We start from the raw sequence: 115,343 nt of genomic DNA, 5'->3' as shown, positions 1-115,343 counted from the left end.
CGGCCCGGCCGCAGGGCGAGCGCGTCGACCCCGGTCAGCGAGACGTCCGCGCCGAGCGCGGCCGCCACCGCGCGGGTGGTGGTGCCGGGGCCGAGCACCAGCAGGCCGTCCCCGACCCGCTCGGCGACCTCGGCCGCGATCCCGCCCACCGCCTCGGGCGAGACGGCGGTGCTGCCGGTCTTGCGCTGCTGGACGCGGACGGGTACGTCGGGGACGGGCAGCCACCCGTAGAGCCGGGAGGTGACGCGGCCCTCGTCCAGAGCGTCTTCGTCGCGGTCCATCACCTCGGCGTCCCGCAGCCGGACGCCGCCCGTGCGGGTGAGCCACGCCGCCGCTACCTCGCCCGCGGCACGCGGGCCGACGGCGAAGACGGCCGAGTGCATCTTGACACCGGTCGGTACGCCGAGGACCGGGCAGCGCACGTCGCCGAGCGCGCCCAGCACATCGCGCGCGGTGCCGTCGCCGCCGGCGAAGAGCAGCAGGTCGACGCCCTCGGCGACGACCGCCCGCACTGCGGCGGAGGTGTCCGCGGCCGAGGTGTCCCGCCCGCCGGCCGCGGTGTGCACCACCCGCCCCGCGAGCCCGGCCGCGGCGACGGAGTCGGCGCCCAGGCAGCCGGCGGCGGTGACGACGAGGAGCCCGGGGGGTGCTGTGCGATCCCGCGGTCCGGTGCCCGTCGACGCGCCCCGGCGTACCGCCAGTTCACGCAGGGCCGCGGCCGCGCGCTCCCCCGCCTGCGGGCGTGCGCCCAGGGAGAGCGCCACGCGCGGCCGGTCCGGGCCGTCGGTGCCGCCCAGACCCACCCGGCCGCCGAGTCCGGCGACCGGGTTGACCACCAGACCGATCCGCGTCACCGGCCGGCCTCACCGAGCACCTTGCGGCGGTAGGCGCGCCAGGAGACCGCCCAGGTCGCCGGGTCGTCCAGCGCCTCGGGGCGTACCCGGTGGATCGTCGAACGGTGCGGTGCGGTGCGTACGGTCTCCGGGTCCTCGTACGCCTCGCGGGCGACCTCCGCGAGGATCGCCGCGTACTCGTCGAGGTCGGCACGCGTGTAGGACTCGGTCGGCTCCAGCGTCATGGGCTCCGGCACCACGTACGGGTGGTGGCTGGTCCAGTAGTGGGTGCCGAAGTCGGCGGCGCGCAGGCCGAGGTCCTCGGAGTGCAGGCCGGTGTCCTCGTGGAGCTTCTCCCAGCTGTAGCGGACCTGCTCCACGCGTGGGCGCCCGGCCGCGTACGGCACCGAGACGCCCGGGATCTGCCGGACCTTGTGGAGCAGATAGTTGTTGTTGAGCACGGCCGTCTCGGCGGCGGCCCGCAGCCCCTCCGCGCCGAGCGACATGATCCACGCGTAGGCGCGGACCAGGTTCGGCACGACGCCGTAGAACGGCCGCATCTTGCCGACCGACTCGGGCCGGTCGTCGTCCAGCCGGTACTTGCCGCTCGCCGGGTCGAACTCGACGGTCGGGCGAGGGAGATACGGGGCCAGCTCCTCGGTGACCGCACAGGCGCCCGCCGCCGGGCCGCCGCACGCGTGCGGGGTCGAGAACGTCTTGTGCAGGTTGAAGTGGCACAGGTCGAAGCCCGCGTCCCGTGCCCGGGTGATGCCGAGGATGCCGTTCGCGTTCGCCTGGTCGTACGAGCACAGACCGCCGGCCTCGTGCACGATCCGTACGAACTCCTCGATGCGCGGGTTGTAGATCCCGGTGTCCTCCGGGTTGGTGATCAGGAGCGCCGCCGTGCGCGGGCCGGCCGCGGCCCTCAGCGCCTCGATGTCGGGATAGCCGTCCGCGTCCGGGTGGAGGGTGAGGACCTTGAAGCCGGCGGTCTTCGCGCAGGCCGCGTTGGACGGGTGGGAGAAGATCGTCGTGATGATCTCGTCGCGCTGTTCCAGCTCGCCGCGCGCGGCGAAGTGGGCCCGGATCATGGCCACGTTGGTGTAGATCGCGGCGGAGCCCGCGCCCGGCTGGAGCGAGACCCGGTCCATGCCGGAGATCTCCTTCAGCAACTGCTCCAGGCTGTGGATGATCCCGAGGACGCCCTGGACCGTGTCCTCGTCCTGGAGCGGGTGCAGCGCCGCGATCCGGGGGTCGCGGACGAACTGGTCGTTGACCTTGGGGCTGTACTTCATGGTGCAGGTGCCCTGGCCGACGTCGATGTTGAGATCGGCGCCGAGGTTCTCCTGCGACAGGCGCAAGTAGTGGCGCAGCACCTGCTGCTGGGACATCTCCGGCAGCGCGGGCGGCTCGGCGCGGCGCAGGGCGGCGGGAATCGCGGGCATCCGGACGGACGGGTCCGCGGCCGGCACGAGGACGCCGCGCTCGCCCGGCGAACCCAGCTCGAAGATCAGCCTCTCGTCCCAGGACGCCTGCTGGAAGCGGCGCAGACGAGGCTTCGGGGCGATGCGCGCGTCCTCGGGGGAGACGGGCACGGGCGCGTGCGGGGCGGTCACTTGACGATCTCCTTCAGGGTCGCGGCGAGCCGGTCGATGTCGGCCCTGGTGTGGACCTCGGTGACGCAGTACGCGGCTTCGTGGGTGCCGGTCGGTGTGGAGCCGAAGATGCCCCGCTCCTTGAGTTCGGCGCGGATCTCGGCCGCGGTCCTGCCACCCGTGTAGCGGACGGTGAAGTCGGCGAAGTGCAGGGCATCGCCGTACGGGACCTCGATGCCGGGAACCTCGGCGAGGCTCCTGCGGGCGTACGCGGTCAGCGCGAGGATCGTCGCGCCGATCTCCCGCATGCCCTGCGGTCCCATCAGCGCGAGATAGACCCCGGCGCCGATGCCGTGCAGCGCGGCGGCCGTGCCGACCCACTCCTTGCCCTCCTCGCGCAGCGCGAACGAGGTCCGCTCATAGGCGACGTCCCCGAATCCGTACTCGCCCTCGACGCTCGTCGGCACCAGGCCGAACAGCCGTGACGGGTACTCGGCGACCAGCCTCTCCTCGTCGCGGGTGGCGATGAAGCCGGCGTTGCCGCCGCCGAAGCTCTGGTGCAGGCCCAGCGGCTGGATGTCGCCGCACGCGATGTCGGCGCTGTACGCGGAGGGCGGCGCGAGCACGCCGAGCGTGAGCGGATTGCAGCCCACCACGTACAACGCACCGGCCTCGTGGGCGAGTCCGGCGAGGCGGGGGAGCGCCTCGTCGACGATTCCGAGCGCGGACGGGGTGTCCGCGTACACCGCCGCGGTGTCGCCCGCGGCGAGCGCCTCGCGCACCGCGCCGAGGTCGGCGCAGCCGGTGTCCGGGTCGACCGGGACCACCGTCACGTCGTGGTCGGGGCGTACGTAGTCACGGATGCGGGAGAGCTTGTCGGCGTCGACCGCGGTGGCGACGATCACCCGGCGGCGGCCGGTGATCCGGCCGGCCATGCGCAGCGCGGTCCCGGAGGCCTGGAAGCCGTCGTACACCGGGACGTTGACGATCTCCACGTCGAGCAGTTCGGCCATCATCGACTGGTACTCCCACAGCGCCTGGAAACGTCCGTGGTCCTCGTAGGGCTCGCCCGCGTACGCCGTGAGGAACTCGCTGCGATTGACCACCTCGTCCACGACCGCCGGTACGTGGTGCTGGTAGCAGCCGGAGCCGAGAAAGCTGAGCGCCTGCCGCGTCGATGTGTTGCGGCCGAGCAACTCCTCCATATGGCGGGTGAGTTCGGCTTCCGAACGCAACGGGGCCGGCAGGTCGAGGGGGCGGTGCAGCCGGACGCCGTCCGGGATGTCGGCGTAGAAGTCCTCGACGCCCGCGGCGCCGATCTCCTCCAGCATCGCCTGCCGCACGGCCGGCACGGCGTTGGGAATGTAGGGATGGGCGTAGGGGGGAACGAAGTCCTGGGATGACGTCATGCCGCGCCTTTCGCGTGGGCCGACTCGGTCGGTCCGGTCATGAATCACAGCAACAGAAGTCTTTGGCTGTACACCTCTTGACGGCAGGCTCCGTCATTCAGTGTTCTGAATACAGCATTAGGCATTCAGGCTCCAGGAGGCAAGAGTGTCAACGAGACCCACCCGACGGGTTGTTCTGGCCACAGGTTTCGCGACCGCGGCATCGTCCCTGATCAGTGGATGTGCCATGGGCGGCGCGGGCGGCGGAGAGGCCCGGGACATCGACGGCAGGAAGGACGACGGAGGGGGCGAGGTCAGCGGCAGCATCACCGTCTGGTCGTGGGACGTGGCGGCCAAGGCCATGAAGCGCCTCGCCGGCGACTTCGAGAAGCGCCACCCCGGCACCACCGTCGACATCGTCGACATCGGCTACGACAACGCCTACGACAAGATCACCGTGGGCCTGCGCGGCGGCTCCGGCCTCGCCGACGTCCTCACGGTCGAGGGCAGCTACATGCCGCGCTACACCGGAAACTTCCCCAGCGGCTTCTACGACCTGACGAGCCTCGGCGGCCGCTACGGAGGCGACTTCGACCGCGCCGCGTGGCGCACCGTCACCGGCAAGGACAGCGCGGTCCTCGCCCTGCCCTGGGACATCGGACCCTGCGCGCTCTACTACCGCAAGGACCACTTCCGCGCCGCGGGGGTCGATCCCGCCTCGCTGCTGACCTGGGACGACTACGTGGCAGCGGGTGTCCGCATCAAGAAGGCCACCGGCCGCAAGCTGCTCGTCATGGACTCCACGGACGTCGGGATCCTGCCGATGCTGCTCCAGCAGCAGGGCCAGTCCTACTTCAGGGGCGGCCGGGTCGCCGTCGACACTCCCGAGGCCGTCAAGGCCCTCACCCTGATGAAGACCCTGCACGACCGGGGGCTCGTCGACTACGAGAAGGGCTGGGACGGACTCGTCACCGGCACCAAGGAGGGCAAGGCCGTCACCACGCCCACCGCCGCCTGGTGGACGGGCACACTCACCGACGAGATGCCGGAGCTGAAGGGCAGGTTCGGTGTGGTGCCGCTGCCCGGCTTCACCACCGACGGCATCCGCACCTCCAACATCGGCGGCTCCACGCTCTGCGTACCCGCGCAGAGCAAGAACCCCCGCCTCGCCTGGGAGTTCATCCGGTTCCTGCTCACCGGCAGGGAGAACCAGGTCTCCATGCTCAAGCGCGAGGGCCTCTTCCCCGCCTACCTGCCCGCGCTCGACGACCCGTACCTGAGCGAGAAGCAGGAGTACTTCGGCGGGCAGGCGGCCCTCGACGTGTTCGCCCGGCTCGCCCGCACCATCCCGCCGGTCGAGAACAACAAGGACGACGCGAAGGCCTCCGACATCATGGTCTCGGCCGTCAGCGGCGTGATGCTGCGCGGCAAGGACCCGCGCACCGCCCTCGACTCGGCCGCGCGGCAGCTCGCCACCGCCACCGGCCGCGAAAGGGTGAAGTAGCCCGATGGCCGTCCACACCACCTACGACCGGCCGGTCGCCCCCGCCCGCGCCCCGGCCCCGGCACGCCGCGGACGACGGCGACCCACCGCCTGGATCTTCGCCGGGCCCGCGGCCGTCCTCTTCGTCCTCTTCTTCGCCTACCCGCTGGGCGCCAGCCTCCTGCAGAGCTTCACCACCGAGGACGCCGGAGCCACCCGCTGGGTCGGACTCGACCAGTACCGGCGCATGATCCACGACCCCGCCTTCCTGGAGTCCCTGTTCAACACCGGGGTCATCCTCGTCGTGCAGGTCCCCGTCATGATCGGCCTGGCCCTCGTCCTCGCCGTCCTGCTCAACCAGTCCTGGCTGCGCTTCCGCGGCACCTGGCGGGCGGTCTACTTCCTGCCCGCCGTCACCACACTCGTCGCCTACGCCGTCGTCTTCCAGGTGCTCCTCAAGACCGACGGCGGCCTCGTCAACCAGATCCTCGGCACCGTCGGCATCGGCCAGGTCGACTGGCTCAACAGCCCCACCTGGGCACGTGTCTCCCTGATCGCGTCCCTGACCTGGCGCTGGACCGGCTACAACGCCGTCATCCTGCTCGCCGGACTCCAGTCCATCGGCAAGGAGCAGTACGAGGCCGCCGCCATCGACGGCGCCACCACCTTCTCCACGTACACCAGGGTGATCCTGCCGCAGCTGCGCCCCGTCGTCCTGTTCTGCGTGATCACCTCGACCATCGGAACACTCCAGCTCTTCGACGAGAACTACGTCCTCACCCGCGGCGGACCCGACGACGCCACCCTCACCCCGGTCGTCTACCTCTACAAGACCGGCTTCCAGCAGCTCGACTTCGGCTACGCCGCCGCCATCGCCTGGGTGGTCGTCGCCCTCATCGCCGCGATCTCCGCCCTCCAGTACTTCGCCTTCGGAAGGGAGCGCCGCCGGTGACCGCCCTCCAGCAGGCCCCCGTACGCGTCCACCCGGCCCGGCGCCTGGGCCGCTACGTCGTGAGGCTGCTGCTCGCCGCCGGTGCCGTCGTCAGCCTGGTCCCGTTCCTCTGGATGGCGATCGCCGCGACACACTCCACGTCCGACCTGTTCCATTCACCGCCGCCGTTCCTGCCCGGCGGCCGGCTGCTCGACAACCTGGTGCGGCTCCAGGACACCATCGGCTTCGGCCGGGTCCTCCTCAACAGCGTGGGCATCGCCGTCGTCCACACCGCGCTCAGCTCACTGATCTCCGCCATGTGCGGCTACGGACTCGCCAAGTACCGCTTCCGCGGCCGGGGACTGCTGCTCGGCGTCGTGCTCGCCACCATGATGATCCCGTTCCAGGTACTGCTCGTGCCGCTGTTCCAGATGATGGCGAGCGTCGGCTGGATCGACTCCTACCAGGCGGTGATCCTGCCGTTCCTGGCGAACTCCTTCGGCATCCTCCTGATGCGGCAGAGCTTCGTCGACTTCCCCGACGAGCTCCTCGAATCGGCCCGGATCGACGGCTCCGGCGAGCTGCGCACCTTCTACCGGGTGGTGCTGCCGTGCGTGCGCCCGCAACTCGGCGCCCTGGTCATCTTCACGTTCATGGCGCAGTGGAACAGCTTCATCTGGCCCCTGCTCATGCTCAACTCGGAGGACAAATACACCGTGCCCGTCGCGCTCAACACCCTCACGGGGCTCTCCCACGTCGACTACTCCGGGCTGATGCTCGGCTCGCTCCTCGCCACGCTCCCGCTGATGCTCCTCTTCCTGCTGTTCCAGCGGCAGTTCGTGGCCGGACTGCTCGGCGGGGCGGTGAAGGGATGAGCCGCGCGACCCGCGTACCGGGCATCCTCTACGGCGGCGACTACAACCCCGAGCAGTGGCCCGAGGACGTCTGGGCCGAGGACGCCGCCCTGATGCGCGAGGCCGGGGTCACGATGGTGACCGTCGGCGTCTTCTCCTGGGCACGTCTCCAACCCGGCCCGGACAGCTGGGACTTCGCCTGGTTCGACCGGCTCCTGGACCTGCTGCACGCCCATGGCATCGCCGTCGACCTGGCCACGGCGACCGCCTCCCCGCCCGCCTGGCTGGTGCGCGCCCACCCGCAGATCCTGCCGGTCACGGCCGACGGCGTACGCCTCGAATTCGGCTCCCGCCAGCACTACTGCCCCTCCTCGCCCGAGTACCGCGCCGCCGCACTCCGCCTCACCCGCGCCCTCGCCGAACGCTACGCACACCACCCGGCACTCGCCCTGTGGCACATCCACAACGAGTACGGCGACCACATCACCGAATGCTTCTGCGCCCACTCGGCCGACCATTTCCGTACCTGGCTCACCGACCGCCACGGCACCGTCGAGGCCCTCAACCACGCCTGGGGCACCGCCTTCTGGTCGCAGCGCTACGGCAGCCTCGACGAGATCGAACCACCCCGCACCGCACCCGGCCCCGTCAACCCGACACAGCTCCTGGACTGGCGGCGCTTCTGCTCCGACGCCCTCCTCGAATGCCACCGCGCCGAACGCGAGGCGCTGCGCGAGATCAGCCCGGACATCCCGGCCACCACCAACTTCATGTCGATGTTCAAGGCACTCGACTACTGGAAGTGGGCGGAGCACGAGGACCTCGTCTCCGACGACACCTATCCCGACCCCGCCGACCCGCACGCCCATGTCAACGCCGCCCTCAACTACGACCTGATGCGCTCCCTCAAGGGCGGCCGGCCCTGGCTGCTCCTCGAACAGGCACCGTCCGCCGTCAGCTGGCGGCCGGTCAACGTCCCCAAGAGACCCGGACTGCAACGCCTCTGGTCGCTCCAGGCACTGGCCCGCGGAGCCGACGGCATCATGTACTTCCAGTGGCGCGCCTCCCGGGCCGGCGCCGAGAAGTACCACAGCGCCCTGCTGCCGCACCGCGGCACCGCCTCCCGGGGCTGGCGCGAGACCGTCCGCTTCGGCGCCGAACTCGCCCGGCTCGGCGAGATCACCGGCACCACCACCCCGGCGGACGTGGCGATCGTCCTGGACTGGGACTCCTGGTGGGCCCTGGAGGCCGAGGACCACCCCTCCGCCCGGATGCGCTGGCGCGACCTGCTGCGCCCCTGGTACGCGGCGCTGCACACCCGCGCCGTCTCCGTCGACTTCGTACCCCCGCACGCCGGCCTGGACGACTACCGGGCCGTCCTCGCACCCAACCTCCATCTGCTGCGGCCCGAGCACGGGGCACGCATCGCCGCCTATGTGCGCGGCGGCGGCCACTTCGTCTGCGGACCCTTCAGCGGTGTCGTCGACGGTCACGACCACATCCACGACGGCGGCGCACCGGGACCGCTGCGGGAGGTGCTCGGCGTGTCCGTCGACGAGTTCTGGCCGATCCCCGACGGCGCCGAGGTGCCCCTGGCCTCCGGCGCGCGGGCCACCCTGTGGAGCGAGTGGATCGAGCCAGAAGGCCCCGGTACGGAGACTGTCGACACCTACGCGGCCGGCGAGCTGACCGGCCGCCCCGCCGTCACCCGCCACCGCTACGGCACCGGCACCGCGTGGTACGCCAGCGCCCATCTCGGCGACGGCATCGCCGCCGTGCTCGACGAAGCGCTGCGGGCGGCGGGCGTACGCCCCGTGCTCGACGTACCCGAGGGCGTCGAGGCGACCGTGCGCTCCGGCGCCCGGGGCACGTACCTCTTCGTCCTCAACCACGCCGACCACGACACCCGCACACCACTGACCGGCCGTTACGGGGCCGGCGGCACCGATCTGCTCACCGGAGCCGCCGTCCGCGACCACCTCGACCTCGGCCCGCTCGGCGCCGCCGTCCTGCGCATCGCCACCGACTCCCCCGAAGGGACCGCGAAATGACCCGCCGCAGACACCGACACCGCACCGCCCACCGTCCCCTGAGCGCCCTGACCGCACTCCTGCTGGCCGGCGGCGCCCTCGCCGCACCGCAGACGGCCGCCGCCCACGGACACCCGAAACCACCGCCCGCCTACGCCGACGTCCTCGACCTGCACGGCACCCCCACCACCGCCCAGCCGGGCGACGGCGAGGACAACAACCCCGTCACCGTCTTCGCCGACCGGGGCGCCTGGCACGCGTACGCACTGCCGGAGGCCGGTGACAAGGACGCCTACGGAGGTTTCTCCGGGCCCCTCTACATCGCCCAGGAATACCCCTGGTGGCTCAGCAAGTCCTTCAGCCGCATCCGCCTCACCGAACACGGCCGCACCCTGGACCTGGCCGCCGGCGGCACGCCCCGCACCACCTCGCTGCCGGGCCGGCTCGTCCAGTCCTACGACCTCGGCCGCGGCCTGCGCCTCACTCTCGGACTCCGCTTCGCCACCGACCGCACCGCCCTGATCAGGGCCGAGGTCCGCAACACCGGCCCGGCCACCCGCACACTCGGCGCCGACTGGACGGGCAGCCTGCTGCGGCCCGCCGACAGACCGATGCGCGACGCGCCGGCGCTGACCGCCACCGGCTCCGGCGTCGGGGTCGACTTCGGAAAGGTCCGCGAGACCTGGGACTACCTCACCGACGGCACGGAACGCTTCGAGGTCACCCACAAGGACCGCGTCCGCACGACCGTGGACGGCGACACGTACCGCACCGAGGCCGCGAAGCCGGTGACCCTGGCCCCCGGCCGCTCGCACAGCTTCGACTGGACCGAGTCCTACACCTTCACCACCGCCGAACGCACCGGGGAGCGGGCGAGGGTCCGTGCCGTACTGGCCCGCCCCGACTCCGTGGTGTCCGCGTCCGACGCGCGCTGGCGCGGCTATGTCGCCGGGGTGACCCGGGGCGTCCCGGCGGACCGGCGGCGCACGGCCGTGAAGTCCCTCCAGACCCTCGTCACCAACTGGCGCAGCGCGGCGGGTCGGATCAAGCACGACGGCATCACACCGTCGATCTCCTACAAGTGGTTCACCGGCGGCATCTGGGCCTGGGACACCTGGAAGCAGGCGGTGGGCACGGCACGCTTCGCGCCCGACCTGGCCCAGTCGCAGATCCGCTCCATGTTCGACCACCAGATACGCCCGGACTCCGCGTCCCGCCCCCAGGACGCCGGGATGATCCCCGACGTCATCTTCTACAACGACCCCGAACGCGGCGGCGGCAACTGGAACGAACGCAACTCCAAGCCACCGCTGGCCGCCTGGGCCGTGTGGGAGGTGTACGCGAAGAGCGGCGACCGGGCGTTCCTGCGCGAGATGTACCCGAAGCTCGTCGCGTACCAGGACTGGTGGTACCGCAACCGGGACCACGACCACAACGGCCTCGCCGAGTACGGCGCCACCGTCGACCCGGCCAACGACTCCCCCGAGGAACGACGCCTCGCCGCCGCCTGGGAGAGCGGCATGGACAACGCACCCCGCTTCGACGCCGGCCTCGGCACCGGAGTCGTCGCCAACAAGGCCGCCGACGGAACGCTCCTCGGCTACTCCCTCGACCAGGAGTCCGTCGACCTGAACTCCTATCTCGCCGCCGACCAGGGCTACTTGGCGCGGATAGCGGGTGCGATCGGCCGCGGCACCGATGCCGGACGGTGGAAGCGGCGCTCCGCCGCGACCTCCGCCGCGGTGCGCGACACGATGTACGACCCGGCGGACGGCTGGTTCCACGACATCGCGCTCGGCACCGGCGCACCGCTCACGGCCCGCGGCCGCGGCATCGAGGGCGCCGTCCCGCTGTGGACCGGCACCGCGTCCGCCGCGCAGGCCCGTGCCGTGCGCGACAGACTGACGGACCCGGCGGAGTTCGCCACGACCGTGCCCTTCCCGACCGTGGCGAAGAGCTCGCCCCACTTCTCGCCGACCGCGTACTGGCGCGGCCCCGTCTGGCTCGACCAGGCCTACTTCGCCCTCGGCGGCCTGCGCCGCTACGGCTACGGCAGGGACGCGGAAGCCCTGGCGGACCGGCTCCTCACCCATGCCTCCGGCCTCGCGGGCGACGGTCCGATCATGGAGAACTACGACCCGACGACCGGGGCACCGCTCAACTCACCCAACTTCAGCTGGTCCGCGGCGCTGTTGCTGCCGATGCTGACGGGCGACGAGTAGGGGGCGGAGGCCCTCGGGGTACGCGGAGGACCGGGACCTCCCGGCGATGCGGCGGACCCCGGACCTCTCCGGCCGGGCCGGGCGGGGCTGAACCACGGGGCGACGCCGGGGACCGGACACAACGGCCCCGGACGTCGCCCCGTCACCCCCGCTCGATCCGCAGCAGTACCGGACCGAACAGGCCGCTGACACGCTGCCCGGCAAAGACGAAATGGGTCGGGCTCGTCGCGTCCAGGCGGGGCGCCAGCGTCCCGAACACGGTGATCTCCACGGCGTTGCCCCCCGGCACCACCAGTCCCGTCAGGTCGAACACGTAAGGCGAACACACCCGCACCCCCGCGGTGACGCCGCCGACCCGGACCTCCGCCGTCCCCCGGACCCGCCCGAGATCCAGCGACACCCGCCCCGCCACACCATCGGCCGGCACGTCCACCACTCGGCTGTACCGCACCCCGCCGCTGTACTCGGCGAGGCCCTGCCCCTCCCAGTCGCCGAGCCGGATCCGCCCGGTGCCGACCGTGCAGCACACCGGACCGGCCAGCGCGGCGCCACCCTCGTACCCGGGGACGGTCCGGACCCGCAGCGCCGCGGTCACCGGACCGCAGCGTTCACCGTGCGGCAGCTCGACCGTCACGGTGCGCACCCCACGGGCACCGGGGACGCCCACGGCGGCGCGACACTCGGAGCCGTCCACGTACACCGTGGTCCCGCCGTGCGTCCGTGCCGTCAACCGGGTGGTACCGGGCGGGAGTTCGCACCAGAACCACTCCACACCGCCCCGGCTCCCCGGAACCGCGAACCGGACCGGCACGACCGTGCCGTCGTCGGCCTCCGGGTCCAGCCACGCGGCCCCCGGCAGCGGATGCGGGCGGCGGCGCAGACACAGCGCGGCAGGGTCGCCCACCGGTACGCGCCGCACCCCGACCGGCCCGCGACCGTGCGGGCCGTCCGCCCACCAGCCGGCGTCACTGTGCAGCGTCGCGACGGGTTCGCCGTCCCTGCCGTCGAGCACCGCGTCCACCAGGACCGCGCGCTCGCCGCCCCCGGACGTCTCGACCGTGATGTCGTTGTCACCGATGTGCAGGGCGGCCGTCACATCGTGCCGCCGTACGCGCGGCACCGCGTGCTCGGCGTACGGGTCGAATCCACCCTGCCCGCCGATGAGCCGGCCGTTGACGCGCAGCGCACAGGGCACCAGGGAGGCCACCTGCACGACGGCGCGGGCGGGGAGAGCGGTCAGCTTCAGCGTGGTGCCCATCGTCCCGGGCGCGTGAATCCATTCCGGGCGCCCGTAGCGTCCGGGATCGCGAACGAGTGCCATGTGCGCCCGCAGTTCACAGTCCTGATCGGGTGTCAGGTCCAGTTCGAGCAGATGGAATCCGGCGGTCGTACGCACCGGGCCCAGCGCGAGATGGCCCCCGTCGTCGAGCGCCACGGGCACACCGTCGAGCCGGACCCGCTTCACCGCCCCGGCCCCGATCGCGAGGTGCCCGTCGAAGTCCTCGCCCAGGTGGATCCCGGTGCGCAGCCGCACCACCTCTCCGGCGACCGCCGGGCCGATGTGCGCGAACTCCTCCGGCACATGCCCCTTCGGCCCCAGCACCGCGCGATGCACCGGGTCCTTGCGCACACCCAGACTCTCGGACCATTCGAGCACCGACGGACCGTCCCGGCCCGGCCCCTCGCCCAGGACCAGCGCACGGGGCCCGAACGTCGCGTGGACCGTGGCCGGTGCCGGACGTCCGGGGCCGGAGGGCACCGCGGCCCAGCCGTCCCGTACGCCGTCCTCGCCCGGCGCCTCCACCCGGTGCCGGAAGGTCCGGCACTCGGTGACGGCCGGGCCGGTGGGCGGACCGGTCGCGGGGCGGGCGAAGTCGCCCCAGGTGTTGTCGAGCGTCGGGACGAGGGCCATGTCCCACTCCGCGTCCGGGGGGATCCCGACGGTCTCGACGGCGATGACGTGCGACGGTCCGGCGCCGGAGAACACGGGTGGGGGCGGCTCCAGGTCCTCGGCCGGGAAGACCAGTACGGCCGCCGGGCCCGTGTCGAAGGGGACATCGACCTCGACGGCCCGGTCGTCGTCGGCGACGGGCAGCACCGCCAGTCTGCGGGGAGCGCCGCCGAACGGGTCCACCAGAACGGCCGGCCCCGAAACGTCCCGCACCCGCACCCGGGCGCGCCGTACGTAGCGGCCGGGGTCGAAGTCGTAGCGGGCGTCCAGCCAGCCCAGCGCCGCGCCCCGCTCGTCGGGGGCCGCGACCTCAGCGCGGGTCGCCCGAGGGGTTGCCGCGGTCAGGAACACCACAGTGGCGCCGTCCACCCGCCGCGCGAGCGCGGGGACCGGTGCACGGACGGCCGGCCGCACACCGCCGAGAGCGGCGGCGAGCGCACCGGCCGGGTCGTCGTCCAGGGGAACGTGCACGGCCCGGCCGTCCGCGAAGCACGCCCGCAGCGCCTCCGCAGCCGTGGCCGCACCGGATCCCACGAACCGCTCGGGCAGCTCGCCCCAGGCGATCAACTTCCCGCCGGCCGAGGCGAATTCCACCAGCCGATCGGCCGTCCTCCGTTCGAGGACGGTGCACGCGGGCAGCACGATCGCCGCATATGCCTCGTCCGCCACCCGCAGCCGCACCCCGTCGTCCGGCCGGGAGACACGGGCACGGGCCAGCGAGGCGTCGTCGATGACATCGGCGTCGAGACCCAGCCGGTCCAGCAGCCCCGGCCGGGTACGGAACCAGGTCATGTCCCCGACGAGTTCCAGATAGGCCCACTGGGCACGGGCCGCCGCCCCGTCGACACCGTCCAGGGCGGTGCCCGCCTGGGCGGTGGTGGTGGGCAGCAGGACCGCGACGTCGCACAGATGGTGACCGAGGCTCAGCACCGCGCAGAGCCGGGTCACGGCGTCGGCGAAGACACGGTGGTGACGCCAGTACGGCTGGCGCCAGTCGGTACCGGGCGGCGCCCACTCCCACCAGCCGCCCTTGGTCGTGTAGTAGACGGCGTGCGGGTTGTAGAGCGTGGCCCCGGCACGCAGCCAGGGCAGCAGCCAGTCGAAGGTCTCCTCCAGGGTGCCGCCCCAGCCGGTCGAGTGGAAGGCCTCGACCCAGGTGCGGGGACGGCCGTAGAGATGGGCGAGCGAGGAGTGGATGCGGGCGTCCCCGTGGTGGTCGGAACCGGGCGCCGAGAACCAGCGGTGGGTGCGCGGGTAGTCGGCGTACAGCTCCACGCCCGCGACCGGGTGTCCGGCGCGGGCGGGATCCTGCTGGTCGCAGCCGATGAGCAGCCCGTACCGCTCGTGCCAGGCGGCCAGCGGCCGGAAGAACGCGTCCTCGGCCAGTTCTGCTCGGGTCAGGTGGTAGTCGCGGCGGATCCGGTGGACGTCCGGATCCGCGCTGCCGTCGTACAGGGCGTCCAGCCGCTCGGTGAGGTCGTAGCCGCGAAGTCGCAGGAAGGCGCCGGTGAAACCGGTGGACCAGGTCGGCAGGGACGGGAGTTCGTCCTGGAACGAGCCGACGACGACGGTCCCGAGCCGGTCGCCGAGCCGGCGCTCGAACTCCCCGTGCACCCGGTCCAGCAGCGCCGCGCACGCCTCGGTCCCGAGATAGTCGAAACCGAGCGCCTCGTGATGATGGAGCGTCAGACGCCAGCGGCCGGCGCCGGGCGCCCGTACGACCCCGTCGGCCACCGGCACCGCGACCGCGGGCCCGGTGGCCCGGCCGTCGTCGTCGACCGGTTCGGCACGGCCGGCGAGCGCCCGGCCGCCCGGCGGGCACCGCAGCTCACCGGCCTGCGCCGCCGAGGACTCGACCACGGCCCGCACCCGGCCGAGCCGGCGGCCGGCGTGATCGGGCCGTTCGTCGACCAGGCGCGCCTGGAGATCCGCGCCGGAGAAGCCGAGCTGGTCGTAGAACCAGAGGCCGGTCCCCAGCTCCCGGGCGTCCTCGCACACCCCGTCGAGCAGCTCCCACCACGCGTCGGACAGAAACGGCGGGTCGTCGGCGTCCGAGCCGAACAGCGGGCCCGACGGCGCCAGGTTGAGGAGCACCAGATTGTGCACCCCGCCCTGGGCGAAGCGCTCCAGCTGCGCCCGCAGCCGCGACCGGTCGAGCCGCTCCCCGCTCCACCACCAGATCGCGACGGGCGAGAAGGCGCGCGGGGGCGCCGCGAGGACCGCCGCGACACTCGGTGGGAGGAGCGGATCACCCGGGTGTTTCATACGAGGTCCTCAGCCCTTGAGGCCGCCCGCGAAGCCCTTGATCACATACCGCTGGAGGACCACGAAGACGATCAGGATCGGCAGTGCGGCGAGCACCAGTCCGGCGAAGACGAGCCCGTAGTCCGAAACGTACTGCCCGACGAACGCGAAGATGCCCACCGGCACGGTCTCCTTCTCGGAACCGCCCAGATACAGCAGCGGAGTGAAGAAGTCGTTCCAGACGAACACCGCGTTCAGGATGATCACCGTGCCGGTGATGGGGCGCAGCAGCGGGAAGACGATCCGGGTGAACGCCTGCCGGTGGTTGCAGCCGTCGATCAGCGCGGCCTGGGCGTAGTCCTGCGGCAGCGCACGGATGAATCCGGTGTACAGGAAGACGGTGAACGGGAGTTGGATGCCGGTGTAGAAGAGCACCATGCCCTGGTAGGTGCCGAGCCAGCCGAGATCGTCGACGAGTTTGTACAGCGGGATCATGCCGAGCTGGAACGGCAGCACGATGCCCAGCAGGAACAGGATGTACAGCCCGTAGCCGAGACCCCGGGCGCACCGCGCGAGGTAGTAGGCCCCGGTGGAGCCGAGGACGACGAGGAGCAGCAGGCTGACGACGGTGATGACCGTGCTGTTGAGCAGCGCGGGCCCCAGCGACGCGGAGGACCAGGCGTCGCCGAAGTTGCCGAAGGTGGGCGGCGAGGGCAGCGAGAGGGGCGACTCGGCGATCTGCCGGGGGTCCTTCATCGCCAGGGTGATCAGGGCGTACACCGGGAACAGGAAGACGACGGCGACGGCGATCATGACGAGTTCGAGGGCGTACTGCCCGTACCGGGGCCTGCGGCCCCTGCGGCCGGCCTTCCGTTCCGCCGGTCCGCGGGCCGTTGCGACGCTCACGCGGTGACCTCCCTCGCACGCAGATAACGGAGCTGGACCAGGGAGACCGCGGCGACGAACAGTGCGAGGACCAGGGCCACGGCGGTGCTGTAGCCGAACTTCCCGTAGACGAACGCCTCCTTGTACAGGACGGTCGACAGGGTCTCGCTGGAGGTGCCGGGGCCGCCGTTCGTGGCGGCGTAGACCTGGTCGAAGAGTTTGAGTCCGCCGATGGTCGACAGCATCAGGTTGATCGTCAGCGCGGGGGCCAGGAGCGGCCAGGTGACGTAGCGGAAGCGCTGCCAGGAACCCGCCCCGTCGATCCTCGCGGCCTCGTGGAGTTCGGCGGGCACGCCCTGGAGCCCGGCCAGGAAGACGACCATCGAGTAGCCCGCGTACTGCCACACGACCATCGCGGCGACGGACCACAGGGCGAGCGAGGGATTCCCGAGCCAGTCCTGACGCAGCCCGCCGAGTCCGACGGCGCCGAGCAGCCCGTTGAGCCCGGCGCCGTTCTCCGGGTTGTAGACGTACTTCCACAGGATCGCGACCATGACGGGGCTGACCACGGCCGGTGCGAAGAAGATCAGCCGCAGTACCGCACGGGACTTGATGTTGGTGTGTACACCGAGCGCCAGCAGCAGGCCGATGCCGTTCTGGACGACGACCACGGCGACGGTCAGGAGCAGGGTGTTGGTGACGGACTCCAGGGCCCGGCCGTCGTCGAGCAGGGCGCGGAAGTTGTCCGCGCCGGTGAAGGAGAACCCGCCGATCCCGGACCAGTCGGTGAAGGCGTACATCACCCCGGCGAGGCTCGGGTAGAGCACGACGACGGCGTAGACGACGAGGGCCGGGACGACGAAGAGCCAGGGCGGGACGGTGTGGTCGCGGTGCCGGGCAGGCCTGCCCCGGCCCGTTCGTGGCACGTCCCCGGCCTCTTCGACCATGCCGGGGACGGTTTTCTGGGGGGTGCTCGTCACGATTTCTTCCCGTAGGCGTCGTCCATCTGTCCCAGGGCGCCGTCGACATCCGTCTTCCCGGCGAGCAGATTCTGCACGGCGGCGAAGTGGGCGGGCTGCACTTCTGCATTGGGCCAGCTCTGGTCCATGAAGGGCACGGCCCGGTTGTCGTCGATGATGGGCAGGAAGCCGGAGAGGACCGGGTCGATCTTCGTCGAGGCATCGCGCTTGAACGGGATCGCGGCCACGGACTGTGCCCAGCGGTCGACGTTCTCCTGCTTCCCCAGGAACTCGATGAACGCCTTGGCCCCGGCCGACTTCCTGGACCGCGCCGAGACACCGAGCCCGACGACGATGCCCGCCGGGATCCACAGCTTCGCGGGGTCGTCACCACCGGGGAAGGGGAACATGCCGAGGTCGTCCGGGGTCCGGGTGGCCTGGCGGAAGTTGGCGAGCACGGCGGAGACCTGGACGGCCATGGCGGCCTTGCCGCCGGCGACCATCGAGGTCTGCTGCTCGTACGTCGTTCCGTTGGGGTTCTCGTTGAAGAAGCCCCGGCGCTGGAGCTCCTGGTACTTGCCCATGGCGTCGGCCCACCCGGAGCCGCGGAAGTGCGCCTTGCCGGAGGCCATCTCCGCGTCGAACCCGGGGTTCTTCGCATAGACGGCGTTGGGGACCAGCGCGTACGTGATCAGCTGGGTGACCCAGGGGGTCTGTGCGCCGAGTGCGATCGGGATGATGCCCTTGGCCTTCAACCTGGCGCAGACGTCCAGGAGCTCGCTCCACGTCCGGGGCGGTTCCACCCCGGCCTCGGCGAAGGCCTTCTTGTTGTAGATGGCGCCGATGGCGCTGCTGCCCGCCGAGTACAGATACGTTTTTCCTTCGCGCCGGTAAGCGGGATGGAAGTTGGCCGGGACCTCCTTGGTCCACGCCTGGCCGCTGAGGTCGGCGAGCAGCCCGGCCTTGGCCAGCTCGACCATGGACATGGCGCTGCCACTGCCCGGATAGAGCACATGCACATCCGGGGCGTTGCCCCCGGCGAGCTGGGTGCGCACCACCGTCTGCACCTGGTCCGTGGGTGCGAAGGAGGTGGCGAACGTGTCGTCGGGATGGGACTTGCGGTAGAGGCCGACGAGCTCCTCTATCGGTTTCTGCTGGTCGGCGACGCCGACGACGCGCAGCTTGCCGGAACCGCCGCCGGAGTCCGAGCAGGCGGTCAGAGCGGGCGGCAGGGCGGCGAGCGCCGCGACCCCGCCGCCGATGCGGAGAAATCCCCGGCGGTCGACCGTGCTTCGGCCCGGCCGGAAGTGAGAACCCGTCGTCATGGTGTGTCCTCCTCGTACGAACGGGCGAACGAAGGTTTCGTCGCCGGTCCTGATGTGCGTCGGCTCGGGGTGAGCGACAGCGGCGGTTTCGTCCCGGGCGGCGCCGCTCGGCAGTCCACCGGGGGATGGGCCGCGGTGAAGCGGTAGGAGCCCGAGGAAACGCGGTGGACCACGTGGTCGGAGGCGGTCGCGATCACCTTGATGTGGCGGTCGTCGGCGCTCGGCACCAGGCCCGATTCGCGGACCGAGCCGGGGTCCGCGGTGGGCACGTACACATCGGCGGTGGCGCCGGGCGGCACCTGGACGCGCAGGGCGATCCGGTCGCCCCGCCGCTCCCAGGTCACCCGCACCGTGCCGCGCACGGACTCGTGGTGGGCGCTCGCGTGGCGCAGCCCGCCGGGCCGGGGCCGGATCCGCAGCTTCCGGTACCCCGTGGAGTCCGGCGCCTGGTCCAGGCCGGCGACACCCCGGTAGAGCCATTCGCCGACCGACCCGAGCGCGTAGTGGTTGAAGGAGTTCATCGACGGCGCCCGGAATCCCGTGCCCGGGGTCCACCCGTCCCAGCGTTCCCAGATCGTGGTGGCGCCGTGCCGCAGCGGGAACCGCCACGACGGAACCTCGTCGCGGAGCAGCAGGGCGTGGGCGAGATCGGCCCGTCCGTGGTCGTCGAGCACGGGCGCGGCGAGCGCCACCCCGAGGAAGCCCGTCAGCAGGGCGGGCCCGGCCGACTCGACGAGTTCGGCGAGCCGGCGGGCGGCGGCACCGGCGAGCCCGGCGGGCAGCAGATCGAAGGCGAGCGCGACGAGATACCCGGTCTGGGTGTCACCCGCGACGCGCACGGACAGGCCGTCCGCGGCATTCCGGGAGGTGACGAACCGCTCGGTGAACGTACGGCGGATGTCGTCCGCCAGCCGGTGGTAGCGCTCCCCGGCCTCCTTGCGCCCCAGTACATCGGCGGCCCGCGCCGTGAGCCGGGCGCTCTGCGCGAAGTACGCCGTGGCGATCACGTCGCGCGGGGTGGGGGTGCCCGGGGCGAGCCAGTCGGAGAAGTGCGGGCCCACCCGGTCCTGCCAGATCAGACCGGGGTTGTGACGGTGGATCAGATCGACCCAGGCGCACATGCCTTCCAGGGCCCGGGAGAGGAACCGCGGGTCGTCGTAGACGCGGTAGAGGTGCCACGGGATGATCACCCCGGCGTCGGCCCAGCCGGGTGCCCCCTCGTCGGCGACGCCCACGAGACGCGGGGCGACATTGGTGAAGCCGCCGTCGGGGGTGCGGGCGTCGTCCACGTCGCGCAGCCACTTGGTGAAGAACGCGGCGACATCGGCGTTGAGTGCCGCCGTGGGCAGGAAGACCTGCGCGTCGGCCAGCCAGCCGAGCCGCTCGTCACGCTGCGGGCAGTCCGTGGGCACGCTCACGAAGTTCGAACGCTGCCCCCACGCCACACAGTCGTGGAGCCGCCTCAGCTCGGCGTCCGAGCAGTCGAACTCCCCGGCCCACGGGGTGTCGCTGTGCAGCGCCACGGCGACGACATCGGCCTCGGCCGGCTCGGGCACGCCGCTGATCTCCGCGTACCGGAACCCGTGATACGTGAAGCGCGGTTCGAACACGATGTGCTCGCGCCCGTCCCCGACGAGTACATCCGTCGCCGCGGCGGTACGCAGGTTGGCGGTGTACAGCCGCCCCGCCCCGTCCAGCACCTCGGCGTGACGGATCACCACCCGGGCCCCGGCCGCGAGCCCGCGCACGCAAAGCCGTACCCGTCCGGCCAGGTTCTGGCCGAAGTCGACGATGTGCGTGCCGGGGGAGACGCGTGTCATCGAACAGGGGCGCAGTTCGGTCATCGCCCGCACCGGCTCGTCGGCGGAGGCCACCAGCAGCCGGTGATCGGCGTCCGTGACCCGGGCCCGGGACCAGCGGGAGTCGTCGAAGCCGGGCAGCTCCCAGCCGTCGGCACCGTGCCGGAGGTCATGGCACTCGCCCATCAGCAGATCCGCGTGGCGGACCGTCCCGGTGCCGGTGCGCCAGGTCTCGTCGGTGACCACCACCGAACCCCGGCCGTCCGCCCCGGTCAGGTGGAGTTCGGCCAGGAACTGGGGGGACGAGCCGTAGTGGGCCCCGGCCCGGCGCGGCTCGAAGCCGACGAACCCGCTCCACCAGCCGTCCGCGACGGTGGCCGCCAGGACGTTCTCGCCGTCCCGCAGCGACGCGGTCACGTCGTAGGTCTGGTACTGCACGCGGCGGTGGTAGTCGGTCCAGCCGGGTGCGAGTTCGGCGTCGCCGACCCGTTCGCCGTTGAGCCGGACCTCGTACAGGCCGCGCGCGCTGACGTACAGCCTGGCGCGGGTGCCGGCCGACGCGGTGAAGGACCGGCGCAGCACCGGGCACGGGGCGAGCCCGTGGTCGTCGAGCGCGAACTCGCCCTCGGTGGGCGCGTCCATGACATCGATCGGGTGCGGGTCGTGGGTGATCCACGAGGCCCGCCACTCGTCGGTCCGGGTGAAGCCGGTCTCGAACCACGAGGATTCCTCGGCGGGTGTGTCCGTCCCGGCCGGCCACACGGAGACCCGCCAGTGCAAGCGCGTGCGGCTCCTGAGCGCGGGCCCGGCGTAGTCGACGGCCGTGGCGGCGGGATCGGCCACCCGGCCGGTGTCCCAGAGGAGCCGGCCGCCCCCGTCCAGGTCCCCGGCGTGCTCGGCGACGCGGACCCGGTAGGCCACCGGGTCGTCGCCACGGACGTCGGAGGCCAGCCGCCAGGAGAGCCGGGGCGCGGGTTCGCCGATCCCCAGCGGGGTGGTGCGGTGCTCGCACCGCAGGGCGTACGGGCGCAGCCTCCGGGCCTCCGGACGGCCGGTCACCGGCCCTTCGGCGGGGCGGCCGGCGGGGGTACCCGCCGCCGGGGGACCGGACACGAACACGTCCTTCCGTCGCACCGAATTTCCCGATGTGAAATCTAACGTTAATTCTGTGGCGTGGAGACTATGAGTCACCCTCAGGGGTGTCAAGGGTGTTGCCGACACGTCCTCGGTCGCGTCGGAGAAGGGCTGATGTCTCCTCAACTAACCCCCTGTGAACGGCAATATGACCACTCGTAGGTGGTCTTGTGGCGTGTGTTTCCTCTGTGATATCCAGCCTGTGATTACCACATGGACGGGCGTGAAATCACGCGCCGATCCCATCTCGTACCGGACGGAATTCCGCCCGACGAAGGGACGAGTTTCATGCAAATGAACAGTGCGTCAGGTGGTACCGGAGGCTTCGGAAGACGGGTGTTGCTCGGCGGCACGGCCGGCATGGCCCTGGCCGCGTCCGGCCTGTCCGCGGGCCGGGCCTGGGGTGACACGCCCCTCCACGAGGACCCGTTCACCCTCGGCGTGGCGTCCGGCGACCCGTGGCCGGACGGGGTCGTACTGTGGACCCGTCTCGCCCCTCAGCCCCTCGCGCCCGACGGCAACGGCGGCATGCCGCCGTACGCCGTCGACGTGCAGTGGGAGGTCGCCCGTGACGACCGCTTCCGGTCCGTCGTACGCCGGGGACGGACCCGCGCGGTGCCCGAACTCGCCCACTCCGTCCACGTGGAGGTCTCCGGACTCCAGCCGGACCGGCACTACTACTACCGCTTCCGTGCGGGCCGTGTGCACAGCCCGGTCGGCCGCACCCGCACCGCGCCCCCGCCGCACAGCCGCCCCAGGGAGCTGGACTTCGCCTTCGTCTCCTGCCAGGCGTGGTTCGAGGGCTTCTACACCGCCTACCGGCACCTCGCCGAGGAGGACATCGATCTGGTCCTGCACCTGGGCGACTACATCTACGAGAACGCCATCGACGCCATGGGAGGCGTGCGCAACGTCCCCGTCGCCGCCGAGCTGCGGCCCGAGCCGATGAACCTCGTGCAGTACCGCAACCGGCACGCCCTGCACCGCTTCGACCCCGACCTCATCGCCGCCCACCAGGCCCACCCGTTCGCCCTCGTCTGGGACGACCACGAGGTCGAGGACAACTGGGCGCGCGACAGGTCCAAGGCCGACAGCGAACCCGACCAGGACCCGGCGGTCTTCCGCGAGCGCGCGGCGGCCGCCTTCCAGGCGTACTACGAGCACCTGCCGCTGCGGCTGCCGAACAAGCCGAACGGCTTCGAGGCACGGATGTACCGCCGGCTGCGCTACGGGCGGATGGCCACCTTCCACATCCTCGACACCCGGCTCTTCCGCGACGACCAGCCCTGCGGCGACGGCACCAAGAGTGGCTGCGACGAACGGCTGACGCCCGGCCGCACCATCCTCGGCCCCGAGCAGGAAGAGTGGCTGCACCGCGGCCTCGGGCGCTCCGACACGACGTGGAACATGATCTCCCAGCAGATCCCCGTGACCCAGGTCGACACCGACCCCGGTCCCGGTCAGGCATTCGTGATGGACTTCTGGGACGGCTACGTGGACGCCCGCCGACGGCTGTTCAAGGAGCTCACCGACCGCAGCGTGAACAACCCGGTCGTCCTCACCGGCGATATGCACCGCCACCTCGCCGCCAACCTCAAGCAGAACTTCGACGATCCGGACTCGCCGACACTCGGCGTCGAATTCGTCGGCTCGTCCATCTCCACCACCAAGGACGGGATGGACCTGGACCCCTCCGGAGTCAAGCTGCTCGCGGCCAACGACCACATCAAATTCACCAATTTCCAGCGCGGGTACGTGCACTGCTCGCTGACCCGGGACAGCTGCCGCGCCGACTTCAAGGTGCTCCCGTACGTCACCACCCCCGGCGCACCCATCTCGACCCGGACCTCCTACGTGACCGAGGCCGGCCGCCCCGGGCTCCAGGAGGCCTGAGGCGACACCGGACGTCCCTCTGCCGGGAGAGCGGCAGAGGGACGGATCGCGCGGTGACGGTCTCCCGCTGCCCACCCGGGCGGGCAGCGGGAAACCGGGTCAGGCGGACCGGCCGCCCGACGAGGGTGTGCGGGCGGTCACGCGCTTCCACCGTCCAGCGGCGGGTAGGCGTTGCGCACCAGCTCCTGGAACTGCGCGGAGAACCAGTGACCCGCGAGCGGGGCGTCCGGCAGGGCGCCGGACAGGTTGTAGCCGTTGCGACCGTTACCGGTGTACGTCGGGTCGCACATCCGGTCGAAGCCCTTGCCCTCGTCGTTGTCGATGGGCAGGCTGTTGCCGTCCGACTCGCCCGGCGGCTTCGCCCAGACGTAGGCGTCGACACCTGGTTCCGGGGCGACGGTCGGCCGCTCGCCGATGCCCGCACCACTCTGGTTGCACCAGTTGCCGGCGTGGATGCGCCGGTCGACCCGGCCGCCGTCGACATAGGCGTCGACACCGGTCAGCGGGCCCGCGCCGGTGGGCCGGGCCGGGCCGCCCCAGCCGTTGCGGGCCGTGTCGACCAGCATGCCGATGTCCTGGGCGAAGCCCTGGCGAACCAACTCCGAGCGCAGCGCCTGGGCGAACGACAGCTCATCGACGTAGTAGTTCCAGTCCACCCATGTGGACTGGCGCACCGTCGTCCCGTTCACCGCGTCGGTGACCTTGAAGTGGGGCTCCTTCAGCGCCGAGTAGTTGGCCGTATTGACGATGAAGCCGTGGACGTCGGCGACCGTCGCCCCCTCCGTGGTCGCGGCCTTCCTGAATTCCTGCGCGGCCGGTACGAAGTTGGAGTCCCAGCCCAGCCACCCGTGGTGGGCGGCGTCGACGTAGTTGTAGACGTTGGGGATCGCGCCCAGGGCGTGCAGGGCGTAGCCGACGCCCTTCTCGTAGTTGCCGTTCGCCTTCATCGTCGCGCAGGCCTCGGTGGAACCGGCGCCGCCGCCGGCGTTGGTCACCAGATTCGGCAGCGAGTCCGGCTCGATGAGGGTGACGACACGCAGGTCCGCGTAGGCCGGGTCGGAGAGGATGCCGGCGATGGCGTCGATGTACTCGGCCTTGTACCGGTCGATCTCCGTGGGCCCGAGTTCACCGTTGGAGGCCAGCGCGGCACAGTCCCGGCCGGGCAGGTCGTAGACAACCATCTGGAACAGGTCGGCGCCCTGGTCCAGCGCCGTGTCGAGGTGCTCGCGCAGCCCCATCGCGTCCCCCGTGCCCTCGATGGCCGCGATGCGGTCCATCCAGACGAACGAGGGCTCGTCGGCGATGGCACCGCCGCCGGGCTCGGCGGCGGCCCTGGCGGACCAGTCGGGGTTCACGTACGGCGTGGCGCCCGCGTAGGGGTTGTCGACCCGGGCCGCGGCCGACGCCGGTGCGGGAAGGGCGACCGTCAGCGCCGCGCCCATCGCGAGGGCGGAGAGCGCGGCGAGCCTTCGGTGTAACCCGTGCGAGGTGGTGCCTGTTCGTTTCATTGCGGCTCCAGGTTTCTCTCGGGTGTCCGCGGGAGGTCGGCCCGCGGGTTTCAGAGGTGCGCCGTGCCGGGGCAACGGCTCCGTCGGTGCGCGCTGCCCCGCGACCGGGCCCCGCCGACGAGGGCGGCGACCATCGGTTCGTCCTGGGGAAAGGGGGGAGCAGGGTGCGTATTGCGGTGGGGCTGCGGCACGGTCCTGGGTGATCGGGGTCCGGTGTCACGGATGCTCCCGCCGCCGGGGCAGCGGCCGTCTGCGTGTGCAAGTCTTGACGGTGGGAGCGCTCCCACCGTGACGTGGTGACGCGCACCTGTCAAGAGTTGAAGCGCGATCGCCGCACGCGTCCGCCGGGACGAGGGAGCGGGAGGGGTCGGCTCGGCGGCGGGCGGCCGCAGGTGAACGACAAGGCGCCCGGAGTCGGGGCCACATGTTTCTCCAACGATCCGCCGCACGGCTCACCGGGCGGTGGACGGCCCCTTCACGCGCGGCCGGACGGCGCGATCGAAAGGGTACGTCCCGGCGTCGGCCGGGACGTGAGGGCGACCGCCCGCCCCGACGTGACGCCGCCGGTGCCGGACGTCCGGCCGACGGCGGTCAGGGGGTGCGTGTCACGGGTCAGGACTCGCGTGTCGCCGCCATCCCCAGGGTGATCAGGCCGAGCACCACCCAACCGAACCAGAGCCAGCCGCTGCTCCCCAGCGCCACCGTGTAGGCGGTGACCACGACCAGGGCGGTCAGCGTGAGCACTCCCATGGCCTTCGTGGATCCGGACATGCCCGCACCCTCCTCACCGGCCGCACGGCCGTGGATGCCATCGTCACCCCTGAGGCATGCCCACCGCTACTGTCCGCGCGCCTGCAATGAGGCGAGATAGGCGTTGTACGCCTGCAACTCCTGGTCGCCGTCCCGATCGGCCGCCCGGTCGGAACGCTTCGCCGTCCGCTGCTCGGAGCGGTACCACTGGAAGACCAGCGCGATCAGCACCAGCACCGACGGGATCTCACTGAACGCCCAGGCGATACCGCCCGCCCAGCCCTGGTCACTCAGTGCGTCGATGCCCAGCGAGGCCGGCGGGTTCTCGTACGTCTCCACCATCGGCGTCGTCGCCATCATCAGCGCGATGCCGAAGAACGCGTGGAACGGCATCCCGGCGAACAGCTCCAGCATCCGCATCACATAGCCGGGCCGGTGCGGGCCCGGATCGACGCCCATGATCGGCCAGAAGAACACCAGGCCGACCGCGAGGAAGTGCACCATCATCGCGATGTGACCGGTCTTCGAGCCCATCAGGAAATCGAAGAGCGGGGTGAAGTACAGCCCGTACAGGCTGGCGATGAAGAGCGGAATCGTGAAGACCGGATGCGTGATGATCTTCATGTACCGGCTGTGCAGCAGCTTGAGCAGCAGTTCGCGGGGACCGGTACGGCCACGGCCCGCGACCGGCAGCGCACGCAGTGCCAGGGTCACCGGAGCGCCCAGCAGCAGCAGGATCGGCGACAGCATGCTGATCACCATGTGCTGCACCATGTGCACGCTGAACATGACCATGCCGTAGTCGTTGAGCTTGGTGCACATCACCAGGGCGATGCTCAGCACGCCGACGACGAAGAACACGATCCGGCCGGCCGGCCAGTTGTCCCCGCGTCTGCGCAGCCGCAGCACGGCGTACGCGTACAGGCCGATGCCGAGAAGGCAGCCGACGAGGAAGAACGGGTCCGCGGAGAATTGGAGCCCACGTCCCAGCGTGAACGGCGGCAGATCCATGTTCATGCCGTGCCCGCTGTGATCCATCTGTTCACTCCTGCTGGGGGCGTCCCCGTTTCGTGCCGGTTGTCCCGACCAGAGTAGAACTGCCCCCGGCCGCAGCTGCGGCCGGGGGCAGTCCGTGGGACGAGGTGTCGCTCAGAGCACGCACTCCGCCTCGGCGTACCGCTCGGCCGGGACGGTCTTCAGCGTCTCCACGGCCTCGCCCAGCGGCACCATCACGATGTCCGTGCCGCGCAGCGCGGTCATCATGCCGAACTCACCGCGGTGCGCGGCCTCCACCGCGTGCCAGCCGAAGCGGGTGGCGAGCACCCGGTCGTACGCGGTCGGCGTGCCGCCCCGCTGCACATGACCGAGTATCACCGGACGGGCCTCCTTGCCCAGGCGCCGCTCCAGCTCGGAGGAGAGCTGCGTGGCCATGCCGGCGAACCGCTCGTGCCCGTAGATGTCCTTGGTGCCCTGCTCGATCTCCATGGACGTGCCCTCGCGGGGCTTGGCACCCTCGGCGACGACGACGATCGCGAACTTCTTGCCCGCCGAGAACCGCCGGCCGACCACCTCGGTCAGCTCGTCGATGTCGAACGGGCGCTCCGGCACCACGATGGCGTGCGCGCCGGCCGCCATGCCCGAGTGCAGGGCGATCCAGCCGGTGTGGCGGCCCATGACCTCGACGATCAGCACCCGCTGGTGCGACTCGGCGGTCGTCTTGAGCCGGTCGAGCGCCTCGGTCGCGACGCCGACCGCGGTGTCGAAGCCGAAGGTCACATCGGTCGAGGCGATGTCGTTGTCGATGGTCTTCGGCACGCCGACGATCGGCAGCCCCGCCTCGGAGAGCAGGTTGGCCGCCTTCAGCGTGCCCTCGCCGCCGATCGGGATGATCGCGTCGAGACCCAGATCGGAGACATGGCCCCTGGCCTGCTCCACACCGCCGCGCAGGTGGGCGGGCTGGACCCGGGAGGAGCCGAGGATCGTGCCGCCGCGGGCGAGGATGCCGCCGACCGCGTCGAGGTCGAGCTTGCGGTAGTCGCACTCAAGGAGGCCCTTCCACCCGTCGTGGAAGCCGATGACCTCGTCGCCGTGGTCGACCACCGCCCGATGAACGACGGAACGGATGACGGCGTTGAGGCCGGGGCAGTCGCCGCCGGAGGTGAGCACACCAATTCGCATTGCCCGGGAAACCTTTGCAACGTGGGCCGACGACCGGACCACGTCGTCCGGTTGGATCCCCGCCACCCTACCGGCGCAGGGTGGCGGGACCGAACCGGGCGTCCGCCTGCTGGACTCCGCTCAGACGAGCGAAAACCGCCTCATCAGGCGGGCTGCGTGGCAGACGCGATGCGCTCGGCGCGCAGCGCCTCGTACCAGCGGTCGTCCGTCGGCGGCAGGGCGTTGACATCGAGCGCCAGCTTCAGCAGCAGGTCCGCGATCAGCGGATTGCGAGCCATGACCGGGCCGTGCATGTACGTACCGAAGACGGTGTCGTTGTACGCGCCCTCGGTGCCGTCGCCGGTGCCGTTGCCCCGGCCGAACTGCACCCGGGCGAACGGACGTGCCGTCGGGCCGAGATGGGTGACGCCCTGGTGGTTCTCGAACCCGGTCAGCGGAGGCAGGCCGAGGTTCGGGTCGATGTCGGCCAGCACGTCACCGACGCAGCGGGCCCCCTCGCCGCGGGTGGAGACCACGTCGAGCAGCCCGAGACCGGGCTCCCGCTCACCGAGGTCGTTGATGAACTCGTGGCCGAGGATCTGGTAACCCGCGCAGACCGAGAAGATGATCGCGCCGTTCGACGCGGCCCGGCTGAGCCCGCCGTCGCGGCGCAGCCGCTCCGCGGCGAGCCGCTGCGGCCGGTCCTCACCGCCGCCGATCAGATAGATGTCGCCGGACGTCGGGATCGGCTGGTCGCTGCGCACGTCGACGCGCTGCACATCGAGACCGCGCTGCCGGGCCCGGCGCTCCACCACCAGCGCGTTGCCCTGGTCGCCGTAGGTGCTGAGGAGGTCGGGGTAGACCCAGACCAGACGCAGACCGTTGTTGCTCATGCTTCGTCCTCTCCGGAGGTGGCCGGGGCCGGGGTCAGTTGCCGACACGACGGCGCAGATCCTGGAAGGCGGTGTAGTTGGCGATGACCTCGATGCGGCCGGGCGGGGCCTGCTGCACGGCCTCGTCGAGGTTCTCGCAGACCCGGAAGTCGAGACCGGCCACTTCGAGACGGACCGCCAGGTCCAGCTTGCGGTCGCCGAGCACGAAGATCGGGTGACCGGCGAGCTGGGTGTAGTCCACGTCCCACAGCCAGGAGGTGTCCGTGCCGTCCGCGCCACGGGCGTTGACGGAGAGGATCACCGGCGTGGGCGGCGGGTCGATCAGGGAAAACGTTTCGAGCCAGCCGGCCGGGTTCTTCGCCAGCAGCAGCCGCAGCTCACGGCCGAGGAAGGACACCACGTCGTAGCGGCCCGCGACGGCCTGCACCTGGTACATGCGCTCCAGCGCGACCTGCGGCGGCACACCGAAGACGGCGGCCACGGCGGCGGAGCTGGTGGCGTTGGCCTTGTTGGCGCGGCCGGGCAGCTGGAGGTGGATCGGCCACGCCGAACCGTGCGGGTCCAGCACGTAGTCGCCGTGCAGGACCCAGCTGGGGGCCGGCCGGCGGAATCCGCACTCGCCGCAGAACCAGTCGTCGCCGGGGCGCTGCATCACACCGCCGCAGGAGGGGCAGGACCAGGCGTCGTCCTTCCACGCCTGTCCCGCCGCGACCCACACCACATTGGGGGAGGAGGAAGCGGCCCAGACGATCAGCGGGTCGTCCGCGTTCGCGACGATCACGGCCTTCGAGCCGGACAGCCCCTCACGCCACTTCTCCGCCAGCATGCGGGTCTCCGCCGCGCGGTCCAGCTGGTCGCGGGAGAGGTTGAGCAGTGCGATCACCTTGGGCGTCGTGTCGCGCGCGACCCCGGCGAGGTACTTCTCGTCCACCTCGATCACGCCGTACTGCGCGTCCGAGCCGCCGGCCAGCGCCGAGGTGATGCCCGCCGGCATGTTGGCGCCGAGCGCGTTGGACACCACCGGGCCCGCGGCCCGCAGTGCTTCGGCGATCAGCCGGGTGGTCGTCGTCTTGCCGTTCGTCGCCGACACGAGGATCACGTCCAGGTGCTGCGCCAGCCGCCCCAGCAGGTCGGGGTCGAGCTTGAGCGCCACCCGGCCGCCGATCACCGATCCGCTGCCGCGCCCTGCGGCGCGTGACACCGCCGCCGCGGCCTTGCCCGCCGTCACGGCCAGCTTGGCCCGCGGCGACAGCGGGTCCGTGTTGCCTGCCATCGTCCTAGATCCTCCTTGCATCGGTCCACGCCCAGCCTATCGATGTCCGGCGCGGCGACCGCACCCTGGCACCGCCGGGAAGGTGGAGGTCGCGTGGAACGTACGATTGCGGCCATGCGAAACCGCCCGATCCCCGGCAGTTCCGGACTGATTCGTGCCATGAGCCTGCTCGGTGATCCGGTGCTGCACGGGGCCTGTGAACCCGTCACCGACTTCGGCCCCTCCCTCGCCCGGCTCGTCGAGGACATGTACGCCACCATGTACGCGGCCGAGGGCGTCGGCCTCGCGGCCAACCAGATCGGCGTTCCACTGCGGGTGTTCGTCTACGACTGCCCGGACGACGACGACGTCCGTCACCTCGGGCACCTCGTCAACCCCAGACTCGTCGAGGCCGACGGCATCACCGTACGCGGCCCGGAGGGCTGTCTCTCGCTGCCCGGACTCGAAGCGGCCACCCCGCGGTTCGACCGTGCGGTCGTCGAGGGCCGCACGATCGACGGCGAACCGGTCCGGATCACCGGCACCGGGTTCTTCGCGCGCTGCCTCCAGCACGAGTGCGACCATCTCGAAGGCACGGTCTACACGGACCGGTTGACCGGGCTGCGCCGCAGAAGGGCGATGCGAGCGGCCCGCCGCGCGCCCTGGGCGCGCACCGGTGAGGCCGCGTCCTAGAAACCGGGCCTGGAACCCGGGCCTGGAACCCGGTCCCGGAAGCCGGGCCTGGAACCCGGTCCGGAACCCGGGTCCTGGACGTCCGGTCCTAGAAACCGGGTCCGCCGGGACGGTCGCCCGCCGCGGCCAGCCTGCCCCACAGCAGATCGGCCAGGCTGCTCACCAACTGTTGGCGGGAGCAAGGGCGTTCGCCCAGCCACCAGTCGCCCGCTGCGTGCATCATGCCGACGATGCCGTGGCCCCAGATCCGGGCCATGGCCTCGCTGTCCGGGCCCAGGTCCACCCGCTCGGCGATCACCAGGGCGAGTTCCTCGCCGAGTCTGCGCAGCAGCGGTGCCGAGTGCCGTCCGACGTCGAAGCCCTGTTCCGTCGAGGGCGCCGCGTCGTCGGACGGGTGCATCAGGAAGCGGTAGACCTGCGGGCGGGCCTCGATCGCCGCGAGGTAGGTGTCGAGCGTCGACTCGACGCGCCGGCGGCGCTCGGCGGGGGCGTCGAGCGCCGCCCGCAGCGCGATCAGCAGGGCGTCGGTGTGGCGCTTGGCGAGGGCGCGGTAGAGACCGCCCTTGTCGCCGAAGTGCCGGTAGAGGATCGGCTTGGTGATTCCGGCCTCCGCCGCGATGGCGTTCATCGAGGCCCCGGGCCCGTCCCTGAGCACCACGCGATCGGCGGCTTCGAGGAGCTCGCGGCGGCGGCTTTCGGCCGCTGTCCGCTGTCGCTCTGCCTGTCGTGTGCTCTCCATGTCGCCTCTCCCCGCCCCTGGCCGTGCAAATGCGTCCTGCCTGCGCAACGTAACACCCTGCCCAGCGCCGCGCGGATCCGAACCAGGACGGTTGACAGAGGCTACTTGTCGGTAACAGACTGCGGTTACCGCAAGTAACGAGTGGTTTTTCACAGCAGTACGTGGAGGGGAACATGGCGGAGTTCACGCTCGAACTCAACGAGGACCAGAAGCAGGTCCGTGACTGGCTTCACGGCTTCGCCGCGGATGTGATCCGTCCGGCGGCTTCGGAGTGGGACGAGCGTGAGGAGACGCCCTGGCCCGTCATCCAGGAGGCGGCCAAGGTCGGCATCTACTCCCTCGACTTCTACGCCCAGCAGTTCTTCGACCCGACGGGCCTCGGCATCCCGATGGCGATGGAGGAGCTCTTCTGGGGGGACGCGGGCATCGCCCTGTCCATTGTCGGCACGGGCCTGGCGGCCGTGGGCGTCCTCGCCAACGGCACCGAGGAGCAGATCGGCACCTGGATCCCGCAGATGTACGGCGACGCCGACGACGTCAAGGTCGCGGCCTTCTGCTCCTCCGAGCCGGACGCCGGTTCCGACGTGGCCTCGATGCGTACCCGCGCGGTGTACGACCAGGCCAAGGACGAGTGGGTGCTGAACGGCACCAAGACCTGGGCGACCAACGGCGGCATCGCCAACGTCCATGTCGTCGTCGCCGTGGTCGACCCGGAGCTGGGGTCCAAGGGGCACGCCTCGTTCATCGTGCCGCCGGACACCCCCGGGCTCTCCCAGGGCCAGAAGTTCAAGAAGCACGGCATCCGTGCCTCGCACACCGCCGAGGTCGTCCTGGAGGACGTCCGGATCCCCGGCCACTGCCTCCTCGGCGGCAAGGAGAAGCTCGACCAGCGCCTGGCGCGGGCCCGTGAGCGCGCCGCCTCCGGCGGTGAGCGGGTGAAGAACGCCGCGATGGCCACCTTCGAGGCGTCCCGCCCCGCGGTCGGCGCCATGGCGGTCGGCACCGCCCGTGCGGCGTACGAGGTGGCGCTGGACTACGCGAAGACCCGCACCCAGTTCGGCCGGCCCATCATCGACAACCAGGGCATCGCCTTCCAGCTCGCCGACATGCGCACGCAGATCGACGCGGCCCGGCTGCTGGTGTGGCGCGCCTCGTGGATGGCGACCACCGGCAAGCCGTTCACCTCGGCCGAGGGCTCGATGTCCAAGCTGTACGCGAGCGAGACGGCGAAGAAGGTCACCGCCCAGGCCGTCCAGATCCTCGGCGGCAACGGCTTCACCCGTGAGTACCCGGTGGAACGGATGCACCGGGACGCGGCGATCTACACGATCTTCGAGGGCACCAGCGAGATCCAGCGCCTGGTGATCGCCCGCACCCTCTCGGGCATGCCGATCCGCTGACCGCGGGCGTCCCCGGTCGCCCGCCCGGCGACCGGGGACACGGTCCGTCAGGCGGGCAGCAGGGCCTCGATGGCCGCGACGAGCTCGGGTGCCTGGGGCTCGACGCGCGGGCGCAGACGGGCCACCGGCTCGCCCGCGGGCGAGATGAGGAACTTCTCGAAGTTCCACTGGACGTCACCGGCCTCGCCGTCCGCGTCCGCGAGCTGCGCCAGCTCGGCGTAGAGCGGGTGGCGCCCCTCGCCGTTCACGTCGGTCTTCTCCAGCAGCGGGAAGCTGACCCCGTACGTGGTCGAGCAGAAGGTCCGGATCTCCTCCGGGCTCCCCGGCTCCTGGCCGGCGAACTGGTTGCAGGGGACGCCGAGCACGGTGAAGCCGCGGTCCGCGTAGTCGTTCTGGAGCTTCTCCAGGCCCGCGTACTGCGGGGTGAGCCCGCACTTGGACGCGACATTCACCAACAGGACGGCCCGGCCACGGTAGTCGGCCAGGGACGTGGGCTCGCCGGTGAGCGTGCGCAGGGGGATGTCGTGCAGCGTCATGAGGTCTCCTCGTGAGGTGTGGCTTCCGCAGCCATTGTCACGCCCGCGTCCGCTCCGTACGAAGCCCGTTCCCCGCTCGTCCAGGTCCCCGCACGCCACCGACCTGCGGGAGTCCGGCTGCGGAGGCGTCCTGGGCATGACCCCGACGAGCGACCCCTGTACGGATACCGGGCGAGTGCCGAACTCCTGTGCCCCGACCCGGAGATCCGCGCGCCGCTCACCGGCCGGGCAGCGCCTGCGCGGGGCCGATCGCCTTGTAGTAGAGCGTCGTCGGCCTCAGTACCCCGGCCGGGTCCTCGGCGTAGTCCGGGATCGAGCCGCACTGCGTCCAGCCCGCCGAACGGTAGAGCCCCTCGGCCGGACTTCCGCTCTCGGTGTCCAGCACCAGCAGCGTGACACCGGCCCCGGCGGCCGACCGCTCGGCGGCGTCGAGCAGCGACCGGCCCACGCCCCGGCCGCGGGCCGACGGACGCACCATCAGTTTGGTCACCTCCGCGCGGTGCCGGGCGTTGGGCAGCCCGGCCCGGTCCAGCGCGACGGTCCCGGCGACCCGTTCCGCGTCGCGGGCGATCCAGACCTGGAGGCGGCCCGCGTCGACGGCCCCGGCCCGCTGCCGCCACCAGTCGGCGGCCACCTCGCGGTCCAGCGGCGCGAGGAAACCCACCGACGATCCGCCGTCCACGGTGTCCACCAGGAGCGCGGCCAACTCGTCGGCGTAGGTGACCAGTTCGTGGCCGTGTACGGGGGTGATCTCGATCATGTGCGGGGTCCTCTCACGGCAGAACGATCATCAGGGCGTAGCGGACCCGCTCCGGCCCGGGGCAGTGGAAGTGCGAGGAACCGCGCAGCCGGAACCGGAGGCAGTCGCCGCGGTGCACGGTGTGCACGGTGCCGTCGACGGTGATCTCGACCGTTCCCTCCAGCACCCAGACGTGCTGCTCCACGCCGGACACCGGCGCGTCCTCGTACGTGATGGCGGCACCCGCGTCGAGGGTGCCCTCGACGACCTCCGCGCGCAGGCCGCTGTGCGGCGGCGACACCGATCGGCGCACGAAGCCCGATGCCTCGTCCCGCCAGACCGGTTGCCGTGCCGCCGGGACGAGCTGCGGGGGCTCCGCCTCCACCTCCAGCAGCAGCCGGGACATCGTCCGCCCGTATACCGTGCACAACCTGCCGAGCAGGGCGGCGGTCGGGCTCAGCTCGCCGCGTTCCAGCCGGGACAGCGTGGACCGGCTCACCCCGCTGCGTCGCGAGAGCTCGTCCAGCGACCAGCCGCGTCCGGCGCGCAGTTCACCCAGCCTCGTGGCGAGCCGGGCATCGACGGAGCCGGGCTCCGCCTCTTCGATTTCTCTCATCATGGAGATGATATCCCTGTATGGAGACGGATCGCCGGACGGCTGCGACCCCGGGGAACGGCCGTTCTGCCGGGTGGGTGCCGACGTGACACGCTTGGTCGGGGAGGTCCCGGTGGCCCACTCGGTCCGCCGGGTCGATCGGTTGCCCGAGGAGGCCGCAATGGCCAGTACCACCAGCGGACCGTCGGCGGCGCCCGCCGCCCCTTCGAGTTCGCACCAGCCCTTCCGGATCGGCGGGACCGCCTTCGCGGCGGTACTGATGATCTTCGGCGGAGCGATGGCGATCCTCGAAGGAATCGCCGCCATAGCCAAGGACGCCGTGTTCGTCGCCACCCGCGACTATCTCTTCCGGTTCAACCTCACCGGCTGGGGCTGGATCCACCTCGCACTCGGCATCCTCGTCGTGATCGCCGGCTGCGCGCTGTTCACCGGAGCCGCATGGGCGCGGGTGGTGGGCATCGTGCTCGCGGGCCTGAGCGCGATCGCCAACTTCCTGTGGCTGCCCCACTACCCGCTCTGGTCGCTCGTGCTCATCGCCATCGACGTCTTCGTCATCTGGGCGCTGTGCTCGAATCCGTTCCAGGAGAAGGAGAGCGTCTGAGGTCACGGCGGAGGCCCGTCATCCCCGATCCGGCCGGGCACCGGCCGGGGACGGTGCGAGCCTGATCGTGACGACGTAGGAGACCACGACCGAGACGATCACGAGCGGCATCACGGTGAGGCCCTCGGACCCCAGCAGCAGTGTCGCCAGCAGCACCGATGTCATCGGGAGCTTGAGCATCGCCACACACATGGCGCCGATGCCCATCGCGAAGCCCGACGTGAGGTTCAGCCCCGGCAGATGGGACACGGCGATGCCGCCCGCCGCCCCCACGAACATCGCCGGGAAGACCGGGCCTCCCCGGAAGCCGCTCAAGGACGCGCAGTACGCCACCGCCTTGCAGACGACCAGCAGCACCAGTGTGCCCACCGAGTACCCCGCACTCTGCGCCAGCAACGGATCGAGGGCGTTCTCCCCGGAGTAGAGCACCTCGGACGCGTCCCGTCCGGTGCCCTGCGCGTACACGAGCGCGGCCACGCCGACGACCGCGCCCATGACGGCGGTGGCCGTCACGGTCCGCCGCTCCACCCGCTCCTGGAGGAAACCGGCGAGCCGCTGGATGCCCGTGCCGACGAAGGCCGCGGCCAGCCCCAGGACGACGGCCCAGCCGAACTGCGCGATGTCCGGCCCCGCTGCCCGGGGCACCTGATGCAGCGCCAGGGAGTACGTCCCGAGCCCGGTCCAGGAGCCGAGTCCGGTGAAGATGAGCGCGCCGATGCCGGCCGCGAGGAGCCCCGGCACCAGGACCATTCCGAGCATCATCCCGGCCAGCCCCGAGGCCTCCATCAGCAGAAAGGCCCCCAGGAGCGGCGAGCCCAGCAGCGCGCTGATCGCGGCGAAGCTCCCCGCGGCCCCCATCACCGCGCTGGGGCCGGGCCCGATGCCGGGCCTGACCAGGCGCGCCGCGTACACGGCCAGTCCGCCGCCGAGTGCGATGAGCGGCGCCTCGGGGCCGAGCACCGCCCCGAGGCCGAGCGAGGCGATCGCCGCGAGCACGACGCCGGGCAGCTCCACCGCCGAGGGTGCCCCCGTGGCCACCATTCCGTCGGCGGGCCGGTGGCCGCCCCGCCCCGGCAGACGGCGGACGGTCAGCCCGACCAGCAGGCCGGCCACGGCGAGCAGCGGCACCGGCCACCAGGACGGTGTGCCGGCGAACCCCAGCGCCCGGGGCAGGTCGTGGTAGGTCAGCGACTGGAGTTCGTGGGTGAGCGCCAGGAAACCGAACGCCACCGCCGAGACCGGGATGCCGAGAGCCGCCGCAAGTACGAGGAGCGCGGCGTAGCCGCGGGTGCGGATCCGTGCGACGGGGTCCGCCGCCGCGGCGGGTTCGGCCGACATGGTCGTTGCCTCCTCGGCGTCGCAACCCGTCCGGAACGGGCTGTTCCGCAAACGTCGACAAGCGTCCACAAGGAGATAGCACAATGCGCTGATTCATCCGCGATGCACCCGCTGGACGGATACGCCGGTTCCGGTACTGCCATCCGCCTGGACCAGCGCACGGCCGGACCGGCCAAGCGGCTCAGCGGTCCAGGGCGGCGGGGAGCCGGCCCGCCCGCACCGCGTCGACCAGCGCCCCGTGGTCCCGCTCGTTGAGGTCGGCGTACTTCTCGGCGAAGCGGACCAGCGCCCGGTCGAACGAGGGACCGCGTCCCAGGTACGCCGCGATGGCGATCCGGTCGCCGGAACGCGCGTGGGCGCGGGCCAGGGTGGCGCCGCACGCCTCGCCGAACACCCGCATGCCGGACGGCACCATGTCCTCCGGCTCGGCGATGCCCTTCCAGTCGCGCAACTGGCGTACGTAGAAGTCGCGGCGCCTGCCGTCGATCCCGTCCACCCGCTCCCAGCCGAGGAAGATGTCGCTCGCCGCCTGCATCAGCCGCTGCCCCGCGACCACCCGCTCGCCCTGGTTCCGGTACGGGCCGGCGCCGGCGTGGGGCGCGAGCACCGAGGTTCCGGCCTCCTTGGCCTGGAGGAGGAGCGGATCCCCACCGTCCCTGCCGAGCATCAGGATGATCCAGCAACGCGTGCCCACGCTGCCGACGCCGACCACCTTGCGTGCCATGTCCACGAACCGGAAGTCGGAGAGCAGGGTCCGCCGGTCCGACGGCAGGCTGCGGCCGTAGTGCGAGACCAGGGCGCGGAACTGCTCCTGCATCGCCTCCCGCTCGCCCTCCGGCAGCAGATCGGCGACCGGTACGAGCAGTGGCGGGTCCGCCGCGATGCGCGACTGCCCGTCCACCGTCCCGGTGAGCCTGTCGAAGGCCTGGAGACTGTCCCGGGTGCGGGCCTTCGCCGCGAAACGGGCCAGCTTCCTGCGGCCGCGCTTCGCCAACTGCTGGGCGGCCAGCGCTTCGAGGCGGCGGATGTCGATCCGGGCGTACCAGACATCGAGGTTGCGCATGCCGGCGAACCGGATCATCGACTCCCGGTACGACCGCACCGTGGTCAGCACGATGTCCGCGCGCTCCCGCTCGGTGAAACCGTTCGCGCGTCCGGCGATGACGAAGCTGGCCGCCAGGCGTTTGACGTCCCACTCCCAGGGACCGGGCGACGTCTCGTCGAAGTCGTTGATGTCGAACAGCAGATTCCGCTCGGGCGAGGCGAGCAGCCGGAAGTTCAGCAGATGGGCGTCCCCGCACAGTTGCGCCCTGATCCCGGAGTCGCCTGTGGTGGCCAGGTCGGCGGCCATGATCGCGGCGCCACCCCGGTAGAAGCGGAACGGCGACTCGATCATCCGGCCGTAGCGGATCGGTACGAGTTCGGGCAGCCGCGTCGCGGACTGGGCTTCGAGGACGGCCAACGGGTCGGGCCGGTCGGCCGGCGGTTCGAACTCGGCGTGGCTCGACCTGGGCGTCGACCGCCGTGCCGCCCTGCCGAGGGCCGCTCGCTGTTCGGGCGTCGCATCCGGTGCCGTCCTGAGCATCGGGTTCGCGTCCTGCGGCATCGGGCCCTCCTGACTGTTTCACGGGCGTGCGCCGCACGGCGGGCACCGAGGACCGGACGGGCCCGGCCGGGCACCGCACCGATCGGCGCGCCCGTGCCCTGCGTCCGATCATCGCGGCTCGGCCCGGTTCCGGCATCATCTGGACGCCGCCCGTAACAAGCCGGATCCGGGCCGTTACCGCCGTACCGCCCGGAGGGGCGGGCACGGGGCGCCGGGCGGATAGTGGAAGGCGGAGGGGGCCCGTCCGGGAAACGGATGCCATGGGCCCCGGGAACGGACACTCATGGACCGGTACCCTCCCATCGCCGAACACGGGCTGGTGGGCGACCTGCAGACCGCGGCCCTGGTCTCCTCGCAGGGAGTCGTCGACTGGTTCGCCGCGCCGAGGTTCGATTCCCCCAGCATCTTCGCCGCACTGCTCGACCACGACGGCGGCGGCTACTTCCGGCTGGCGCCCGACGACCCCGGGGTCTCCTGCCGGCAGCTCTACTACCCGGACACCGCGGTCCTGGTCACCCGCTTCATGTCGCCGGACGGCGTCGGCGAGGTGTTCGACTGGATGCCGCCCGAACGCACCGGGGTCCCCACCGACCGGCACACCCTGGTGAGGGGCGTCCGCGCGGTGCGCGGGACCGTCCGGTTCGCGATGGAGTGCCGGCCCCGGTTCGACTACGGCCGGGCCTCCCATGAACTCGATCCAAGTCCTACGGGAGCCGTCTTCCGTTCCCCGGGGATCACCGCACACCTGCGCACCACCGGATTCCCGGTGGTCCGAGACGGCCGGGACATCGTGGGCGAAGTGGTGCTGGGCGTCGGCGAGTCGGCGGCCGCGGTCCTCACCGTCTGCGCCCCCGACGGTCCCGCGCCGCCGGAGCCGGATGCCGACGCCGTCACGGAACAGCTCTGGGAAGCCGTCGACTTCTGGCAGCGATGGGTGCGCAACTCCCGCTACCGGGGCCGCTGGTCCGAGATGGTCAACCGGTCCGCCATCACGCTCAAGCTGCTCACCTACGCCCCCTCCGGCGCACCGGTCGCCGCCGCGACGATGGGCCTGCCCGAGCAGGTGGGCGGCGAACGCAACTGGGACTACCGCTACGCCTGGGTCAGGGACGGCTCGCTGTCGGTCCGGGCCCTGCTCGACCTCGGGTTCGTGGACGAGGCCATCGCCTTCACCCACTGGCTGGGCGACCGGCTCCGGCAGGACAACGGGGAAGAGGCACTGCGGATCATGTACCGGGTCGACGGGGAACCACTGCTGACGGAGGAGCTCCTGCCCCACTTCGAGGGCTACCGGGGCTCGTACCCGGTACGGCTCGGCAATGCCGCCGCCGACCAGTTGCAGCTCGACATCTACGGCGAGGCCCTCTACGCCCTGTCCGAGGGCCGGGAGGTGGGCGTTCAGGCGGGCTACCGGGGCTGGCAGGTCGTCGCCCGGACCCTCGACTGGCTCGTGGACCGCTGGGACCGGCCCGACGAGGGCATCTGGGAGACCCGCGGCGGTCGGCAGGACTTCACCTACAGCAGGGTGATGTGCTGGGCGGCGTTCGACCGCGGCCTGCGGCTGGCCGCCGAGCTCAGCAGACCCGCCGACACCGCCCGCTGGACCGGTGCCAGGGACGCCATCCTCGAACAGGTCATGGAACGCGGCTGGGACGAGTCCGAGCAGGCCTTCGTCCAGTACTACGGCGGCGGGGTGCTGGACGCCTCGCTGCTGCTGATCCCCAGGGTGGGGTTCCTCGCCCCGAAGGACCCGGACTGGCTCGCCACGCTCGACGCGATGGACCACACGCTCGTCTCCGACAGCCTCGTCTACCGCTACGACCCCGCCGCGTCCCCGGACGGGCTGCGGGGCTCCGAGGGCACGTTCAGCCTCTGTACGTTCCTCTACGTGGACGCCCTGGTCCGCGCCGGCCGGCTGCGGATGGCCCGGTACACCTTCGAGAAGATGCTCACATACGCCAACCACGTCGGCCTGTTCGCCGAGGAGATCGGCCCCAGTGGCGAGCAACTCGGCAATTTCCCGCAGGCGTTCACCCACCTGTCGCTCATCACGGCGGCCCGCACCCTCGACGAGGCCCTGGACCGGGCCCGCGCCGAGGAGCGCCGCTGACGGTGCTCAGCGCGACGGCTGCCGGGACGGCGGGCCGAGCAGGACGGAGACGTCGCCCGGTTGCGCCGGAGGGGTGTGTGCGGGGGTGACCGGGACGAGCCGCCCGTCGGCGCGGACGACGAACAGCACTTCGTGCCCGGCCGGGACTGCGCCGTCGGCCCGCCGGGTCGTCACCCGGGCCCCGGCCTCGTACCGGCGGGCCAGCTCCGGCCCGGTCAGGCCGGTACAAAAGAGCGGCTCGCCCCCGGTGTACGGCGCCACCACCCCCTGGCTGCCGGCGGCCGGGCCGAGCCGGTGCACCGGGCCCTCGACGCTCTCCCGCAGGGTCATGGCGGCGAGGGCGTTGAAGTCGTCCTCCTCGGTGAGCAGCAGCACACCGGTGATGCCCTCCAGTTCCGCGCCGGCGCCCGAGGCCGCCGCGAGCAGCTCGCCCGGCGCCAGGGGCAGCCCGGCCTCCTCGATCCGGGCCCGCTGCCGCTCGGCGCCCGCCCACATCAGCACATCCAGTCCCGCCGAGCGCAGGGCACGCCCCAGATCGACCGCCCAGGGCGAGCCGCCGACCAGCAGCGGCCGGGACCGGGCGGGGCGCAGTACCCCGAGCCGCCGGGCGACCGGAAACGCCGTCAGGCCGTACAGCGTGACGGTGGCGACGATCACCACGAAGGTCGCGGGAAGGATCCGCTCGGCGCCGTCGACGCCCCGCGCCACCAGGGTCGCCGAGAACGTGGAGGCGGTCGCCGCGGCGACGATGCCACGCGGGGCCATCCACCCGATGAACCACCGTTCCCCGCCGCGCACATCGGTCCCGGCCGTCGACACCAGGGCCACGAGCGGGCGCACCACCAGCACCAGGAGGGCGACCAGCGCGAGCGAGGGCAGCACCACATGGCGCAGCGAGGCAGGGGTGACCGTGGCCGAGATGGAGATGAACAGCAGACCGATGATCAGCGAGACCAGCGTGTCCAGGAACGGCCGGCGGGCCGGGATGTCCAGTCCCGGCAGATTCACCATGGCCATCCCCATGACGACCGCCGAGATGAGCCCGGTGTCCTCGCGGAGCGCGTCGCAGGCGGCGGCGATCCCGATCACCGCGGCGATCTGCGCCGATGTGGCCAGCTCCTCGTTCGGCCGGACGTGGCGCAGCAGCAGCCACAGCACGCCGACCCCGATCGCGCCGCCCATCGCACCCACCGCGGCGCTGGCCGCGAACTGCTCCAACTGGCTCCCGAAGCCCTTGAGTTCACCGGCGACCACGGCATGGAAGACCAGCGCCCCCAGGATGCCGCCGACCGGGTCGATCAGGGAGCCCTCCCAGACGAGGATGCGCTGCAACCGCTCGGAGGGGCGTACGAAATTGAGCAGCGGCCCCACGACCGTGGGACCGGACACCACGAGGATCGCGCCCAGCATCACCGCCGCGCCCTTGGACATGTCCAGCACCGGCACCGCGAACAGCGCGGCGGCCAGCCAGGTGATGAGCGCCCCCAGCCAGAGCAGCCTGACCACGATGCGCCGGGTGTGGCCCCGCAGTCGCCTGAGCTCCAGACCGAGCCCGGCCTCGTAGAGGATCACCGCCACCGCGAGCGAGACCAGCGGGGCGAAGGCCTCGCCCAGCAGCTTCTCCGGGTTGACGGTGTCCGTCAGCGCCCCGGCGGCGAATCCGACCGGCAGCAGGATCAGCAGTGCGGGCACCCGCAGCCGGCTCGCCAGCAACTGGGATCCGACCGCCAGCACCACGATGAGCCCCACGCCCACCATTACTTGATCAGCGGTCATGCCCCTGCCTCCCACGGGGTCAGCCTCCGGTGGCGAAGCCGGGGTAGAGCGTCATCCCGCCGTCGACGTAGATCGTGGTGCCCACGACGTAGTCCATCAGGTCGGACGCCAGCAGCGTCACCGCGGCGGCGACGTCCGCCGGATCGCCCACCCGGCGGTAGGGGATCAGCTTGAGGAGTTCGGCCTCGGCCTCGGGGGTGTCCCAGGCGCTGGTGTTGATGGGGGTACGGATGGCGCCGGGGGCCACAGCGTTGACCCGGATGCCGCGGGGGGCGCATTCCTGGGCCAGGGTCCGCATCATCATGAGGATGCCGCCCTTGGACGCGGCGTAGTTCGCGTGCCCGGCCCACGGAATGATCTGGTGGACCGAGCTCATACAGATGATCTTCCCGGCGGCGCGGGACACCCCGGGCACGACGCCGCGGCGGTCGAACTCCTTGACCGCCTCCCGGGCGCACAGGAACTGCCCGGTGAGATTGACGTCCAGCACCTTGTTCCACTCGTCCAGGGTCATCTCCCCGGCGGCGGCGTCCCGCTGCAGTCCGGCGTTGGCGACCAGGACGTCGATCGTGCCGAACTCCTCGGCCATGCGGGCGAACATCTCGACGACCTGATCCTCCCGGGAGACATCCGCCCGGTGGGCGTACGCCCGCACACCGAAGGACTCGATCTCCCGCACCACGTCCTCGGCCGCCTCGCGGCCCGCGACATGGTTGACGACGACATCGGCACCGGCCCGTCCCAGCTCCACCGCGGTCGCCCGGCCGATGCCCGAGCTCGCCCCGGTCACCAGCGCCTTCTGGCCCCGCAGCAGGGGCAACGGCATCCGCCGCCGGCCCGCGTCCGCCCGTTGGGTCATCGCCGTCTCCTGTCACCCCGCGCGTGGCGGTCCCCGGAAACCCGTGGGACCCCGGGCCGGCCCCCGCAGGCCGTCCGCGCGGGTCCACCATCGGTGGCGGCGGGGGAGGTACGGGGCAGGGCTCGCACCACTGGGCCGTCGGAGTCACCCGCTGTCCACCGGACGGAGCAACCGGGAGCGTGCCCGCCCACGTCCACGACCGAGATGCGCACCGGCCCGCCCACTGCTCCAATGACGGAGACACAGGCCCCGGCCGTACCGGGGCAGCCGAGATTCTGAGGAGCCGGTGTGAGCAGCGAGACCGACGAGACGGGGCCGATCGACTATCTGGTGGTCGAATTCCCGGGCAGCCGGATGACGGGCGAGGGGCTGCCCCTGCTGGTCGACCTGGTCGACCGGGGAATCATCCGGATCCTGGACCTGGTCTTCGTCAGGAAGAACCAGGACGGAACGGTCACGGGGATGGAACTCTCCGAGCTGACCGGCGACGGCCACGACGAACTCGCCGTGTTCGAAGGGGTGTCCTCCGGCCTGCTGGGCCGGGACGACATCGACGAGGTGAGCACGGTCCTGGAACCCGGCAGCGCGGCCGGGATCATCATCTACGAGAACGTGTGGGCCGGACCGTTCGCGGCCGCCCTGCGCCGCTCCGGGGGACGGCTCGTCGCCAACGGACGGATCCCGGTACAGGAGGTCCTGGCCTCGCTCGACGCGGCCGAGGCCGGCGCCGGGGCCTGATCCGATCCCGATCAGCCGCGGCGGCGCCGACCGGTCCTCCCGGCCCCGCACCGGCCGGTCACCGGCCCCGCACCAGCCGGTCGGCCGCCCCCGCACCAGCCAGTCAGAGGAGATGCACCATGCCAGGCCTTCTTCGCGGCGTCGCCCGTACAGCGGTGATCGCCGGAACCGCCACCTCGGTCTCCAACCGGGTCTCCCGGCGCCAGGCGGGCCGCTGGGCACAGCAGGACGCCGAACAGGCGCAGGCCCGGCCCGCCGCCGCGGCGCCCCCGCCCACGTCCGTGGCGCCGGAGGACGAGATGAGCAACAAGATCGCCCAGCTCAAGGACCTCGGTGATCTCAAGAGCCAGGGTGTGCTGAGCGAGAGCGAGTTCGAGGCCCAGAAGGCGAGGATCCTCAACTCCTGACCGCTCCGGCCGGTGCGGTCCGGGCCGCGCGGGCCGGGCTCACCGCCGCTCGTCGTCCCAGGGCGTGCCCATCCAGCTGTCGAAGGTACGGATCAGCGCGCTCAGGGCCGCCGCCAGCCGCCGGTCGACCCACGGCGCGTGGACATGGACCTCGTCGTCGTCCGAGAAGAACTCCAGCGGCACCTCCCGGCCGGCCCGCCAGATGATCCGCCTCGGCCCGCGCGCCGCATCGCCGCCGCCGGACAGCAGGCTGCCCACGCCGATGGCCACCTGGACGGGCAGCAGCAGCCACCACACGTACCACCAGAAGATCCGGCCCTTGAACCCGACCGCCTCCGGGCAGCCCGTCTGGGCGACCGTCCAGCGGGTCCGCAACCCCTTGCCGTAGAGGGCTTTCTCGCGGACCAGGGTGCCGATCGGCTCGCCCTGCGCGCCCAGCACCCGGTACGTGGCGACGCCGTCGGCCGCGGACACGGTGACCAGGGTGGCCAGCCGCGCCCGGCGCCCGGCGTCGGCCCACAGCACGAAGGAACGCACCCCCGACTTGCGGGCCGCCAGATACGCGGGTATCCCGCCCTCCGGCAGTTCCCGCTCCACATGGGCGACCACCCGCGACTCGCCGCCCGGCGCGTCGGTGAACTCGACGACATGGCCGACGGGCGGCAGCACCCCCGGGGGCGTGGCCCGACCCTCCGTCCTGCCGTTCCTCGTCGGCCGGGACACCGGTTTCGTCGTCAGCACGCTGGTCACCAGGGAACTCCTCCGTCATGTGCTCGGATGTCGCACAGTAGACGGGCACCCTGAGAAGATCGATCCGTGGAGTCCGCCGAACCCTTCCCCGAACCGCTTCCCGGCGCCGTCGCCGGAGCCGAGCCCTCGCCCGAGGACGAGCAGAGCGGCCGGACCGCCCGGCGACGGGTGGTGCGCTGCCGCATGTGCGGCCGCCCGCTCACCGGCACGGCCTCACGCCGCACCGGCCTCGGCCCCGCCTGTGACGCCAAGCTCCACCCGGCGCCCCCGGACATCCGCACCCGCCGCCACGAGGTCGAGCAGGACCCGCTGCCCGGCATCTGAGCCGGACACGGCTACCCACCGAGACGGCGGAACAGCCCCTCCTGCACCACGGACACCAGCAGATTGCCGCCCCGGTCGTAGATCCGGCCACGGGCCAGTCCCCGGCCGCCCGTCGCGACCGGCGACTCCTGGTCGTAGAGGAACCACTCGTCCGCACGGAACGGACGGTGGAACCACATGGCATGGTCCAGCGAGGCCATGTCGAAGCCGCGCGGCCCCCACAGCGGCTCCACCGGGATACGGACCGCGTCCAGGAGCGTCATGTCACTGGCGTACGTCAGCGCGCAGGTGTGCACCAGCGGGTCGTCGCCCAGCGGGCCGACCGCGCGCATCCACACCGCGCTGCGCGGATCGGCGTCCCTGACCTCCTCCTTCGTCCAGCGCAGTCGGTCGACGTACCGGATGTCGAACGGCTGCCGCCGGGCCATTCGCTCAAGCGCGTCCGGCAGCGAGCCCAGGTGCTCACGGACCTCCTCGGCGACGGTCGGAAGCTCCTCGGGGTCCGGGACCTCGCGGGCCGGCGGCAGCTGGTGCTCGAAGCCCGCCTCCTCCGGCCGGTGGAAGGACGCCGTCAGATTGAAGATCGTCCGGCCCTGCTGGACGGCGGTGACCCGGCGGGTGGTGAACGACCGGCCGTCCCGGACGCGCTCCACCTCGTAGACGATCGGCACCCCCGGCCGCCCCGGGCGGAGGAAGTACGCGTGCAGCGAATGGACCGGCCGGTCCCCGTCGGTGGTCCGGCCGGCCGCCACCAGGGCCTGTCCGGCGACCTGCCCGCCGAAGACCCGTTGCAGGGACTCCTGGGGGCTGCGGCCACGGAATATGTTGACCTCGATCCGCTCCAGGTCGAGCAGATCGACCAGGCGCTCGGCGGGATTCGTCATGCCGTTCGTCCCCACTCCCGCAGCGGCGCAGCCCCCGCGGCGTACGCCCTCACAGCTGACCGACGGAGGTCACTCGGACGACGGCCCGGCCCTCCTCGTCGGAGGCGGTCAGATCGATCTCCGCGCTGATGCCCCAGTCGTGGTCGCCGTTCGGATCGGCGAAGGTCTGCCGGACCCGCCACAGCCCGTGCGCCGCGTCCTCGTCGATCTTCAGCAGCTTCGGACCGCGGGCGTCCGGGCCGGTGCCCAGGTCGTCGTACTCGTCCCAGTAGGCGTCCATCGCATCGCCCCACGCGTCCTCGTCCCAGCCCGCCTCGCCGTCCAGGGCGCCGAGCTCGCCCACCTTGTCCAGCGCGGCCAGCTCGACCCGGCGGAACATCGCGTTGCGCACCAGCACCCGGAAGGCGCGGGCGTTGGCCGTCACCGGCTTCACCTCGTCGGCCCGCTCCTGCGCCTCCTCGGCGGTCTCCACCTCCGGGTTGGCGAGCTGCTCCCACTCGTCGAGCAGGCTGGAGTCCACCTGACGGACCATCTCGCCCAGCCAGGCGATCAGATCCTCCAGGTCCTCGGACTTGATGTCGTCCGGGATGGTGTGCTCCAGCGCCTTGTACGCACCGGCCAGATACCGCAGCACGATGCCCTCGGTACGGGCCAGCTCGTAGTTGGAGGTGAACTCCGTGAACGTCATGGCACGTTCGTACATGTCACGGATCACGGACTTCGGCGAGACCGGGTGGTCGCCCACCCACGGGTGGCTCCTGCGGTACACGTCGTAGGCGTGCCACAGCAGCTCGCTCAGCGGCTTCGGGTACGTGACCTCCTGGAGCAGCTCCATCCGCTCCTCGTACTCGACACCGTCCGCCTTCATCTGCCCGACGGCTTCGCCGCGCGCCTTGTTCTGCTGCGCGGCCAGGATCTGACGGGGGTCGTCGAGCGTCGACTCGACGACGGAGACCATGTCCAGGGCGTACGAGGGGGAGTCCGGGTCCAGCAGGTCGAACGCGGCCAGCGCGAAGGTCGACAGCGGCTGGTTGAGCGCGAAGTCCTGCTGGAGATCGACGGTGAGCCGGACGATCCGGCCCTCCGCGTCCGGCTCGTCGAGCTGTTCCACCACACCGCCGTCCAGCAGCGAGCGGTAGATCGCGATGGCCCGGCGGATGTGGCGCAGCTGCGCCCGGCGCGGCTCGTGGTTGTCCTCCAGCAGGTGCCGCATCGCCTCGAAGGCATTGCCGGGACGTGCGATCACGGACAGCAGCATGGTGTGCGTGACCCGGAAGCGGGAGGTCAGCGGCTCCGGGTCGGACTGGATCAGCTTGTCGAACGTGGTCTCCGACCAGGCGACGAAGCCCTCGGGGGCCTTCTTGCGGACCACCTTGCGCTTCTTCTTCGGGTCGTCGCCGGCCTTCTTGACGGCCTTCTCGTTCTCGATGACGTGCTCGGGCGCCTGTGCCACGACGAAGCCCGCCGTGTCGAAGCCGGCCCGGCCCGCGCGGCCGGCGATCTGGTGGAACTCCCGGGCGCGCAGCGTACGCACCCGGGTGCCGTCGTACTTGGTGAGCGCGGTGAACAGCACCGTGCGGATGGGGACGTTGACACCGACGCCGAGGGTGTCCGTACCGCAGATCACCTTCAGCAGACCGGCCTGGGCGAGCTTCTCCACCAGACGCCGGTACTTCGGCAGCATGCCCGCGTGGTGCACCCCGATGCCGTGCCGCACATAGCGGGAGAGGTTCTGGCCGAACTTGGTGGTGAAGCGGAAGTTGCCGATCAGATCGGCGATCTTCTCCTTCTCCTCCTTGGTGCACATGTTGATGCTCATCAGCGACTGCGCCCGCTCGACGGCCGCGGCCTGGGTGAAGTGCACGATGTAGACGGGCGACTGCCTGGTGTCCAGGAGCTCGGTGAGGGTCTCGGTGATCGGGGTCAGCCGGTACTCGTAGCTGAGCGGGACCGGCCGGGTCGCCGAGCGCACCACGGAGGTGGGGCGGCCGGTGCGGCGGGTCAGGTCCTCCTCGAACATCCGGACGTCGCCGAGCGTCGCCGACATCAGGATGAACTGGGCCTGCGGCAGCTCCAGCAGCGGGATCTGCCAGGCCCAGCCGCGGTCCGGCTCGGCGTAGAAGTGGAACTCGTCCATCACGACCTGGCCGATGTCGGCGTACTTGCCGTCCCGCAGCGCGATGGAGGCCAGCACCTCGGCCGTGCAGCAGATCACCGGGGCGTCGGCGTTGACCGAGGCGTCGCCGGTGAGCATGCCGACGTTCTCCGTACCGAACAGCTTGCACAGGTCGAAGAACTTCTCCGACACCAGCGCCTTGATCGGCGCGGTGTAGAAGGTGACCTTGTCCTGGGCCAGCGCGGTGAAGTGCGCACCCGCCGCGACCAGGCTCTTTCCGGAGCCGGTCGGGGTGGAAAGGATCACGTTCGCGCCGGAGACCACCTCGATCAGCGCCTCCTCCTGGGCCGGATAGAGGGTGATGCCCTGCGTCTCGGTCCATGACGAGAAAGCCTCGAAGAGGGCGTCGGGGTCGTCGGTCGGGGGCAGCTGATCGATAAGGGTCACGCCCCCATCTTGCCTGCCTTCCGCCCGGATGAGGGAACCGGACGACGGTATGAAGATCATGGGCGATACGCTTCCCACTCAACTCGCCCGTGCCCGGGCGGCAATGACAGTGACACGACTCTGGGGGCGGGAAGAACCATGATGGGACCGGCACACTCTCTGTCGGGGGCAGCGGCCTGGCTGGGGGTGGGCGCGGCGGCGGCGGCCGCCGGCCATGCGATGCCGTGGCCCGTCCTCGTCGTCGGGGCACTGATCACCGCCGGGGCCGCGCTCGCCCCGGACCTCGACCACAAGTCCGCGACCATCTCACGCGCCTTCGGGCCGGTGTCCCGGGGGCTCTGCGAGATCGTCGACAAGCTCTCGCACGCCGTCTACAAGGCGACCAAGATGCGCGGCGACTCCGGCCGCAACGGCGGCCACCGGACGCTGACCCACACCTGGGTGTGGGCGGTCCTGATCGGCGCCGGGGCCTCCGCCGCGGCGGTCACCGGCGGCCGGTGGGCGGTCCTGGCGATCCTCTTCGTCCACCTGGTGCTCGCCGTCGAAGGGCTGCTGTGGCGGGCCGCCCGGATGTCCAGCGACGTCCTGGTCTGGCTGCTCGGCGCGACCAGCGCCTGGATACTGGCCGGAGTCCTCGACAAGGCGGGCAACGGCTCGGACTGGCTGTTCACCGCCCCCGGCCAGGAGTACCTCTGGCTCGGCCTTCCCATCGTGCTCGGCGCCCTCGTCCACGACATCGGCGACGCGCTGACCGTCTCCGGCTGCCCGATCCTGTGGCCCATCCCGATCGGCCGCAAGCGCTGGTACCCGATCGGCCCGCCGAAGGCCATGCGGTTCCGGGCCGGGAGCTGGGTGGAGCTGAAGGTGCTGATGCCGGTGTTCATGGTGCTCGGGGGAGTGGGCGGCGCGGCCGCTCTGAACTTCATTTGACCGGGAGGAGGCCGGAGAGCCCGGCCGGCACCGCGGGCTATGCCGAAGCGGCCGCTGTGCTCGCGGAGCAGTACGAGAGCGTGTCCTTCGCGGAGGTCCACCGCGAAGTGCTCGATCTGTTCCCCTCCCGGCCCGGTGCCGTCCTGGACATCGGTGCGGGCAGCGGACGCGACGCCGCGGCGCTGGCCGGCCTGGGACACCGGGTCCTCGCCGTCGAGCCGACCGCGGAGCTGCGCTCGCTCGGCCGTCGGATCCACGCGGACCGGGCCATCGAGTGGATCGACGACTCGCTGCCGGAGCTACGGGTGCTCCGCGGCCTGGACGCGCGGTTCGACCTGATCCTTCTGACGGCTGTCTGGATGCATCTGGACAGCCGTCAGCGGGAGTCCGGGATGAAGAGCATCGCCGGCCTTCTCGCGGCCGGCGGCCAGGTGTTCCTCTCCCTGAGACACGGTCCGGTCCCTGCGGGACGGCGGATGTTCGACGTCTCGGCGGACGAGACCGTCGCACTCGCCCGTAGCCACGGCCTGGACCCGGTGCGCCTCGCCGGGCGTGAGGACCTGCACGCCCGGCCGGGTGTGCGGTGGAGCTGCCTGGGGCTGCGCCGGAACGCGGATGCCGGCTGAGGCCCACCCCGCAGCTGCGCGGACTCACGGCCGGCAGCGCCACCGCCCTCTCACCCGTGCCAGGACCGCCAGAGCGCCGCATACGCGCCGTCCGCCGCCACCAGCTCGTCATGGCTGCCCAGCTCGCTGATCCGGCCGCGCTCCACCACCGCGATCACGTCCGCGTCGTGCGCGGTGTGCAGCCGGTGGGCGATCGCCACGACCGTGCGGCCGTCCAGCACCCGGGCCAGTGAACGCTCCAGATGGCGGGCGGCCCGCGGGTCCAGCAGGGACGTCGCCTCGTCCAGCACCAGTGTGTGCGGATCGGCCAGGACCAGCCGGGCCAGTGCGATCTGCTGGGCCTGCGCCGGGGTCAGTGCCAGGCCGCCGGAGCCGACCTCGGTGTCCAGCCCCGCCTCCAGGGCCTTCGCCCAGCCGTCCGCGTCGACCGCCGCCAGCGACGCCCACAGCTCGGCGTCCTCGGCTCCCGTCCGGGCCAGCAGCAGATTGTCGCGCAGCGAACCGACGAACACATGGTGCTCCTGGTTGACCAGCGCCACATGCGTACGTACGTCCTCCGCCTTCATCCGCGACAACTCGGCGCCACCGAGCGTCACTTCGCCCGCACGCGGGGCGTAGATACCGGCCAGCAGCCGGCCCAGCGTGGACTTGCCCGCGCCGGACGGGCCGACCAGGGCCATGCGCGTACCCGGCGCGACGTCCAGTGACACCCGGTGCAGCACGTCGAGCCCGGCGCGGTACCCGAAGCGCACCTCGTCGGCACGGACATCGCGGCCGTCCGGGACGACCTCCGCGTCGCCCGCGTCCGGCTCGATGTCCCGCACCCCGACCAACCGGGCCAGCGACACCTGAGCGACCTGCAACTCGTCGTACCAGCGCAGGATCAGACCGATCGGATCGACCATCATCTGCGCCAGCAGCGCGCCCGTCGTCAGCTGCCCCACGCTCAGCCAGCCCTCGATGACGAACCAACCGCCGAGCATCAGCACCGCGCCCAGAATCGTCACATAGGTGACATTGATGACGGGAAAGAGAACGGAACGGAGGAAGAGCGTGTACCGCTCCCATGCGGTCCACTGCCGGATACGGGTGTCCGACAGCGCGACCCGGCGCGCACCCAGCCGGTGCGCCTCCACGGTCCGTCCGGCATCCACGGTCTCCGCGAGCATCGCGGCGACCGCCGCGTATCCAGCGGCCTCCGAACGGTACGCGGACGGCGCCCGCCTGAAGTACCAGCGACAGCCGAGGATCAGCACGGGCAGCGCGATCAGCACCGAGAGCGCCAGCGGCGGAGCCGTCACGGTGAGAGCGCCCAGCAGCAGCCCCGCCCACACCACACCGATCGCCAGCTGCGGCACGGCCTCGCGCATCGCGTTGGCCAGCCGGTCGATGTCCGTGGTGATCCTGGAGAGCAGATCGCCGGTACCGGCCCGCTCCAGCACCCCCGGCGGCAGCCCCACCGACCGTACGAGGAAGTCCTCGCGCAGATCGGCCAGCATCTCCTCACCGAGCATCGCGCTGCGCAGCCGCATCAGCCGGGTGAACACCGTCTGCACGATCAGCGCGAGCGCGAACACCCCGGCGACGCGCCCCAGATGAAGGTCGCGCACCCCCTCGGAGAGGTCCTCGACCAGCCCGCCCAGCAGATACGGGCCGACGATCGACGCGATCACCGCGACGGCGTTGAACGCGACGAGCACGGTGAACCGCCCGCGATGGCGCCGCAACAGCTCCCGTACATAGCTCCGCACGGTGGTGGGGGTGCCGACCGGCAGGGTCGTAGCCGACTCCGGCGCGGCCGGGTCGTACGCCGGTACTGCGACGCCGATCATGCCCGTTCCTCGATTTCCTCGATCGTTGCGGTCGCGCCCCGGGAGGTCGGGGCCTCGATCTCGTCGTCCGTCTCACGTGTCACGACCGCCCGGTAGCGGGGGTCCGTGTGCAGGAGCTCACGGTGCCCGCCGACCGCGACGACGGTGCCCCCGTGCACCAGCACCACCCGGTCCGCGAGGTCGAGCAGCAGGGGCGAGGAGGCGAACGCCACGGTGGTACGGCCCTGGCGCAGCGCCTTGATGCCGGCGGCGACCCGGGCCTCGGTGTGCGAGTCGACCGCGGAGGTCGGCTCGTCGAGCACCAGTGCCTCCGGGTCGGCCACCAGGGAGCGGGCCAGCGCCAGCCGCTGGCGCTGGCCGCCCGAGAGGGACCGGCCGCGCTCGGTGATCCGGGTCGTCATCGGGTCGCCGTCCGTGGCGGCGGACGCCTGCGCCAGGGAGTCCAGCACATCGGCGCACTGCGCCGCCGTCAGCGCGTCCTCGGCGGTGACCCGGCCGGACGACGGAACGTCCAGCAGCTCGCGCAGCGTCCCCGAGAGCAGCACCGGGTCCTTGTCCTGGACCAGCACCGCGGTCCGGGCGGCATCCAGCGGGAGGTCGTCCAGCGGCACACCGCCGAGCAGGACGGACGGGGCCGTCCGTGCCCCGGTCTCCCGGTCCCGTACGGCGGCGTCCGCGCCCTCCGCCGCGGCGGGACCGTCCTCGTCCGGGTCGGTGTCCGCCTGGGCGTGCCCGCCGAGCCGCTCGGCCAGCCGGCCCGCCTCGTCCGGATCCCCGCAGACCACCGCGGTGAACAGACCGTCCGGGGCCAGCACGCCGGTGACCGGGTCGTACAGATCGCCGGTCGGTGCGGAATCCACGGCCGGTGCGGCACCGGCACCCGACGGCTCGGTCGTGCGCCGCAACGACAGCACCCGGACCGCACGCCGGGCGGACGGCCGGGAGAAGGAGTACGCCATCGCGATCTCCTCGAAGTGGCGGAGCGGGAACAGCATCAGGGTCGCCGCGCTGTACACCGTGACCAGCTGGCCGACCTCGATCCGGCCGTCCCGGGCCAGCACCGCCCCGTACACGACCAGCGAGATCAGCAGCACGCCCGGCAGCAGCACCTGGATCGCCGAGATCAGCGACCACATCCGGGCGCTGCGCACCGCGGCCTCGCGGACCTCCTGGGAGGCACGCCGGTAGCGGCCGAGGAACAGCTCCTCGCCACCGATCCCACGCAGCACCCGCAGCCCCGCCACGGTGTCCGAGGCCAGCTCCGTGGCCTTGCCCGCCTTCTCGCGCTGAAGATCCGCGCGCCGGGTCGCCCGGGGGAGCAGCGGCAGCACGGCGAGGGCCAGCAGCGGTACGGCGACCGCCACCAGGACGCCCAGCGACGGCAGGTACAGCACGAGTCCCACACAGATCAGCACCAGCGCCGCGGCCGCCGCGGCGAACCGCGAGAGCGCCTCGACGAACCAGCCGATCTTCTCCACATCACCTGTGGAAACAGCGACCACTTCGCCCGCCGCGACCCGACGCGTCAGCGCCGAACCGAGCTCCGCGGTCTTACGGGCCAGCAGTTGCTGGACCCGGGCGGCCGCAGTGATCCAGTTGGTGATCGCCGTCCGGTGCAGCATCGTGTCGCCCACCGCCATCAGCACGCCCAGTACCGCGATCAGCCCGCCCGCCCAGGCGAGCCGGCTGCCGGAACGGTCGACGACCGCCTGGACGGCGAAGCCGACCGCGGGTGGCAGACCGGCGATGGAGCACTGGTGCAGCAGGCCCCAGGACATGGCTGCGAGCTGGCCCTTGAGCTGATTGCGGCCGAGCCAGAGCAGGAAGCGAGGACCTGACCGGACATCGGGATCGCCTGGATCTGGGTAGGGAAGATCGCGAATCTGCATGACGTCCCATGGTTCGGTGTGACGGTTCGTTCGGTGCGACGGCCCGTCGGGTACGACGGACATCGGGTGGAAGACCCAAACCGTGCAAGGTTCGCCCCGGGACGTCGGTCGGGGCAATTGGTTTTTTCACCGCGAACGGTGCCGGTCACGCCGTCGTCGCGACGCGCGCGCGGGCGGCCCGGGTACGTGCCGCGGGGGCCGGTCCGGCCCCCGCGGCGGTGTACCGGCCGGTCAGGCCTTCTCCGGGTTCTCCGAGTCCATGCCGGAGCGGGCCTTCTTCCACTCGCCGCGGGTGAAGTCCGGGATCTGCTGCGGCGCGCCCTTCGCCTTGATGGACAGATGGCTGAGCGGCACCGGCGACGTCCAGGTCGCCGCGTCGTACACATCGAAGTCGGGGACGAGCCCGAGCCGCATGCACTGCATCAGCCGGAACACCAGCATGTAGTCCATGCCGCCGTGACCACCGGGCGGGTTGGCGTGCTCCTTCCACAGCCAGTGGTCCCACTCCTGGTACTTGGCGAAGTCGCCCCAGCTGTCATTGGTGTGGTCGGGCTCGATGTAGATGCGGGCGGGGTAGTCCTCGAAGACGCCCTTCGTGCCGCCGAGGCTGTTGATCCGCGAGTACGGATGCGGAGTGGACACGTCGTGCTCCAGCCGGATGACCCGTCCCTTGGCGGTCTGGACGAGACTGATGGTGCGGTCGGACTCGACGTAGGTCTCCTTCCAGCTCGGGTCGCCGGCCGGCATGTGCTTCTCGCGGTACTCGGCGAGCCCGAGGGACGGGGAACCCACACTGGTGATGCTCACCGCACGGTCGCCGCGGTTGATGTCCATGTAGTTGGCGACCGGGCCGAACCCGTGATTGGGGTAGAGGTCACCCCGCAGCCGGGTGTGCCACAGCCTGCGCCAGGGGCCCTCGTAGTAGTCCGGGTCGAACATCAGGCCGCGCAGATCGTGGTTGTAGGCGCCCGCGCCGTGCAGCAGATCGCCGAAGAGACCGGCGTGCGCCATGCGCAGCACCCGCATCTCGTTCTGCCCGTAACAGCAGTTCTCCAGCTGCATGCAGTGGCGCCTGGTCCGCTCGGACAGGTCGACCAGCTCCCAGAGCTGGTCGAGCCGGAGCGCGATCGGACACTCCACACCGACGTGCTTCCCGTTCAGCATGGCGGTCTTCGCCATCTGGAAGTGGAAGTCCCAGGGCGTCGCCACATAGACGAAGTCGATGTCACCGCGCTTGCAGAGGTTCTCGTAGTCCTCCTCCCCATTGGCGTAGACGGCGGGCGCCGGCTGACCCGCGGCGGTCACCTTCGCCGCGGCCTGCTGCGCCTTGGCCTTGACCGGGTCGCAGACGGCGACGACCTGTACGCCGCTCACGGCGAGGAAGAGATCGATCATGCTGCCACCGCGGTTGCCGAGGCCGACGATGCCGACCCGCACGGTGGACCGTCGGTCGAAGGGGACGCCCACCATGGTCCGGCCCCGGCGCTTCGGAGCGGCCGTCGGGTCGGCGGCGGCCTCCGGTCCCCGGCCGGGGGCGGCAGCCGCGGAGGAGCTTCCGAGGGCGCCGAGCCCGAGGCCGGCCCCGGCCACTGTGGCGGTCGTCCAGAGGACCGAGCGGCGGCTCATGGATCCCTCGTCGCCACCCTGCGTACCGTCGTGTCGCTGTGCTGCGTCGTTCATCGATCCTCCAGAAAGGGGGTCTGACGTGCGCGGCTGATGCGTGAACCTCGGTAAGGACCCTGATAGTTGGGTCTGCTGTTGCGCAAGGGGAGGGATTGGACTCCTGTGCCGAAACCATGGACTTTCGTGCCCGCACGGAAACGCCGGGCGGGCTCGAACGCGTCGAGCCCGCCCGGCGGTCCGGGGCGGTTGCGGGGCCGGACGGCCCTGTGATCAGCGCACGGCGGGCCCCGGCCGGGTGGCCCGCTCCAGCTCCATCAGCACCGAGTAGTACGACTGCCCCGTGGCCCGGTCCATGCCGATCTCGCACATGCGGTTGGCCGAGAGGTAGGCGTCGTACTCGCGGGACTTCACCTCGGCGGCCTCCTTCGCCGTCGCCGAGGCCGTCAACTCCTTGTGCAGCATGCCCCGGTCGCCCGCGAAGGCGCAGCACCCGGCGTCGTCGGGGATCACGACCTCCTCGGCACAGGCCTCCGCGACCGTACGCAGCTGCTCCACATCGTCCAGATGCTGCATGGAGCACGTCGGATGCAGGACCGCCGAACCGGTCTTCCGGAGGACCGTCAGCTCCGGAAGCAGCTCCTCGGCCGCCCAGACCAGGGAGTCGACGATGGTCAGCTCCCGGTGCAACTCCCGGTTGTCATCGGTGAGATACGGCACCACCTCATGGGCGATGCCCAGGGTGCAGGACGAGGCGTCGACCACCAGCGGCAGCTTTCCGCCGGCCGTCCAGCCCCACGCCGCCTCCACGATGCGGTTGGCCATCACGGTGTTGCCCTCGTCGTACCCCTTGGAGTGCCAGATCGTCGCGCAGCAGGTCCCCGCGACATCGTCCGGGATCCACACCGGCTTTCCGGCGCGGGCGGACACGGCGACGACGGCCTGCGGCAGTGAGGGACCACGATGGCCCTCGGGGCCGCCGAAGATACGGTTCACACACGCCGGGTAGTACACGGCGCTCGCTCCGGCACGGGAGGTCCGGGGCAGTTTCCGGGCGGCGGCGCCGGGGATCTCGGGCAGCCACTCGGGCACCAGATCGGGGCGTACGGCCCTGCGGGCGAGAGCGGTGATGGTCTCCAGCGGTCCGTCACCGAGCCGGTCACCGATCCGGTCGGCCGCGGCCACCGCGAGCCGTGCCGCCGCCTCCACCGCCTTGAAGTTCTTCGCCGTGAGCGCCGCGACCCGTTCCTCGCGCGGCGAGTGCCGCCGGTGGCGGAAGTCCTTCATCATCGCGCCGGTGTCGATGCCCACCGGACAGGCGAGCTTGCACGTGGAGTCGCCCGCACAGGTGTCGACGGCGTCGTAGCCGTAGGCGTCGAGCAGCTGCGTCTCCACCGGGGAGCCGTCCGGCTGCCGCAGCATCTCCCGCCGCAGCACGATCCGCTGACGCGGGGACGTCGTCAGATCGTGGCTGGGACAGGTGGGCTCGCAGAAGCCGCACTCGATGCAGGGATCGGCGATCGCCTCGACCTCGGGAATGGTCTTCAGCCCGCGCAGATGGGCCTTCGGGTCGCGGTCCAGGACGATCCGGGGCGCCAGGACACCGTCGGGGTCGATGATCTGCTTGGTGCGCCACATCAGCTCGGTCGCCTTCGGACCCCACTCCAGCTCCAGGAACGGGGCGATGTTGCGGCCGGTGGCGTGCTCGGCCTTCAGGGAGCCGTCGAAACGCTCCACCGTCAGCCGGCAGAAGTCGTCCATGAACGCGGCGTAGCGGTCGACGTCGGACGGCAGCGCCGCGTCGAAGGCGAGCAGGAAGTGCAGATTTCCGTGCGCCGCGTGACCGGCCACGGCGGCGTCGAAGCCGTGCTCGGCCTGGAGCCCGAGCAGCGCCTCGCAGGCCTCGGCCAGCCGGGACGGCGGCACCGCGAAGTCCTCCGTGATCAGCGTCGTACCCGAGGGGCGGGAGCCGCCGACCGCGGTGACGAACGCCTTGCGGGCCTTCCAGTAGCCGGCGATGACCTTGGCCTCGCGGGTGAACGCGTTGGTCACCGAGGGGACGGGCGCGACCAGGTCCAGGCCCTCGACGGCGGCCGCCGCGGCCCTCTCGTACGCCTCCTGACCGGACTCGTCCGGAGCACGGAACTCCACCAGCAGCGCCGCGGTCTCCTTGGGCAGCTCGGCCCAGTCCGCCGGCACGCCCTGGACGCTCACCGAAGCGCGCAGCGTATTGCCGTCCATCAGCTCGACGGCGATCGCCCCCGCCTCGTTGAATCGGGGCACGGCGGCCGCCGCCGCGGTCAGCGACGGGAAGAACAGCAACGCGGTGGAGATCCGGCGGTCCAGCGGCAGCGTGTCGAAGACGACCTCGGAGATGAAGCCGAAGGTGCCCTCGGAGCCGACCATCAGACCGCGCAGGATCTGGACCGGCGTCGCACCGTCCAGGAAGGCGTCGAGGCGGTAGCCGTTGGTGTTCTTGATCTCGTACTTGGCGCGGATCCGGGCCGTGAGCTCCGGATCCGCCTCGATCTCCGCCTTCAGGGCCAGCAGCCCCTCGCACAGCTGCGGCTCGGCGTGGGCCAGGGCCTCGTCCGCGGCCGGGTCACCCGTGTCGACGACGGTGCCGCTGGGCAGCACGAAGGTGAGGGAGGAGACCGTGCGGTACGAATTACGGGTGGTGCCCGCCGTCATTCCGGAGGCGTTGTTGGCGACGACCCCGCCGATCGTGCAGGCGATCGCGCTGGCCGGGTCGGGGCCCAGCAGCCGGCCGTGCCGGGCGAGGGCGGCGTTGGCCCGCACGACCGTCGTGCCCGGGCGGATCCGGGCCCGCGCGCCGTCGGCGAGGACCTCGATGCCCGCCCAGTGGTGGCGGACGTCGACGAGGATGTCCTCGCCCTGGGCCTGGCCGTTCAGGCTGGTGCCGGCGGCCCGGAAGACGACCTCGCGGCCCCGGTCGTGCGCGTACGACAGGATCGCCGAGACGTCGTCGATGTCCTGGGGGACCACGACGACCTGGGGGAGGAAGCGGTAGGGACTGGCGTCCGAGGCGTACTTCACGAGGTCGGAGACCTTCCAGAGCACCTTCTTTGGACCGAGCAGGGCGATCAGCTCGCCGCGCAGCGGTTCGGGAGTGCCCGGAGCCTGCCGGTCGGGGACCCGGTCCACGGACGGCGTGCGCACCGCGTCGGGGCGCAGTGCTTCCGGCTTCGGCTCCAGCAGTGGCATGTCGAGGTCTCCTCGGCGGTTCGGTTCGGTACCACGGCGGCGGGGGCGCCGCCCGGTGTCCAGGGGCTGCTCCTCAGCAGCGGCGCTCCGGCATTCCGTTGACCAGAGCGGACAGCAGTCCGCCGAGCACCTCGCGCTGATCGGCGGTCAGTGGGGCCAGGATCTCCTCTGCGGCGGCCCGGCGCGCGTCGCGCAGCGACCGGAGGGTGGCGAGCCCCTCCTCGGTGATCTCGATGCGCACCACCCGGCGGCTGTCCGGATCGGGGGCCCGGCGCACCCGCCCGCTCGCCTCCAGCCCGTCGACCAGGGTGGTCACGGCGCGCGGGACGACATCCAGGCGCTGCGCGAGATCGGCCATCCGGGGCGGGCCGTCGTAATGCGCGACGGTGCGCAGCAGCCGGAACTGCGCGGGCGTGATGCCGATCGGCTCCAGCTGGCGGCTCTGAATCCGCTGGAGCCTGCGGGTCACCCGCAGCAACTGCTCGGCGAGCACGCCGTCGGCGTCGGAGGAGTCCATGGAGGGAACAATATCAGGACCTCGTTCATTGTGAGTATAGGTAACAATGAGCTATGCTCTCAAAAATCGGCTCGCCGCAGCCCCGGCTCGATCCTCCGCTTCTGTCCCTTGAGCCCATCGAGACCCCGCTCCGGCCACGGCCGCCGCACGCCCGACGAAGGAGCCCATGAAACCCGACGCGATCAACTGGACACCCCCACCCCGGGACGAGAGCCGTCCGCCCGCCGAGGTGCGCCGCATCCTGCGCCTCTTCCGCCCCTACCGAGGCCGGCTCGCGCTGGTCGGACTGCTGGTCGGCGCCTCGTCGCTGGTGTCGGTCGCCTCCCCGTTCCTGCTGCGCGAGATCCTGGACACGGCCATCCCCCAGGGGCGTACGGGACTGCTGTCGCTGCTCGCCCTCGGCATGATCCTCACCGCCGTGACGAACAGCGTCTTCGGTGTCCTGCAGACCCTGATCTCCACCACGGTCGGCCAGCGGGTGATGCACGACCTGCGCACCGCCGTCTACGCCCAGTTGCAGCGGATGCCGCTCGCCTTCTTCACCCGGACCCGCACCGGCGAGGTGCAGTCCCGCATCGCCAACGACATCGGTGGCATGCAGGCGACCGTCACGTCCACGGCGACGTCACTGGTCTCCAACCTCACCGCCGTCATCGCCACGGTCGTCGCCATGCTGGCCCTCGACTGGCGGCTCACCCTGGTCTCGCTCCTGCTGCTGCCGGTCTTCGTCTGGATCAGCCGACGGGTCGGCCGTGAGCGCAAGAAGATCACCACCCGGCGCCAGAAGCAGATGGCCGCCATGGCGGCCACGGTCACCGAGTCGCTCTCCGTCAGCGGCATTCTGCTCGGCCGGACGATGGGTCGCGCGGACTCCCTGACCAAGGGCTTCGCCGAGGAGTCCGAGAAGCTCGTCGATCTCGAAGTGCGCTCCAGCATGGCCGGGCGGTGGCGGATGTCCACGATCGGCATCGTCATGGCCGCGATGCCGGCGGTCATCTACTGGGCGGCTGGCCTGGCCCTGCAGTCCGGCGGACCGGCCGTCTCCATCGGCACGCTCGTCGCCTTCGTCTCGCTCCAGCAGGGTCTCTTCCGGCCCGCTGTGAGCCTGCTCTCCACCGGCGTGGACATGCAGACGTCCCTCGCGCTCTTCCAGCGGATCTTCGAATACCTCGACCTCGAAGTGGACATCACCGAGCCCGAGAGCCCGGTCCGGCTGGAGAGCATCCGCGGCGAGATCCGCTTCGAGGACGTCGATTTCAGCTACGACGAGAAGAGCGGCCCCACCCTCAGCGGCATCGATGTGACGGTCCCGGCCGGCGGCAGCCTGGCGGTCGTCGGACCGACCGGATCCGGCAAGTCCACGCTCAGCTATCTGGTGCCCAGGCTCTACGACGTCACCGCCGGCCGGGTCACGCTCGACGGGGTCGACGTACGCGATCTGGACTTCGACACCCTGGCGAGAGCCGTGGGTGTGGTCTCCCAGGAGACCTACCTCTTCCATGCCTCGGTCGCCGACAACCTGCGCTTCGCCAAGCCGGATGCCACCGAAGCGGAAATCGAGGCGGCGGCCCGTGCGGCCCAGATCCACGAGCACATCGCCTCACTGCCCGACGGCTACGACACCCTCGTCGGTGAGCGGGGCTACCGTTTCTCCGGCGGTGAGAAGCAGCGGCTGGCCATCGCCCGCACCATCCTGCGCGACCCACCCGTCCTGGTGCTCGACGAGGCGACGAGCGCCCTCGACACCCGTACGGAATTCGCCGTGCAGGAAGCGATCGACGCCCTGTCCGAGGGGCGCACCACCATCACCATCGCGCACCGGCTCTCCACGGTTCGCGACGCCGACCAGATCGTCGTCCTGGACCACGGCCGCACCGCCGAGCGCGGCAGCCATGAAGAACTCCTCCAGCGGGGCGGGCGCTATGCCGCACTGGTCCGGCGGGACACCCAACTGGCCCCGGCGACAAGCTGATCGGCGGGGTCGGGCGTGCCCGGCCGAGGCCGGACACGCGGCGACGCCGCCGCTCCCGTGGGACGGGGAGCGACGGCGCCGGGCGGAGCGATGGTCAGACGAGCCAACCCACGAAGTGGATGATGCCGGCGAGCAGGTTGGTGATGACGTTCATTCGGTGTTTCTCCTTGTGCGTATTGCAAATCTGGGACAGCACAGTCGCGGTCTGCAGCCCGTCGCTTGCGCCCTGTAATCATCCAGCGCCGCACGGGAGTTGAGCAACGAATCCCGGAACGATCACGCGTTCCAGCGAACATCCGATCCCCTGTTCGTGTGTTCCATTCAAGAACTGCGGGCCCGTGTCGTCCGGGCCCGGGTCCCGGACCCCGGGATAGCGTGCCCGCATGGTGAACGAATCGCCGGAATCGCCGCCCGGTCGCACTCTCCGCCCGCCCCGGCGCGGCCGTCTGGTGCTGTTCATCGGCGTAGTCCTCGTCCTGATCGTGGCCGCGGCCGTGCTCGTACCGCTGCTGACGAGGGGACCGGAGATCGAGCGGGCCCGCTCGCTGGTGATCCCCGAGGGATGGCGGGCCTCCCAGGTCTACCAGGCGGTCGACAAGTCCCTCGATGCCGAGCCCGGGACCACCGAGAAGGCCGTCACCACGGCGGACCTGCCGCTGCCGGCCGCGGCGGAGGGCAACCCCGAGGGCTACCTCTTCCCGGCGACGTACCCCGTCACCTCCGGCACGACCCCCCAGAGTCTGCTCAGGTACATGGTCGACACCGCGGTCGAACGATTCGGCGCCGACCACATCGCCGAGGGCGCGCAGCGCAACGGTGTTTCGGTGTACCAGACGGTGACGATCGCCTCCATCGTGCAGGCCGAGGCGGACACCACGGCCGACATGGGCAAGGTCGCCAGGGTCGTCCTCAACCGGCTGGACCGGGGCATGCCGCTCCAGATGGACTCCACGCTCAACTACGCGCTGAACCGCAGCACCCTGCACACCACCACGGGCGACACGAAGATCGACAGCCCGTACAACAGCTATGAGCGCAAGGGGCTGCCTCCCACGCCCATCGGGAATCCGGGGGAGCAGGCGATGACGGCGGCGATCGACCCCACTCCCGGAGCCTGGCTGTACTTCGTCACGGTCGCGCCGGGGGACACCCGATTCACCAGCAGCTACACGGAACAGCAGCGAAACGTGGCGGAGTTCAACCGCAACCGCCGCAGCGCCTCCGGCGGCTGAGCGCCCGAGCCCGTCAGACCATGACGGGCGCGAACACCTCATCGGCGTCCCCCTCCACCGTGTCCGCCCCCTCCACCGTGTCCGCCCCCTCCACCGTGTCCGTCCCCTTCAGCAGCCGGCCGATCTCGCGCACCGCCGCCCGCCCCGCCCGGTTGGCCCCGATCGTGCTGGCGGACGGCCCGTACCCGACGAGATGGATACGCGCGTCCCGCACCGCCCGGGTGCCCTCGACCCGGATGCCACCGCCCGGTTCGCGCAGCTTCAGTGGCGCGAGATGGTCGATGGCGGCCCGGAACCCGGTGGCCCAGAGGATGACATCCGCCTCGACCGTCCGCCCGTCGTCCCACGCCACCCCGTTCGGAGTGATCCGGTCGAACATCGGCAGCCGGTCCAGCACGCCCGTCTCGCGGGCCCGCCGCACCGCGTCCGTGAGCGGCAGACCGGTCACGGACACCACGCTCTGCGGCGGCAGCCCGCGCCGCACCCGCTCCTCCACCATCGCCACCGCGGCCCGCCCCAGCTCCTCGTCGAAGGGCCCGTCCCGGAAGACCGGCGGCCGCCGCGTCACCCAGTACGTCTCGGCCGCCACCTCGGCGATCTCCATCAGATGCTGCGTACCGGAGGCACCGCCACCGACCACCACCACCCGCTGTCCGGCGAACTCCGCAGGCCCGGGGTAGTGCGCGGTGTGCAGCTGGCGCCCCAGGAAACCCTCCTGGCCCGGGTAGCGCGGCCAGAACGGCCGGTCCCAGGTGCCGGTGGCGTTGATCAGGGCGCGGGTGGCATACGTACCCTCTGAGCTCTCGACCAGCAGCCGCCCGCCGTCGCCCTCGCGTACCGCGCTCACCTCGACGGGACGGTGGACACGCAGGCCGAAGGTGCGCTCGTACTCGGCGAAGTACTCACCGATCACCTCGGAGGAGGGCCGGGCCTCGTCCGCTCCGGCGAGTTCCATGCCGGGCAGCGCGTGCATGCCGTGGACCTTGCCGTAGGTCAGCGAGGGCCAGCGGAACTGCCAGGCACCGCCCGGGTGCGGGGCGTGGTCGAGCACCACGAAGTCGCGATCCGGCTCCAGGCCGGTGCGGCGCAGATGGTAGGCGCCGGACAGTCCTGCCTGCCCGGCGCCGATCACGACGACATCGACCTCGCGTGCTGCGCCCGCCCCAAATTTGTTCACGCTTCTACTAACCCTGCCGGGGGCGTAGATCTTCCCCGACCGGCCGCAGGCTTCCGCGTACCGGACCGGCCCTGCCCTCCCTGCCGGTCCTCCTTCGCTCCGACCGGTCAGCGTCCCCCGGCGATCAGCAGCGGCGCACCGCCCGCCGCGGACGCCGGCCTGCCGTTCGCGGCAGCCACTTTGAGCAGCGGCGACGCCGGCACCGTCGACAGCAGGCCGCGCGTCGCCAGCTCCGGAGTCACACCCTCGCCGAACCAGTACGCCTCCTCCAGATGCGGGTAACCCGACAGCACGAAGTGCTCCACCCCAAGCGAGTGGTACTCCTCGATCCGGTCGGCGACCTCCGCGTGACTGCCCACCAGCGCGGTGCCCGCCCCGCCCCGCACCAGACCGACGCCCGCCCACAGGTTCGGCGAGATCTCCAGCGCGTCGCGCGAGCCGCCGTGCAGCGCCAGCATCCGCTGCTGCCCGACCGACTCGCTCCGCCCCAGCGCCTGCTGGGCGGCGGCGATCGTCCCGGGATCGAGATCGCCCAGCAGCCGGTCGGCCGTCGCCCACGCCTCGCGCGAGGAGTCGCGCGAGATGGTGTGCAGCCGGATGCCGAACCGGACCGTACGGCCCTGCTCCTCGGCAAGCCCGCGGATCCAGTCGATCTTCTCCTTCACCGCGACCGGCGGCTCGCCCCAGGTCAGATAGACATCGGCATGAGCCGCGGCCACCGGACCGGCCGCAGCCGACGACCCGCCGAAGAAGATGTCCGGCAGCGGGTCCGGCGGCAGCGCGGTCAGCCCGCCCTCCACCCGGTAGTGCTCACCGTCGTAGTCGAAGGGCCGCCCGCCCCACACACCCCGCACCACCGAAAGGAACTCGGCGGTCCGTGCGTAACGCCGGTCGTGGTCCAGGTGATCACCGAACCGCCGCTGCTCCGTCGAATCGCCGCCCGTGACGACATTGAGCAGCAGCCGCCCCCGGGTGATCCGCTGATAGGTCGACGCCATCTGCGCGGCGAGCACCGGCGAGACCACCCCCGGCCGGAACGCCACCAGGAACTTCAGCCGTTCGGTGTGCTGGGCCAGCGCCATCGTCGTCAGCCAGGCGTCCTCGCACCAGGTCCCGGTGGGCGTCAGCACGGCTTCGAAGCCCAACTGCTCGGCGGCCTTGGCGATCTGCGCCAGATACTCGATGTCGGGGGCGCGTACTCCGCTCACCGGAGTGATCCGGTCCCGCTTGATCCCGCCGTCGGTGTACGCGTGCCGGTCGACGAGCGTGCGCCCGTCACCGCCGGTGGGCAGGAACCAGTGCAGACGGACGTTCATGACGAGGCCTTTCCGTAGGAGCGGGGAGCGGTGGAGGACGGCGGAAGATCGCGGTTGAAACGGGTGTCGACGTACTCCTCGAAGGAGAAGCGGCGCGGAATGAGCTCCAGACCGGCGAAGGTGTCCGCGATGGCCTGCTCGGAGGCGATCGCGGCAGGATCGAGGGCCACGGACACCCGGGTTCCGGCACTGAGCCTCACCGCGTCCAGGGCCACCTCGTACGGCAGTCCGGTCTCCTTCGCCCAGACCTTCGCCCAGGCCTCCGGGTGCTCGAAGACCCAGGACTGCGCCCGCTGCAGCCGGACCAGCAGATCGCCGATCGCCCTGGACTTCGCTCGATTCTTCAGCGCGGCCGGGGACGCCACCTGGAAGCTGAGACCGTTCACCACGCCCCGACCGGTGGTCAGCACCCGGGACTTCGTGCTGCGCAGCACCTGCGAGGTGTACGGATCCCAGACTGCCCAGGCGTCGACCTTGCCCCGGCTGTACGCGGCCAGTGCGTCCGCCGGCTGAAGGTACTTCGGCTTCACGTCCTCGATGCCGAGCCCCGCCTTCTTCAGCGAGGCGATCAGCTGGTAGTGGGCCGAACTGCCCTGAGTCACCGCGATCGACCTGCCCCTGAGCTGGGCCGGGGACTTCAGCGGCGAGTCCTCGGGTACGACGATGGCCTCACCGGCGGACGATCCGTGCGCGGCGCCCACCACGACGATCCTCGAATCGGAACCCGCCGCGAAGACCGGCGGTGTGTTGCCGACTCCTCCGAGGTCCACGGCCTGCGCATGGATGGCTTCCAGGAGGGGCGGACCCGAGGTGAAGGTCGACCACTTGATCCGGTAGCCGAGATCGTCCAGCTCACCGGAGGCCCGCAGAATCGCCTCGTAACCCCCCTTCTGGTCACCGACGTCGAGGACGACTCGGCCCTTCCCGTCGGTGTCACCGGCGGTGGAGGCGGACGTGGCACCGCCGCAGGCGGACAGCAGCAGGGTGAGGGGCAGCAGCAGGGCGGGCAGGGAGCGACTTCTCATCGGATCCTCTCTCGTCGTGCGCGGAGACGGGCGGGGTGGAGGGGCGCCCGACGGGCGGCCCCTGTCTCAGGCGGCCACGACGGATGCGGCGCCACCGGCGTCGCCGTCGACGCCCAGCTCGGTCAGCAGCCGGGAGCGCAACGCCGTGAAACCGGCACTGCTCGCACCGCGGGGCCGGTCCAGATCGACGGGCGTGTCGTAGGCGATCGCCCCGTCCCGCATCACCAGCGCGCGGTCGGCCAGCAGCAGCGCCTCGTCCACATCGTGGGTGACCAGCAGTACGGCGCAGCCCCGTCGCTGCCAGAGCTCGGCCACCAGCCGCTGTGCCTTGATCCGGGTCAGCGCGTCCAGTGCGCCGAACGGTTCGTCCAGCAGCAGCAGATCAGGTTCACGCACCAGGGCGCGGGCCAGCGAGGCGCGCTGGGCCTCACCCCCGGAGAGTGTCCTGGGCCACGCCCCGGACCGCTCCGCGAGCCCGACCTCGTCCAACGCGCGCTCCGCGACCGCTCGTTCGGGCTTCCCCGGCAGCCCCAGCAGCACATTGCGCCAGACCCGCTTCCACGGCATGAGCCGCGGCGCCTGGAAGGCGACCGCCCGCCGTTTCGGCACCAGCACCGTGCCCTCGATCTCGCGGTCCAGCCCGGCGAGCACCCGCAGCAGCGTCGATTTCCCGCAGCCGCTGCGCCCGAGCAGCGCGGTGAACTCCCCGGCGCGCAGGGTGAGATCGAGCCCGTCGATGACGGCAGTGCCGTCGAAGGAACGGGTCAGTCCCGCCACCCGCACCGCGGTCTCGGCCGGCGGTCCGGCCGGAGCGGCGGGGCTCACTGCCCCGTGAAGGTCGGTCGCCATTGCAGAAGCAGCCTTTCGAGTGTGCGGACGATGGAATCGGCGGCGAGGCCGAGGAAGGCGTAGACGACGAGGCAGACGACGATGACGTCGGTACGGAAGAACTCCCGGGCCTGGTTCATCAGGAAGCCGATCCCGGCATCGGCGTTGACGGACTCACCGAAGACCAGGGCGAGCCACGCGGTGGCGAGCGAATAGCGGAGCCCGGTCATGGCTCCGGGCAGCGCGCCCGGCAGCACCACATGCCGGACCAGTCCCCACCGGCCGAGCCCCAACGACTCACCGGCCTCGATGAGTTGGGCATCGACCCCGCGAATTCCCGCGTACACATTGAGGTACAGGTGGAAGGCGACACCGAGCGCGATGAGCGCCACCTTCGGGGCCTCACCGATCCCCAGCCAGATGATGAGGAGCGGGATCAGCCCGACCCAGGGAACGGTGCGCAGCATCTGCACGCTCGCGTCCACCAGATCCTCTCCGAGCCGGAAGAGCCCGGAAACCAGCGCGAGTGCCGTCCCGACGGCACCCCCGAGCACGAGTCCGACGGCGACCCGCTGGAGCGAGATGGTCATCGCGGACGGCAGTGTCCCGTCGGCGATCAGATCCGATCCGGCGCGGGCGACGGTGCCGGGTGACGCGAGCACATCGGCGTGCAGAACACCGGAGGCACTGAGCACCTGCCACAACGCGAGCAACAGCAACGGTCCGGCAGCGCGCCGGACCCAACGGGGCGGCGCACCCGGACGCACACCCCGCACGGCGGCCGGAACGACGGGCTCCAGGTCGAGCGACCGCCGATCGGAAGGAGCTGACGATTTCCCGGATTCTGAAGACATGTCCGGCGGTACGAGGGCGTGGCCGATGGTCATGAGGGCTCCACGAGCAGTCCACGGACAGGGGGAGTCACACCGCGACCACGGCCGCGCGAACCACTGCTGCCGTTACGGCACAGAGGTCACGCCGAGCGGCGGACGGGGCGGGATACGTCGGCACGCGTACGCGCGGGCCGGCATGGGCGGGCGTGTACAGCAGCGGGAACAGCCGGGAACATGCGGAGTGGACGCCCGGTCACCGACGTGACGGAGAGGGAGCTGAAGGAACGTCAGCAGCCGCGACGACACGCGGCGGAGGCCACCCGCAGCAGGTCTATGTGACCGCGCGAAGTGAGCAGGGCTGAACGGAACATGCCGCCGAACGTAGCGATCCATCACTGAAACGGTCAATGATGTCTCGGCAGGTGGACGCGCGATCTTGCCGCATGGGCGAGATGATGTACCCATGCCCCACGCCTTCGCCTCCAGCGTTCTGCACATCACCACCGGCACGACGGAGACCGTCACCGACCTGACCGCCGAATGCGAGCACTTCCTCACCCGGAACGCGGCCTCCAGGGATGGCCTCCTCAACATCTTCGTACCCCACGCGACCGCCGGCATCGCCATCCTGGAGACCGGATCCGGCAGCGACGACGACCTCCTGGCCACCCTCCACACCCTGCTGCCGGCCGACGACCGCTGGCAGCACCGCCACGGTCACCCCGGCCACGGCCGCGACCACGTACTCCCCGCCCTCGTCCCGCCGCACGCGACGCTGCCGGTGATCGGCGGACGGCTGGAACTGGGGACGTGGCAGTCGGTGTGTCTGGTCGACACGAACAAGGACAACCCGGACCGCCAGGTCCGCCTGAGCTTCCTCGGTCAGTAGGCCGTCCCGGGGGAGAGGCGCAGCACCACCGCGCCACGCGGCGCTGTTCCATACGCCGACGCCGGCCCTGAGAGGGATCGGTCTCTCAGCGGTGTCCTCCGACGCGCGTGGCGGGTAGCGGACGGGGAGTCATGGGATCGTCGGCCGACCGCGTCAGGGGTCGACGGAGCCGTCAGCCGTCGGCCGTCAGTTCGGAGCGCCGTGGATGCCGATGCTCGGGTCGGCGGAAGAGAGGCCCAAGTCGGCGCGCCGGCGCCCTTCGAGGGATTCGATGCGCCGGGCCTGCTCGTCGGTGATCACATCGCACACCCAGTCCCAGTGCAGTGCCACCCGGTCGCCTGCGAAGAGACCGTCGAGCAGCGTAAGTCCCCCGGCCGAACAGCGTACGGTCTCCTCCCGCCACTCACCGTCGGTCAGCCCCGCACCGTCCCAGCACAGCGGACGGGACCGCACGGTCGCGACGTCTCTGCCGGCGGCCACGACCACTCCCGTACGGATACGGCACTGGTCGAGCACGGACAGGGCGGTCGGACGGCCGCTGGACCGCAGCATCGGGGTCCACGGATACACCTCGAACACCTGGAAGCTGTGATGGGCCAGGGCACGCCGCCCGGCGTCGCGCCAGGTGCCGCCGAGCTGCCCCCGGAACCGGTCGGTCATGCGCTCCACCAGCGCGGTGGGATCAGCCAGGTCCAGCAGCTCGTTGCCGATCCAGTACGCCTCGACCACCCGCACGTCCAACGGGTCCGCCAGGCCGGCCGTCTCCGCGAGGAACTGGAGATAGCACCAGGCCCCCTCGAACTGCCGGGCGCGCCGCTCGATGTCGGCGGTCGCGTCACGGCGCAGGAGGGCCGCCGCATCGGCGGGACCGCAGTAGCCGAGCTCGTTGGGCGGGTAGGCGTATCGCGCGAACAGCAGGGCGCCCTCGGCACTCACTCAGCAGATCCTCGGTAGTTGTTCGCCGATCGGCAGCCCGATCACCCGGCTCCCGCCCAGCCCCGTCCTCGCCACGACCATCCCGGCGTGATCCGGAACGCAGCTGCCGATCCGGCAGGCGGACCTGCCCAGGGGATGGGCCCGCATGGCGGCCAGCACCCGGTCCGCGTCCTCGGCCGGGACGATCGCGATCAGTTTGCCCTCGTTGGCCACCTGCAACGGGTCCAGCCCGAGCAGGCTGCACGCGTCGCGCACCGTGGGCGGTACGGGAAGCAGCCGTTCGACCAGTTCGATGCCCACGTCCGAGGCGCGGGCGATCTCGTTCAGCGAAGCCGAGACACCCCCGCGCGTGGGGTCCCGGAGCACATGGAGGTCGGTACCGGTGGCGAGCATGGCGGCGACCAGTCCGTGCAGCGCGGCGGTGTCGCTCTCCACCGCCGTACCGAATTCGAGGCCCTCCCGGCAGCTCATCACGGCCACACCGTGCACACCGATGTCACCGCTCACGAGCACCGCGTCGCCGGGGAGCGCCCGGCGCGCGTGGATGTCGACGCCGGGCGGGATCACGCCGATGCCCGAGGTGTTGAGGTAGACGCCGTCACCACTGCCGTGCTCCACGACCTTCGTGTCCCCGGTGACCAGGCGTACGCCGGCGTCCTCGGCGGCCCGGCCCACGGCCTGCGCGATCCGGCCGACGTCACTCAGCGCCGTGCCCTCCGCGAGGATGAAGGCGGTGGACAGGAACAGGGGCGTCGCACCCGACATGGCCAGGTCGTTGACCGTGCCGTTCACCGCCAGTTCGCCGATCGACCCACCGGGGAAGAACATCGGCTTCACCACGAACGAGTCCGTGGAGAAGGCGAGCCGGGTGCCGGAGCCCACCGTGAGCACGGCCGAGTCACCGAGGTCGGCGGCGGCCGCGGCACCGTACGCGGGCAGGAACAGGTGCTCGATCAGCTCACCGGACATCGCACCGCCGCCGCCGTGGCCCATGACGACGGAAGGGACGTCCCGCAGCGGGACCGGGCAGGCCCACCCCTCGAAGTCGAGGCCGGCCACGTCGTTCACCACGGCGGTCACGTCGTGCATCGCGTCAGTCACCTCGCATCGACCAGTTCCAGGCGGCGGTGGGTGTAGTACGCGGCGCACGCGCCCTCGGACGACACCATGGTCGCGCCGAGCGGGTTCCTCGGCGTGCACTCCTTGCCGAACGCCTCGCACAGATGCGGCTTGATCAGGCCCTGGAGGACTTCGCCCGAGCGGCAGAGCGACGACTCGGCGGTGTGGATGTCCGTCACGTCGAACCGCTGCTCCGCGTCGAACGCCCGGTACTTCTCGGAGAGCCGCCAACCGCTGCGGGGGATCGCCCCGATGCCGCGCCACGTCCGGTCGGTCACCTCGAAGACATCGGCGAGCATCTCCATGGCGGGCACATTGCCCTCCTCGCGCACGGCCCTGGGGTAGGCGTTCTCCACCTCGTGCCGACCCGCCTCCAGCTGGACGACGGTTCGGCGGACCCCTTCGAGGATGTCCAGCGGCTCGAAGCCGGTCACCACGATCGGCACCTTGTACTTCCGGGCCAGCGCCGGATACTCGGCCGTCCCCATCACACTGCATACGTGGCCCGCGGCGAGGAACGCCTGCACCCGGCAGGTCGAGGACTCCATGATCGCGGCGATGGCGGGCGGCACCAGCACATGGGAAACCAGCAGGGAGAAGTTCCGGACCCCGAGCCGCTGGGCCTGATACACCGTCATGGCGTTCGCGGGGGCGGTGGTCTCGAACCCGATCCCGAAGAAGACGACTTCACGGTCGGGGTTCTCCCGGGCGATTCTCAGCGCGTCGAGGGGCGAATACACCACGCGTACGTCGCCGCCGGCGCTCTTGATGGAGAAGAGGTCCTGGCTGCTGCCGGGCACACGCAGCATGTCGCCGAACGAGCAGAAGACGACGCCGGGGCGGGCGGCGATCGCCAGTGCCCGGTCGATGGTCTCCAGCGGGGTGACGCAGACCGGACACCCCGGTCCATGGATCATCTCCACACCGTCCGGCAGCAGTTGGTCGATGCCGTGCCGGATGATGGAGTGGGTCTGGCCGCCGCAGACCTCCATCAGCGCCCACTTCCGCGTGGTGGCCGCGTGGATCTGGTCGATCAGCCTCTTCGCGAGACCGGGGTCACTGAACTCTTCGAGGTACTTCACCGGCCGACTCCTTCGGGAGACGCGCCCTGCTGGGCCGCGCGTTCGAAACCGTCTCCGAACTCCTCGGCCAGGATGCCGAGCCGCTCGAAGTCGGCAAGGGTGTCCAGGGCCGACCGTTCGTCGAGGCGCTGGATGGCGAAACCGACGTGCACGATGACGTATTCACCGACCGTCGCATCGGGGATGTACTGGAGACACACCTCCTTGCGCACCCCGCCGAAATCGACCTCGGCCATCACGGTGCCGTCGACTTCGGCGGTACTGAGGACACGCCCCGGAACAGCCAGACACATGGTCCCTCCTCTCTGTGGATCCCTCTTGAAGTACGGCGGTACGGTCGTGCGGCGGCGTCAGCCCGATGCGGCGATCACGAGCTGGCCGAGGGCGATCCCACCGTCGTTCGGGGGGAGCAGGCGCGGCCGCAGGACGGTGAAACCCCGTTCGGTCAGGCCGTGTCGAGTCGCTTCGAGCAGTACGGCGTTCTGAAAGACACCACCGCCCAGCGCCACGGTGGAGAGTCCGGTGCCCGTGCGGCAGAGCTCGGCGAGGCGGACGGCCAGAGCGGCGACGGCGGTGTGGAAACGCGCGGCGATCAGCTCGGCCGGAACACCGGCCCGCACATCGGAGACCACGGCCCGCACGATCGGGCCCGGATCCGCGACGGCGGGTTCCTCCCCCTTCCCGGGCCGGACGCCGAAGCGGTAGCCGCCCCCGGGCCCGGCTGCCGCGGCACGGGCCAGCCCTTCCAGTTCCATGGCCGCCTCCGCCTCGTACACCACCACGTGCCGGACGCCGGCCAGGGACGCGACCGCGTCGAAGAGCCGGCCCATGCCCGATGTGGGCACGCAACCGAATCCGGTGGCGAACTGATGGGCCAGTACGTCACGTTCGGCGGGCGGGCAGGCACGCACCGCGGGCAGGTCGTCGTCCCAGCGGATACCGGCCGCGTGCAGATGCGCGAGGGCCATCCGGTACGGCCGCAGCACACTCGCGTCGCCCCCGGCCAAGGGCACGTAACCCAGGTGGGCGGCCCTGCCGAACGACGCGTAGCCGGCCACCAGGACCTCGCCGCCCCAGGCCGCCCCGTCGCTGCCGTGGCCGGTGCCGTCGAAGGCGATGCCGATCACGCGCTCGTCCGCGCCCAGGCCGTGCTCCGCCATGACGGACGCGATGTGCGCGTGGTGGTGCTGTACGGTGCGGACCGGCCGCCCGGCCGCGTGGGCCCGAGCCCAGTCGCCGGAGTGGTAGCCGGGGTGGCGGTCGGCCACCAGCCGGGTGGGCGCCACTCCGGTGAGGTTCTCCAGATGCTGCTCGGTCCGGGTCAGAGCGCCGACCGTGGACAGGTCGTCCATGTCGCCGATGTGCTGGCTCAGCCAGGCGTAGCGGCCCTCGGCCAGCGCACAGGTGTTCTTCAGATCGGCTCCCACGGCGAGTGTCGGGGGCACGTCGAAGGGCAGTGCGATCGGCAGCGGCGCGTAGCCGCGCGAGCGACGCAGCGGCAGCTCGGCACCGGCGGCCCAGCGGCTGACCGAGTCGTCGCACGGTACGTGGATGCGCCGGTCGTGCCGCAGCCAGGCATCGACCAGCGGTGCCAGAACGGCCAGCGCGTCGCCGTCGTCGGTGACGATCGGCTCGCCCGACACATTGGCCGACGTCATCACCAGTGCGTCCGGGCCCGGGTCGTCGTCCCCGATCCCGAGGAGCAGGACGTGCAACGGGGTGTACGGAAGGAGCAGCCCGAGGTGGGGGCTGCCGGGCGCCACGGCGTCGGACACCCCTGCCCCCGGCCCGGCGGTGCGCCGGGGCAGGAGCACGATCGGGCGGCGGCCACCGGACAGGAGCTCCTCCTCGTCCGCCGTGACGGTCACCAGCCGCCGCGCGACGTCGAGGTCCGGCACCATGACCGCGAACGGCTTGCCACCGCGCCGCTTGCGCCGGCGCAGCTCGGCCACGGCCGTGTCGTCGCGGGCGTCGCAGACCAGGTGGTACCCGCCGAGCCCCTTGACCGCGATGATCCCGCCCTCGGCGAGGAGCTTGCGGGCCGTACGCAGAGCGTCCTCGTCACGGGACAGGGACACGCCTGCCCCGCCGACCAGTTCGAGCCGCGGTCCGCAGTCGGGACAGGCGATCGGCTGGGCGTGGAATCGCCGGTCGCACGGATCCTCGTACTCCGCCCGGCAGACCCCGCACATCTCGAAGTCCGCCATCGTGGTGGCGGCCCGGTCGTACGGAAGGCCGGTGACGATCGTGAACCGGGGGCCACAGTGCGTACAGGTGATGAACGGGTGGCGGTAGCGCCGGTTCGACGGATCGCCCAGCTCGTCGAGGCAGTCCCGGCAGGTGGCGATGTCGGGCGAGACCAACGTCCTGGCCCGGCCCGGCGCGCTGGAGCGCTCGATGGTGAAGCCCGTACCGCCGCGCGCCGGCAGTTCGCTCGTCCGCACGTCCTCGACGACCGCGAGCGCAGGGGCGTCGGCGCTCAGCCGGCGGCCGAACTCCTCCACCGCCCCGGCCGTTCCCTCGACCTCGGCGAGTACCCCGTCGCCGGTGTTCGTCACCGAGCCCGTGAGCAGCAGTTCCGAGGCGGTGACATAGACGAAGGGCCGGAAGCCCACACCCTGCACGACGCCGCGCACCTCGAATCTGCGCCGGATCCGCTGCTCCCGGCCGCGGCCCATCATCTCCAGCCCCGACAGGGCCTCTTGGGCCTTCGCCCGGTCGATGAGCTCGACGGCGAATCCCATGTGGAGAAGCACCCAGTCGTCGCGACCGGGTGCCTCGTCGAGCATGCCGATGTTGACACGGCGCCTGGCGCCCTCCACGTCGACCAGAGCCAGCTGGCCCGCATACCCGTCCACGATCTCCACGACGCGGCCAGGAATGCCTAGGCACATGATCAGGGTCTCCGGGGTCGGGTGCTGTTCACGGACGCGGTCGCTACGGCCGGCACGAGCTGCCGGACAAGGGTGTGCACTGTCTGCATCGCCTCGGGCACCGCGCTGTCGACGGCTTCGCCGAGCCCGATGCCCTCCTCGACTCCGGCGGGTGTGCAGCCGACGAGGTAGGTGAGCGGAAGCGTACCGCCCAGTTGATCCAGATTTGCCAGGACAGCAACCGGATTCATCCCGTGAGCGTCGAATTCACCCGAACCGAGGTCCTCCACACCGATGCGGAGCACCGTCACCTCCCCGGGGGCGCCGCCCCCCGGGTACGCGTCGACCAGAACCAGCGCGTCGTACCCGTCGAGCAGGTCGTACGCGAGATGCATGCCTCGGATGCCGTAGTCCACCACCCGGACCTGCGGGGGCAACCCCCCGTCGAGGGCCAGTCGGCGCACCACCTCGGGGCCGAAGCCGTCGTCGCCGAGGAACAGATTGCCGATGCCCGCGACCAGCACCCGGGCGGCGGTGTCGGGTTCCTTCGTCATCTCCGGTCAGCCGCCCCCGGACCGGGCGCCGGCGCATTCGGGTCCTGAGTGCTCCGCGGGTGTACGGAGGCGCCGGAGCGTTCGTCCGAGGTGCCCGGCGGACGGTCCGCCACGCTGGAGCGGAACCCCGTCGGGCCCCGTTTCTCCCGCGGCTCCTCCTCGATGCAGCTGTTCCTCTCCGGTGTGTCCGCCATGGGTGCTCCCTGCTCCCTGCTCATTTCGCTCGGATCGGCATTCACATCGAACGGATGCGCAGATAGCGGCGGATGTCGGGGATCGACCTGATCCCGACCATCACGGCGACGACCGCCACGGCCGCGGCCGCTCCGGCGGTGATGATGCCCAGGGTCTTCACGATCGGTTCTCCTCTCGGTGCTGCGCCGTCTCCTCGGCGCTCAGCGGTGTCAGTTCGTCGGGTGCGAAGTAGAAGTAGCGCCCGTACCAGTCGTGCAGGTCCGACGCGGGGTCGTCGACGAGGACCAGAGCGATGTGCGTACCGCCGTCCACGTCCGAGAGAACCGCCGTCACCCGGGCCACCTGTCCGGCGAAGAACAGATCTTGCGCGTCCGCCCGCCGGGAGGGGTGGACACGGACCAGGCTGCCCTTGGCCACCCGGACCCCGTCGATGACGACCGCGTCGCTCCCCGGCCGAACCGAGGCGTCGGCCGCCGGGTCCCACCAGGGGGCGCCCGCGGTGTCGAAGGCAGCGGGTTCCACGTCCCGGACGTCGGCCGCCGGGCCCACGGGAGCCGCGGGCCGCGGCGGGTGCGGATCGCGCAGCAGGCCGTGCAGCTGCTGGAGGTCGGCGGGCGACATGCCGTCGCACCGGTCGATGATCTCCCGGGCCCGGGGGTCGGTGGCCCGGGCCTCCGCCTTCTCCTCCTCCGTCATGGTCATCACGCGGAGGGTCAGGATCTCGTCGATCTCCGTCGAGTCGAAGAGCGCGCCGGGACTCTGCTCGGCGACCTCCGGGTGGTCGTACAGGATGATCGGTGCACCGAGCAGGGTGTCGGTCGTCCCCTTCGGTCCGGCCAGTACGGGCCAGCACCTGCGCTGCCGGCAACGGCCGGCGGCCGCTGCCGCCCCGGCGGGCGGTTCGAGCAGCGAGACGAACTCGGTGTCGTGCGCCCGCAGCAGCAGATGCGCGCCGATCAGCGAGGACCGGATCGCGGCGTCCTTGGTGGCCGCGGGTTCCGGATGCTCATTGCGCACCGAAACCGAGAGCCGCACGTATCCGTCGTCGACGACGGCCCGGGTACGGACCCGGACCGTCAACGGCAGCCGCCGCCGTACGATCCGGCCCACCACCACACCCCGCGCGTCGGCCACCGGCTCGGTGTCCTCACCGCCCGGGACCTCGTGGACGGCGTCCGCCGCCTCCCCCAACGGCTGGGCGGGCAGCACCACTTCACGCTCGACGGCCTCGTCCCAGGACATCACCGACTCCCCGTCGACGACGAGCCGCTCCACCGGTGTGTCCACCCCGTCCTGGTCCGTGCTCCGTACCTCGCGGACCTGGAGCTGGAGGAAGCGCAGATGCACGGTGACGGCCGCAGCCCCGTCCTGCGGTGCCAGCAGGCACTGCAGCTCCATCTCCGGCTCCTCGCCGAAACTCGCCGCCGTCGCGTGCGGCGGGCCGAGGACCCCGAACTGCCAGCGCGACCGGTTCTTGTGCGAACTCGCCCGGTACGGGTACAGGAGGTACCCCTCGTACAGGACGGCGTCGGCGATCGAGCGCACCTGGTCAAGACTCACGTGACCACCTCGTCGTGCTCGGCCAGGAGGGCCTGGACCGTCTCGTCCCAGCTGATCAGCCCGCGGCGGGCCCGGAAGTCCGCGAAGCGTGCCAGCACCTCGTGGTCCAGCCGGATCCATCCGGTGCTCGGGTAGTGCGCCGCCATCATGCTCCGCCACACCTCGACCGGCATCGGATACCTGGCCTCGCAGTCCCACGGCACCTGCTCGACCCCGAAGCCCTTGCTGCCGCGGGTGAAGACCGTGCCGGAGAACATCAGGACGAGGGGCACCGAACCCTCGCCCAGGGCGTGCAGATAGCGGGAGCCGATCACGTCGAAGTCGTAGGTGCAGGGCAGGGCGAGATCGACCTCGGTCGCGTCGCTGAACCCCTGAACGGTGGTGTCGCAGCTCATCCACCGGAACGGTTTGAGGGTGTCCGTCCAGCGGTCCCGGTGGCCGAACAGCCCAACCAGACCGCTCTGTTCGGCCTCGTCGTAATGGCGCCGCTGCGGTTCGATGCGGACCTGGCAGTGCAGCGCGACGGCGTGGATCCGCCGGCCCGTCCGCTCTTCGATCCGCAGCCGCGCGGTCAGCTGCGGTACCGCCGCGTACGGCTCGGCGACGATGTCGAGCACGGAGAACGCGAAGTCGTTCACGGCGCCCCGATCCCCGCGGCGGGCCGGCTGCGGTCCGCCACCCGCGCGAAGAAGCCGTCCATCGCGGTACGGGCCTCGGCGCCACCGTCGAACCCGCGCCACAGCGAGCGCAGTTGCCCCACCAACTCGTAGCAGGCGTCGATCGGCACGAGATGGCACGAACCGTCCCGCTCCGCCGTACGCCGGATCAGCAGCGCCTCCACGTCCGGGCGCAACACGGCGAGCTCCGGGCTCGACTCGACGACGGCGGCCCAGGCGTCCAGCGGCAGTTCCGACTCGGTGGCCCCGGCGGGCCCGGGATAGAACGCGACCATCCGGTCCTGGACGGAGTTGCGGAACAGGAAGGCGAGCCCCACGGGAATCTGCAGCTCGTCCCAGGCACGCCCGTCCACCGCCAGCCCGGCGAAGTGCAGATACCGCTCGGGGACCGCCCGGTAGCGCAGCTCCGCGTTCTCGTCGGCGAACAGCAGATAGCAGGCCCGGCAGCAGCACATCAGGGCGCGGCTGTCGAGGTTCACCACATGGGAGTGGCTCTCGCCGATCGGTTCCGCGCACATCTCGCAGCGCTCACCGGCGGGCGGCCGGGGCCCGTTGCGCCTGAGCCGCAGCAGGGTGGACGCCGGTGAGGCGGAACGGCCGGCGGCGATCACGACGCCACCGCCGCGGGGACCGCCACCGAGACCGCTCCACCGTCCGACAGCAGGGGCAGCGGTGCCAGATGCGCACCTTCCCCGTCGAGGCAGACCCCGGCCCGCCGCACGTCGTAGTGCGCGTGGCACCCGGCGCAGCGCAGAACCGCGTCCCCGGACCGGCCGCCCAGTCGCCGCGCCAGTGTGGCTCCCTCGAACGGCCGCTCGCAGCGCGCGCACCGGTCCTCGAAGGCGAAGAGACCGGTGCCCACCCGACAGGCCACCACCGGCATCCTGCCGACATCGAACCGGGCCACGGCGCCGGACTCCAGCGCCGACAGCTCCGGCACGACCTCCCACGAGGCACCGTCCTCGCCGGCCGTCCCCGATCCCGCGTGCAGCCGGGTGAACAGCGAGTCCACCGGTACCAGCGGCCCCGCCGCCCCGAGGCCCTCGTCGGCCGCGGTCTCGACCTCGATCGAGGTGATCTCCGGCGCCGCCGCCTCCACCGCACCCTGAACGGCCAGCCTGAGCGTGACCGAGGACGACGGGCAGCCGTCACAACTGCCCAGCAGCCTCAGCCGGACGGTGCCCTCGTCGGTGACGGCGAGCAGCTCCACATCACCGCCGTGCGAACCGAGATACGGCCGTACGCTCTCCAGAGCCCGCTCGACCCGGGTCTCCACGCCGTACGGATGCAGCCCGTGCACCAGCAGGACGCAGGACACCAGCTCGTCCTCGGCCAGGGCGGCCAGGACCTCGTCGTCCAGCCGCCCCCGCTCGTGCATGAGGTCGAGCAGCCGTTCCAGCCCGGCACCGTAGAAGTCGGCGACGAGCCGGACCAGTTCCTCGCTGCGCTCGCGGGCTACCGCGCCGCCCGAGCCGCCGGCGGCGATCAGGGTGTCGATGCGTTCACCGGTACTCCGCCAGTCGGGCGCGGCCGGAGCATCCTCCCGCGCCATCACTCACCGCCCGCGGACTGGGTGGGGGAGTGCAGGAGCTCCAGCTTCCTGCCCTCACCGAGATACATGTGCACACCGCAGGGCAGACAGGGGTCGAAGCTGCGCACCGTGCGCATGATGTCGATGCCCTTGAAGTTCTCCCGGTCGTTCTCCTCGAAGATCGGCTGGCCCTGCACGGCGTCCTCGTACGGGCCCGGCGTGCCGTACGTGTCGCGAGGGCTCGCGTTCCACGGGGTCGGCGGGTACGGGTGGTAGTTGGCGATCCTGCCGTCCCGGATCACCATGTGGTGCGAGAGCACCCCGCGCACCGCCTCGGTGAACCCGCAGCCCACACCCTCCTCCGGCACCTCGAACTTCTCCCAGGTCTTGGTGTTCCCGGACCGGATCTCCGCGAGTGCCTTCTCCGCGAAGTGCAGCGCGCAGGCGGCCGCGTAGGCCTGGAAGTAGCTGCGCGCCCGGTTGCGCTCGATGGTGTTGCTCCACTTCGGGACGTGCCACTCCAGCTCCACCGGTCCCTTGAGCGCGGTCTTGGGGAGGTTGATCCTGACGCTGTGGCCGGTGGCCTGGATGTAGCCGATGTCGACCAGTCCGGCCAGCGCGGTCGTCCACAGTCGGGCGAGCGGGCCGCCGCCCGTGTCGAGCGCCAGGTAGTCCTTGCCGTCGAACCAGCGCGGCGACATGACCCAGCTGTACTTGTCGTCCAGGTCCCGCTTCTGGGGCTGCGGGTTGGTGTGCTGGTTCCACGGGTGGCGCCGGTCGACCGGATTGCCGAGGGGGTCGTGGGAGACGAAGGTCTCCTGCTCGTCCCAGTCGTTGTAGTAGGACGAACCGAGCAGGATCCGGATGCCGAGGTTGATCTTCACCAGGTCGGTGGTGACCAGTTTCCCGTCGACGACGACACCGGGGGTGACGTACATCTTCCGGCCCCAGTCGGTCATGTCCTTGTACTCGAAGTTGCAGTGCTCCGGGTCCTGGAAGGAGCCCCAGCAGCCCAGCAGGATGCGCCGGTTGCCGACCTGCTCGTACCCCGGCAGGGCCTCGTAGAAGAAGTCGAAGAGGTCGTCGTGCATCGGCACGACCTTCTTCATGAACTCGACGTAGCGCTGGAGCCGGGTGATGTAGTCCGTCATCAGCTGGATGGTCGCCACGGTGCCGACGCCGCCGGGATACAGGGTGGAGGGGTGGACGTGCCGGCCCTCCATCAGGCAGAACATCTCCCGGGTCATCCGGCTGACCTGGAGCGCCTCGCGGTAGAACTCGCCGGTGAACGGGTTCAGCGATCGCATGATGTCGCCGATCGTCCGGTATCCGTGCGCGTCGGCGTGCGGGGAAGCGGTGCGGTTGGCCTGTTCCAGTACTCCGGGGTTGGTCTCCGCGACCATCTTCTCGCAGTAGTCGACCCCGACCAGATTCTCCTGGAAGATGTTGTGGTCGAACATGTACTCCGCGGCCTCGCCGAGATTCACGATCCATTCGCCGAGGTGCGGCGGCTTCACGCCGTACGCCATGTTCTGCGCGTAACAGGAACAGGTGGCGTGGTTGTCACCGCAGATTCCGCAGATGCGACTCGTGATGAAGTGCGCGTCCCGGGGGTCCTTTCCCTTCATGAAGACCGAATAGCCCCGGAAGATGGAGCTGGTGCTGTGACACTCGGCCACCACCTTCTGCTTGAAGTCGATCTTCGTGTAGATCCCCAGGCTGCCGACGATCCGGGTAATGGGATCCCACGCCATTTCGACCAGGTCGTTCTTTCCCTGGCCGCCCCCGGCACCCTTGTGCTGCGTCGCGGTCATTGCGCCGCCTCTTCCTTCTGTCCGTTGCGGTGACGTACGCGGTCACTCACCAGGTGCGTGTGGCGCCGGTGGTGAGTTTCTTGCCGGGCTTGCGCCATTTCGGTTCGCGGTCCAGGGCGTGGGTGGTGAGGCGGCGCAGCCGCCGGATCGTCGCCCCGTACGGCCCGACCGCGTTGGTGGAGAGCTTTCCTCCGGGGGGCTCGTCCATAAACGGCATGAACTTGTCCGGGAACCCGGGCATGGTGCAGCCGATGCAGATGCCACCGACGTTGGGGCAGCCGCCGATGCCGTTCATCCAGCCGCGCTTGGGCACGTTGCACTTGACCGCGGGGCCCCAGCAGCCCAGTTTGACGATGCACTTCGGTGAGCCGTACTCCGTCGCGAAGTCGGCCTGCTCGTAGTACCCGGCTCGGTCGCAGCCCTCGTGGACCGTCGATCCGAACAGCCACTTGGGCCGCAGCGCGTCGTCGAGCGGGATCATCGGCGCCTGGTCGGTGGCCATGTAGAGCAGGTAGGTGAGCGTCTCCGAGAGGTTGTCCGGCTGGATCGGGCACCCCGGGACGCACACGATCGGGATCCCGGCCTTGGACTTCCAGTCCCAGCCCAGGTAGTCGGGAACCCCCATTGCGCCGGTCGGGTTGCCCGCCATGGCGTGGATGCCGCCGTATGTCGCGCAGGTGCCGACCGCGACGACCGCGGTCGCCTTCGGGGCCAGCCGGTCGAGCCACTCGCTGGTCGTCATGGGCTGTCCGGTGGCGGGATCGTTGCCGAATCCGCACCAGTACCCCTCGTCGTGCAGCTGCTCGTTCGGAATGGACCCCTCGACCACCAGGACGAACGGTTCCAGTTCTCCGCGATCGGCCTTGAAGAACCATTCGAGGAAATCATCGGCGCCGCCGGTCGGGCCGCATTCGAAATCGATGAGCGGCCAGTGGACGGCGACCTGCGGAAGTCCGGGCAGGGCGCCGAGCGCGATTTCCTCGATGCTCGGCTGCGTGGCCGCGGTCAGGGCGACGGAATCGCCGTCGCAGCTCAGTCCCGCATTGATCCACAGCACGTGGATCAGTGTGTCCTCCGCCTTTATCGCTTCCTTTGTCGGCATGGCAGTGTCGCCTTTCAGGATGACGGCCCAACCGGCCATCGGCCCCCACGGGTGGGTACGCGCACATTGCTACCATCACGCCTCGATCCGTGGGCACCGGCAACAGGGGAATTCGCCGCCCCGGCCCGATGCCGGGGGCCGAATGACGGCATGCGGTGGGCCGCTCGGGTGGTCCGGGCGGGGGGCCGGTCCCGTCGGACGGCGTCACGGTCCTTTCGTGGCCCTACGGTCGGAGCCAACCGCGGAAGGGCGAGGCACCGGTGCACGAGCTGGCCATCACACAGAGCGTCGTCGACTCGGTGTGCGAACGTGCCGGGGGGCGTCCGGTCCGCTCCGTCCGCGTCCGGGTCGGCGCGCTCACGGCCGTGGTGCCCGACTCGATGCGGTTCTGCTTCGGCCTGGTCACGGAGGGAACGGCCGCCGAGGGCGCGCAGTTGGAGATCGACCAGCCGCCCGGCGCCGGCCGCTGCCGCACCTGTGCCGTCGCATTCACCCTGACCGACCTGATTCTGCTGTGTCCCTGCGGCAGCGCGGATGTGGAGATCACATCGGGACAGGAACTGCAGATCGTCTCCATGGAAGTGGGCTGAACCATGTGCGGTACCTGCGGCTGTGCCGAGGAGTCCGGCGGAACCAGGGTCGTGATGCTGCGGGAGGACGGTGCGCCGGAACACGGACATCCGCACCCGCATCCGCACCCGCATCCGCACCCTCGTCCACACGGGCGTCGTCAGCCGGGCGGAGCCGGTGAGACCGTCACCATCGAGCAGAAGGTACTCGCGAAGAACGACCTGGTCGCGGAGCGCAACCGGACGTGGATGACCGACCGCGGTGTCGTGGCCGTGAACATGATGAGCTCGCCGGGCGCGGGCAAGACCACCCTGCTGGAACGCACCGTCACCGACCTCGGCGGTCGTCGGCCGGTGGCCGTCGTCGAGGGCGATCAGGAGACGAGGCTCGACGCCGACCGGATCAGGCGTACGGGCTGCGACGTGGTGCAGGTGAACACGGGGGCGGGGTGTCACCTCGACGCGGAGATGATGCGGGACGCCCTCGCGGCACTGTCCCCGGCCGAGGGCTCGCTGCTCATGGTGGAGAACGTCGGAAACCTGGTGTGCCCCGCCCTGTTCGACCTGGGGGAGCGGAGCAAGGTCGTGATCATCTCGGTCACCGAGGGCACGGACAAGCCGCTGAAGTACCCGTACATGTTCGCCGCCGCCGACCTGATCCTGATCAACAAGTCCGATCTCCTGCCCCATGTCGACTTCGACGTCGAGCAGTGCGCGCGGCACGCGCGCTCGGTGAACCCGGACGTGCGCGTGCTGACCGTCTCGGCGACCACCGGCGAGGGTCTGGCCCACTGGTACGACTGGCTGGCGGAGCAGCGGTAGCCGCTCCGCCGCCGCACCGCGGTCAGCCCTGGGGGAACGGGGGTCGTGGGACCGAGGTCGCGGACGCCGGGCGTTCCTTGCGGACGAAGGCCCGGCGCAGCCCGTGGTACGGGTGGTGCGGGTCTGCGAAGATGCGGCGCATGCGGACGAGTTCCGCGTCCCGGTACGGGGCCAGGTCGACCCGGTCCCGCTCCGTCTTCTTCGCGTGGATCCGGGACTGCGTCGCGGGCAGGGCCGCCAGGCGGGTCGCCAGGGCGCCGACCTCCGAGTCGAACGACCGGGGTGCGCACGGGATCACCCTGTCGACCAGACCGAGCCGGTGGGCCGCGGTGGAGCTGACCGGCAGGGCGTCCCGCATGAGCCGCTCGGCAGCCGGCGCCCCCACCCGCCGCGGCAGCGTGTACGTCCAGTACTCCGATCCGTAGAGCCCCATCAGGCGGTAATGCGGATTGAGCACCGCGCCCGCCCTGCACCACACCTCGTCGGCTGCGAGGGCCAGCATCACCCCGCCCGCCGCGGCGTTCCCGGCCAGCGCGGCGACGACCAGCCGGTCCGCGGTGGTCAGCACCGCCTCCACCAGGTCGTCCATGGCGTTGATGTTGGCCCAGGACTCGGCGCCGGGATCGGCCGCCGCCTCGATCACGTTGAGGTGGATCCCGTTGGAGAAGAAGTCCCGGCCGCCGCCGATGACCAGCACCGAGGTGGGCCGTGAGCAGGCGAACCGGTAGGCGCGCAGCAGGCGTCGGCACTGTGCCGTGCTCATGGCGCCGCCACGGAACGAGAACGACAGGAAGCCGGTCCCGGCCTCCTCCCGGTAGCCGATCTCGGACCAGGTGCCGCCGTCCCCGGTCCGGTGCGGCGGAGCCGGCCGCTCGGGCACGGTGCGCAGTCGCCCGGCCGCCGCCGACGTGGCGGGGAGTTTGAAGGTGGCCGGGCCGCCCGGCGCCCGCCGTGGCCGCAGCTCGGGAATCCACACCGCGCCGTCGGTGGTCGCCCGGCAGATCGCGCCGTCCCGGGTGGCCACCACGTCCCCCGGACGACCGCCCAGCCGGGACTCGGGATACCCGCCGTGCAGGAACCACTCGCCGCCCAGGAACTCGTCGAGCACACCGGGCTGGGAGTCCGCCGCCCTGAGCTTGCGGACCACCGTCGCGGTGGAGTCCGACCGCCAGTCGATGCGACGCAGCGATTGGCGGAACAGGGGGCGGCAGCTTTCGCCGCCGGAGGCCTGCGGCATGGGGGTGTACGTCCCCGACGCGAAGCGTCCCACCGCCAGGAGCACCGCCGCCACGGCGGCGTCCGAGATCTCGTTGCGGTACAGGTCGCTCTTGCCCACCGGGGGCAGCGGACAGGTCACGGACGCCCATACGTCGCCGGCGTCCATTTCCGCGTTCGCCTGAAGCACGGTGACGCCCCAGCGGTCCGCTCCCTCGTGGACGGCCCAGTCCAGCGACGAGGGCCCGCGGTCGCCGACCGGCCCCGGATGGACGACGAGACAGGTGTGGACCGACCAGACGTCCCTCGGGATCGCGGTCTTCAGGTACGGCGCCACAACAAGGGCCGGGCACTCCCGGCGGACGGCCTCCCGGACCGGTTCCTCCTCGTGTGCGAGCTGTACGGCGACGGAGTGCCCGTGGTCCCTCAGCTCCGCCTGGACACGTTGGGTGAGGCTGTTGAAGGCGCTTGCGACAAGCAGGATGTGCACGGCGATCTCCCGGTGGCTGCGGTCCGTTCCGATCGAGCGTGAGCGCGGCTCCTGCCCGGCGGGACTCACGCGGCGGGAACACTCCGGGAATTCACCCGAAGCGCACAGAGCGGACAGCGATCCACACGCTGTTGCGCTCGCCGGATTCACCGCGGGCGGCCGGGCCCGGTCGGAAGGCGTCGCGGCACCGGAGACGCGGCCACCGGTCCCCGCCCGGCGAACGGCCCTCCCGCCGGGTCCTGGCCGGACGGCCTCCTGGCGGACCCGCACGGTCAGTGTGGCGACAGGAGCGCGGCGCCGTCACCGCGGCCCGCTGCTCCGTGACCCCTGCGGCGTATGCTTGCGCCGGTCAGGGGAGGAGGCGTCATGGGGCGGATGCCGTCGGCGCAGCGGCGCAGGCAACTGGTCGAGGCCGCGATCCGGGTGATGGCCCGCGACGGTGTCGCGAAGACCACGACGCGGTCCGTCGTCGCGGAGGCGGGTGTCTCGCTGAGCGTCTTCCACTACTGCTTCGAATCCAAGCAGGAGCTGCTCGAAGCGGTGATGGACACCATCTCGGAGCACTCCGAGTCGGACGTCCTCAGCACGCTCGTCCGCAGGCCCACCCTGCGCGAGACGGTCCGCGCCGGGCTCCAGGCGTACTGGGATCATGTGCTGGCCAATCCCGGCGAGCACATGCTGACGTACGAACTCACCCAGTACGCCCTGCGGGAGCCCGGTTACGAGCATCTCGCCCGGCGGCAGTACGAGCGCTATCTCGCGGCACACACCAAGGTGATCCGCCAACTCCCCGCCGTCCTCGGCGTGGAGCTGGCGGTGCCCGAGCCCGCGGCGGCCAGGTATCTGGCCGCGCTGACCGACGGGCTCACCCTCAACTTCCTCGTGCTGGGCGACGAGGAGAAGGCGGGCGACGTGCTCGACATCGTCGCGGACCAGATCCTGACGTTGGTGCGGGAGTAGCTCAGCGGCCGTACACCGCTGCCTCGTTGATCGAGTAGCCGTACTTGGTGGCCCGTGTCACGCCGTGGAAACGGACGTACCGCGCCTGCACCGGGCTGAACACCGCATTGTCCAGGCCGCCGTCCCCGCTGTCCGTGGACCACACCGTCCGCCATGTGGTCCCGTCGTCCGAGACCTCGATCCGGTAGGCACGTGCATAGGCCTCTTCCCAGTCCAGGGAGACCTTGCCGACCGTACGGGAGCCGCCCAGGTCGAGCCGCAGCCACTGGTCGTCCGACCAGCCGCTCGCCCACCTCGTTCCGGTGTCGCCGTCCACGGCCTTCGCGGCGGCGTAGCTGGTGAACGGGTTCCACTCCGTCTCACCGGCGCTCGCCGCGACACCGGCGGCGAGGTCGGGTTCGGGCGTGTGGAGTTCGGTCGCCCTCCAGGTACGGAGGTAGGACTCCGCGCCGCCGAGCAGGTCCTGCACGGTGTCCTTGCCGCCGCTGAGCCGGATCTGCTCGATCCAGTCGGGCACCATGCCGACCTGGGCCGCGCCGTCGGTGTTGAAGTCCCAGGTACGTTGCCCGGTCTGCTGACGGTCGACGACGGAACCGCCGTCGGCGCTGCGGAAGGGGTACTTGACCGCGTTGGGGGCGTCGGGCCCCACCGGTCCGGGCCAGCCGCCGACGCCGTTCATGTCGGTGCCGTAACCCAGTCCGACACCGTACTTCTGGCGCAGTGTCCTGGTCCCGTCGGACTCCTTGGCGAAGCTGTCGGCACTGGACATGTACGAGGCCTTGAAGCCGCCGAGGCGGTAGACGCGTTCCAGCCAGCCGTCGTCCATCCAGCTGTGGCTGGAGAGCACCCCCGGGTAGTTCGCCGACTCCAGCAGGTCCAGGGCGCGGCCGGCGGCCTTGACGCTCATGTGGTCGGCCTCGAACATCATGTTGCGCTTCATCAGCCCCTTGACCGCGTACTCGCCGAGACGGGTCAGCCCACGGGTGTTGCACTGCGCGCCGCTGTCGTACGCGGGCACCTTGACCCCCGCGGGCAGCAGCTTGGTCACCTCGGCCGGGGCGGCCGCGTTGCCGGAGGGGTTGTCGTGCTGCGGACCGCTGCACTTCTCCGTGGTCCAGAAGGTGCCGGTGGAGAGGAACTGGCCGATGTTCACGGCCGTTCCGATGGTGCCGGAGTCCATCCGCACCCCGCACAGTGCGTTGTCGAACTTGTGGCACAGGAACATGCTGCGCACACCGAGCTCGTACAGCTCGTCCAGGCCGCTGTCGATGTCGGCCCGGCTGCACTGGGACACGTCGAGGATCTGCTTGCAGCCGAAGGGTTCCGAGGTCTCGACGCCGAGCACCACGGCGAGCTTGCCGTCCGCGACGACCTGGCGGGCCTGGGTGGAGTCGGTGACGATGCGGAAGAAGCCCTTGCCCGTTCCGCCGTAGATCTTGTCGATGTAGTCCTGCATCTCGTAGGTCTTGCGGGCTTCGAGACGAATGGCGTCCATCTCGTTGCAGCCGCGGTCCCTGACGTAGATCGAGCACAGCAGGCCGTTGGTGACCAGGTCGTTGACCAGGATCCGCTGGCCGCCGCGCCAAGCGCGCTCCAGCCACGCGTAGTAGTTCTGCTGGTGGCTCAGGGAGTTGTGGGCGGGCCAGGACTTGAACGTCGGCCAGCCCACCGGGTCGTGATGGCCGTTCGAACCGCCGGTCACGTTCTCGAAGAGGGCGAGCGAGCCGTCGGGATAGTGCTCGGGGCAGTCCGCGAGCGCGTCGGCGATTCCCGCTTCGGAGAACGGCTTGCCGCAGATGATGCGGCCGCCGAAGCCCTCGTTGGACATCACGTGATTGTGCGCGTCGACGAAGCCGCGGACCCGGCCCTGGCTGTCCGTGCCGTGGAAGGGTTCGCCGGTGACGTCGATCTGTGAATCGGCGGCGGGGCGTGCCGTGGGCTCCCACCAGGGTGTGCCGGCGCCGGCGGCCGGCGGGGAGCCCACACCGAGTGCGAGCAGGAGGGTGACGACAACGGCAAACAGTCCGCGTCTGCGGAGGAGAGTCATCCGGGCTACCTTCGATGTCCGGGACGGGCGCGCCAACTTACTCGCGCGTAGGTTCCATCGAGGATGGCGCGGACCTGACAACCAGTCAAGGGTCCGGGACGGATGACCTGTTCGGTGGATGGCCGGTCGTTCCGGCCGGAGGAGATCTCCCTCGGGCAGTTGCCGCCGGGGTCGGGACGGGGCGCTGCGGGGAGTCGCGAGACAGTGCGGGACGGCGCGGCCTCCGGGGGCGCCACGCGTCCCGGGTGTGCGAGATGCGCCCTGGCCGCGGCGGCCGATCGGCTCCGGAATCCTTCCCCCGGTGGCCGCTCACGGCCCGCGCGCGGGCCGCCCACATTTTGCCCGACCGTCACCTCGGCCCACTTTCCCCCGGCCCGGGTCCTCTTGAATACTCCGTCTGCCCCTCTTCGTGGACGGACATCGCCGAAGCAACAGGAGGACCCCCACAGCCATGACCGAAATCAATCGGCGTCGCTTCCTTCAGATCGCCGGAGCCACCACCGGGTTCGCCGCTCTGTCCGGCTCCATCGACCGCGCCGCGGCCATCCCCGCGGCCCGCCGCAGCGGAACCGTTCAGGACATCGAACACATCGTCGTCCTCATGCAGGAGAACCGGTCCTTCGACCATTACTTCGGGTCGATGAAGGGCGTCAGGGGCTTCGGGGACCCCCGCCCGGTGACGCTGCCCAGCGGCAAGCCGGTATGGCACCAGGCCGGCGGCGGCAAGGAGACCCTGCCCTACCACCCCGACGCCGACGACCTGGGGATGCAGTTCATCGCGGGCCTCGACCACGACTGGGCCGGTGGTCACAGCGCGTTCAACAACGGCAGGTACGACAACTGGATCCCCGCCAAAGGCACCGGCACCATGGCGTACCTGACACGGGACGACATCCCGTTCCACTACGCCCTCGCCGACAGGTTCACCGTCTGCGACGACTACCACTGCTCGTTCATGGGCGCGACCGACCCGAACCGCTACTACATGCTCTCCGGGCACGTCGGCAACGACGGCACCGGCGGCGGCCCGGTCCTCGGCAACCAGGAAGCGGGCTACGGCTGGACGACGTACGCCGAGCGCCTTGAGAAGGCGGGTGTCTCCTGGAAGGTGTACCAGGACATCGGCGACGGCCTCGACGCGGCCGGCGGCTGGGGCTGGATCGACGACGCGTACCGCGGCAACTACGGCGACAACTCCCTGCTGTACTTCAACAGCTACCGCAACGCCAAACCCGGCGACCCCCTGTACGAAAGGGCCCGCACCGGCACGAACGCCAAGGCGGGAGACGGATACTTCGACATCCTCAGAGCCGACGTCAAGGCGGCCAGGCTGCCGCAGATCTCCTGGATCGCGGCCCCCGAGGCGTTCTCCGAGCACCCCAACTGGCCTGCCAACTACGGCGCTTGGTACATCTCTCACGTCCTTGACGCGCTCACCTCGAACCCCGATGTGTGGAGCAGGACCGCCCTGTTCATCACGTACGACGAGAACGACGGCTACTTCGACCACGTCGTGCCGCCCTACCCTCCGGCTTCCGCCGCCCAGGGACTGTCCACCGTCGACACCGCCCTCGACCACCACAAGGGCAGTGCGGGATACGCCGCAGGTCCCTACGGCCTCGGGCAGCGTGTCCCGATGATCGTCGTCTCACCGTGGTCCACCGGCGGATATGTCTGCTCCGAGACCTTCGACCACACCTCGATCCTGCGCTTCATGGAGAACCGGTTCGGAGTCGAGGAAACCAACATCTCACCATGGCGGCGCGCCATCTGCGGCGACCTCACATCCGCCTTCGACTTCTCCCTCAAGGTCACGGACCCGGCCGACCTGCCGGACACCGCGGGCTACACCCCGCCGGACCGCGACCGCCACGACAGCTACGTACCGAGGCCGCCCGCCCAGGGGGCCCTGCCCCGGCAAGAGGCAGGGGCGCGGCCGAGCCGCCCGCTTCCCTACGCCCCCTACGTCGACGGAGCCGCAGACCTCGCTTCGGGCAAGTACAGGCTGACGTTCAGTGCGGGAGACCGGGCGGGTGCCGCCTTCCAGGTGCGCTCACAGAAGCGCACCGACGGCCCGTGGACGTACACCACGGCAGCCGGGAAGCCCGTGTCCGACTCCTGGAACTCGGTCTACTCCGGCGGTGGTTACGACCTCACGGTCCATGGCCCGAACGGTTTTCTGCGCACCTTCAGGGGCAACAACAAAGCCGCCGAACCCGAAGTGACGACACGTCATGAGGCGGGCGGACTGAAACTCACCCTGACCAACCCGTCGGCGGCCGACGCGAACCTCGCCCTGGCCGACGCGTACGGCGGCGAGCGCCGAACCGTCACGGTCCGCGCCGGCGCCACCGTTGTGCAGAGCATCGACCTGCGGGCCACCAAACGGTGGTACGACCTGACGGTCGTCGTCGAGGGCAACGCGGGATTCCTGCGGCGCATGGCCGGACACGTCGAGAACGGTCGAGCCGGCGTGAGCGACCCGGGCATCGCAACCGTGTGAGCCCCCGCGCTCGGCCGGGCGGGTCACTCTTCGCGGGAGGCCTCCCGGCCGGGCTGCCCGGCAACGGCGCTGCGGCCCGGTCGATGCCGCCCCGGCTCACAGACCGCGGGGAGGCTTCTCCGTAACTCGTGCGCTTCGCCCGCGATCCGCTTGACGGCTTTGCGTAAACTTTGCGATGTTCTGTCCGGCTGGTGATGTCCTGGACCTATTTAGTGGCCGGGACTGGGCCGGCTTCGGGTTGGCGGGGCTCCGGCGCGGAGGGCGCCGGAGCGGCTGCGGGCTCCTTGTTCGTCACCCGCTTTGCTCTGCCGTACTGCCCTGCGGCTAGTTTGTGTGCAGGACAGGTACAGGTACGCAGGCCCGTGGCGGCAGAGGTGCACGGGGGACGGGAGGTCGGGAAGAGTGTCGCTGCGCGGAGGTGATCCAGCCGAGATCGGCGGTTATCCGCTTGAGGCGCGGCTCGGCTCGGGTGGCATGGGCACGGTCTTCCTGGCCCGCACGAGCTCGGGGCGACCTGTCGCGATCAAACTGATCCACCAGCAGTTCGCGGGGGACGACGAGTTCCGCATCCGTTTCCGGCAGGAGGTGGCGGCGGCGAGGCGGGTGAGCGGCGCGTTCACCGCCGCCGTGGTCGACGCCGCCCCCGATGCCGAGCAGCCGTGGATGGCGACGACCTACATCGAGGGGCACACACTCGCCCAGCACATCGCGGCGGAAGGCCCGCTGAACGGGGCGGAGCTGCGGAGGCTCGCCATCGGACTGGCGGAGGCGCTGCGCGACATCCACCGGGTGGGCGTCGTCCACCGCGACCTGAAGCCCTCGAACGTCGTGCTCTCGCCCGAGGGCCCGCGCGTCATCGACTTCGGCATCTCGCGCGCCGTGGACCAGCAGACGCTGACGATGACCGGACGGGTCATCGGTACGCCGCCGTTCATGTCGCCGGAGCAGTTGCAGGCGCCGCGTGGTGTGGGACCGCGGTCCGACGTCTTCTCGCTGGGGACGCTGCTGGTGTACGCAGCGACGGGCCACGGGCCCTTCGACGCGGACAGCCCGTACATCACGGCGTATCAGGTGGTGCATGACGAGCCGTCGCTGGACGCGGTGCCGGAGGCCTTGCGCGTGGTCGTCGAGCCGTGCCTGGCCAAGGAGCCCGAGGGGCGTCCCACGGCGGACGAACTCCTCGTGCTGTTGCGGGACCTGCCGACCGATCTCGGCGGGGCGGACGGGGCCGACGCGAACGGCGCCGGCGCGGGCCGCACCCGCGACATGATCACCCAGCATCACCTCGCGACGCCGGTCACCCCGGCGCCGAATGCCCCGGCCACCGCCCGGCCCGGCCCCGATGCGGGGAGCACCGGGACCTCGGTCGGCCTTCGTCTGCGTCGCCGCTGGCGGCCCGTGCTCGCGGCCGCGGTCGCGGTGGCGGCGATCGGCGGGGGAGTCGCCGCGCTGGCAGCGGGCGGCTTCGGGGCCGACCGCGGCGACAAGGGCGACAGGGTCGCGGTGCCGGGTCTCGCGCTTCCGGAGGGCTTCGGGCCGTGGCGCAAGTCCGTGCTGGGCGGTCGTGAGGACATCCCCGACGAACTTCGTTGCGTCGCACGCGGCGACGCGCTGTTCTGCGGGGGCGGCGGTGTCGTCGCGACCCGGATCCGAGCCTCGGACGGCTCCCGGGTGTGGACCGCGAAGAGCCCGGGCGTCCCTGTCCAGGGCATGCACCTGGTGGGCGCCACCGATGACACGGTGCTCGGTTACCGCTTTGCCGACCAGGACGCCCCGCAGGGCCCTCCCAGCGAGGTGGTGGCCGTCGATGCCGACAACGGCCGGGAGCTGTGGTCCGTGCCGTCCGGCGCTCAGTCGCAGGCCGTCACGGGCCGGAGCCAGGACGCCATGGTGGTCGGCTCCGCCGTCGTCACGGTCGACGCCTACAACTCCCGCCTTGAGGCCCGGGACGCGCACACCGGCAAGGTCGCCTGGAAGACGCCGTTCCCCGCGGGCACACAGTGCGCGCCCGTTCTGGCGGGCGCGCAGCTCCTCGCGATGTGCGCGACGAACGAGGAGGTGAACGACTTGGGGGTGCGGCACCCCACCCTGTACACGGTCGACCGCGCCTCGGGGACACTGGGCAGGCCCATCGCGGTCGACGGCCCCGCCGTGCCGATGGGCGTCGCCGACGGCAGGCTCGTACTCCTGCGGGGGCACACGGACGGGACGGCGCTGGACGGCTACGACGGGGTGGCGCGGGTCGACCCGGCCTCGGGGAAGGTCACGTACTCCCGGCTGGCCGAGACGTACCCGGGGACGCCCGGCATGGCGGACGGCACCCTCTACGTGAGCAGCCGGACGGGTCTGGTCGCGGCGCTCGACCCCGCGACCGGCCGGAAGAAGTGGTCCCGGCAGATGGGCGTGGAGGGCGCCTCGGGGCCCGTGGCGGGAGCCGACGCGCTGTATTTCAGCTCGGCGACCGGCCGAGTGGTCGCGCTGTCGCCGCACGACGGCAAGGTCCTGTGGACAACAGATCCGCACGCCGACGGTCTGACCGGCGAGGAGGGCGCAAGCCCGCGCGTGACCGTGGTGGGGCGCGCGCTGGTCGTGGCCGCGGCCAAGAACACACTCTTCGCCTTCGACACGCAGAACCCCCCGAAGGCGGGCTGAACCCGGCGGGAGCGGCCACCGGCCGCGTCGTCGCCCGCCGTGCGAACCCTTCACCGGCGCACCCGGTCGTCGGCGCGGCCTGGATCGTGTCCTGTGCGAGTGTGCCGCTCCGGGGTCCGGGATCCCGCGTTCGTGTGCCCGGGCGGAGCGGTGGATGCCGCTGAGCGCCGGTGCGTCCGGTGCGGAGGCCCTTGCCCCGGGGCAGGACCTGATCCGCGGCGGGCGGGCCGGCGTGGTCGTCGCAGGCGGGGCGGAGGCATGTCCGCGCCCTTTCACCATCGCGGCATCCGCCGGGACGGAGGCCCTGCCGACGCAGTCCGTGGCCCCGACGACCGGCCCCGCGGCGTCCTGATCGCCTTCAGGCCGGGGTGGACTGCTGCGTGGTCATGTCACCCCCCCCGGCCTGGTATCGCGCGCGGCCGCGGCAGCCCATGCGTTCGACCTGGCGACCGTCCTGGCCGGATTCCACGAGGACCACCCCCAGGTGGAGATCGCTCCGACCGAGGACACCTCGGAGCGGATGCTCGCCGCACCGCACCGAGGGGAGCTCGGCATCGCCGTGACCGGACTCGCGGACGAGGAGCCCTCCAGCCCCGCCGGCGCCGTCTTCCTGAACCTGATGCGTACGAGTCCGGGCCCGGCTTGACGCGCCGTGGAGACCGCTATGGCACGCGAATGGCAGCGTGAGTCCCGAGAGGCCCGGACAGAGAACAAGCCCCAGGACGACCGCCCTCGCGCCAGCGTCTCCGGATCTCCTCCCGCTGAGGCGGCGAGAACCCGAAGTCACGCACCTGTGCCTCCACCACCGCATGATCGCCCGTGGGTGGTGCGTTGATCACTTGAACCCGCCATCGCCCGGCGACAGCCTTCTCAGGTGAAGGCGATGGCTGCTCCGGTCGAGATCGAGAGTTTCGCAGCGTGGAGGAGTCGCAGGCATACATAGGACTCGATTCCGTAACGCTGCCACCCCTCGGTGGCCGACTCCGCGGCATCGGCGGCGTCGACGATCTCTTCGGAGTCCGGATCGAGGTCTTCCGGAAGACCGAGAGCTTCGGCGAGCCGGCGGGTTTCCTCCAGCAGCCGCACCGAAGAGCCCAGGTGGCCGCCCGGCGCCTGTTTGTCGACGATGACGTGGGTGAAGTCGACGGGGACGTAGTAACCCCCGCAGTCCGAATGATGGACCAGATGGTCGAACGGCCCGGGAGGATCGGTCGGGAGGTCCTCGTACACCTTGCTGAGGAGCGAGTCGTCAGCCGCCCGGTGGCTTCCGTCCAAGGGCTCGGGCAGGCGCCCGCCTGCCGCGAGGTGGACGGCGAGACGGCGAAGGGTGTGCAAGCCCGAGTAGCCCCACGAATCCTCGCTCTCCCTCCTGCCGAGGTCGGGCTCAGTCCACCGTCGTGCTCCCGCACGCTCCAGCAGCTCGCCGACCACGGCAAAGTCGGCGCGGACCTTCTCGGCGTAGTCGTCCTCCGCATCGACGAGCACACCGACAACTATGTTCAAACCCATGACCCGATTCTGTCATCGGCCGTCGGACGACCACGCCTTGCCCTGCTGCCGGGTCACGCCACCCGTCCGCAGCCGCCGGCCCCCGGCGGGCCGACTCCGCGCGGCGGGCTGAAGCCGGCGTCCAGCCCGGGGTCGTACGGCTTGGCTCCACAGCGCACCCTGATCGCCACCCGCATCAGGCGCCGTAGGAGCCGTTGACGCGTGATCCGGGCCCGAAGTCCTTCGGCGACGGCCCAGGCTTCTCCCGCTCGGTGTCGAAGAACCGGTCGTGCACGTCTTCCGGGGCGGGGCCGGCGGACAGTTCGGCGAGGTCCTCACGGGAACCGACGGGAATGGATATGTGCAGCTGCGCGAGTTCTGCGGCCACCTTCGCGAACAGCTCGTCATAGTCGGATGAGATGTCGTACAAGCACGCTTCGGAGAAGGTGATGCCACGGCCTTCAGATGCCCGGCCATCTGCTCGGATGCCGCACAGCCGGCCATGATGTCGGGATCGGCGCGCTCCTTCTCGCCGAGATGGCTGGTGTCGGTCAACGGGTGTTGGGCACGCGGCTCCAAGACGGTGATGCCGAACTGCCCGAAGGGACGCCCGCGCCCTTCCCGCTGCGCTGTCGCCGGGAGCCGTACATTCCCGGGCACGGAACCCGCGAGGACCTGGAGCGTTCGCTCGACCTGCCAACGGGCGGTTCACTGCTCGTCGGTGAGGCCCTGGAGATCGACGGGACGGGTTCCGTCGAACGTCACGAGGATTCCGTGGGGATCCGCCAGCCGGAGTCTGCTCTCGGTGAAGCGGATGGCCCAGGTCTGGTCGGCCCACACCGTTGCCTCGGGAGCCGCGATCGGCAACTCGGCAAGATCCAGCTGGCTCAGTTCGTCGGCTGTGAGCCCGAAGTGCCGTTCACGTAGTCGGGTGCGGCAGTACTCCAGGGCCTGGTCGACGAAAACGTCGAAGCGGCTCACAACATCGTGAGCGAGCCGGAGGGCGGACTCGTCCGGCGGGGCAGCCGGCTCGGTCACCAGACTTACGGCCACCTGGTTCTCACCCGCCGCGTCCGCGAAGCAGCCGGTCCAGCAGGCGAGCTGCGGAGGGCTCTCCGTCCGGCTCAGCGCCAGCCCGGCGATATGCAAGGTGGCGGGCAATTGCGAGTCGACGCCCGGAACTTCAGTGCCCGAGCCTCTCGGTGATGCGTCGTTCCCGGACATGGACCCACTCTAGGCCAGGTCGGTGCGTGGCGAGGCCCGCATACACCTGGCTCACGGTGATGGTGTGCGTCGGACGTGGTGGCGACCGTGTCCGCGGAGCGAAGGCGTCGGCCGGGGTTCCGGTGAGCAGCTGGGGTGCCGTGGTCGCTGCACATGGTCGATATCGCCCAGGCGCGGAACGGATCCCTGGAGTACCACTGGCCACTCTGGCATGCTCTTGTCAAGCAATGCGCGTGGAGCGAACTGTGACGTGAGGAGGACGGGACATGTGCGAGCAGTGCGGTCCGGCCGGCGGTGCGGCGGAGGAACCGGACGGTCTCCGACCGGTGGGCCCGTCACGCAGAAGGCTGCTGATCGGCTTCGGCGCCGGGCTCGGGGTGGCGCTGACGGGCGTACCGGCCCTGACCTCGTCGGCCGCGGCGGCGACACTCAAGGACGGCCGGTGGTGCAACCCCGCCCGGGGCCACTTCCCCGCGGGCGGCTACTACGGGGCCCCGCGCGGCCGCTACCCGCACGCCGGCCAGGACGTCACCAACTCGACGGGCACGGCGGTCTACGCCGCGGCCGCGGGCACCGTGGTGCGCCGGGGAACGGACGTCCTGTCGGGGCGCACGGGGAACGGTCTGGTCATCGCGCACGGCGGTGGCCGGTACACGTACTACGGGCACCTCAGCGCGTTCCGGATCCCGCTCGACGCGAAGGTCGCCGCCGGGCAGCGCATCGCCGACATGGGTGCCACGGGCCATGTGACCGGTCCCCACCTCCACTTCGAGACCCACAGCGGAGGGTTGGGGTCCACGGTCAATCCGGTCTCCTACCTCGCCGCTCGCGGCGTGGACCTGGGCGGTGGCTGGCCGGCCATCGGTCCCGGTGCCGTGGGCGCGACCGTGAAAGCCGTCCAGTACCTGATCACCCGGCGCGGCACCGCGCTGGTCGCCGATGGCAACTACGGCGCGGTGTCGGTCAACGCGGTCAAGAAGTTCCAATCGTCCCGTGGTCTGGTGGCGGACGGCCAGGTCGGACCCAAGACCTGGCCGAGGCTGGTCCACGCGCTCGGGAAGGGCAGCTCCGGAGCGCATGTACGCGGCCTTCAGGTGGCCCTCAACAAGCACAGCGCGGGGCTTGCCGTCGACGGCGACTTCGGCGCCGTGACCAACTCCGCCGTACGCGCCTACCAGAACGTGAACCGCCTCGTCGTCGACGGGCAGGCGGGCCCCAAGTCCTGGGAGGCGCTGGTCGGGTGACGGTCCGACAGATGTGCATCCACAGGTCGGGGCGGGCCCGGTTCGACGGTTCCGCCCCGCCCCTCTGAGTGCCCCATCACGCCGACTTTGGCCGCCATCGCGCCGTTGGTGGCGGACGGTGGTGGCGCGAGGCGACGGGGCTGTTGCCGTGACGTCGGTTCGTTGCTGCGGGTGGGGGATTCACCACTGACGTCGTACGGTCGCCTTGCTGTCGGTCACCAGGCTTGCCGGCGGAACATCATCGGCCACGACCGCGCCGGCGGCGATCACGGCGTCACGGCCGATGCTGACGCCGGGCAGGATCGTGGCGCCGGCGCCGATCCACACGTTCTCCGCCACGTCGATGGGTGCGCCGGTGAGGTACAGCCGTCGTTCTCCGGGATCGACCGGGTGTCCGATGGTGATGAACGTGACCTTCGGGCCGATCATGACGCGCTCGCCGAGCCGGATGCCGGCGTAGTCCAGGAACGTGCAGTTCTGGTTGATGAACACGCGCTCGGCGAGGTCGAGGTTGAGGCCGTGGTCCGTGAAGAAGGGCGGATGGATCGTCACCCTCGGCGGCAACGGCTTGCCGAGGATCTGTTCGAACAGTTCCGCTTTGCCTGCTTCGTCGTCGAAAGGCAGGACGTTGAGGCGGGTGGTGAGTTCGGTGACCTGAAGGACTCTCGCGGCCATGGCCTGGAACTCGGCGCTGTGAATGCGCATGAGACGGTCGCCGGACATGCCGTGACTCCTTCCGGGTGTGCCGGCCGACTGGGCTGGACTGTGCGGGACGGGACGGGAGGGGACTGTGCGGGACGGGATGGGACGGGACGGGACCGTGCGGGACGGGGCGGGCTGGGGCTCGCCGGTCAGCCGGCGGAGGCGGGTTTCGGGCAGCCGGCCCAGTCACCTCTGACGCGGTCGTGGAGGCGGCCGCGGCGAGGGGTGGGGCCGCGGTGCGTGAGCCGTTTCGGTGTGGTCGTCGCCGTGTTGTGGTCTCGTTGCCCAGGACGGGAGCCACGCCGTCCCGGGGAGCCGCGGCAGGGTCCCGAGGTGGGCGATGATGCCGCGGAGTTCCGGATGCGGATTCGCACTCGGGAGGATGAGCGAGAGCGGGTACGCGAGGGTCGGACCGACGACGGGGATGCGGCGCAGGTCGTGATTGGCCGGCCACATGTACCGGTCGCGTGCCCCGACCAGCGTGGCCACGTCCGCCGACTCCGCGAGGGTGTCCAGGAGCACTTCGTCTCCGAAGTGCGGGCCGGCCGCGTCGATGCGCAGGTCGAAGGCGGTGGCGAGTTGATCGTAGAACTCCGCCCATTCGCTTCGGGGTGCGATACCCGGCACCCAGATCCGGTGCCTGCGCAGTTGCGTCGGCGTCAGCCGTCGCGCGGCGGCGAGTGGATGTCCGGGGCCGACGAGAAGCTCCAGCGGGGTGTCGAACGCGTGGATCATCCGCAGACCGGGCGGCAGCGCGGCCGGGTCGGTGACGGTACGGAACGAGGCGTCGACGTCGCCCGCCTCGATGGCGGCGATCACCATGCGTGGGTCGTCGACCCTGAGGGTCACCACGTCGAGATCGGTTTCGGGATGTGACCGCCAGTAGTCGTGCAGAACGACGGCCTGGGCACTTCGCAGGCCCAGAACATCGATCCGTAGGGCCCGGGAGCCGGGCCTGACCGCGGTGATGGCGCGTTCGACACCCGCGACGACACTCTGTGCGTGGGGAAGGAACGCCTGGCCGTCGAGCGTGAGCTCAACCCCTCGGGCAGTGCGTGTGAACAGGCGGACTTCCAGCTCCCGCTCCAGCGACGCGATCCGCTTGGACACCGCCTGCTGTGTCACGCCCAGCTCGTCGGCCGCATGCTGGAACTGTCCGAGCTCGGCCGCCCGGACGAACGATCGCAATGCGTTGGTGTCCACCGGCCCATCCTAGGGGCGCCCAACCGATCGTTGTGGATCGCCGGGGTTCGGTTGGTCCGAGCCGGGGCGGGCGCCGGGAGCGGCCCTCGGTGGCGTGCTGATCGACGACCGCAGGCCCGTGCGGCCAGGGCGGCCGTCGTCGCGCAGCGGGTGGAGAGGCATTCGTCGACTTCGTCGAGTGCCACCTCGTCCGGCGGCGGCTGTGGCGCGCCCCCGCGAGCCGTGCGTCGCAGGTGTGCCGGTGATCCCCTGGATCCGGTGCCGGGCGACGGCACCGCAGGTCCGCGGGGGCTGCGACGTACCCCGCCATGTCCAGCGACCGCGATCCGGGCCGCTTCCCGCAGCGCGTGCGGCGGCTGCTGCGTCGATGCGGCCGACCAGGCCGGCAGGGCCTCGCGCTCACCGGACGAGGACGGGGCGTCCTTCGGGGCGGGCCCGGCCGGGGCGCAGATCGGAGAACTCGGAGTGTCCTTCACCGCGGCTGTCCATCCGCGGCCGTCCGCCACCGTCCTGCGCAGCCGGACCGTGGATTTCGCAGCCGATGCGGAGGGCGGGGCCGCGGCCGGGCCGCGCCCCCGGGGCATCGACGTGGATCAGGACTCCGACGCCCGCCATTCCTGCGCGTAGTTGTTGAAGATCTCCCGCAGGTGATGCCCGATCTTCAGATAGTCCAGGTCGTCCAGGTTGGCGAGGGAGACGCGGACCGACCACTGGGGGCCGTCGAAGCCGCCCCCGTTGAGCAGCACCACGCCTGTCTGCCGGGCGAGGCGGAACAGTGGGTCGATCGGCTCGTAGTTCTTGTCGAGGAAGGCTGCGAACGACTCGCCGTGTTCGAGTCGGGCCTGTGCCATGAGGTCCAGTTCGACGTAGTAGCCGGCGCGGTGCGGATCGTCGGCGATCTTCATCTGGGCTCCCTCCAGCAGGAGTTGGAGGCGCTGCCGCACGATGGCGCGGATCCGCTGCTTGTAGGCCCGGCCCTCGTCGAGCATGCCGAAGAGGGAGAACAGGCCGAGCATGACCTGCTGCGGGAGCGAGAGGCCGGCGGTGTGGTTGAGCGCGACCTGGCGGGAGTCGGCGACCAGCCGGTCGATGAACCTGATCTTCTCCGGTTCCAGGCTCAGCGTTCCGTACCGCCTGTTCAGGACGTCCTTGTCCGCCTGCGGCAGGGCGGCGATCCGTTCGTCGACGACATTGTCGTCGTGCAGTCCGATGACGCCGAGTCGCCAGCCCGTGCAGCCGTAGTGCTTCGAGTACGAGTAGACGAGGAGGGTGTTGCGGGGCAGGTCGGCGGCCAGGGACCGGAAGCCGTCCACGAACGTTCCGTACACGTCGTCCGTGACGATGAGCAGGTCCGGGTTCTTCGTCGCGACGATGTCCTTGATCTGGTCCGTGACCCGCCGACTGAGCGCCAGGGACGGCGGGTTGGAGGGGTTGACCAGGCAGACCAGCTTGATGTCCGGGTCCGCGAGCTTGTCGATCTCCTCGGCCGGGTAGCGCCACTCGCGCACGCCCGCCTCGGCGAACATGTTGGCCTCCACGTACGTCACGTCGAATTCGTACGTGTCCAGCTCGGGAATCTCGATGTACGGGGTGAACACGGGGACCATGAGCGCGATCCGGTCGCCCTTGTGCAGGATCCCGTTCTTCATGAGCGAGTCGAAGATGTAGCACATGGCGGCTGTGCCGCCCTCGGTCGCGAAGTACGAGAAGTCCCCGGCCGGCGGCTCGTTGGCGAACAGCTCGTCCGCGATGTAGCCGCGGACGATCTCCTGGGTGTGGTGCAGGATGCGGTCCGGCACCGGATAGTTGTCGCCGACCGAGCTGTCGGTCAGTTCATGGACGAAGGCGTCCTTGTCGAATCCGAAGCGCGACACCGCCGACTCGACACATTTCCGGAGGAGTTCGATGCCGGGGAGACCCGGCTGCTGCCGTACGAAGGCGTCGAAACGGTCGCCGGAACCTTCCAGCTCCGGCATGCCGCCGAGGTTGTCGGCCGTCCACACCCGGCGGGACTCGGTGAGTGCGAAGTGGCCGAGTGCGTAGAACGCCTCGCGGGGCCCGGTGGCGACCCAGTTCGGGTTGCCACGGCCCGCGTTGAGCATCTGGGCGCTCGACTTGTCCTTCTGGCCGGGCCGGTCGGCCTGCGCCTCCTGGGCGAGTCCGACGAAGACGTTCTTCAGCTCGAAGGGGGAGAGCCGGGCGTACTGCTGGATCTGCTCGCGGCTCAGGTTCGTCTCGTGCATGGTGTTTTCCTCATGTCCTTGTGTCCGTGCGGGGCGCTCAGTGGTGGAGGAGGACGATCACGGCGCCCCAGATGGTCAGCAGTACGTTTCCGACGGCGTACGGGATCGTGTAGCCGAGCGTGGGGACCTGGGACCGGGACGCCTCGTTGATCGCGCCGATCGCGGCTGTGGTGGTCTGGCCGCCCGCGAGGACGCCCATCAGGATCGGGAAGCGGATCCTCTGGATGTGGTGACCGACGAGGAATCCCACGATCAGGGGTACCACCGTGGCCACCGCGCCGAAGACCAGCAGGCCCCAACCCGCCGTGGAGAGACCGGAGGTGAAGCCGGGGCCGGCGTTGATGCCGACGACCGCGACGAAGAGGCACAGGCCGAGCGTGTCCATGAACCACTGGGCACCGGGCGGCACATTGCCGTACGTGGGGTACTTGCCGCGGATCCAGCCGAAGACCAGGCCCATGATGAGCGCGCCTCCGGAGGTGGAGAGCGAGATCGGGACGCCGCCCGCGGTCAGTGCGGGGATGCCGATGCAGCCGCCGAGGAAGATGCCGAGACCGACCCAGATCATGTCGGTGGCGAAGGACGTCGGGACCGGCTTGCCGATCGCCCGGCCCGCCGGGTCCACGAGCCGTTTCGGCCCGGTGAGGACCAGTGTGTCGCCGCGCTCGACCTTCGTCGACAGGCGGTACGGGAACTCCGCCCCGGACCGGTAGATCTTGTCGACGTAGACCCCCGCCATGAACGGCTCCTTGCGCAACTCGGCCACCGACTTGCCCAGTTGGTTCTTCTCGGAAGCGACCACGTGCAGTGTCTCGGTCCGGTAGCCGAGCAGTTCGACGTCGTCGGTCTCCGCGCCGAGGTGGGTACGGGCGTCGAAGTCGACGAGCGAGCCGCGCAGCGCGCTGAGCGCCACCACGTCCCTCTCGCGCAGCACGGTCCGCCGGGTGTGGTCGAGGATTGCGCCGTCCCGGCGCACCCGCGTGATGTAGATGCGGTGGCCGAGCTCCTGCTGTTGCTGCTCGAAGTCGTCGATGGTGCGGCCGACGATGTCGGGGCGCTGGATCGTGTACGCCCGCAGCACCACCTCGTAGTAGCCGTCGTTCAGGTCGGGGTCGTCCTCGGGGGCGTCCAGCTCCTTCGCGAGCGCGGCCGATTCGGCGGCGAGGTCCTTGCGGTAGAGCTTCGGCAGTACGTTCGCCAGGAGCATCGCGCACAGGATCGTGCCGAGCGGATACGTCACCGCGTAGCCGATCGCGACGAGGTTCTCCTCGGTCCTGGCCTGCCCGGCGGAGAGCCCAGGCAGATTGCCGATGGCGTCCTGTGCGACACCGATCACCGCGGACTGGGTGAGGGCGCCGCCGAGCAGACCGGCGCTGAGGCCGGGGCCGTAACCGAGCACGGCGGCGAAGCCCCAGCAGACCAGCAGGCCGGTGACGCAGACGACGACGGCGTTGACGACCTGCGGCAGGCCGTCCTTCTTCAGGCCGCGGAAGAACTGCGGACCCACCTTGTAGCCGAGCGCGAACAGGAACATCGTGAAGAACAGGTTCTTCACCGTCCCGTCGACGGTGACCTCGAACCGGGCACCGAGCAGCAGCCCCGCCACCAGGCAGCCGGTGACGGCGCCCAGTGCGACGGCCCGGTAGCGCAGCTTCCCGAAGAGGAAGCCGATCGCCACGGTGAGGAAGACCAGCAGCTCGGGGTGGGGCTGGAAGATGTTGCGATTCAGGAAATCGATCATTTCCCCGGGCTCTCCGATCTGTCAGGAACCGAGGACGCCGACGAGTACCGGGCCGGTCAGAGGGAGCAGGAAGTTCGAGAGGGCGTAGGTGATGGTGTAGCCGAGCATCGGCACCGACGACTGCGCCACCTGGGTGACGGCGGTGATCGCGGGCGTCGAGCACTGCTGGCCCGCGATGGCGCCGATGAGGAGCGGCTTCTCGATGTGGAGGAGTTTGAGGCCGACGACGAGCGAGATCGTCGCGGGGACCAGCACCATGGCGATCCCGGCGAACGGCAGCAGCGCCCCGTACTCCTTGAGCAGTGGCCAGGCCTGTGGTCCGGACACCAGACCGGTGCAGGCGATGAAGACCGCGAGCCCCATGTCCTTGATGGTGGCGGCGGCCTGCGGCGGGAACGCCCCGAAGGTCTGGCTGCGCGAACGGAACCAGCCGAAGAGCAGCCCCGAGACGAGACAGCCGCCGCCGGTGCCGAGGGACAGCGGAACGTCGCCGAACTTCACCACGACCTGCCCGAGCAGCGAACCGGCCGCGATGCCGAGCCCGAGGTAGATGAAGTCGGTGGCGTCGTTCCTGACCACGGAGCCGAGCTTCGCGACCAGTCTGTTGAGGCCCGAGCGGGCACCCACCAGGGTCAGCACATCACCGCGGTGCACGACCGTGTCGCCGTTCGCGGGCAGTTCCTGGCCGGTGCGCGTGACATCGGTGACGTACACGCCGGCCGAGAGGAACTCGGGATTCTCGCGCTGGATCCGGTCGATCGTCTTGCCGTCGTTGGACTTGCGGGTGATCGACACCTGCTCGGTCGCCAGAGGTGAAGCGAGACCGGGGACGCCCGGTGTCTCGGGGCCGATGAGCCGCCCCGCCTCGATGGTCTGCGCGCGCCGGCCGACCACGAGGACCAGGTCGGAGAGGGTGAGCCGGAGATCGGGGGAGGGCGTGAGGACCTTGCTGCCGCGCTTGACGGACTCGATGGTGATCCGCTCGTCGAGGGCGGACTCCAGGTTCCCCACGGTACGGCCGTCGGCGGTGGTCACCAGATACGTACGGCCCACCATGGTCGGCAGGGCGGGGCGCTCGTCCGGTCCCAGGGCGCCGCTGCTGCGGGTGCGCTCCCACAGCTCCCGGGCGGCGTCGCGCAGGTTGATGCGCAGCATCATCGGCATGATCTGGCTCGTGTAGAGGACGATCGTGATCAGGCCGAAGAGATAGCAGACCGTGTACGCGGTGGCGACGTTGCCCTGGTACTCGGACACCTGCTGTGCGGTCAGACCACTCAGTTTGCCGATGGACTCGGTGGCCGTACCGACGACGGCGGATTCGGTGGCGGCACCGGCCAGGATGCCCGAGGCGGTGCCGACATCGAGGTCGAACCACTTGGCGAGGCCGAAGGCGATGCCGAGGGCACAGACCAGTTCGATGCCGCACAGCACGAAGAAGCGCAGGCTCTTCTTGTTGAGGTTGCGGAAGAACTGAGGTCCGGCCATGTAGCCGAGGGCGAAGATGAACAGCGCGAAGAACACGGTCTTCACGTCGTCGGAGACCTGCGCCTTGGTCCAGGCGCCGAGGAGCAGGGACACGATGAGCGTTCCGCAGATGCCGCCCAGCGTCAGCGGCCCGACACGCAGCTTCCCGAGGAGGTAGCCGAGCGCGAGGCTCGCGAACAGGACGAGCTCGGGGTGGTCCTTGAGGACTCCCACGGCCGCTCAGTGAATCTCATATAACGAAATATGGGGCATGGTTGGACAATAGGTGACGGTTCGTGATGCCGCCACGCGACGCCGGCAGCCCTGGTCATCCGGCGGCGAATCGGGCGCAGTTGAGGCGCGCCCGTGCGGGACCGCTGCCGTACGGGAGAGTGTTCCGGCGGCCCGGCCCGGTGCACCGTCGGCCCGGCCCGGTGCACCGTCGGCCCGGTCACCGGTCTCAGAGTCCGGTGACCTTGGCGCTCGCCGACAGCGCGTAGGCCAGGGTGACCGTGCGGTGACCACCGGGTGGGAGGGCGATGTCCCAGCGGGCGATGCCCTCGGCGTCGACCGTGTCCGGGGCCGGGGAGCAGGATTTCTCGTGCAGCCGGATCTCCACCGCCGAGACCTCGGAGACCGGGATCCGTTCCCGCAGGACGACCACCCGCTCGTCGTGTTCGCCGGGGGCGGAGAACCGCGACAGGTGCAGCCGGACCGTGCGGTTCACCACGGTTCGCTGGGTGATTCCGGTGGAGTCGCGGGACTCCTCGGACTGCCGGACCACCCGGTAGTCGTCGCAGCTGCCGAAGGCCAGTTCGGCCGGGGCGCCGGGGGCGGTGAAGTCCAGTGTGCCGCGGCCGCTGAATCCGCTGCCGCGGACCAGGTCGACGGGCCCGGCGAGCAGTGCGTGGCCGGACCGGTTGTCGAACCGCACCGCCTGGGTGACCAGTGGGGACAACTCCGGTGAGCAGGCGTACTCGCTGCGTGCGGCCGTGGTGAACGCGGAGAGCGGCACTCGGTGGGCGCGGCCGTCACCGGGCACCGACACCGGTGCGGGGGATCGCAGTACGCGTGCCTCACCGCCGTCGTCCACCCCGGGCAGCCCGAGCACGGGCGTCGGGCCGAGGTCCGCGACGGCCTCCTCGCGCAGTTCGACGTCGATCGTGCGGCGCTCCGCCGCGGAGCGGTCCTTGAGCGTCAGCCGGTCCTCGACCAGCCGAGGCGGATCGGTGGCCAGGGCCGAGCGGGCCGTGGACAGGGTCAGCCGTACGTCCGACCAGTCCTCGCCGGTGCGCTGCCAGACCATCGCGTCGGTCTCCAGGGTCAGCGAGTCCCCGTCGAGCACGGCCCGGTAGGCCGGCCGCCACAGCGCACACGGGGTGAGGTGGCTCAGGCGCAGCCCGACCGGCCCGGCCGCCGCGGTCTCCACGGTCAGTTCGACATGGCCGACCAGCTCCGCGGGCTTCTCCTCGGTGAGCCGCACGGCCCGCTCGGCCTCCCCGAGTTCGCCCGCGATGCCGGCCAACCGGGCGTCCGCGGCACGGAGTTGTTCGCAGCAGGTGTCGCGCTCCTCGTCCACCCGGTCCAGCTCGCGGGCCCAGCGATGCTGTTCGGTCTCGCCGTGACCGGCGCCCTCGCCGATCTCCCGCAGCACATCGGCGGCGAGGCGGCCCAGCAGATCGAGGCGGGCCTTCAGCCGCTCGCGTCGCCGGCCCAGCGACAGCCGCTCCTCTTCGAGACCGTGTACGCGGTGGCGCAGGGCGGAGTCGTCCTCGGTGGGCAGCGGCGCGCGCGGTGTCCAGCTGCGGACGATCCGTACGTCGAGCACGGTCGCGTGGTGATCGGCGGCCAGTTCGGCATGGAGGGTCCGGTCGACGGCCAGCGCGCTGACCGGCCCGAGACGCAGCCGCTGGACCCCGGCCTCCAGGTCGAGCACGACGGAGCGTTCGACGTGGGCGCGGTCCTCCAGACAGGTGACGGCGGTGACGGGGAGAGCGATCGGCTGCTGGGCCGTGGACATGGTGGGTGTCAGCTCCTGCGGTTGCCGCCGGCCAGGGACTTGCCGGTCGGTATGCGGATCTCGTAGCCGCCGTCGAGGGCGGCGGTTGCGCCCGCGGTCAGGTCCGGTCGCCAGACGCGGGTGCCAGGTGTGTACCGGTCGGGTCCGGTGCCTTCGTCGGGGGTGGTCCAGTCGGCCCGCTCCTCGATCCGGACGTCCGGATCGGCGGTGACCGGAACCCGTTCGCGGACCTCCACCGTGACGGGCCGCGTCAGTTGGTTGGCCAGCTCCACGTGGACGCGGTGGTCGAGCACGGTGGTGTTGTTGCGCAGGCCCGACGTCGACTCGTTCAGGCTCGTACGGCGGGTGACCCGGATGCCCTCGGCCGCCCCGAGCCCCACCCGGCGGACACCGCCGGGTGCGAGCGTGGGCAGTGCGGTGGTCAGCAGGAAGTCGTCGTCGACGGTGACCTCCACCGGACCGGCGAGCAGTGCCTGGTCGGTGGAGTTGGAGAGCACCAGCGTCGCGTACACGGTCTGATCGACGGACGGCACGCACAGGTACTCGGTACGCAGACCGACCGGGATCTCGCCGACGGTGACGGTGTGCCAGGTGCCGTCCGACGGGATGTCGGCGCGGGCGGCGGCATCGAAGCGGTGGTCGAAGGAGCCCGCCGACTCCCGGGGCCGCACGGCGCGTCCGGGCAGCGGCAGCGCCGCCACCGCTTCGGCGCGGCGGCGGTACTCGGCCGCCACCGGGTCGAAGGGCGAGCCGGGGAACAGCCGGCCCCTGCGACCGCCCGTCTCCTCGGGGCCGCACAGGACGAGGCCGGCGTAGTCGAGCTCGGCGCCGCTCGGCTGCGGCGGACCGGCCGCGGGTGCCGGAGGGGGCGGGGGCACGGCCCCGGCGGGAGCCGCGGGCACCATGACGCCGGGCGCACCCGCGAAGGGGCCACCGGCCCGCTGCCCGGCGGCCGGTTGTGCCCAGCCCTGTGGCGCGGGGGCGGGCATCCCGCCGCCGAAGGCCTGCGGGGAAGCACTTCCGGGCGCCGGAAGCGCGCCCGGCGGCGCGCCGTAGCCCAGCGGCGCCGACGGCGCCGGCGGTGGCGGGGGAGGAGGCGGCGGCAGAGCGGGCTCGGCTGCGGCAGCCGCGACGACGTAGCCACCCCCGGGAGTCGCGGGCGCGGCGGCCGGGGCCGGTCCGGGGCCCGCCGAGTCGAACCCGGAGAACAGATCGACGAGCCCGGCCGGCGGCTCGCGCCAGCCGGAGGGCGCGGGGGCCGGCTGACTGCGCCCGATCCGGATCGAGCGCAGCCTCGGCAGGTCGGTGCGGCGCCGGAGATCGGCGGTGGCCAGGGCGATGCGTACGCCGGTCCAGTCCTCGCCGGTCCGCTGGGCGACCGAGGCGCGCAGCACCAGCCGCCCGCTGCCGTCGCCCTGACGGTGTGTGAGCCGATAGGCCGGCACCCAGACGGCGCCCGGGACCCCGTACTCCAGCTCCAGTTCCAGCTCCGCTCCCGTGTCGCCGGTGCCGTCGAGGGTCAGTACCGCGCAGACCGTGGTCTCCACGTGCGCCGACGGCGCGTCGGTGGAGGCACGGGCGAGCCTGTCGGCGACGCCGTCCAGCTCGTGCTCGACGGTGCGCAGCGCCTCCTCCAGCTCGCCGAGACGCTTGTGCAGCCCCGTCAGCCGCTCGTCGACGAAGTCGGCGAGTTCCAGCCAGGCGTCGACCGGGGTGCGGCGGTGCGGGTCGTCGCGCCTGCGGGCAGGCGGTACGGGCTGCAGGGCCCTGACCTCCTCGATCAGGCTCAGCTGCCGGTCCCGCCGTCCCTGTGCGGCCGCGTGCTCGTCGCTCAGCCGCTCCGCCTCGCGCCGCAGCTCGTCGGGCGCACGGGTGCCGGACGGCTCGGCCTCGACCTCGACCCGGGCCTCGGTGACGCGTACTCCCGGGGCTCCGAGTACCCGGGCCCGCAGCGAGCCCGGGTCCAGTGAACGGGGCAGCCCCGTCACCCGGACCCGGCCGCCGGGCGGCACACTGCCCCGGGCCAGGCGCGTGCAGACCGCGCCCTGCGCGTACACCACGACCGAATCGAGGGTCGATCCCCACCGCCGTGCCGGCTCATCCGTCATGTGCTCCGCCCCCCGCCGCGTCCATGCTGTGCGCAGCTTACGCCCGGCGGGTCCGCGCGTCCGCGTCACATCGGGCGGACGGCGAACGGTCCCCTTCGAGCACGACCCGGGTGCTCGTGACCACGGCGCATCTGCCCGCCGCCCAGCGCAGGGCCATCGCATGGTCCTCGGCCGAGAAGTCGGCCACCGCGTCGGCCACCACGAACGCCTGGATGTCCTGCATCCAGGCGTCGCACGCGGTCATGAGGACACCGATGTGGGCGTAGACACCGGTGACGACGATCTGGTCGCGGCCCTGTTCGCGGAGGCGTTCCAGGAGATCGGTGCGGACGAAGCCGCTGTACTTCCACTTGGTGAGCACCGCGTCGCCCTCGTCGGGCGCGACGGCCTCCGCGATGGCGGCGGCGTGCGGGTCGGCCGGCAGGCCCGGGCCCCAGAAGTCCTGTTGCAGTCCGCGCTCGTCCGGGCTCTGGCCGCCCGGCTGCGCGGTGTAGAGCACCGGCATGCCGAGTCGGGCCGCCGTCCTCTTCAACTCCGCCACGTTCGCCAGAAGTTCGGGAATCGGAGCGGACGAGCGGTCGTAGGCCGACAGGAAGTAGTTCTGCAGATCGTGGACGAGGAGCACGGCGCGGGACGGGTCGACGGTCCAGCCGACCCGGTTGGCGGGCAGCTCGTCGGTGGCCGGCATGGGGTACGGAGCGATGGCGGGCAGTGCCATGGTGCGGGGATTCCGTTCAGGGGAGGAGAGTCCGGCCGGTCAGGCCGGTGTGGCAGCGGACGTGCCGCGGGCCGCGGCGGTCCGCAGGGCCTTCTTGGAGATCTTTCCGACGCCGGTCTGCGGGAACGTGTCCACGAACTCGACGCGGTCCGGCACCTTGTACGCGGCCAGATCCCGTTCCCGTACGAACCGTTTGATGTCCACCGGCTTCAGCGGACCCGCGCCCGGGCGCAGGACCACGTACGCGCAGGTGCGTTCGCCCAGGTACGGGTCGGGCTCGGCCACCACGTTGGCGTCGTGGACGAAGGGGTGGGCCAGGATGTGGTTCTCCACCTCCTCGGCGGCGATCTTCTCGCCGCCCCGGTTGATCTGGTCCTTGGCGCGGCCCTCCACGACGATGTGGCCGCTCGGGGTGACCCGGACGACATCGCCCGTACGGTAGAAACCGTCCTCGGTGAACGAACGGGCGTTGTGTTCCGGCGCCCGCCAGTAGCCGCGGATCGTGTACGGACCGCGGGTCAGCAGGTGGCCCGTCTCGCCCGGCGCGACCTCCTGGTCCTCGTCGTCGACGACCAGGATCTCGTCGTCCGGCGAGATGGGCCGCCCCTGGGTGGTGACGATCACTTCGACCGGGTCGTCCAGCCGGGTGTAGTTGACCAGGCCCTCGGCCATGCCGAAGACCTGCTGCAGCGTGCAGCCGAGCGCCGGCCGGACCCGCCGGGCCGCCTCCTCGCTGAACTTGGCGCCACCGACCAGCAGAACGTCCAGGCTGCTGAGGTCGTGCGCGGTGGCAGTGGCCGCCTCGGTCCACAGCAGGGCCAGCGGGGGGACCAGTCCGGTGAGGGTGACCCGCTCCCGCTCGATCAGCGGGAAGGCCACCTCGGGAGAGGGCTGCGGGCACAGCACCACGCGGCCGCCCGCGTAGAGGGTGCCGAGTGAACCGGGGGAGGACAGCGGGAAGTTGTGGGCCGCGGGCAGCGCGCAGAGGTAGACGCTGTTCTCGTCGACGCCGCAGATCTCGTTGGAGCCGCGGAGCGAGTAGATGTAGTCGTCGTGGGTGCGCGGAATGAGTTTGGGTACGCCGGTGCTGCCGCCGGACAGCTGGAGGAACGCCAGGTCGTCCGGGCTCGGAGCACCGTATCCGACCGGATCCTCCGCCACGTCGGACAGCGCCTCGAACTCGCCCGGCTCTCCGCGGGCGACGAACACATGGCGCAGCGCGGGGGCACCGGCCCGGGTGCGCGCCGCCAGTTCGCGGTAGTCGTAGCCGCCGTGTTCGGCGGCCACGACGTACGCGACCGCCTCGGTGAACTCGCAGAAGTACGAGATCTCCGTCTCGCGGTGGGCCGGCAGGGCGAAGACGGGCAGGGCACCGATCCGGAACAGTGCGAAGACGACCTCGAAGAACTCCGCGACATTGGGCAGTTGCACCACCACCCGATCGCCCTTGGTGATGTTCCGGGCGAGGAAACCGGCCGCCAGCCGGTCGGCGCGCCGGTCCAGCTCCGCGTAGCTCCACCGGATCTCCGCGACGGGGTCGACCACGGCGATCCGGTCCGGGTGCGCCTCGGCGCGTTCCCGGAGCATGGAGCCGAACGTCTCGCCGCGCCACCAGCCCGCGGCCCGGTACCGCTCGGCGAAGTCGGACGGCCAGGTGGGTGCGTCGTCGTACGGGCTCACAGCTCGGCCCCCACGGCGCTGAGGAAGGTGCGGAACTTGGCGGCCGTCTCGGCGGTCTCCGCCTCGGGCACGGAGGCCGCCACGATGCCGGCGCCCGCGTAGAGGCGCAGTGTGCGTTCCTCGGCCTCGGCGCAGCGGATCGTGACGACCCACTCGCCGTCGCCCCGGGCGTCGCCCCAGCCCACCATTCCGGTGAAATAGCCGCGGTCGAAGGGCTCGGTCTCCGCAATGACCCGGCGGGCCGTCGCGGTGGGGGTGCCGCACACGGCGGGGGTGGGATGCAGGGCGCAGGCGAGGGCCAGGGCCGAGATGCCGGGGGAGGCGAGGGCGCCGGTGACCGTGGTGGACAGGTGCCACATGGTGGCGGTGCGGATCAGGGTGGGCCCGGCGGGGACGGTCAGCTCCGTGCAGTGCGGGGCCAGGGCCTGGTGGACGGCGTCCACGACGACCGCGTGCTCGTGCAGGTCCTTCGCGGACTCCAGCAGTGCGGCGGCGCGGCGGACGTCCTCGGCGAGGTCGGTGCTGCGCGGGGTGGACCCGGCGAGCGGATTGGCGACCACCCGCTCTCCCTGCCGGGAGACCAGCAGTTCCGGGCTGGCGCCGACGAGGGTGCGGCCGGGCCCGGTGGGCAGGGCGAAGGTGTGGCCGGCCGGGTCGCGGCGGGCCAGGCGCTGGAGCATCCCGGGCAGGTCCAGTGGGGCGGCGGAGGTGAGTTCGAGGGTGCGGGCGAGCACCACCTTGCTGAACTCCCCGCGCCACATGCGTTCCACGGCCGCGGCGACACCCGCTCCGTAGACCTCGGGTTCGGGTACCGGGCGTATCCGCCAGTGGGCCGAGCCGGTCACCTCGGCGGGCAGCGCGATCAGCGGATCGGAGGCGAGCGGGGGAGCGACGCGCAGTGCCGCCGGCACGCTCAGGGCGGCCGGTGCCTCGTGGTCGAACGGTATGGCGCCGATGACCACGGGCGATTTCTGCCCGGCCGCGCCGGCCTCGGCCAGCGTGGCGTTCACCCGTTCGTCCAACGGTCTCGCGTCGTGCGGAACTTGGCGTGCGGTACCGCGGGCCAGCAGGGTGCGGCCGGGGGTGGCGAGGAAGTGGTCGCCCGGAGCATAGGAGTCCAGGAGCGAGGTGGCGGCGCCTACGGCCGGGTGGGCCGGATCGGCCGGGGGCAGGTGCGTGGCGACCTGGGAAGCCGTCGACACGGTGACTCCATTCTGGAAGGTTCTGCCGGTGGGGGTCGGGAGGGCTTGCGGGAGGGCTGACGGTGGGTCAGCGAAGCGTCGCGCCGCCGTCGACGTACAGCTCCTGCATGGTGATGTGGCGGGCGCGGTCCGAGGCCAGGAACGCGACGGCGTCGGCGATGTCCTCGGGGGCGGCGATCCGGCCCAGCGGGATGCCGGTGCGGTAGGTGGCCGGGTCTCCTTCGACGACCCGCTGCTCGGCGCCGGGGCCGTTCCACAGGGCGCGTTGCATCGGCGTGTCGGTGGATCCGGGGGCGACGACGTTGCACCGCACGCCGCTGCGGGCGAGTTCGAGGCCCAGGCATTTGGTGAACATGACCGCCGCGGCCTTCGACGCGGCGTATGCGGCCATTCCGGTACGAGGGATCCCGGCGGCGTTGGAACCGACGGTGATGACGCAGCCGTTGCCCCGGGCGGCCATCAGCGGTGCGACGGCCTGCGAGGTGTGGAGGACGCCGTCGGTGTTCACGGCGAAGGTCTCCGACCAGTCCTCGTAGGAGAGTTCGGACGCGGGGGCGCATCGCAGGACGCCCGCGACGTTCACGAGTACGTCGATGGGGCCGAGCCGGTTCTCGACACGGGTCACGGTGTGTTCCACCGAGGGCCGGTCGGTGACGTCCATGACGTACGGCTCCATCCGGCCCGTCGGCCGTTCGCTCCCCGGTTTCTCCGCCTGTCGCCGGTTCCACCGTGCGGCCAGGGCGTCGATGCCGTCCTGCGCGCGGTCGGTGGCGGCCACCCGGGCGCCGAGGGTGGCGAACAGTTCGGCGACAGCCGCCCCGATGCCTTGTGCGGCACCGGTCACCAGGACAGTACGGCCGTCGAACTCGCCGTTTCTGCCCGGTATGTGCTCAGGCATGAGCAACCTCCGTTCGAGAAACTTAGGCAAGGGTAACCTAAGTTGAATTCGGCGAAGAGGGGGCGGTTCGAGGGTGCGCGGTGGCGTGACGGGCCCTCGCGCCAGGGGAGTTGGGATGAACGTGCCGCATGGGGGGTGGGCCCCCCGTTTCGTGGTCGTCGCTTGTAAGTTAGGTTAGCCTTGCCTGGGTTTTTGGCGGGGCGCCGGAGTTCCGGAGTGACTCGTCACGAACCATCGCCAACCGGCCCGCATCGCCGCCCGGGCGACCGGTGCGGCCGCCCGGTCCTTCCCGTGAACGCCCTGACCAGGCGTGCGCGGACGGCGCCCCGTGCCGTGGCGTCGTACCCGTCACCGCCGGCGCGCCGACCGTGCCGCCGGCGTCCATTCCCGCAGGAGCAACCCGATGAATCAGACCTTGTCCCCCGAACGCGTCCGCGCGGATGTCGCGGAGCTGCTCGGCTGCGACCCTGCGGGGATCGGGCCCGAGGAGAACCTTGTCGACCTCGGCCTGGACTCGGTGCGGATCATGGTCCTGGTCGACCGCTGGCGGACCGCCGGGGCGGCCGCGCTGGAGTTCGCCGATCTGGCCGAGCAGCCCGAACTGGGGCACTGGACCGAGCTGCTGACGGGTGGTGCCGCATGAGCCGCGTCGACCACCGGCACCGGCACCTGGAGCGGATCGCGGAGGTCCGGGCGGGTCGTCACGCCGAGAAGGTGGGCTACCCGATCGGCATCCGGGCGACCGAGGTGGTACGCACCGCCATGGTCGGCTCCGGTCTGCTGCGGGTGACCCTGGGCGGGCCCGGCGCCGAGGGGTTCGAGGCCCACGCGCCGGACGAACACGTGAAGCTGCTCTTCCCGGATCCGGACGGCTCGCTGCGGCTGCCCGAGCGGAACGGGCTGATGCTGAGCTGGCCGCGGCCGGGGTCCGTCTCTCGGGAGTACACCGTGCGCCGTCACGACCCGGTCGCGGGGGAGATCGACATCGACGTCGCCCTGCACGACGGCGGCCTCGCCTCGGAGTGGGCGGACGGGGTCGGGCCCGGCGACATCATGCACCTCGCGGGTCCGCCCGGCGGGATGATCGTCCCGCACACCTATGACCGCTATCTGCTCGCGGGGGACATCACGGCCCTGCCCGCGATCGCGCGCTGGCTGGAGGAGCTGCCCCGGAGTGCGAAGGGCTGGGCGTTCGTCGAAGTCGTCGACGCCACGCAGGAGATCGAGCTGTCCGCGCCCGAGGGCTTCGAGGTGTGCTGGCTGCACCGCGGCGACCGGCCGGCCGGGACCGGTGACGCCCTGGCGCGGGCCGTGACCGCGGTGAAGGTGCCCGAGGGGGAGCGGGTGTACGTGTGGGCCGCCGGTGAGGCGGGGCAGATCAAACCGCTGCGCCGCTGGGCCCGTGACGAGCTGCGGCTGGAGAAGGCCGACAGCGACATCACCGGTTACTGGAAGTGCGGCGTCGCCGACTTCGACGAGGACGATCACTGACCGGCTGACCGGCTGACCGACCGGCCGGACAGGGGGCGCGCGTGCTGCCGCCCTCCGGTCCGCCCTGACCCGAAGGCCATCAAGTAAGGTGAGCCTTACCTAAGTAGCAAGGAGCATTTCATGTCCATACGCAGATCGTCCGGCCTGGTCGGAGCCGCTTCGCTGGCCCTGATCCTGACCGGCTGCGGGTTCTCCTCGGAGAGCGGTTCCGACTCCTCGGACAAGGGCGGGACCAGGGTGTTCGCCGCGGACAACGGCAAGATCACCATCCCGAAGGCCCCGAAGCGCGTGGTGGCCACCGGCTATGCGGTGCCCGCGCTCATCGAGGCCGACGCTCCGCTGGTCGGGATCTCCTCGTGGAAGCGTGGCGAGCCGATGATGTCCAAGGACGACCTGGCCGAGTACAAGAAGCTCCCCAAGGTGGCGGGCGAACAGGCGGCCGAGACCAACTACGAGGCTGTCGCCGAGGCCGACCCCGACCTGATCGTCATCGGTGTGCCCGCCCCCGTGCTCGGCGACATCGACGTCAAGCGGCTGGAG

Annotated in this window: 94 protein-coding genes (2 of these 94 running past the window's edge); 29 read left to right on the top strand and 65 right to left on the bottom strand. The window is 71.1% G+C overall.

Annotated elements, in window-relative coordinates:
* The 3 genes in view from ACGF8B_RS34765 to gcvPA are tightly spaced (each overlapping or abutting the next) and all read right to left on the bottom strand, a layout consistent with a single transcriptional unit that may run on beyond the window.
* Positions 1 to 854, bottom strand: the 5' portion of a protein-coding gene (locus ACGF8B_RS34765; protein WP_392746202.1) for an ATP-NAD kinase family protein. It extends 319 nt beyond the left edge of the window; only the first 854 of its 1,173 coding nucleotides appear in the window; it begins with the start codon at positions 852 to 854; its stop codon lies off the left edge, out of view.
* Entirely contained in the window at positions 851 to 2,449 is a 1,599-nt protein-coding gene (gcvPB, locus tag ACGF8B_RS34760) for an aminomethyl-transferring glycine dehydrogenase subunit GcvPB (protein ID WP_392746201.1), read from the bottom strand. The genes ACGF8B_RS34765 and gcvPB overlap by 4 nt, the downstream gene beginning before the upstream one ends.
* A complete protein-coding gene (gene gcvPA / locus ACGF8B_RS34755; protein WP_392746200.1) occupies positions 2,446 to 3,837 on the bottom strand; it encodes an aminomethyl-transferring glycine dehydrogenase subunit GcvPA in 1,392 nt (463 codons plus the stop codon). The genes gcvPB and gcvPA overlap by 4 nt, the downstream gene beginning before the upstream one ends.
* A gap of 226 nt (positions 3,838 to 4,063) precedes the next feature.
* On the opposite strand from gcvPA, the gene ACGF8B_RS34750 reads away from it, so the two are divergent.
* The 5 genes from ACGF8B_RS34750 to ACGF8B_RS34730 are packed head-to-tail and all read left to right on the top strand — an operon-like array spanning position 4,064 to position 11,336.
* Complete coding sequence (locus ACGF8B_RS34750) at positions 4,064 to 5,320, top strand: ABC transporter substrate-binding protein (RefSeq protein WP_392746199.1); 1,257 nt, start codon at positions 4,064 to 4,066, stop codon at positions 5,318 to 5,320.
* Between the two features lie 4 nt (positions 5,321 to 5,324).
* Entirely contained in the window at positions 5,325 to 6,251 is a 927-nt protein-coding gene (locus ACGF8B_RS34745) for a carbohydrate ABC transporter permease (protein WP_392746198.1), read from the top strand.
* Positions 6,248 to 7,105, top strand: a complete 858-nt coding sequence (locus ACGF8B_RS34740) for a carbohydrate ABC transporter permease (protein WP_392746196.1) — start codon at positions 6,248 to 6,250, stop codon at positions 7,103 to 7,105. Before ACGF8B_RS34745 ends, ACGF8B_RS34740 begins: the two co-directional genes overlap by 4 nt.
* Positions 7,102 to 9,135, top strand: a complete 2,034-nt coding sequence (locus ACGF8B_RS34735; RefSeq protein WP_392746195.1) for a beta-galactosidase — start codon at positions 7,102 to 7,104, stop codon at positions 9,133 to 9,135. Before ACGF8B_RS34740 ends, ACGF8B_RS34735 begins: the two co-directional genes overlap by 4 nt.
* Positions 9,132 to 11,336, top strand: coding sequence for a trehalase family glycosidase (locus tag ACGF8B_RS34730; protein WP_392746193.1), 2,205 nt, complete (start codon positions 9,132 to 9,134; stop codon positions 11,334 to 11,336). Before ACGF8B_RS34735 ends, ACGF8B_RS34730 begins: the two co-directional genes overlap by 4 nt.
* Positions 11,337 to 11,478: 142 nt before the next feature.
* Here the strand turns inward: ACGF8B_RS34730 and ACGF8B_RS34725 are convergent, their stop codons facing one another.
* Genes ACGF8B_RS34725 through ACGF8B_RS34705 form a run of 5 tightly spaced genes read right to left on the bottom strand, consistent with a single transcriptional unit; the run spans position 11,479 to position 21,612 of the window.
* Positions 11,479 to 15,552, bottom strand: a complete 4,074-nt coding sequence (locus ACGF8B_RS34725) for a hypothetical protein (protein ID WP_392746191.1) — start codon at positions 15,550 to 15,552, stop codon at positions 11,479 to 11,481.
* Positions 15,553 to 15,561: 9 nt separating this feature from the next.
* Positions 15,562 to 16,437 carry a carbohydrate ABC transporter permease gene (locus ACGF8B_RS34720; RefSeq protein WP_392746190.1) on the bottom strand — a complete coding sequence of 292 codons (876 nt, stop codon included), beginning with the start codon at positions 16,435 to 16,437 and terminating at the stop codon, positions 15,562 to 15,564.
* The gene (locus ACGF8B_RS34715; protein WP_392746189.1) at positions 16,434 to 17,396 is read right to left on the bottom strand and encodes a carbohydrate ABC transporter permease; all 963 of its coding nucleotides are present in this window, start codon (positions 17,394 to 17,396) and stop codon (positions 16,434 to 16,436) included. Before ACGF8B_RS34715 ends, ACGF8B_RS34720 begins: the two co-directional genes overlap by 4 nt.
* Positions 17,393 to 18,700 (bottom strand): extracellular solute-binding protein, encoded by a 1,308-nt coding sequence (locus tag ACGF8B_RS34710; RefSeq protein WP_392746187.1) that lies wholly within the window; start codon positions 18,698 to 18,700, stop codon positions 17,393 to 17,395. The genes ACGF8B_RS34715 and ACGF8B_RS34710 overlap by 4 nt, the downstream gene beginning before the upstream one ends.
* Positions 18,697 to 21,612, bottom strand: a complete 2,916-nt coding sequence (locus ACGF8B_RS34705; RefSeq protein ID WP_392746186.1) for a family 78 glycoside hydrolase catalytic domain — start codon at positions 21,610 to 21,612, stop codon at positions 18,697 to 18,699. The genes ACGF8B_RS34710 and ACGF8B_RS34705 overlap by 4 nt, the downstream gene beginning before the upstream one ends.
* Positions 21,613 to 21,927: 315 nt before the next feature.
* Here ACGF8B_RS34705 and ACGF8B_RS34700 point away from each other — a divergent pair, with 315 nt between their 5' ends.
* Positions 21,928 to 23,526 (top strand): alkaline phosphatase D family protein, encoded by a 1,599-nt coding sequence (locus ACGF8B_RS34700; protein WP_392746185.1) that lies wholly within the window; start codon positions 21,928 to 21,930, stop codon positions 23,524 to 23,526.
* 137 nt (positions 23,527 to 23,663) lie between these two features.
* Here the strand turns inward: ACGF8B_RS34700 and ACGF8B_RS34695 are convergent, their stop codons facing one another.
* The 6 genes from ACGF8B_RS34695 to ACGF8B_RS34670 form a co-directional block, all read right to left on the bottom strand.
* Positions 23,664 to 24,968, bottom strand: a complete 1,305-nt coding sequence (locus ACGF8B_RS34695; RefSeq protein ID WP_392746238.1) for a glycoside hydrolase family 6 protein — start codon at positions 24,966 to 24,968, stop codon at positions 23,664 to 23,666.
* Between the two features lie 678 nt (positions 24,969 to 25,646).
* Positions 25,647 to 25,805 (bottom strand): hypothetical protein, encoded by a 159-nt coding sequence (locus ACGF8B_RS34690; RefSeq protein ID WP_107408259.1) that lies wholly within the window; start codon positions 25,803 to 25,805, stop codon positions 25,647 to 25,649.
* Positions 25,806 to 25,871: 66 nt separating this feature from the next.
* Positions 25,872 to 26,822 (bottom strand): cytochrome c oxidase assembly protein, encoded by a 951-nt coding sequence (locus ACGF8B_RS34685; protein WP_392746183.1) that lies wholly within the window; start codon positions 26,820 to 26,822, stop codon positions 25,872 to 25,874.
* Positions 26,823 to 26,933: 111 nt separating this feature from the next.
* On the bottom strand, positions 26,934 to 27,962 hold the full coding sequence (locus ACGF8B_RS34680; protein ID WP_392746181.1) for a 6-phosphofructokinase: 1,029 nt from the start codon (positions 27,960 to 27,962) through the stop codon (positions 26,934 to 26,936).
* A gap of 143 nt (positions 27,963 to 28,105) precedes the next feature.
* A complete protein-coding gene (locus tag ACGF8B_RS34675; protein ID WP_392746179.1) occupies positions 28,106 to 28,834 on the bottom strand; it encodes a type 1 glutamine amidotransferase in 729 nt (242 codons plus the stop codon).
* Positions 28,835 to 28,868: 34 nt separating this feature from the next.
* Positions 28,869 to 30,107, bottom strand: a complete 1,239-nt coding sequence (locus ACGF8B_RS34670; protein ID WP_124719156.1) for a MurT ligase domain-containing protein — start codon at positions 30,105 to 30,107, stop codon at positions 28,869 to 28,871.
* A 114-nt stretch (positions 30,108 to 30,221) separates the two neighbouring features.
* Between ACGF8B_RS34670 and def the strand changes: the two genes are divergently transcribed.
* Positions 30,222 to 30,779 carry a peptide deformylase gene (gene def, locus ACGF8B_RS34665; RefSeq protein WP_392746178.1) on the top strand — a complete coding sequence of 186 codons (558 nt, stop codon included), beginning with the start codon at positions 30,222 to 30,224 and terminating at the stop codon, positions 30,777 to 30,779.
* Between the two features lie 88 nt (positions 30,780 to 30,867).
* Here def and ACGF8B_RS34660 read toward each other — a convergent pair whose 3' ends face one another.
* Positions 30,868 to 31,518, bottom strand: a complete 651-nt coding sequence (locus tag ACGF8B_RS34660) for a TetR family transcriptional regulator (RefSeq protein WP_124719157.1) — start codon at positions 31,516 to 31,518, stop codon at positions 30,868 to 30,870.
* Positions 31,519 to 31,691: 173 nt separating this feature from the next.
* On the opposite strand from ACGF8B_RS34660, the gene ACGF8B_RS34655 reads away from it, so the two are divergent.
* A complete protein-coding gene (locus tag ACGF8B_RS34655; protein WP_392746176.1) occupies positions 31,692 to 32,918 on the top strand; it encodes an acyl-CoA dehydrogenase family protein in 1,227 nt (408 codons plus the stop codon).
* Positions 32,919 to 32,965: 47 nt separating this feature from the next.
* Here ACGF8B_RS34655 and ACGF8B_RS34650 read toward each other — a convergent pair whose 3' ends face one another.
* The 3 genes from ACGF8B_RS34650 to ACGF8B_RS34640 form a co-directional block, all read right to left on the bottom strand.
* Positions 32,966 to 33,454: a glutathione peroxidase gene (locus ACGF8B_RS34650; RefSeq protein WP_392746174.1), complete on the bottom strand. Its 489-nt coding sequence runs from the start codon at positions 33,452 to 33,454 to the stop codon at positions 32,966 to 32,968.
* A 217-nt stretch (positions 33,455 to 33,671) separates the two neighbouring features.
* On the bottom strand, positions 33,672 to 34,214 hold the full coding sequence (locus tag ACGF8B_RS34645) for a GNAT family N-acetyltransferase (RefSeq protein WP_392746172.1): 543 nt from the start codon (positions 34,212 to 34,214) through the stop codon (positions 33,672 to 33,674).
* A gap of 13 nt (positions 34,215 to 34,227) precedes the next feature.
* A complete protein-coding gene (locus tag ACGF8B_RS34640) occupies positions 34,228 to 34,812 on the bottom strand; it encodes a helix-turn-helix domain-containing protein (protein ID WP_392746170.1) in 585 nt (194 codons plus the stop codon).
* Between the two features lie 157 nt (positions 34,813 to 34,969).
* On the opposite strand from ACGF8B_RS34640, the gene ACGF8B_RS34635 reads away from it, so the two are divergent.
* Positions 34,970 to 35,410: a hypothetical protein gene (locus ACGF8B_RS34635; RefSeq protein WP_392746169.1), complete on the top strand. Its 441-nt coding sequence runs from the start codon at positions 34,970 to 34,972 to the stop codon at positions 35,408 to 35,410.
* Positions 35,411 to 35,428: 18 nt separating this feature from the next.
* Here ACGF8B_RS34635 and ACGF8B_RS34630 read toward each other — a convergent pair whose 3' ends face one another.
* Together ACGF8B_RS34630 and ACGF8B_RS34625 are read right to left on the bottom strand one after the other, a co-directional pair.
* Positions 35,429 to 36,748: a chloride channel protein gene (locus ACGF8B_RS34630; protein ID WP_392746168.1), complete on the bottom strand. Its 1,320-nt coding sequence runs from the start codon at positions 36,746 to 36,748 to the stop codon at positions 35,429 to 35,431.
* Between the two features lie 181 nt (positions 36,749 to 36,929).
* Positions 36,930 to 38,354: a DUF2252 domain-containing protein gene (locus tag ACGF8B_RS34625; RefSeq protein WP_392746166.1), complete on the bottom strand. Its 1,425-nt coding sequence runs from the start codon at positions 38,352 to 38,354 to the stop codon at positions 36,930 to 36,932.
* Between the two features lie 283 nt (positions 38,355 to 38,637).
* On the opposite strand from ACGF8B_RS34625, the gene ACGF8B_RS34620 reads away from it, so the two are divergent.
* Positions 38,638 to 40,464 carry a glycoside hydrolase family 15 protein gene (locus ACGF8B_RS34620; protein ID WP_392746164.1) on the top strand — a complete coding sequence of 609 codons (1,827 nt, stop codon included), beginning with the start codon at positions 38,638 to 38,640 and terminating at the stop codon, positions 40,462 to 40,464.
* Between the two features lie 6 nt (positions 40,465 to 40,470).
* Here ACGF8B_RS34620 and ACGF8B_RS34615 read toward each other — a convergent pair whose 3' ends face one another.
* Positions 40,471 to 42,240 carry a cation:proton antiporter gene (locus ACGF8B_RS34615; RefSeq protein ID WP_392746162.1) on the bottom strand — a complete coding sequence of 590 codons (1,770 nt, stop codon included), beginning with the start codon at positions 42,238 to 42,240 and terminating at the stop codon, positions 40,471 to 40,473.
* Between the two features lie 19 nt (positions 42,241 to 42,259).
* Positions 42,260 to 43,099 carry an SDR family oxidoreductase gene (locus ACGF8B_RS34610; protein ID WP_392746161.1) on the bottom strand — a complete coding sequence of 280 codons (840 nt, stop codon included), beginning with the start codon at positions 43,097 to 43,099 and terminating at the stop codon, positions 42,260 to 42,262.
* 288 nt (positions 43,100 to 43,387) lie between these two features.
* On the opposite strand from ACGF8B_RS34610, the gene ACGF8B_RS34605 reads away from it, so the two are divergent.
* Complete coding sequence (locus ACGF8B_RS34605; RefSeq protein WP_392746159.1) at positions 43,388 to 43,837, top strand: DUF6325 family protein; 450 nt, start codon at positions 43,388 to 43,390, stop codon at positions 43,835 to 43,837.
* A 119-nt stretch (positions 43,838 to 43,956) separates the two neighbouring features.
* On the top strand, positions 43,957 to 44,244 hold the full coding sequence (locus ACGF8B_RS34600; protein ID WP_266692322.1) for an SHOCT domain-containing protein: 288 nt from the start codon (positions 43,957 to 43,959) through the stop codon (positions 44,242 to 44,244).
* 39 nt (positions 44,245 to 44,283) lie between these two features.
* Here the strand turns inward: ACGF8B_RS34600 and ACGF8B_RS34595 are convergent, their stop codons facing one another.
* Positions 44,284 to 44,994, bottom strand: coding sequence for a hypothetical protein (locus ACGF8B_RS34595; RefSeq protein ID WP_392746158.1), 711 nt, complete (start codon positions 44,992 to 44,994; stop codon positions 44,284 to 44,286).
* A 66-nt stretch (positions 44,995 to 45,060) separates the two neighbouring features.
* Here ACGF8B_RS34595 and ACGF8B_RS34590 point away from each other — a divergent pair, with 66 nt between their 5' ends.
* On the top strand, positions 45,061 to 45,318 hold the full coding sequence (locus ACGF8B_RS34590) for a DUF6011 domain-containing protein (RefSeq protein ID WP_392746157.1): 258 nt from the start codon (positions 45,061 to 45,063) through the stop codon (positions 45,316 to 45,318).
* Positions 45,319 to 45,329: 11 nt separating this feature from the next.
* On the opposite strand, the gene ACGF8B_RS34585 is transcribed toward ACGF8B_RS34590, so the two are convergent.
* Positions 45,330 to 46,202, bottom strand: coding sequence for an acyl-CoA thioesterase (locus ACGF8B_RS34585; RefSeq protein WP_392746156.1), 873 nt, complete (start codon positions 46,200 to 46,202; stop codon positions 45,330 to 45,332).
* Between the two features lie 49 nt (positions 46,203 to 46,251).
* Positions 46,252 to 48,825, bottom strand: a complete 2,574-nt coding sequence (locus tag ACGF8B_RS34580; RefSeq protein ID WP_392746155.1) for a DEAD/DEAH box helicase — start codon at positions 48,823 to 48,825, stop codon at positions 46,252 to 46,254.
* Positions 48,826 to 48,903: 78 nt separating this feature from the next.
* Between ACGF8B_RS34580 and ACGF8B_RS34575 the strand changes: the two genes are divergently transcribed.
* Together ACGF8B_RS34575 and ACGF8B_RS34570 are read left to right on the top strand one after the other, a co-directional pair.
* Complete coding sequence (locus tag ACGF8B_RS34575; RefSeq protein ID WP_392746153.1) at positions 48,904 to 49,695, top strand: metal-dependent hydrolase; 792 nt, start codon at positions 48,904 to 48,906, stop codon at positions 49,693 to 49,695.
* A complete protein-coding gene (locus tag ACGF8B_RS34570; RefSeq protein ID WP_392746151.1) occupies positions 49,692 to 50,321 on the top strand; it encodes a class I SAM-dependent methyltransferase in 630 nt (209 codons plus the stop codon). The genes ACGF8B_RS34575 and ACGF8B_RS34570 overlap by 4 nt, the downstream gene beginning before the upstream one ends.
* Positions 50,322 to 50,371: 50 nt before the next feature.
* Here ACGF8B_RS34570 and ACGF8B_RS34565 read toward each other — a convergent pair whose 3' ends face one another.
* From ACGF8B_RS34565 to ACGF8B_RS34545, 5 genes are all read right to left on the bottom strand, one after another.
* Positions 50,372 to 52,153 carry an ABC transporter ATP-binding protein gene (locus ACGF8B_RS34565; RefSeq protein ID WP_392746150.1) on the bottom strand — a complete coding sequence of 594 codons (1,782 nt, stop codon included), beginning with the start codon at positions 52,151 to 52,153 and terminating at the stop codon, positions 50,372 to 50,374.
* A complete protein-coding gene (locus ACGF8B_RS34560; RefSeq protein WP_392746148.1) occupies positions 52,150 to 54,042 on the bottom strand; it encodes an ABC transporter transmembrane domain-containing protein in 1,893 nt (630 codons plus the stop codon). The genes ACGF8B_RS34565 and ACGF8B_RS34560 overlap by 4 nt, the downstream gene beginning before the upstream one ends.
* A 231-nt stretch (positions 54,043 to 54,273) precedes the next feature.
* On the bottom strand, positions 54,274 to 55,722 hold the full coding sequence (locus ACGF8B_RS34555; RefSeq protein ID WP_392746146.1) for a Gfo/Idh/MocA family protein: 1,449 nt from the start codon (positions 55,720 to 55,722) through the stop codon (positions 54,274 to 54,276).
* A gap of 213 nt (positions 55,723 to 55,935) precedes the next feature.
* Positions 55,936 to 58,887 (bottom strand): FAD-binding and (Fe-S)-binding domain-containing protein, encoded by a 2,952-nt coding sequence (locus ACGF8B_RS34550; protein WP_392746145.1) that lies wholly within the window; start codon positions 58,885 to 58,887, stop codon positions 55,936 to 55,938.
* Positions 58,888 to 58,960: 73 nt separating this feature from the next.
* The gene (locus tag ACGF8B_RS34545) at positions 58,961 to 59,404 is read right to left on the bottom strand and encodes a MarR family winged helix-turn-helix transcriptional regulator (protein WP_124719176.1); all 444 of its coding nucleotides are present in this window, start codon (positions 59,402 to 59,404) and stop codon (positions 58,961 to 58,963) included.
* A gap of 166 nt (positions 59,405 to 59,570) precedes the next feature.
* Here ACGF8B_RS34545 and ACGF8B_RS34540 point away from each other — a divergent pair, with 166 nt between their 5' ends.
* Both ACGF8B_RS34540 and mltG read left to right on the top strand, forming a co-directional pair.
* Entirely contained in the window at positions 59,571 to 61,376 is a 1,806-nt protein-coding gene (locus ACGF8B_RS34540) for an ABC transporter ATP-binding protein (protein ID WP_392746143.1), read from the top strand.
* 383 nt (positions 61,377 to 61,759) lie between these two features.
* Complete coding sequence (mltG, locus tag ACGF8B_RS34535; protein ID WP_392746141.1) at positions 61,760 to 62,608, top strand: endolytic transglycosylase MltG; 849 nt, start codon at positions 61,760 to 61,762, stop codon at positions 62,606 to 62,608.
* Between the two features lie 13 nt (positions 62,609 to 62,621).
* On the opposite strand, the gene ACGF8B_RS34530 is transcribed toward mltG, so the two are convergent.
* The 6 genes from ACGF8B_RS34530 to ACGF8B_RS34505 form a co-directional block, all read right to left on the bottom strand.
* Positions 62,622 to 63,785: an NAD(P)-binding domain-containing protein gene (locus ACGF8B_RS34530; protein WP_392746140.1), complete on the bottom strand. Its 1,164-nt coding sequence runs from the start codon at positions 63,783 to 63,785 to the stop codon at positions 62,622 to 62,624.
* 107 nt (positions 63,786 to 63,892) lie between these two features.
* Positions 63,893 to 65,101 carry an LLM class flavin-dependent oxidoreductase gene (locus ACGF8B_RS34525; protein ID WP_392746138.1) on the bottom strand — a complete coding sequence of 403 codons (1,209 nt, stop codon included), beginning with the start codon at positions 65,099 to 65,101 and terminating at the stop codon, positions 63,893 to 63,895.
* On the bottom strand, positions 65,098 to 66,126 hold the full coding sequence (locus ACGF8B_RS34520; protein ID WP_392746136.1) for an ABC transporter substrate-binding protein: 1,029 nt from the start codon (positions 66,124 to 66,126) through the stop codon (positions 65,098 to 65,100). Before ACGF8B_RS34520 ends, ACGF8B_RS34525 begins: the two co-directional genes overlap by 4 nt.
* Before the next feature lie 66 nt (positions 66,127 to 66,192).
* Positions 66,193 to 66,975: an ABC transporter ATP-binding protein gene (locus ACGF8B_RS34515; RefSeq protein ID WP_392746135.1), complete on the bottom strand. Its 783-nt coding sequence runs from the start codon at positions 66,973 to 66,975 to the stop codon at positions 66,193 to 66,195.
* Positions 66,948 to 67,841, bottom strand: a complete 894-nt coding sequence (locus ACGF8B_RS34510) for an ABC transporter permease (protein WP_392746133.1) — start codon at positions 67,839 to 67,841, stop codon at positions 66,948 to 66,950. The genes ACGF8B_RS34515 and ACGF8B_RS34510 overlap by 28 nt, the downstream gene beginning before the upstream one ends.
* A 233-nt stretch (positions 67,842 to 68,074) precedes the next feature.
* Positions 68,075 to 68,158: a putative leader peptide gene (locus ACGF8B_RS34505; protein WP_350692898.1), complete on the bottom strand. Its 84-nt coding sequence runs from the start codon at positions 68,156 to 68,158 to the stop codon at positions 68,075 to 68,077.
* Between the two features lie 92 nt (positions 68,159 to 68,250).
* Between ACGF8B_RS34505 and ACGF8B_RS34500 the strand changes: the two genes are divergently transcribed.
* On the top strand, positions 68,251 to 68,676 hold the full coding sequence (locus ACGF8B_RS34500) for a secondary thiamine-phosphate synthase enzyme YjbQ (protein WP_392746132.1): 426 nt from the start codon (positions 68,251 to 68,253) through the stop codon (positions 68,674 to 68,676).
* Between the two features lie 186 nt (positions 68,677 to 68,862).
* Here the strand turns inward: ACGF8B_RS34500 and ACGF8B_RS34495 are convergent, their stop codons facing one another.
* The 13 genes from ACGF8B_RS34495 to ACGF8B_RS34435 form a co-directional block, all read right to left on the bottom strand.
* Positions 68,863 to 69,612, bottom strand: coding sequence for a DUF6390 family protein (locus ACGF8B_RS34495; RefSeq protein ID WP_392746131.1), 750 nt, complete (start codon positions 69,610 to 69,612; stop codon positions 68,863 to 68,865).
* Positions 69,613 to 70,701, bottom strand: a complete 1,089-nt coding sequence (hypE, locus tag ACGF8B_RS34490) for a hydrogenase expression/formation protein HypE (protein WP_392746129.1) — start codon at positions 70,699 to 70,701, stop codon at positions 69,613 to 69,615. It lies immediately after the preceding gene.
* Positions 70,702 to 70,709: 8 nt separating this feature from the next.
* On the bottom strand, positions 70,710 to 71,813 hold the full coding sequence (gene hypD, locus ACGF8B_RS34485; protein WP_392746127.1) for a hydrogenase formation protein HypD: 1,104 nt from the start codon (positions 71,811 to 71,813) through the stop codon (positions 70,710 to 70,712).
* Entirely contained in the window at positions 71,810 to 72,106 is a 297-nt protein-coding gene (locus ACGF8B_RS34480) for a HypC/HybG/HupF family hydrogenase formation chaperone (protein WP_266692350.1), read from the bottom strand. Before ACGF8B_RS34480 ends, hypD begins: the two co-directional genes overlap by 4 nt.
* A 57-nt stretch (positions 72,107 to 72,163) precedes the next feature.
* On the bottom strand, positions 72,164 to 74,707 hold the full coding sequence (gene hypF, locus ACGF8B_RS34475; RefSeq protein WP_392746125.1) for a carbamoyltransferase HypF: 2,544 nt from the start codon (positions 74,705 to 74,707) through the stop codon (positions 72,164 to 72,166).
* A gap of 2 nt (positions 74,708 to 74,709) precedes the next feature.
* Positions 74,710 to 75,240, bottom strand: coding sequence for a hydrogenase maturation protease (locus tag ACGF8B_RS34470; RefSeq protein WP_392746124.1), 531 nt, complete (start codon positions 75,238 to 75,240; stop codon positions 74,710 to 74,712).
* 235 nt (positions 75,241 to 75,475) lie between these two features.
* Complete coding sequence (locus tag ACGF8B_RS34465) at positions 75,476 to 75,595, bottom strand: DUF6893 family small protein (RefSeq protein WP_392746122.1); 120 nt, start codon at positions 75,593 to 75,595, stop codon at positions 75,476 to 75,478.
* Complete coding sequence (locus tag ACGF8B_RS34460) at positions 75,592 to 76,995, bottom strand: hypothetical protein (protein ID WP_392746120.1); 1,404 nt, start codon at positions 76,993 to 76,995, stop codon at positions 75,592 to 75,594. Before ACGF8B_RS34460 ends, ACGF8B_RS34465 begins: the two co-directional genes overlap by 4 nt.
* Positions 76,992 to 77,633 carry a DUF6084 family protein gene (locus ACGF8B_RS34455; protein WP_392746118.1) on the bottom strand — a complete coding sequence of 214 codons (642 nt, stop codon included), beginning with the start codon at positions 77,631 to 77,633 and terminating at the stop codon, positions 76,992 to 76,994. The genes ACGF8B_RS34460 and ACGF8B_RS34455 overlap by 4 nt, the downstream gene beginning before the upstream one ends.
* A complete protein-coding gene (locus tag ACGF8B_RS34450; protein WP_392746117.1) occupies positions 77,630 to 78,283 on the bottom strand; it encodes a DUF5947 family protein in 654 nt (217 codons plus the stop codon). Before ACGF8B_RS34450 ends, ACGF8B_RS34455 begins: the two co-directional genes overlap by 4 nt.
* Positions 78,280 to 79,224 carry a NifU family protein gene (locus ACGF8B_RS34445; RefSeq protein WP_392746116.1) on the bottom strand — a complete coding sequence of 315 codons (945 nt, stop codon included), beginning with the start codon at positions 79,222 to 79,224 and terminating at the stop codon, positions 78,280 to 78,282. Before ACGF8B_RS34445 ends, ACGF8B_RS34450 begins: the two co-directional genes overlap by 4 nt.
* Positions 79,224 to 81,017, bottom strand: a complete 1,794-nt coding sequence (locus ACGF8B_RS34440; protein WP_392746114.1) for a nickel-dependent hydrogenase large subunit — start codon at positions 81,015 to 81,017, stop codon at positions 79,224 to 79,226. The genes ACGF8B_RS34445 and ACGF8B_RS34440 overlap by 1 nt, the downstream gene beginning before the upstream one ends.
* A 46-nt stretch (positions 81,018 to 81,063) precedes the next feature.
* Positions 81,064 to 82,119, bottom strand: a complete 1,056-nt coding sequence (locus ACGF8B_RS34435; RefSeq protein ID WP_392746113.1) for a hydrogenase expression protein HypE — start codon at positions 82,117 to 82,119, stop codon at positions 81,064 to 81,066.
* A 260-nt stretch (positions 82,120 to 82,379) separates the two neighbouring features.
* Between ACGF8B_RS34435 and ACGF8B_RS34430 the strand changes: the two genes are divergently transcribed.
* Both ACGF8B_RS34430 and hypB read left to right on the top strand, forming a co-directional pair.
* Positions 82,380 to 82,709, top strand: a complete 330-nt coding sequence (locus ACGF8B_RS34430) for a hydrogenase maturation nickel metallochaperone HypA (protein WP_392746112.1) — start codon at positions 82,380 to 82,382, stop codon at positions 82,707 to 82,709.
* A 3-nt stretch (positions 82,710 to 82,712) separates the two neighbouring features.
* Entirely contained in the window at positions 82,713 to 83,510 is a 798-nt protein-coding gene (gene hypB, locus ACGF8B_RS34425) for a hydrogenase nickel incorporation protein HypB (RefSeq protein ID WP_392746110.1), read from the top strand.
* 22 nt (positions 83,511 to 83,532) lie between these two features.
* Here the strand turns inward: hypB and ACGF8B_RS34420 are convergent, their stop codons facing one another.
* On the bottom strand, positions 83,533 to 85,215 hold the full coding sequence (locus ACGF8B_RS34420; RefSeq protein WP_392746108.1) for a hydrogenase maturation protein: 1,683 nt from the start codon (positions 85,213 to 85,215) through the stop codon (positions 83,533 to 83,535).
* 366 nt (positions 85,216 to 85,581) lie between these two features.
* Here ACGF8B_RS34420 and ACGF8B_RS34415 point away from each other — a divergent pair, with 366 nt between their 5' ends.
* Positions 85,582 to 86,175, top strand: a complete 594-nt coding sequence (locus tag ACGF8B_RS34415) for a TetR family transcriptional regulator (RefSeq protein WP_342280323.1) — start codon at positions 85,582 to 85,584, stop codon at positions 86,173 to 86,175.
* Position 86,176: 1 nt separating this feature from the next.
* Here ACGF8B_RS34415 and ACGF8B_RS34410 read toward each other — a convergent pair whose 3' ends face one another.
* Positions 86,177 to 88,222 carry a discoidin domain-containing protein gene (locus tag ACGF8B_RS34410; protein WP_392746106.1) on the bottom strand — a complete coding sequence of 682 codons (2,046 nt, stop codon included), beginning with the start codon at positions 88,220 to 88,222 and terminating at the stop codon, positions 86,177 to 86,179.
* A 451-nt stretch (positions 88,223 to 88,673) separates the two neighbouring features.
* On the opposite strand from ACGF8B_RS34410, the gene ACGF8B_RS34405 reads away from it, so the two are divergent.
* The 4 genes from ACGF8B_RS34405 to ACGF8B_RS34390 all read left to right on the top strand — a co-directional run bounded on the left by ACGF8B_RS34405 (position 88,674) and on the right by ACGF8B_RS34390 (position 94,023).
* Complete coding sequence (locus ACGF8B_RS34405) at positions 88,674 to 90,725, top strand: phosphocholine-specific phospholipase C (protein ID WP_392746104.1); 2,052 nt, start codon at positions 88,674 to 88,676, stop codon at positions 90,723 to 90,725.
* Between the two features lie 402 nt (positions 90,726 to 91,127).
* Complete coding sequence (locus ACGF8B_RS34400) at positions 91,128 to 93,377, top strand: serine/threonine-protein kinase (RefSeq protein WP_392746102.1); 2,250 nt, start codon at positions 91,128 to 91,130, stop codon at positions 93,375 to 93,377.
* A 154-nt stretch (positions 93,378 to 93,531) separates the two neighbouring features.
* Complete coding sequence (locus ACGF8B_RS34395) at positions 93,532 to 93,729, top strand: beta-ketoacyl synthase N-terminal-like domain-containing protein (protein WP_392746101.1); 198 nt, start codon at positions 93,532 to 93,534, stop codon at positions 93,727 to 93,729.
* A 132-nt stretch (positions 93,730 to 93,861) separates the two neighbouring features.
* Complete coding sequence (locus ACGF8B_RS34390) at positions 93,862 to 94,023, top strand: hypothetical protein (RefSeq protein WP_392746099.1); 162 nt, start codon at positions 93,862 to 93,864, stop codon at positions 94,021 to 94,023.
* Between the two features lie 224 nt (positions 94,024 to 94,247).
* Here ACGF8B_RS34390 and ACGF8B_RS34385 read toward each other — a convergent pair whose 3' ends face one another.
* The 3 genes from ACGF8B_RS34385 to ACGF8B_RS34375 form a co-directional block, all read right to left on the bottom strand.
* Positions 94,248 to 94,886 carry a hypothetical protein gene (locus ACGF8B_RS34385; protein WP_392746097.1) on the bottom strand — a complete coding sequence of 213 codons (639 nt, stop codon included), beginning with the start codon at positions 94,884 to 94,886 and terminating at the stop codon, positions 94,248 to 94,250.
* A 175-nt stretch (positions 94,887 to 95,061) separates the two neighbouring features.
* The gene (locus ACGF8B_RS34380) at positions 95,062 to 95,295 is read right to left on the bottom strand and encodes a hypothetical protein (protein ID WP_392746095.1); all 234 of its coding nucleotides are present in this window, start codon (positions 95,293 to 95,295) and stop codon (positions 95,062 to 95,064) included.
* 278 nt (positions 95,296 to 95,573) lie between these two features.
* On the bottom strand, positions 95,574 to 96,089 hold the full coding sequence (locus ACGF8B_RS34375) for a hypothetical protein (RefSeq protein WP_392746094.1): 516 nt from the start codon (positions 96,087 to 96,089) through the stop codon (positions 95,574 to 95,576).
* Positions 96,090 to 96,466: 377 nt separating this feature from the next.
* Here ACGF8B_RS34375 and ACGF8B_RS34370 point away from each other — a divergent pair, with 377 nt between their 5' ends.
* Complete coding sequence (locus ACGF8B_RS34370) at positions 96,467 to 97,333, top strand: peptidoglycan DD-metalloendopeptidase family protein (protein WP_392746236.1); 867 nt, start codon at positions 96,467 to 96,469, stop codon at positions 97,331 to 97,333.
* A 180-nt stretch (positions 97,334 to 97,513) separates the two neighbouring features.
* On the opposite strand, the gene ACGF8B_RS34365 is transcribed toward ACGF8B_RS34370, so the two are convergent.
* The 11 genes from ACGF8B_RS34365 to ACGF8B_RS34315 form a co-directional block, all read right to left on the bottom strand.
* On the bottom strand, positions 97,514 to 98,056 hold the full coding sequence (locus ACGF8B_RS34365; RefSeq protein WP_392746092.1) for a DapH/DapD/GlmU-related protein: 543 nt from the start codon (positions 98,054 to 98,056) through the stop codon (positions 97,514 to 97,516).
* Between the two features lie 165 nt (positions 98,057 to 98,221).
* A complete protein-coding gene (locus ACGF8B_RS34360; protein WP_392746091.1) occupies positions 98,222 to 99,238 on the bottom strand; it encodes a LysR family transcriptional regulator in 1,017 nt (338 codons plus the stop codon).
* 593 nt (positions 99,239 to 99,831) lie between these two features.
* Positions 99,832 to 101,481 (bottom strand): bifunctional aspartate transaminase/aspartate 4-decarboxylase, encoded by a 1,650-nt coding sequence (locus ACGF8B_RS34355; protein ID WP_392746090.1) that lies wholly within the window; start codon positions 101,479 to 101,481, stop codon positions 99,832 to 99,834.
* Positions 101,482 to 101,518: 37 nt separating this feature from the next.
* Positions 101,519 to 103,222: an aspartate-alanine antiporter gene (gene aspT, locus ACGF8B_RS34350; RefSeq protein WP_392746089.1), complete on the bottom strand. Its 1,704-nt coding sequence runs from the start codon at positions 103,220 to 103,222 to the stop codon at positions 101,519 to 101,521.
* 21 nt (positions 103,223 to 103,243) lie between these two features.
* On the bottom strand, positions 103,244 to 104,920 hold the full coding sequence (gene aspT, locus ACGF8B_RS34345; protein ID WP_392746087.1) for an aspartate-alanine antiporter: 1,677 nt from the start codon (positions 104,918 to 104,920) through the stop codon (positions 103,244 to 103,246).
* A 226-nt stretch (positions 104,921 to 105,146) separates the two neighbouring features.
* The gene (locus ACGF8B_RS34340; RefSeq protein WP_392746086.1) at positions 105,147 to 106,706 is read right to left on the bottom strand and encodes a mucoidy inhibitor MuiA family protein; all 1,560 of its coding nucleotides are present in this window, start codon (positions 106,704 to 106,706) and stop codon (positions 105,147 to 105,149) included.
* 8 nt (positions 106,707 to 106,714) lie between these two features.
* Positions 106,715 to 108,814 carry a DUF4139 domain-containing protein gene (locus ACGF8B_RS34335; RefSeq protein WP_392746084.1) on the bottom strand — a complete coding sequence of 700 codons (2,100 nt, stop codon included), beginning with the start codon at positions 108,812 to 108,814 and terminating at the stop codon, positions 106,715 to 106,717.
* A gap of 37 nt (positions 108,815 to 108,851) precedes the next feature.
* On the bottom strand, positions 108,852 to 109,532 hold the full coding sequence (locus ACGF8B_RS34330; RefSeq protein ID WP_392746082.1) for an isochorismatase family protein: 681 nt from the start codon (positions 109,530 to 109,532) through the stop codon (positions 108,852 to 108,854).
* Between the two features lie 39 nt (positions 109,533 to 109,571).
* Positions 109,572 to 111,212, bottom strand: a complete 1,641-nt coding sequence (locus tag ACGF8B_RS34325; RefSeq protein WP_392746081.1) for a (2,3-dihydroxybenzoyl)adenylate synthase — start codon at positions 111,210 to 111,212, stop codon at positions 109,572 to 109,574.
* Positions 111,209 to 112,414 (bottom strand): isochorismate synthase DhbC, encoded by a 1,206-nt coding sequence (dhbC, locus tag ACGF8B_RS34320; protein WP_392746079.1) that lies wholly within the window; start codon positions 112,412 to 112,414, stop codon positions 111,209 to 111,211. The genes ACGF8B_RS34325 and dhbC overlap by 4 nt, the downstream gene beginning before the upstream one ends.
* A gap of 67 nt (positions 112,415 to 112,481) precedes the next feature.
* Positions 112,482 to 113,312: a 2,3-dihydro-2,3-dihydroxybenzoate dehydrogenase gene (locus ACGF8B_RS34315; protein WP_392746078.1), complete on the bottom strand. Its 831-nt coding sequence runs from the start codon at positions 113,310 to 113,312 to the stop codon at positions 112,482 to 112,484.
* Between the two features lie 403 nt (positions 113,313 to 113,715).
* Between ACGF8B_RS34315 and ACGF8B_RS34310 the strand changes: the two genes are divergently transcribed.
* The 3 genes from ACGF8B_RS34310 to ACGF8B_RS34300 all read left to right on the top strand — a co-directional run.
* The gene (locus tag ACGF8B_RS34310; protein WP_342280344.1) at positions 113,716 to 113,955 is read left to right on the top strand and encodes a phosphopantetheine-binding protein; all 240 of its coding nucleotides are present in this window, start codon (positions 113,716 to 113,718) and stop codon (positions 113,953 to 113,955) included.
* A complete protein-coding gene (locus ACGF8B_RS34305; protein ID WP_392746075.1) occupies positions 113,952 to 114,803 on the top strand; it encodes a siderophore-interacting protein in 852 nt (283 codons plus the stop codon). Before ACGF8B_RS34310 ends, ACGF8B_RS34305 begins: the two co-directional genes overlap by 4 nt.
* Positions 114,804 to 114,923: 120 nt before the next feature.
* Positions 114,924 to 115,343, top strand: the start of a protein-coding gene (locus ACGF8B_RS34300; protein ID WP_392746074.1) for an ABC transporter substrate-binding protein. The gene runs 579 nt beyond the window's last position; 420 of the gene's 999 nt are visible here — the first part of the coding sequence; the start codon lies at positions 114,924 to 114,926; its stop codon lies off the right edge, out of view.

Source organism: Streptomyces sp. NPDC047917, assembly GCF_043204345.1.
GTDB lineage: Bacteria > Actinomycetota > Actinomycetes > Streptomycetales > Streptomycetaceae > Streptomyces > Streptomyces sanglieri.
The sequence above is the reverse complement of the archived record's forward strand: the minus strand, read 5'-3'. Positions and strand labels throughout refer to the sequence as shown.

What these genes read in the sequence shown, in the direction of transcription:
- ACGF8B_RS34735 (WP_392746195.1), top strand. Translation starts at nt 7,102, where the DNA reads ATGAGCCGCGCGACCCGCGTACCGGGCATCCTCTACGGCGGCGACTAC.
- ACGF8B_RS34340 (WP_392746086.1), bottom strand. Translation starts at nt 106,706, where the DNA reads ATGTCCACGGCCCAGCAGCCGATCGCTCTCCCCGTCACCGCCGTCACC.
- gcvPA (WP_392746200.1), bottom strand. Translation starts at nt 3,837, where the DNA reads ATGACGTCATCCCAGGACTTCGTTCCCCCCTACGCCCATCCCTACATT.
- ACGF8B_RS34520 (WP_392746136.1), bottom strand. Translation starts at nt 66,126, where the DNA reads ATGAGAAGTCGCTCCCTGCCCGCCCTGCTGCTGCCCCTCACCCTGCTG.
- ACGF8B_RS34310 (WP_342280344.1), top strand. Translation starts at nt 113,716, where the DNA reads ATGAATCAGACCTTGTCCCCCGAACGCGTCCGCGCGGATGTCGCGGAG.
- ACGF8B_RS34695 (WP_392746238.1), bottom strand. Translation starts at nt 24,968, where the DNA reads ATGGGCGCGGCGCTGACGGTCGCCCTTCCCGCACCGGCGTCGGCCGCG.
- ACGF8B_RS34550 (WP_392746145.1), bottom strand. Translation starts at nt 58,887, where the DNA reads ATGCCACTGCTGGAGCCGAAGCCGGAAGCACTGCGCCCCGACGCGGTG.
- ACGF8B_RS34305 (WP_392746075.1), top strand. Translation starts at nt 113,952, where the DNA reads ATGAGCCGCGTCGACCACCGGCACCGGCACCTGGAGCGGATCGCGGAG.
- ACGF8B_RS34515 (WP_392746135.1), bottom strand. Translation starts at nt 66,975, where the DNA reads ATGGCGACCGACCTTCACGGGGCAGTGAGCCCCGCCGCTCCGGCCGGA.
- ACGF8B_RS34560 (WP_392746148.1), bottom strand. Translation starts at nt 54,042, where the DNA reads ATGCAGATTCGCGATCTTCCCTACCCAGATCCAGGCGATCCCGATGTC.
- ACGF8B_RS34585 (WP_392746156.1), bottom strand. Translation starts at nt 46,202, where the DNA reads ATGACGAATCCCGCCGAGCGCCTGGTCGATCTGCTCGACCTGGAGCGG.
- ACGF8B_RS34675 (WP_392746179.1), bottom strand. Translation starts at nt 28,834, where the DNA reads ATGAGCAACAACGGTCTGCGTCTGGTCTGGGTCTACCCCGACCTCCTC.
- ACGF8B_RS34445 (WP_392746116.1), bottom strand. Translation starts at nt 79,224, where the DNA reads ATGGCGCGGGAGGATGCTCCGGCCGCGCCCGACTGGCGGAGTACCGGT.
- ACGF8B_RS34625 (WP_392746166.1), bottom strand. Translation starts at nt 38,354, where the DNA reads ATGCCGCAGGACGCGAACCCGATGCTCAGGACGGCACCGGATGCGACG.
- ACGF8B_RS34710 (WP_392746187.1), bottom strand. Translation starts at nt 18,700, where the DNA reads ATGACGACGGGTTCTCACTTCCGGCCGGGCCGAAGCACGGTCGACCGC.
- ACGF8B_RS34680 (WP_392746181.1), bottom strand. Translation starts at nt 27,962, where the DNA reads ATGCGAATTGGTGTGCTCACCTCCGGCGGCGACTGCCCCGGCCTCAAC.
- ACGF8B_RS34505 (WP_350692898.1), bottom strand. Translation starts at nt 68,158, where the DNA reads ATGTTCCGTTCAGCCCTGCTCACTTCGCGCGGTCACATAGACCTGCTG.
- ACGF8B_RS34405 (WP_392746104.1), top strand. Translation starts at nt 88,674, where the DNA reads ATGACCGAAATCAATCGGCGTCGCTTCCTTCAGATCGCCGGAGCCACC.
- aspT (WP_392746089.1), bottom strand. Translation starts at nt 103,222, where the DNA reads ATGATCGATTTCCTGAATCGCAACATCTTCCAGCCCCACCCCGAGCTG.
- ACGF8B_RS34330 (WP_392746082.1), bottom strand. Translation starts at nt 109,532, where the DNA reads ATGGCACTGCCCGCCATCGCTCCGTACCCCATGCCGGCCACCGACGAG.
- ACGF8B_RS34470 (WP_392746124.1), bottom strand. Translation starts at nt 75,240, where the DNA reads ATGACGAAGGAACCCGACACCGCCGCCCGGGTGCTGGTCGCGGGCATC.
- ACGF8B_RS34650 (WP_392746174.1), bottom strand. Translation starts at nt 33,454, where the DNA reads ATGACGCTGCACGACATCCCCCTGCGCACGCTCACCGGCGAGCCCACG.
- ACGF8B_RS34745 (WP_392746198.1), top strand. Translation starts at nt 5,325, where the DNA reads ATGGCCGTCCACACCACCTACGACCGGCCGGTCGCCCCCGCCCGCGCC.
- ACGF8B_RS34385 (WP_392746097.1), bottom strand. Translation starts at nt 94,886, where the DNA reads ATGGGTTTGAACATAGTTGTCGGTGTGCTCGTCGATGCGGAGGACGAC.
- ACGF8B_RS34525 (WP_392746138.1), bottom strand. Translation starts at nt 65,101, where the DNA reads ATGAACGTCCGTCTGCACTGGTTCCTGCCCACCGGCGGTGACGGGCGC.
- def (WP_392746178.1), top strand. Translation starts at nt 30,222, where the DNA reads ATGCGAAACCGCCCGATCCCCGGCAGTTCCGGACTGATTCGTGCCATG.
- ACGF8B_RS34640 (WP_392746170.1), bottom strand. Translation starts at nt 34,812, where the DNA reads ATGATGAGAGAAATCGAAGAGGCGGAGCCCGGCTCCGTCGATGCCCGG.
- ACGF8B_RS34540 (WP_392746143.1), top strand. Translation starts at nt 59,571, where the DNA reads ATGAAACCCGACGCGATCAACTGGACACCCCCACCCCGGGACGAGAGC.
- mltG (WP_392746141.1), top strand. Translation starts at nt 61,760, where the DNA reads ATGGTGAACGAATCGCCGGAATCGCCGCCCGGTCGCACTCTCCGCCCG.
- ACGF8B_RS34670 (WP_124719156.1), bottom strand. Translation starts at nt 30,107, where the DNA reads ATGGCAGGCAACACGGACCCGCTGTCGCCGCGGGCCAAGCTGGCCGTG.
- ACGF8B_RS34365 (WP_392746092.1), bottom strand. Translation starts at nt 98,056, where the DNA reads ATGTCCGGCGACCGTCTCATGCGCATTCACAGCGCCGAGTTCCAGGCC.
- ACGF8B_RS34690 (WP_107408259.1), bottom strand. Translation starts at nt 25,805, where the DNA reads ATGTCCGGATCCACGAAGGCCATGGGAGTGCTCACGCTGACCGCCCTG.
- ACGF8B_RS34395 (WP_392746101.1), top strand. Translation starts at nt 93,532, where the DNA reads ATGCCGCTGAGCGCCGGTGCGTCCGGTGCGGAGGCCCTTGCCCCGGGG.
- ACGF8B_RS34575 (WP_392746153.1), top strand. Translation starts at nt 48,904, where the DNA reads ATGATGGGACCGGCACACTCTCTGTCGGGGGCAGCGGCCTGGCTGGGG.
- ACGF8B_RS34685 (WP_392746183.1), bottom strand. Translation starts at nt 26,822, where the DNA reads ATGGATCACAGCGGGCACGGCATGAACATGGATCTGCCGCCGTTCACG.
- ACGF8B_RS34500 (WP_392746132.1), top strand. Translation starts at nt 68,251, where the DNA reads ATGCCCCACGCCTTCGCCTCCAGCGTTCTGCACATCACCACCGGCACG.
- ACGF8B_RS34725 (WP_392746191.1), bottom strand. Translation starts at nt 15,552, where the DNA reads ATGAAACACCCGGGTGATCCGCTCCTCCCACCGAGTGTCGCGGCGGTC.
- ACGF8B_RS34545 (WP_124719176.1), bottom strand. Translation starts at nt 59,404, where the DNA reads ATGGACTCCTCCGACGCCGACGGCGTGCTCGCCGAGCAGTTGCTGCGG.
- ACGF8B_RS34610 (WP_392746161.1), bottom strand. Translation starts at nt 43,099, where the DNA reads ATGACCCAACGGGCGGACGCGGGCCGGCGGCGGATGCCGTTGCCCCTG.
- ACGF8B_RS34700 (WP_392746185.1), top strand. Translation starts at nt 21,928, where the DNA reads ATGAACAGTGCGTCAGGTGGTACCGGAGGCTTCGGAAGACGGGTGTTG.
- hypE (WP_392746129.1), bottom strand. Translation starts at nt 70,701, where the DNA reads ATGCACGACGTGACCGCCGTGGTGAACGACGTGGCCGGCCTCGACTTC.
- ACGF8B_RS34630 (WP_392746168.1), bottom strand. Translation starts at nt 36,748, where the DNA reads ATGTCGGCCGAACCCGCCGCGGCGGCGGACCCCGTCGCACGGATCCGC.
- ACGF8B_RS34635 (WP_392746169.1), top strand. Translation starts at nt 34,970, where the DNA reads ATGGCCAGTACCACCAGCGGACCGTCGGCGGCGCCCGCCGCCCCTTCG.
- ACGF8B_RS34435 (WP_392746113.1), bottom strand. Translation starts at nt 82,119, where the DNA reads ATGCCGACAAAGGAAGCGATAAAGGCGGAGGACACACTGATCCACGTG.
- ACGF8B_RS34555 (WP_392746146.1), bottom strand. Translation starts at nt 55,722, where the DNA reads ATGAACGACGCAGCACAGCGACACGACGGTACGCAGGGTGGCGACGAG.
- ACGF8B_RS34315 (WP_392746078.1), bottom strand. Translation starts at nt 113,312, where the DNA reads ATGCCTGAGCACATACCGGGCAGAAACGGCGAGTTCGACGGCCGTACT.
- ACGF8B_RS34410 (WP_392746106.1), bottom strand. Translation starts at nt 88,222, where the DNA reads ATGACTCTCCTCCGCAGACGCGGACTGTTTGCCGTTGTCGTCACCCTC.
- ACGF8B_RS34750 (WP_392746199.1), top strand. Translation starts at nt 4,064, where the DNA reads ATGGGCGGCGCGGGCGGCGGAGAGGCCCGGGACATCGACGGCAGGAAG.
- ACGF8B_RS34660 (WP_124719157.1), bottom strand. Translation starts at nt 31,518, where the DNA reads ATGGAGAGCACACGACAGGCAGAGCGACAGCGGACAGCGGCCGAAAGC.
- hypB (WP_392746110.1), top strand. Translation starts at nt 82,713, where the DNA reads ATGTGCGGTACCTGCGGCTGTGCCGAGGAGTCCGGCGGAACCAGGGTC.
- ACGF8B_RS34655 (WP_392746176.1), top strand. Translation starts at nt 31,692, where the DNA reads ATGGCGGAGTTCACGCTCGAACTCAACGAGGACCAGAAGCAGGTCCGT.
- ACGF8B_RS34415 (WP_342280323.1), top strand. Translation starts at nt 85,582, where the DNA reads ATGGGGCGGATGCCGTCGGCGCAGCGGCGCAGGCAACTGGTCGAGGCC.
- ACGF8B_RS34645 (WP_392746172.1), bottom strand. Translation starts at nt 34,214, where the DNA reads ATGATCGAGATCACCCCCGTACACGGCCACGAACTGGTCACCTACGCC.
- ACGF8B_RS34355 (WP_392746090.1), bottom strand. Translation starts at nt 101,481, where the DNA reads ATGCACGAGACGAACCTGAGCCGCGAGCAGATCCAGCAGTACGCCCGG.
- ACGF8B_RS34375 (WP_392746094.1), bottom strand. Translation starts at nt 96,089, where the DNA reads ATGTCCGGGAACGACGCATCACCGAGAGGCTCGGGCACTGAAGTTCCG.
- ACGF8B_RS34615 (WP_392746162.1), bottom strand. Translation starts at nt 42,240, where the DNA reads ATGACCGCTGATCAAGTAATGGTGGGCGTGGGGCTCATCGTGGTGCTG.
- ACGF8B_RS34730 (WP_392746193.1), top strand. Translation starts at nt 9,132, where the DNA reads ATGACCCGCCGCAGACACCGACACCGCACCGCCCACCGTCCCCTGAGC.
- ACGF8B_RS34510 (WP_392746133.1), bottom strand. Translation starts at nt 67,841, where the DNA reads ATGACCATCGGCCACGCCCTCGTACCGCCGGACATGTCTTCAGAATCC.
- hypF (WP_392746125.1), bottom strand. Translation starts at nt 74,707, where the DNA reads ATGTGCCTAGGCATTCCTGGCCGCGTCGTGGAGATCGTGGACGGGTAT.
- ACGF8B_RS34440 (WP_392746114.1), bottom strand. Translation starts at nt 81,017, where the DNA reads ATGACCGCGACGCAGCACAAGGGTGCCGGGGGCGGCCAGGGAAAGAAC.
- ACGF8B_RS34620 (WP_392746164.1), top strand. Translation starts at nt 38,638, where the DNA reads ATGGACCGGTACCCTCCCATCGCCGAACACGGGCTGGTGGGCGACCTG.
- ACGF8B_RS34335 (WP_392746084.1), bottom strand. Translation starts at nt 108,814, where the DNA reads ATGACGGATGAGCCGGCACGGCGGTGGGGATCGACCCTCGATTCGGTC.
- ACGF8B_RS34600 (WP_266692322.1), top strand. Translation starts at nt 43,957, where the DNA reads ATGCCAGGCCTTCTTCGCGGCGTCGCCCGTACAGCGGTGATCGCCGGA.
- ACGF8B_RS34580 (WP_392746155.1), bottom strand. Translation starts at nt 48,825, where the DNA reads ATGATCTTCATACCGTCGTCCGGTTCCCTCATCCGGGCGGAAGGCAGG.
- ACGF8B_RS34565 (WP_392746150.1), bottom strand. Translation starts at nt 52,153, where the DNA reads ATGATCGGCGTCGCAGTACCGGCGTACGACCCGGCCGCGCCGGAGTCG.
- ACGF8B_RS34480 (WP_266692350.1), bottom strand. Translation starts at nt 72,106, where the DNA reads ATGTGTCTGGCTGTTCCGGGGCGTGTCCTCAGTACCGCCGAAGTCGAC.